Genomic DNA, 111873 nt, shown 5'->3' with positions numbered 1-111873 from the left:
GGCCAGGCGGCGAGGCTTTGCGCTGATCGGTAGGCCTCGCCCGGACGGCAACGGAGCCGGACGAACAGCGATCGGGTACGCCGCGTGGCTTCCCCATCGAGCACGCCGACGACCCGCACCGTTCCCTCGCCGAGCAATCTCGCCACGCGGCGAGAGACGGTCGCCTCCGAGCTGTAGACCACCTCGCTCACCTGCGCGTTGCTCGCACGGGGGAACGCCAGTAGCGCTCCAACGATGCGCTTATCGAGATCATCCACGGATGCACCTTTGACTCATGGATAGGGTGAGCAGGACATATATCTTGCAACGTAGTCGCAAATGTCGTCGATAGCCGTCATCCATCGCCAAGATCGGCGTAATCGTGCAGTGGCGATCTCCGCCGCTCACATCTGCTGCGGCGCCTGCGCCCGACACGAGAGTGACAGATATGACCCACACGTTCCGGCCGCGCACCGCGGCACCCCTCGCGGCCGTCGCCGCGCTTGCGCTGCTCGTCGGATGCTCCGGCGGACAGGATCAGGAACCGGCCGCCGAGCAGTCGGTCACGTTCTGGACTCCCCAGACCACGCCTGAGCGGCTCGCGGCGCAAGAGGCAGTTGCAGCCGCCTTCACGGAAGAGACCGGCATCGATGTCGATGTGGTTCCGATGGCGGGAGCTGACCAGGATCAGGCTCTGGTGACCGGCGCCGCGTCCGGGAACGTCCCCGACGTGATCCTCCACACCTCGACGCAGGCGGGCGCCTGGACGTCACAGGGCCTCCTCGATACCGGCGCGGCCTCTGCCGTCGTGGAGACGCTCGGCACAGAGACGTTCAACGAGCGCGCGATCGACGCGGTCACCCTTGAGGGCGAAATCTCCGCCGTTCCCAGCGACGGCTGGACCCACGTCATCGCCTACCGCGCCGACCTGCTCGACAGTGCCGGGGTGGAGGTCCCGACAAGCCTTTCCGAGCTGGCGGACGCCGCGACGGCGATCAAGGACAAGCTCGGCATTACGGGCCTCGCGTTCGGCACCCAGGCCGGCACCGCGTCGGCCACCGAGGGGATCCAGTCGCTGTTCCAGAGCGCCGGCTGCGAGCTGGTGGTCGACGGTGAGATCGCCATCGACTCCGCCGAGTGCACGGACGCAGCGGAAGAGTTCCTCGCCCTCCGCAACTCCTCCGTCGCCGGCGACTTCGATGTCACGAGCGCCCGCGCGACCTACATGAATGGCGACGCGGCGATGCTCCTGTTCTCGACGCACATCCTCGATGAGCTCGCAGGTCTCGACTCCGCGACGCCCGCCACCTGCCCGGAGTGCGCGGCGACCCCGACGTTCCTCGCTGACAACACCGAGTTCATCACCGTGCTCGATGAAGACCAGCCCGCGCAGTACGGCGCGATGCTCGCCTACGGCATCCCGACCGGCGCTAACGTCGAGGCAGCTCAGCGGTACATCGAGTACGTCATGAGCACCGGCTATGTCGACACGCTCGGCGTCGCCACCGAGGGCCGCATCCCGCTGCGAAACGGCACCGCCGAGGACCCGACCGCATTCGTGTCCGCATGGGGCGGCCTGGGCATCGGCCCCGGTCAGGAGATGACGTCGGTGGACCTGTACGGCGAGGACTTCACCACGGCTATCGAGCAGGGCATCAACGCGGTGTCACTGTGGGGCATGGGGACCGAGGACGCCACGCTTGCGGGCCTCGTCTCCAGTCAGGGCGTGCTCGCCGCGCAGATCGATCAGCTCTACGCGGGGACCCCCGCGGCGGACGTGACCGCCGCCATGCGCGCCGCCGTCGAAGAGGTCCAGGCCGGGCTGTGACCCAGGCCCCACCCGCAGTTCGTCCGACCCGGGGGCGGCAGCTCAGCCGCCCCCGGCGGGAGAACCGCAATGGATTGATCCTCACAGCGCCGACCCTGGTCGTCATCCTGTTCGCGTCGATCCTGCCGCTGCTGCTCGTCTTCGTCTTCGCGTTCAGCGAGATCAGACTCGTCGACATCCCCCGTCTCGGCACGCAGCCGATCGACTGGACGCTCGACAACTTCACCCGTGCTCTGCGCAATCCCTCGTTCTGGAATGCGCTGGGAACGACCTTGCTGTACGCGACCCTCACGATGGTCGGGTCGGTCACCGTGGGCCTGGTGCTCGCGCTGGCCATGCGCCGGCCGTTCCCCGGACGCGGGATCGTGCGCGCATTGCTGCTCGTCCCCTACGTTCTCCCCCTCATCGCTGCGGCAACCATCTGGCAGACCATGCTCAACCCGCAGTACGGGATCGTGAACGCCTTCGGGCGCGAGGTTCTCGGCTGGGACACCGCGATCGGATTCCTCAACACCGCGCGCTACGAGGTCTTCGGCGTCGAGCTTCCGCTGGCGCTGCTCGTCGTCGTGCTCTTTGAGATCTGGTCGTCTGCGCCGCTCGCGTTCCTCTTCATAACCGCACGTCTGCAGGGTGTCGCTCCCGGCATCGAGGAGGCCGCCGCGCTCGATGGCGCGAACGGCTTCCAGGTCATCACGCGGATCATCCTGCCCCAGCTCAAGGGCGTCATCCTGCTCCTCTGCCTGTTGCGCTTCATCTGGACATTCCAGAGCTTCAGTGAGATCTACCTGCTGACAGAGGGCGCAGGCGGCACCCAGGTCATGGCGCTGAAGGTCTACACCGAGCTCGTCACCCGCGCCGACATCGGCAGTGCCGCGGCCTATGGCCTGCTCATGTCGGTGGTCCTGGTGGCGCTCCTCGTCGTGTACGTGGCCCTATCGCGTAGGAAGGTGGACGTCGAATGAGCCGCCCCCGATCCCCGCTCGCTCCGAGTCGAGCCGCCATCACAGGGCGCTTCATCCTCATCGGGGTCGCGCTCGTGATATCGATCGGTCCCGTCGTGTACGGGTTCCTTCTTTCGCTGCGGCCGTACTCGGCCATCGTCCAGGCTCCGTTGGATCTGTTGCCGTCGTGGGACGAGCTGGATTTCAGCGCCTACTCGACGGCGATGCTCGATCAGTCGCAGGGCGGATTCGGACTCGGCCGCTTCGTGCTCAACTCGCTCGTGGTCGCCGCAGCCACGGTCGTGCTCTCGATCATCGTGTCGATCCTCGGCGCCTATGCCGCCGCGCGCCTGCGCTACCGCGGGCGCAACGTCGTCAACGCCATCATCCTGGGGATCTACCTGTTCCCCGGCATCGTGCTCTCCGTCCCCCTGTTCGTGCTGCTGGCACGGGCGGGGCTGACGGGCTCGCTCGTCGGCCTCTTCTTCGTGTACGTCGCAACGACGGTGCCGGTGTCCATCTACATGATGCGCAACTACTTCCTGGCGCTGCCGGAGAGCATCGAGGAAGCCGCCACCATCGACGGCGCCACCCTCCCCCAGATGCTGCGGAGCGTCGTGCTCCCGGTCGCCCTCCCGGGCGTCGTGGCAACGGCGATCTATGTGTTCATGATCGCGTGGAACGAGTACTTCTACGCCCTGCTCTTCCTGGTGCAGGACCGTGCACTGTGGACGGCACCACTGGGCATTTCGCAACTGGCCGACTTCAACGTGCCCGTTTCGGTGCTGCTGGCCGGATCCATAGCGGTCACGGTGCCGATCGTCATCCTCTTCTTCGTCGCGCAGCGGTACCTCGTCGACGGTCTGACCTCTGGAGCGGAGAAATGAGTCCGACCCCTCAGCGGATCGTCATCATCGGAGCGGGTGGTCGCGGTCGCGACGCATACGGCCGGTGGGTGATCGACCACCCTGAGCGCGCGCAGGTCGTCGCCGTTGCCGACACCGATGAGACGCGACGGCGCGCGCTGGCCACCGCCGCCGGCGGCGCGGTCGAGTACGGCGATTGGCGCGAGGTCATCCCCGACCTCGCTCGCCTCGAGGTGGACGGCGTAGTGATCGCCGTCCCCGACGCCATGCACGTCGATGTGGCCATCGCCGTCGCGGACGCCGACCTGCCCTTCCTCCTCGAGAAGCCGGCAGCGCCCACGCTCGTGGAGCTGGAACGCCTGGCGATCCATGCGGGCAAGGTCTCGGCTCGTCTCGCGATCGGACATGTGCTGCGCTTCACACCGTTCTGGCGCACGATCAAGCAGATCATCGATGCTGGCACACTCGGTCAGCTGATGACGATCGAGGTGAGAGAGAACATCGGCTTCTGGCACTTCGCGCATTCCTACGTGCGCGGCAACTGGCGCAACAGCGCGACGTCCAGTGCAATGGTCCTCGCCAAGACCTCGCACGACCTCGACCTCATCCGCTGGATTGCGGGTGGTCCTCCCGAAAGCGTGTACAGCATCGGAGGGCTGTCCTGGTTCCGACCCGAGAACGCGCCGAAGGGCGCCCCGGCCTTCTGTCTCGACGGATGCCCCGTGGCGGACACCTGCCCCTTCTTCGCCCCGCGCTATTACGTCGACGCTCTTGCCGGCGTTCACGGGCATCCGGTTCATCTGCTCGGGGACGACACGTCCGTGGCGGGTCGACTCAAGGCGCTGCGCACAGGCGACTACGGCCGCTGCGTCTTCCGCAGTGACAACGATGTGGCCGATCACCAGCAGACGACCATGCTCTATCCCGGCGGGCTGACAGCCACCCTGACCGCGTCGGCCTTCACCGCTGAGAACACGCGCGTGGTGGCCATCACGGGTTCAGCCGGGCAGCTCACAGGGCACATGGAGAGCGGTGAACTCGTGGTCGACTTGTTCTCACCGCGGGCGACCTTGCCGCCGGACGTCGTGTTAGCCCACCAGGAGACCACCGTGATGAAGCCGATGGGACACACGCGCCACGCATTGACCGTCGTCGTGCCGGGCGGGGACCTCGGGGATCATGCCGGGCACGCCGGGGGGGACGCGGGCTTCATGGCGGAGTTCGTCGACGCACTCGGGAACGGCACGGTCGGGGCGGGAGAACTGTCGTTCCACACCGCGATGGACAGCCACCTCATCGCCTTCGCGGCAGAGGAGTCACGGGTGAGCGGTGCACCGGTCAGTTTCGCCGCCTGGGTCGATGCGCTCGGTCTCGGCCTCACGGCTTCTTCAGCAGAGTGAGTCCTCACGCGATGACGGATGCCGGCGATCTCAGCGAGGCGCTGCGCGGCATCGTTCTGCGCATCGGCGGCGACGCCGAATGCGTACGCGTCGAGCGGGTCCCGGTGCGCCCTGGTAATGCGGCGACCGCGGAGTACGAGGCTGCCGGCGGCGTCCTGACCATCCGCGGCAGTGATGCGGTCGCGGCGGCAACCGCGCTGGCGCGGTATCTCCAGCATCACGGTCGTCGCATCACGTGGGAGTCGCCGCGCCTACAGCCGACGCTGGTCACCTGGCCAGATGCCCCTCTGATAACCCTGAGCACGCCGTTCCGGATCCGGTACCACCTCAACGTCGTCACCCACGCGTACTCGACCCCCTTCTGGCACTGGGACCGCTGGGAGCAGGAGCTCGACTGGATGGCGCTGCACGGCATCACCCACCCGTTCGTCCTCACGGCGTACGACGTCGTCCTCGAGGAGACGCTGGCTCGCTCGGGAGTGTCACGGGAGGAAGCGCGGGCGTGGGTGGGCAGCGCCGCCCACACGCCATGGATGTCGATGGGTGGAATGCATGACTTCGGCGGGCCGCTGCCCGCCGATTGGGCGCGGCGTCGGGTCGAGCTGGCCCGGCGGATCCTGACGCGGTGTCGTGAATTGGGCATGACCCCCGTGCTGCCGTTGACGGGCGGACACGTGCCGCGTTCACTTGCCGGCCCCGATGCGGACCAGATCGAGTGGCAGGGCTGGAGCACGCCGATGCTCGAGCCGTCTTCTGCGGAGTACGCCGATCTGGTCAGAACCTTCCTCGGCGTGCAGCGCGAGCTGCTCGGAGATCCGGGCGCTCAGCCCGTGATCGCCGTCGACCCATACATCGAATCACTTCCCCCGTCAGCCGAACCCGAGGCCTTGGCCGCAGCGGGCCGGGGTGTACACCGAGCAATCTCGAACGTGTACCCCGACGGGACCTGGCTGCTCCAAGGCTGGCCGTTCCACTACCACCGTGGCTTCTGGACCCCCAAACGCGTCGAAGCGTATCTCTCCGGAGTCCCGCACGATCGTCTCCTGCTGATCGATCTCTGGGGCGAGCACGCCCCCATGTGGCGAGGCGGCATGCACGGCCGGCGCTGGATCTGGACGGCGATACACAACTTTGGAGGAAGATTCGCTCTCTTCGGCGACCTCGCAGGGGTCGTTCGCGACGTGGGCGAGCTCACGCAGGAGCAGCCGGAAGGACTCGAGGGAATCGGGCTGGCGCCGGAGGCCATCGAGAACAACACCGTGTTCTACGAGCTCGTCACCGACCTCGCGTGGAACCAGGAAGGGTTCGAGCATTGGCTCGACGCATTCGCCGTGCAGCGCTATGGCCTCGACGATGCTCGGGCCAAGGAGGCATGGCGCCTTCTGTCCGAGACGCTGTATGCCCCCGGTCGGACGCGGTCGATCCCGTCACCGGTGTTCGCGCGTCCGTGGAGCGGTGGTGCTCCGTTCGCCACGCAGCGGCTGGCCGGCGAGGCACTGCCGCCGGAGCCGTCGCGCATGTCGGCCAACATCGATGCGGAGAACGACCCTGCGGTCCTCGGTGATCTGCCGCGCGTGTCTCGGGCGGCGCGGCTGCTGATCGACCTCGCCGGGGCGTCGCCGCCTTGCCCGGATGCGCTGGAACACGACCTCGTCGAGCTGGTCGGGCACGTGATCGCGCAGCGGACGCGCGTGCACATACGCGAGATCCTCGCGGCGTCCGCCCGTCATGACGCGGGCGGCATCCGCGCCCACGCCGCACGCCTGCGGAGCTCGTTGCTGGATCTGGACGCCCTGGCTGCCACCCGCGGCGAGTCGCGCGCGTCGACCTGGATCGACGCCGCGCGGTCGTGGGCGGACACCGCGGAGGAGGCAGACGTCCTGGAGCGCGACGCGCGCAGCCTGGTCTCCGTCTGGGGCCACCAGACCAGCGGGCTTCACGACTACTCCGGGCGCCACTGGTCCGGACTGATTCGCGACCTGTACCTGCCGCGGTGGGAAGCCTGGGCGCGGTGGCTTGCGGCAGCGGCTGAGAGCGGGACGGAGCCGCGCGTCGCGTCGCTGCGCGCCCAGATCGTCGACATCGAAGAGGCGTGGCGCAACGCCGTCGGCAGCGACGATGCGTCGTCAGTATCCCCTGTCGCCGTGGCGACGGCGGCGCTCGACAGGCTGGACGACTGACTCGCGTCGGAGGCCCCGCGTACGCTGGCTTTCATGTGTGGTCGCTTCGTCGTCGCCAATGTGGCATCCGAACTGGTCGGCGTCCTGCGCGTCGACGTGGAGGGCGATGTGCTGCCCCCACCGTCGTTCAACATCGCGCCCACGGCGCGGGCGGCGATCGTGCTCGACTCCGCCAAGACCGAGCCCGCCACGCGCCGACTCGAATCCGCCCGCTGGGGCCTCGTGCCCGGGTGGGCGAAGGATCCGTCGATCGGCTCCCGTGCGTTCAATGCCAGGGCAGAAGAGCTCGAAGACAAGCCGATGTTCCGGAACGCCCTCATCAAGCGCCGAGCCGTCGTGCCGGCATCCGGCTACTACGAGTGGAAGCAGGTCGACGGCGGCAAGGTGCCGCACTACATCCACCCTGCCGATGACGAGCCGATGTTCTTCGCCGGCCTCTACGAGTGGTGGAAGGACCCGGCCAAGGCGGACGATGACCCCGAGCGGTGGCTGCTGAGCTTCACGATCCTCACGCGCGACTCCATCGGGCACCTCGGTTCGATCCACGACCGCATGCCGCTGTTCATCGACGGTGACTTCGCCGACGCCTGGCTCGACACCGACACCGACGATCACAACGTCCGCGATCTGCTGGATGCCGCCATCGATGCCGCTCCCGCCCTCGCCGACACCCTGGAAGATCATCCGGTGTCCGCGGCGGTCGGCAACGTCCGGAACGACTCCCCCGCACTCATCGAACCGGTCGACTGACCCGCGGGGCGGTGGCGAGTGGGCGCGTAAGCGCCTTCTGGCGTTGCGCGTGTTCGGGCGCTCTCGGTTACGGCCGCTCTCGCGCACCCGATTGCGGCCGCTCTCGCGCCCGAGATGCGGACATCCGCCGAAACGCGGACCGAACCAGCCGCAACCGTCCGCACCCGGGCGGATCTCCGCATCCCGGAAACGGATGCCACGCCGCACGGGCGGATCTCCGCATCCCGGAAACGGATGCCACGCCGCCTGGGCGAATCACTGCATCTCGGCAACGGATGCCACGCCGAGATGCGGACATCCGCCGAAACGCGGACCGAACCACCCGCAACCGTCCGCACCCGGGCGGATCTCCGCATCGCGGCAGCGGATGCCACGCCGCCCGGGCGGATCTCCGCATCCCCGCAACGGCCCCGACCGATGCGACCCCGCGTCCGCGCGTAGGCTCGAAGGATGACCACGCTCGCCGCGCCCACCGCAACGGTGCTGCCGCGGGCGGAATGGGAGCAGCGCGAGCGCGCGCACCAGGATCGCGCCGACGCGCTCACCGCCGGCCGCCGGGCCCGCGTCGCTCGCGGCGAGACCCACCCGGTCGACGACTTCCTCTACACGTACTACGCGTACAAGCCGGCCGTGCTGCGTCGCTGGCATCCCGGAGCCGGCGTCGAACTGGCGGATGCCGCCGACACCGAGCGGGCCGGGTGGCGCTGGTACGCCCCCGGCGCCGACGCGGGGAGCCTGCGCGTGGACGCCCGGGGGTTCGAGACGGAGAAGGCGCAATTGGCGACCCTCTGCGAGCGGATGCTGCGGCTGACCGCCGCGCGCCCAGGCCAGTTCGGATGCTTCGGGCTGCACGAGTGGGCCATGGTCTACCGCGCCCCGCACCCGCGTCACGCCGTGCCGCTGCGCCTCGGCTCGTCTGGGACCGATGCCGTCGTCGAGGCGCACGAGTTGCGGTGCACCCACATCGACGCGTTCCGGTTCTTCACCGACGACGCGGTACCCCGCAACCGCTTCACACCCACGCGCGCCGACCAGCCGCAGCGCGAGCAGCCGGGGTGCCTGCACGCAGGCATGGACGTGTACAAGTGGGCGGTGAAGCTCGGCCCGCTGGTGCCCGGCGAGTTGCTGCTGGACGCCTTCACCCTGGCCCGCGAGATCCGCGAACTGGACATGGCCGCCTCACCGTACGACCTCGCCGACTGGGGTGTGATGCCCGTCGCCATCGAGACCGCCGAGGGCAAGGCCGAGTATGTCCGGCGCCAGCGCGGGTTCGCTGAGCGCGCGAATGCGCTGCGTGCGGCGATCCTCGCGGCGTGGAAGCCGGCTCAGCCGACCGCCTGACACGACGGACAGGGAAGCAGACCGCCCGGCGCGAGCTGCAGCCGCAGCAGGGTGACGCGGGTCGCTGCTTCCTCCAGCCGCTCCGCCGCGAGCGTCCCGTTGTCGACGGCGGCCGCGATGCCGTCCACGATGCGCCCGGCTGTCCCGGCATCGGAGAGCATGACGGCCATGACCATGTCGTTGCCGGCGGCAAGGGCGGCGACGGCATTGGCGACCGGGTCGGCGTACCGCGCCTCTCCGGTGTTCTGCAGCATCCCGAGGTCGTCGGTGATCGCCACCCCGTCGAAGCCGAGGTCCTCGCGGGCGATGCGGTGCCACTCGGCCGACATCGTGGCCGGTTCGGCATCCACCGCTGTGTAGATGAGGTGCCCGAACATGAGCAGCTCGGCTCCCGCATCGATGCCGGCCCGGAACGGCACGGCATCCGCCTTCTCCCAGGCGTCACGGGAGAGATCCGTCGTCGGCAGCATGTGGTGTGAGTCCCCCGGTGCCGCACCGTGTCCGGGGAAGTGCTTGAGCGTGCTCGCCGCGCTCCCTCGCTCGCCCTGAACGGCGGCTGCGACCCGCTCGGCGCTGCTCTGGGGCGTCGTGCCCAGCGCACGGCGGAAGATGAAGCTGCCGGGGTCAGCGGTGAGATCGGCGACGACGCCGAAGTTGACGGTGGCACCCGCGCGCTGCAGCAGCGCGCCTCGTGCCGTGAACGCCTCCTCCGTCACCGGCGTCGGAGCGTCCTTCAGGGTGGCGGCTCCAGGCAGGTCGTCCCACGGGAGTCGGGTGACGTCGCCGCCTTCCTCGTCGATGCCGATGAGCGGCGGCAAGGCAGGGTCGGTGACCAAGGCGTCGGTGACCGCGCGCAGCGCGACTTCGTCGGCCGGGATGTTCGCCCCCATCAGGATGAACCCGCCCAGCCCTGTCGCCGTCATGTACTCGCGCAGCGCGGCTGCATCCGTCGTGGGGATGTGTCCCATGACCACGGATGCCGCACGCTCGCGTGTCGACATCGCCGACACCAGCCGCTGCGCGTGCGCGCTGGTCGCCGCCGCGTCCGGGGGCGCGACCCTCACGCCCGCGGACGCGGGGTCGGGATCGGGGGTGGCGGCGGCAGGCGCGGCTACCACCCCGAGTACTGCGACGGCGGCGGCCGCGATCGCCAGAAGTCTCACGGCGCGCGGCATGCGGCCAGTGTACGGGTGGCCTCCGACAGCGGGCTGGGCGGCTGCTGTCAGACGGGGACGACGGGTTGGCGCAGGATCGTACGCAGCTTCGCGGGCTCGACCCTGCGGAAGTCGCTGAGGTAGATCTCGTGGTGCCTGCCCGTCATGCGCAGGCCCTCACCGGGGATGAACTCATCGTGCATCCGCGCGAGCACGTCCCCCTCGTCGTCGAACGAACCGATGTGCAGGGTCTGCACGCACCTGCCCTCCGCGATGGTCTCCCACCGGAGCCGCTCGAGAGCGGTGGGCGCAGGCGATTTGGCGGCGACCGCCGCGACGGCATCGTCGATCATCTCGCGGTCGATCCATTCGGGCACCATCATCAACGCCGTCCACCGCCACGCCGACTTGTCGCGGCGCTCGGTGAAGGCCGCCATGTCGTCCGCCCACCACTGCGCCTCGAGCGGTGGCACGACGTAGTCCCGGTCAAGCCGCCCCTTGCTCGCGAACTTCAGCTTGTAGGCCACCGGGTAAAGGGCGGCGATGGCGTCGCCGAACCCGGCGGAGGTGTTCGGATCGCCCTCCCCGTCGATGGCGAGGTAGCGCAGGGGCGGCACGTCGACGATGCGGAAGACGCCCGCCTTCGCCCGGTAGGCATCGATCGTCTTCGTGAAGTCGACTTTCATCGTGCCCTGATCCTGGCACGCGACGGCTTCGCGCGCTCCCCTGATAGCCGCAGGCAGGCGCGGCCGATCATCCCGCGCGTTCGGTCGCGCCGCTCCTGTCCTCGGGCACGGCGAGCACTCGGCCCATGGCGAGTACGGCGCCCCGTTGCAGCACGTCCAGCTGGGCGGGGTTGTAGAGCTCCGGCACAGCCTCGCCGAGCGCCTGCGCAACCACCGCTCCCCGGCGGGTGAGCCCCGCCGAAGGCAGCTCCCTCAGCCACGGATAGTCGTGGAAGTTCTGTGTGAAGACCTCCGCGTATCGTGCGACCAGGGCGTCCCGCGCCCGCTCGTCCGCGTCGGCCGGCAGCTGCTCGAGCGCTGCGCTGAGATCGTCCGGGTCGTCCTCCACCATCTTGCGCACGTCGTCCAGCGCGTCTTCGTCGAGCAGCCGTGTGTAGAGGTGCGGGACGGACCGATCCGTCTCCGAGACGCGGGATGCCACGGATTCGAACCCCGCGGGGGCGTCTGCGGGAGCCTTGTCCCGCAGAATGGCGGCGATGCTCGCGCGCGCCTGCTCGAGCCGCTCGATGCTCGCCTGCAGCTCGGCGTCGAGCTCGCGCAGCGATTCGGTGCTGGTTTCCTCGCCCGCGCTGACGGCCGGGATCTGCGAGAGCGCAAGACCCAGTGCGACGAGCCGACGAATGCGCAGGAGCCGGACCAGGTGCTGCACGTCGTACTGCTTGTAGCCGTTGTGGGTCCGCTCGGGTTGCTCGAGCAGCCCTACGCGGTGATAGTGGCGAATGGTGTTCACCGTCGTCCCGGCGATATGGCCGAGCTCACTCGTGCTCCACGGCATCCCTACTCCCCTCCTCTTCCCTCGTCGATCACGCTACTGGCCGGCCGAGGGCGGGACGCGTCCTCGAACAGCGGCAGCCCGACGTCTCCCGGCGACAGTTGCTGCGCGGCGGCCGGACCCGACGACGACCGCAGAAAGTCCCACGCCGTCGAAAACTCCCCGTTGCGGAGGGAATCGTCCGGCTCACGAGGCGACGAGGAGCTGTGAGACGCGGTCGAGCGCGCCAGGCACCAACTTGTAGTACGCCCATGTGGCTCGCTTGCTCCGCGTGAGGAACCCGGCGGTGGTGAGAATCTTCAAATGATGCGACACGGTCGGCTGACTCAGGCCGACCGGCTCGATCAGGTCGCAGACGCATGCTTCCGAGTCTTCGGACGCGGCCACGATCGACAGGAGACGCAGGCGGGCAGGGTCAGCGAGTGCCTTCATGGTTGCAGCGAGCTGCTCAGCCTCCTCGGCTGTCAGCGGCTCCCGCATCAGGGGCGTGCAGCACGCCCCGGCGGCGATGTCGGTCACGTCGAGCGTCGAGGTCATACATCGAGGATAGTCGATATTGACAGATGTCGATAGATGCTCGAAGATTCAAAATATCGAAGTTCATCGATATCTGTTGGAGGATGTTGTGACCCTGCTCGACCTGACACCCCGCGTCACTGAGGACAGTCGACTTTTCACTCTGCCCGTGGCGATCATCGGCGGTGGGCCCATCGGGCTCGCCGCCGCGGCGAACCTGGCCGAGCGCGGCATCGACTTCCTTGTCTTCGAAGCGGGTGGTGACGTGGCGGCGAGTGTCCGCTCGTGGGGACACACCCGACTCTTCTCTCCGTGGAAGCACCTGGTGGATCCCGCCTCCCGTCGGCTGCTGGAGGAGCGCGGGTGGCAGCTGCCCGACCCGGAGCGTGCACCGACCGGTGCGGAGCTGGTGGAGAAGTACGTCGTCCCGCTCGCGGCGCTGGACGAGCTCGCCTCCCGCATCCGCCTCGGGGTTGAGGTGATCGGCGTATCTCGCGAGGGGATGGACCGCACCCGCACAGCGCGCCGGGCGGCGACCCCGTTCGCCGTACGGATCAGGACCGCAGACGACGAGGTGCAGGACATCGCCGCTCGCGCGGTGATCGACGCATCGGGCACCTACCTCTCTCCCAACTCGCTGTCTTCCAATGGCCTGGAGCTACTGGGCATGGGCGACATCACCGACCGAGTCACGCCTGCTCTCCCCGACGTGCTCGGCAGGGACCGGGCCATGTTCGCGGGCCGGCGGATCACCGTCGTGGGCGCGGGGCACTCCGCCGCGAACACACTGCTCGCCCTGGTGAAGCTCGCGCGCGAGGAAGCCGGCACCACGGTGACCTGGATGATCCGCAACGCGAAGGCAGTACGCGTCTCCTCCTCGCCGGATGACCAGCTGGTCGGACGCGCGGACCTCGGAAGCCGCGTGGACCGGGCCGTCGACCGCGGTGACATCGCACTCATCGACGGATTCGAGATCATTCGCGCGCGTCGCGGCGGCGAGGCCGTCGAACTGGTCGGTCACCGCCGCGGCGAGGTCGTCACCCACGACACCGACATCGTGGTCAACGCCACCGGGTTCCGCCCGAACCTCGAGATGCTGCGCGAGATCCGCCTCGACCTCGACGAGATCGTCGAGGCGCCCAAGCGGCTCGCTCCGCTCATCGACCCGAACGTCCACTCCTGCGGAACCGTCGAACCGCACGGGTTCCGTGAGCTCACCCACCCCGAGCAGGGCTTCTTCATCGTCGGCATGAAGTCATATGGGCGCGCGCCGACCTTCCTGCTCGCCACCGGCTACGAGCAGGTTCGCTCCGTCACGGCATGGCTCGCCGGAGACACCGCCTCAGCATCCCAGGTCGACCTTGTCATTCCCGCAACGGGTGTGTGCTCGACCGACGCCGGCAACGGGGGTGGATGCTGCTCGTGATCCGGGTCCGTGAGATGACGCCCGCGGATTGGCCGGATGTCGAGCGGATCTACGCGCAGGGCATCGAGGAGGGCGAGGCGACGTTCGAAGTCGCCTCGCCCACCTGGCAGACCTTCGACGCGGGCAGACTCGCGACCATGCGGCTGGTCGCCACCGACGAAGCGGGCCGGGTGATGGGATGGGTGGCGGCATCCCCGGTCTCCGCGCGGCCCGCCTACCGCGGCGTCGTGGAGCACTCCGCGTACATCGATCTTGCATAGCACGGATCCGGGGTGGGGCGGCAACTCCTCGGCGAGTTCATCGCCGCGGCAGAGACCGCCGGAGTGTGGACCATCCAATCGAGCATCTTCCCGGAGAACGCCGGGAGCCTGCGGCTACACGAAGGGATGGGGTTTCGCGTGATCGGGCGACGCGAGCGGGTCGCCCGATCCGAGATGGGCGCCCATGCGGGGCAGTGGCGCGACACGGTCCTGGTCGAGCGGCGCAGCGCACGAAACGGCATCGGCTAGCCGATGGACGACACGCAGATCCGCAGGCACCTCACCAGTGTGCGGCGACTCATTCTCGACATCATCGCCACCGAAGGGCCGGTCGCGCCGGAACGCATCGTGACCGCCTGGGCAGCCGCGCGCTCCACCGCGAGTCCCCGGCACCGCCAGGCGCTTCCTCGCATGGCGGCCGAGACTCTGTGGCGGCTAGAGAATCTCGAATGGGTTGCGGCGGGTCCGGACGGGTACCGCCTCACGCCCCTCGGTGACCATGCACGGAGAACCGGGAACTTCGCCCGCTGACTGACGTCGTGCGCTCACCCTGCGTTCATATCAAGAGCCTTCCCTGTGATCTCGGATAGAGATTCATGTACCTGACGCACAGCCGGGTTGGAGAAGCTATGACGCCTCCAGAGCTGCAAGTTGAACATTGGGTGACCAACGCTCGGTGAGCTTGGCTGCTGATTCGAGATCCTTCAATATAGAAGCATGTCGAAACAAGAGGCGGAGCTGGTCACCATCGGGTCTGGCCCGGCAGGACACACGGCCGCGATCTACGCTGCTCGCGCGAACCTGCCGCCCGTGGCGATCGCGGGATCGGTGGCGACGGGCGGTGCCCTGGTGACGACGACCGAGGTCGAGAACATCGAAGCTGCTTACCCGACCAATGCTCAGGAGGTCTTTGCGTGACCGCTCTCACCGTCACCGACGCTACGTTCCACGACGAGGTCCTCAACTCCGATCTGCCCGTTGTGGTGGACATCTGGGCTGTCTGGTGCGGACCGTGCCGCCAGGTCGCGGCATTGCTCGACCAGCTCGCAGCCGATTTTGACGGGCGTGTGAGGATCGTCAAGGTCGACGCTGACCAGAACCCCGACACCATGATGTCCGCCGGTGTCACCTCGATCCCGACGCTCGGGTTCTATCGCAACGGGAAACGGGTCGACGTCCTCATCGGCGCGCACCCGAAGCCCGTCATCGCAGCGAAGATCGAGGAGTTGCTCGCATGACCGCCGCGCCCGTCGCCGCAGCCCGCACTGCGCCGAAGCGGCTCTCCACGCTCGACAAGTGGCTGCCGCTCTGGATCGGCCTCGCAATGGTCGGGGGGCTACTGCTCGGCCGTTTCGTCCCTGCGCTGTCGGATCTGCTCGGCCGGCTGGAGGTGGCCGGGATCTCGGTGCCGATCGGGCTCGGATTGCTGGTGATGATGTATCCGGTGCTCGCGAAGGTCCGATACGACAAGGTCGCTGCCGTCACGGGCGACAAGAAGCTGCTCGTCTCCTCTCTGATTCTGAACTGGCTCGTGGGGCCGGCGGTGATGTTCGCCCTGGCATGGATCTTCCTGGCCGATGTGCCCGAGTACCGGACGGGCCTGATCATCGTGGGTCTCGCGCGTTGCATCGCGATGGTCGTGATCTGGAACGATCTCGCCTGCGGCGACCGTGAGGCTACCGCCGTGCTCGTCGCGATCAACTCGGTCTTCCAGGTCGTGATGTTCTCCGTGCTCGGATGGTTCTACCTCACCGTCCTGCCCGGTTGGCTCGGTCTGGACGCTCAGGGGCTGGATGTGTCAGTGTGGCAGATCGCGCTCAACGTGCTGGTGTTCCTGGGCGTCCCGCTCGTCGCCGGGTTCGCGTCGCGGTGGATCGGTGAGAAGCGTCGAGGCCGCGTCTGGTACGAGGAGACTTTCCTTCCGGCGATAGGTCCGTGGGCTCTGTACGGGCTGCTGTTCACGATCGTGCTGCTCTTCGCGCTGCAGGGCGACGCAGTCCTGGCCAACCCGCTGGATGTCGCGCGGATCGCACTGCCCCTGCTGCTCTACTTCGGGTTTATGTGGTTCACCGGCTTGCTGCTCGGCAAAAGCATCGGCCTGGGGTATGCGCGCTCCACGACGCTCGCATTCACCGCCGCAGGCAACAACTTCGAGCTTGCCATCGCTGTCGCGATCGGCACCTTCGGAGCCGCCTCCGGACAAGCACTCGCCGGCGTCGTCGGACCCCTCATCGAAGTCCCCGTCCTGGTGGGCCTCGTCTACGTCTCGCTCTGGGCAGCTCGGTCCTGGTTCCACACCGACCCGTACGAAGGGAGCGCCTCATGACGGGTGTGATCGACACGGAGACGTGCTCACCGACGATCAGCCACGCCATCGGCCTGGACGCCGCAACGACCGTCGCGGGCGCCCTGAAAGCGATCGCCGACCCGCTGCGGCTGCGCATGCTCTCCGCGATCGCGACCGACCCGCGCGGTGAGGCCTGCGTGTGCGACCTCACCGAACTTGCCAACGTTTCCCAACCCACGATCTCGCACCATCTGAAGGTGCTCAAAGAGACCGGGATGCTGCTGTCCGAGCGGCGCGGCACATGGGTCTACTACCGCATCGCCCCCGCTCGCCGGGGCGCCGTCACCGCGCTGCTGGACGCGTTCGCACCGGCCGCGGCACTCGACACCGTGGAAGACGAAACCGAGCGCACCAAAACCCTGCAGACTATGGACGCGCGCGTTACACGTCTCGCCGAGGAACTCGCAGACGAGCTGCCCGACCTGAGCCGGGACCTCGTCATCGCCATCGTCCGGGAGTCCTACGCAGGCCTGGTCCGGTCGGCCAAGCTGACCCGGCACATCATCCCGCTCACCGAACGATTCGCCCGCCAGCGTCTCGCCGACCTGACCCGCGACCGAACGACCGGTCGCCCCCAGGTGCTGTTCGTGTGCGTGGCGAACGCTGGCCGCTCCCAGCTCGCCGCGGCGCTCGTGAACCGGCTCTCCGACGGCAAGGTCGTGGCACGCTCGGCAGGATCGACGCCCGCGGCGGACGTGCACCCGCACGTCCGCGCACTCCTCGCCGAGATCGAAGGAGAGCGGCCAGCCGAAGCGGCGTTCCCGAAGCCGCTCACCGACGACGCCGTCCGCGCCGCCGACGTGGTGATCACCATGGGGTGTGGCGACGTGTGCCCGATCATCCCCGGTGTCCGCTACGAGGACTGGGCCGTCGGCGACCCGGCACTGTCCTCGCCCGAAGGCGCGGCCGCCATCCGTCACGACATCGAGCGCCGCGTTCGCGCACTACTGACCACACTCACCGACTGAAAGAAACACATCGCACATGGCCGTCCACAAACCGTCCGTCCTCTTCGTCTGCGTCCACAACGCCGGCCGCTCCCAGATGGCCGCCGGCTGGCTCCGCGACCTCGCCGGGGACCGCGTCGAAGTCCGCTCCGCCGGATCCATGCCCGCCGACCGCATCAACCCGGTCGCCGTCGAGGCGATGCGAGAAGTGGGCATCGACATCACCCTCGAACAGCCCAAGATCCTCACTACCGAGGCCGTGCAGGCGTCAGATGTTGTCATCACGATGGGATGCGGTGACGCCTGCCCGTTCTTCCCGGGTAAGCGCTACGAAGACTGGAAGCTCGACGACCCGGCCGGGCAGGGTATCGATTCCGTGCGCTCGATCCGCGACGAGATTCGCGTCCGCATCGAGCAGCTGGTGTCAGAGCTGGTGTGACGGTCGCTCAGTTTTCTCTTCCCATCTGCGCTCTTCGAGGTCAGTGACCGGCGCCAAGATTCCCGGTCAATCGACCGTGAAGCGCCGCTGCGGTGTCGTTGAGGCCCTCAATAGTCACGGTCTTGCCGCGGTTCTCGTACTTGGTGACGATCGCGTCCAGTGCGGCGACGGTAGAGGCGTCCCAGACGTGCGATCGGCTCATGTCGATCACCACCGTCTCGGGGTCGTCCGCGTATTCGAACTGCGTGGTGAGGTCGTTGCTGGACGCGAAGAACAGTTCACCGTCCACGGCGTAGTGCGCTGTAGCGCCGGTGTCGTCGATGGTGCGGGTGACGGTGACGAAGTGGGCGACGCGGCGGGCGAACATGATCATCGCGGCGATGACTCCGAGAATGACCCCCACGGCCAGGTTGTGGGTCCACACGGTGGCAATGACGGTGATGAGCATGACGGCCGTCTCGCTCTTCGGCATCCGCTTGAGGGTGCTGAGACGGATGCTGTGCCAGTCGAACGTCGCGATTGACACGAGGATCATCACGGCCACGAGGGCGGCCATCGGGATGATGGCGACGACATCTCCGAGGGCGAGGATCAGCACGAGCAGGAACACGCCGGCGAGGAAGGTCGAGATGCGGGTGCGGGCACCGGAGGCTTTGACGTTGATCATCGTCTGCCCGATCATCGCGCAACCGCCCATGCCCCCGAAGGCACCGGAGAGAACGTTCGCTGCGCCCTGGCCGAGCGCTTCACGGGTCTTGCGGGAGTGAGTGTCAGTGATGTCATCGACGAGTTTCGCGGTCATCAGGGACTCGAGCAGTCCGACGACGGCCATGGCGAGGGCGTAGGGCGCGATGATCTGGAGCGTTTCGAGCGTGAGGGGCACGTTGGGGATGAACAGCTCCGGCAGGCTCTTGGGCAGTTCGCCCTGGTCGCCGACGTTCGGGACATTCCAGGCGAACACCACGACCGCGGCGGTGAGCAGAACGATCGCAACCAAAGGAGCGGGGATCACCTTCGTCAATCGCGGCATCAGGTACATGACCAGCAGCCCCACGACAACGAGCGGGTAGACGAGCCACGGGACGCCGATGAGCTGCGGGAACTGGGAGGTGAAGATAAGGATCGCGAGCGCGTTCACGAATCCGACCATCACCGAGCGGGGGATGAAGCGCATGAGCTTGGCCACGCCGAGCAGAGCGAGGATGACTTGGATGAGCCCGCCGAGAAGGACGGTGGCGATGAAGTAGTCCATGCCGTATTCGCGGGCGACAGGGGCGATGACGAGCGCGATCGCGCCGGTCGCGGCGGTGATCATCGCGGGACGGCCGCCGAGGAACGCGATTGCGACGGCCATGACGAACGAGGAGAACAGGCCGACGCGGGGGTCGACGCCGGCGATGATCGAGAATGCGATTGCTTCCGGGATCAGTGCGAGGGCGACGACAAGACCAGCGAGGACTTCGCGGGTGAGCAGGCGGGGGCTGCGCAGCGCCTGCATGACGGTGGGTTCGGTGCGATAGCGCGACGCGGCATCGCGGGTGGGGGTGACGGCAGTCATATGCCCTCCGAAGGTTGGGCTCTCTCGTGAGAGCGGGGATAACGAGTGGAGGCGCGCAACGGCACGCAGGCGTCGGTCAGTCCGACGCGGGAAGATGGGAGTTCGAGCGCGAGAGCCGCGCCGATCTCGACTCTAACGTAACGTGAGTGTTGCGAGGAATCGCCAGGAGGCTGACCTGTGACCAACGAGGAAACCATGCGGATCGGTGAGGTTACCGAGCGCACGTCTCTGTCGTTGCGCACTCTCCGGCACTGGGAGGATGCGGGACTTGTGGCGCCGTCCGCGCGCACCGAGGGCAACTTTCGGCTTTACACCGAGAAAGACGTTGAGCGGTTACTGCTCATCCGGCGGATGAAGCCACTCGGATACACCCTCGATGAGATGCGCGAGCTCCTGGACATCGTCGACGCACTCGCCATCACTCCGCACGACGCTCTACTGCGTGCCCAACTCGATGACATCCGAAAGGCTGCCGCGCTGCGACGCGAGAAGCTCACCGAGCAGCTCGCCATGGCGGACGAGTTCGTGGAGCTGCTCGACCGCCTGTGACGTGGATGAGCGGGGAAATGATGGGGTGCGAATCGAGGGTTCCCGGGGCGGAGACCTCCTAGCTGAGCCTCAATCACGAATCGGGCGCTGCCAGGGGCTCTAACCCGGCCGCGCCGGTAGGCGATGCGGGCGCAGGCCACGGCCTCGTCGGCAGGTACTGTCTTCGGGCTCGGCCCGCCACTCCTTCTGGCGCTCGATGAGATCGGCAACCTCGCGCCGCTGCCGTCTTTGCCCGTCCTGATGGCGGAAGGCGGCGGCACGGGGATCACCACGATGCGCTCGAGTCAGCGATCAACGCGCCGGGTTCCGATCATGCCGCCCGACGTCATCCGGACGCTGCCGTACGGCACCGCGCTCCTGATGCTGAGAGCCGCACCGCCGATCGTCACTCGCATGCGGGAGTGGGGCTCTCGCTAGCTATGTCACAACGGCATATGAATGCCAGCTCTTGGACGATGGCCGACGGCGACATGACGATCACCGAGATCGCCGACCTCTGCCAGATCGGCCGCTCCAGCGTCTACCGGGCATCAGAACGACACGCTGCGCGGACGGCTCGCGTGAGCGGTCCGCTCCCCTAGCTGGAGTACCTCTGGCGCCGGGGGTCGGCTCTCCATGAGCGCTTCGGTTGCATCCGCCGGTATCTTGCGTAGCAATACAGTGCACTGCTACCTTGTGCCGCATGATAGCCATCAGCGATCCGGTGCCGCAGCTTCGCCGCGGGGTCGTGGAGCCGTGCATCCTCGGCCTTCTTTCGAAGGAGCCGATGTACGGGTGGCAGCTCGCGGATCGCTTGATCACCGACGGCGGGATCATCGGCAGTATCGGGACCCTCTACCCCGTGCTCACGCGCCTGCGAGAGCGGGGCCATGTCACGACCTACGAGGTGCCTTCGGAGAACGGCCCAGCACGCCGCTACTACGAGCTGACCCCTGCCGGTGAGCAATCACTGGATCAATTCCGACAGGGCTGGGCCGCGTTCACGGCCTCAGTCGTCCGCTGTATCGAACCTGGGACGGACTCATGAACAACACCACCGTCAACGCGTACCTGCGGGAGTTGGACTCCCTCCTGGAAGACGTCGATGCTGAGACTCGCTCGAGCCTCGTCGACGGCATCCGTGAGGAGCTCGCTGGGCTCAGCCCCAGCGAAGCAGCCGATCGGATCAGGCTGATCGGCGACCCCGCCTACGTGGCGGCCAGCGCCCGGGTTTCCGAGCCTGCACGGCGGAACAGCGATCATGGCCAGGTGCCTGTCACCGAGCGCAGCTGGTACGTCGCCTTGACAGCCGTACTCATCACGATCGGGGGTTTCATCGTCCCTTGGGTCGGCTGGATCGCGGGCATCGTCATGCTGTGGATCTCGCGAGCGTGGACCACGCGGGAGAAGTGGATTGGGATGCTCGCGCTTCTCGCCACCGCAGCAGCGGTGGTCGCAACAGCGATGCCGGGCGTGGTGCCAGGGCTGGATCCGACGGGCAACGCACTCATCTGGCCGGCCATCGTGACGCTCTACGTGCTCGCGGCGCTGCTGTACTCGCTCACAGCAGCCGTGCTCATAGTGGGCCCCCTCCGGCGGCGCAGGCAGATCCGACGGTCACTGGTTTGAACCGTCGGCCACTGTGGGCAGGGCGTCATGCATGTCGCGGTCTGTCAAGCAATCATCCTTGGTAGCGACCCACAAGTCCGACTCATAGCTTCATCCTCAAGGGGCTGCCATCAGGTGCACCCATGGAGGAGGAACAATGAAGTTTCGGGACAAAATGCGCAAGGCAACCGTGGCCGGCGCTGCAGCCGCGCTCATCGTGGGGATCTGCTCGTTCGCTTCGCCAGCGTTGGCGAGCACGACCACTTCCCCGGCCGACCAGACCGCCGAGATGGAGGCGAGCATCACCACCTTCCTGACGGAGCGCGGCGTGCCCACCACCACTCAGGACGCCCTGGTCGACAAGCTGCTCAGCGGCGAGCCGCTCGACTCCATGACGGGCGCCGCGCCGGTGTCCACGAACACGACTGTCGAGTCGGGTTCGAAGTCACCGAGAACGTCTACGCCGACGGATCGGTGAGCATCAACCGCATCGAGATCGCCAAGCCGGCACCAGCACCCGGCACGATCACACCCTTCGGCGTCAGCGGGTGCAGCACCAGCAATGGCAGCGGCGTGGTCCGCAAGACGAACTGCCTCATCGACCGCTGGGACGGTATCGTCCAACAGAACTTCCGGGCGGACTTCACCTTCGTCAACAACGGCTACGACCGGATCGACTCGATCTACAGCCAGAGCTCCGTCGTCTACGGGGCGCGATCGTGGAAGCAGGAGTCCTTCTCGATCGGAAAGAGGTACGAGAACGCTTCCGGTCCTGCGCGCGCGGAGTACCGGATCAGCGCCGACACGGTCCTCGGAACGTTCAGCTACGGTCTGGGGCTGCGCGTCGGCGCCAACATCGGCGGACAGCAGTACACCTTCTAGGTCGCTGCAACACCCCGAGGGGTGCGCCCTGCGCCGATACCGGGCGGAGCGCACCCCATCTTTATTTGGGCGTTGAGCCTGGATGAGCGCGCTCTCGGAACACGAGTACCGCGAGATCCGCATCGAAGCTGCCCAACGGCTCGCCATCCTGCTTCGGCACTTCCGTCAGGCACGCGGACTGTCCCAAGAACGCGTCGCTCAGGAAGCGGGACTTGCCCTGTACACGTACAGCTGCTTGGAGCGGGCCACGACCCCATCGGGCGGGGTCGCAAACCCGACGCTCGACACCCTCATCAGGGTGTTGCACGCGCTCGAGGTGCCGGAGGTGAGACTCGACTGGGTGATCGAGCCTGCCGATGGGATCGACGCGGCATGAGCGACACAGAAGTGCTGTCGATCCCCACGCGATCGTGTCCGTAAGGGGATCCCGAGCTCGGCATCGTCGCCACCGCGATCAGCCAGCGCAAGCGGGTCTGGCTGGAGGACGACGGCCGGCTCATGACGGACGACTAGAGCCGCAGCGCTGGCAGACCGGCGCACCGCGGTCTCGCCCGACCCCCTCCGAGCGGAGCTTCAGTAGCCGTGCTCGCATGTCCGAGGGCAGGCCCGCACCGTCTCCGCCGACCATCATCAGAGGCTGCGCTTAACCCCCCTGCGCCGCCGATGGTCTTCGTCGCGTCGGGCGTCGAGGCAGTCACGGCCGCAGCGGGGTGGCGACACGCGGCCTATCTGCGGCTCGTGGTGCTCGTCCTGGACGCCATGTCTCAGACATACACGGCGATCACCAACCGGGCTATGCATGGCCTGGCCCACAAGTCTTTGTGCGTTGCGAGTGCAGACGCGATGCCTTCTGGGCCTTCGTCAGCTCCAAATCCTCTGCCACCGCGTCGGAAGCAGCAGGCCGCGGCTTCCGGGGCGGCGGGCGCGGAAGGGCGCGGCACGGGCACACCGCAGGCGGGGCGCTGCGGCCAGGAGCGCCTGGGGCCATCTTGTGGCGGGGCATCAGGCGGCGGCGGCTTCCAGCTCGAGCGTCCACGCACGCACGCGCTCCTTCGAGTAGCGCAGGTGCTTGCCCATCTTCAGCGGCGTGGGCCCGATGCCCTTCGCCTTCCACTCGTAGAGGGTGTTGACGGGAATCCGCGCCCAGATCGACAGCTCCTTGATCGTGAGGAGGTCAGGGAGTTCGTCGAGCGTCATCGAGCGCAAGAGAGTCTCGACTCGGAGAGGGACGGGGTCTGGGAGGCGTTCGTGCTCATGGGACCCACATGCACGGTATTGCGCGATCTTGGTGGTCGCATCGATTTGCCCCCCAGTCCCTCACGGTCATTACGAGGGAATAACGGGGACTTGGCATCTCATGCGGGCGCCGGAGAAACGAAAAACCCCCGGTAGACCGGGGGTTTTTGGTGGACCTGAGGGGACTCGAACCCCTGACCCCCTGCATGCCATGCAGGTGCGCTACCAGCTGCGCCACAGGCCCAGACGATGCTCGCGCTTTCGCGCGGCAACTCGTTAAGCCTACAACACGTCGGCACAGGGAACCGAATCCGCTGCGATGTCCGGGCGTGTCCGTAGAGTGACCCGCATCCGACCGGAAGAGGTGCGACATGGCAACCCTGGGCAACATCACCTTCTACGCGGACGACCCCCGCGCGCTCTCCCATTTCTGGGCGGGCGTCTTCGGCTATCCGCTGCTCGAATGGGAGGACCCGATGCGGCGGCAACTGCTCGACGCCGGGCTCACCGAAGAAGATCTTGGCACGCGCGCTCTCGCCGAAGACCCGGCCCGCGTCGGCCCCAGCTCTTCTTCCACCACGCCGATGGCCCGAAGCGGGGGCGCAACCGGATTCACCTCGATGTGCAGACGGTCGCCGAAGGGCGACCCACCCGCGCGCAGCTGGATGCGGAAAAGGATCGCCTCGTCACGCTGGGCGCCGAGGTCGTCAGACTCGTCGATCAATCGTGGGGACCGTGGCCGGAACTGTATTACCAGCTACGCGATCCCGAGGGCAACGAGTTCTGCCTGCAGTGAGCCTCAGTCGGCCGATGTCGTGGCGGGGAGCTCGACCGGGATGACCGGGCAGTCCTTCCACAGCCGCTCGAGGCCGTAGAACACGCGCTCCTCCTGGTGGAAGACGTGCGCGACGAGGTCGCCGAAGTCGAGGAGGATCCACCGAGCCTGCTCGCGCCCCTCACGACGCAGGCGCTTGTGTCCCGCTTCGAGCAGCTTCTCCTCGATGCGGTCGGCGATCGCGGCGACGTTGCGCTCGCTGTTGCCCGAGACGATGAGGAACGCGTCGACGAGAGGCAACGGCTCGGAGACGTCGAGTGCGACGATGTCCTCTCCGCCGGTGGCAACGGCGGCTTGCGCGGCGATCTGGACCATGTCGATCGACTGGGCGCTGGCGGTCATGAGAAGACTCCTGTGGTGATGGCGAAGATGAAAACGCCCACGACGGTGATCAGAAGCGCGCCCGCGGTGATGGCGAGGGCCATCATGAGACGGCCGCCCCTCTCCGGGGCAGGCGGCTGGATGATCTCTCCGGCGCTCTTGGACGTGCTGATCGCCGCGCTCGCGGCGATCGGGGTGGGTGAGGATGCCGGCGGCAGTTCCCCGTCGATGAGGACGGCATCGATGTCCTTGCCGTCGGCGACGCCCGGCGCGTGACCCCGTGATCCGAGGCCCTCGGGCAACTCGAAGGTACCCGTGATCAGCACCTCGCCGGTCGCGGTGACGGGGCCGACCAGGGGGCCGGACGTGGGCGTCTGCGAGAGGATCAGCGCATTGGATGCCGTGAGCGATCCGGCGCCGGAGCCGCGACCGAGCAGGTTGTCGAAGGATGCCGGCAGCTCAACGGCATCGGCCTGGCCCTCGAGCAGCTCGGCTCCGAGCGCGCTGTTGACGACGGGGCGCTCTTCGACCACGTCGAGGGCGGGGTCCTCGGCGGCGGGCGCTGCGGTGGCGGGCGCCTCGACAACGGGCGCTTCTTGAACAGGAACCTCGACGACAGGAGCTTCCTCGACGACAGGAGCGTCCTCGACAACGGTTGCCTCATCGACCTCCGCTTCTGATGCGGCGGTGTCGGCCGCGGCGGCCTCTTCGCTCTCTTCCGCAGCTGCCTGATCCGCCTGCACGTCGGGGGCGGCCATCAGGTCGGGAGTGATGACGGGCACCGACGCCGTGCGGATGCGCTCCTGCTGCCGCGCCTGGCGGCGGGTGAGCGGGCTGGCTGCGAGGTCGACCTCGGAATCGGGCTGGGGCGCGGGAGGAACCTCGGCGGGGGGCGCCGGCTTCGGCAGCGGAGCCGCCACGACCGCAGGCTCGACAGAGGGCTCATCGCCGGTGATGATCGGTGTCGCCGCCGTGTTGCGCAAGTCACGCAGCTGCTTGCGCGTCAGCGGCGGAGTGGGCTGCTCGGGTGTGCTCATGCCTGGCTCCGATAGAGGTGGTGCTTCGCAATGTATTGGACGACGCCGTCAGGGACCAGGTACCACACCGGGTATCCCCGATGTACGCGGTCGCGGCAGTCCGTGGACGAGATCGCCAGTGCCGGCACTTCCAGCTGGCTGACGCCCTCGGCGGGCAGGTCCTCGATGTCCAGCACGTGGCCGGGACGGGATACGGCGACGAAGTGCGCGAGACTCCACAGTTCTTCGTGGTCGCGCCACGTGAAGATCTGGGCGATCGCATCGGCGCCGGTGATGAAGAAGAACTCCGCGTCGGGGCGCTGCACTTTCAGATCCCGCAAGGTGTCCGTGGTGTACGTGGGACCCCCGCGGTCGATGTCGACGCGGCTGACGGTGAACCTCGGGTTGGATGCCGTCGCGATCACCGTCATGAGATAGCGGTGCTCCGCGGCCGACACCTGGTGCTTCTGCCAGGGCTGCCCCGTAGGCACGAAGATCACTTCGTCGAGGTCGAGCGACTGGGCGACCTCGCTGGCTGCGACGAGGTGGCCGTGATGGATCGGGTCGAACGTCCCACCCATCACACCGATGCGCGGCGCACGCGGAGAAGTCATGCACCCGGCCTAGTGGTGGCCGTGCCCCGCCTGCGTGAGTTCCTCGCGGTGCGCCCGCGCGTAGGCCTCGGCCTTCGGGGCGTGCCGGTTGGCGACGTTGCGGTACGAGAGCGTGACCAGCCCGAGCAGCAGGAAGATCGCGAGGGCCACGATGCCGTAGCCGACGTTGTCGAAAAGGCCGACGTGGTGTTCCGTCTCCGCCGCGGCGAAGGCGGTGATAGAGGCGAGGTTCATAGGGGCTCCGTTCAGGATGCTTGGGGGCGCGCGCTCTCCAGCTTATTGCGTCAGGAGCGCACCTGCCCGCCGCCACGGGCGAGCCACTTGACACTGGTCAGCTCAGGAAGGCCCATCGGGCCCCGGGCGTGCAGCTTCTGGGTCGAGATGCCGACCTCAGCGCCGAACCCGAACTCTCCGCCATCCGTGAAGCGCGTCGAGGCGTTGGCCATGACGACAGCGGCGTCCACCTCGGTGAGAAAGCGCTCGGCGCGGGCCTCATCCGCCGTGATGATCGACTCGGTGTGCTGGGTGGAGTAGCGCCGGATGTGGGCGAGGGCCTCGTCGAGGTCGGGCACGACGCGCATCGAAAGGTCGAGGCTCATGTGCTCGAGCGCGTATTCGTCCTCGGTCACGGGCACCACGTCGGGCGCCAGGCTCCGCGTCGTGTCGTCCCCGTGCACGGTGACACCCGCCTGCTGCAGCGCCGTGACGACCGGCGGGATCAGCCTCTCGGCGGCGTCGGCGAGCACCAGCACGGTCTCGACGGCGTTGCAGACGCTCGGGCGCTGCGCCTTGGCGTTGACGACGATGTCGCGGGCCCAGTCGGTCGGCGCGGTGGAATCCAGCACGATGTGCACGACCCCGGCGCCGGTCTCGATCACCGGCACCGACGACTCCGTCACGACCGTCTCGATCAACTGGGCGCTGCCGCGCGGCACGAGCACGTCGACCAGGCCGCGGGCCTGCATGAGCTCCCGCGCACCCTCTCGTCCGAAGTCGTCCAGCGTCTGCACGGCCTCGGGATCGATGCCGCGGGAGGCGAGAGCACCGCGCATCGTGCGCACGAGGGCGGCGTTGGAGTGCTCAGCAGCCGTGCCGCCGCGCAGCACCACCGCGTTGCCGGCGCGCAGCGCGAGCGCGGCGATGTCGACGGTCACATTCGGTCGCGCCTCGTAGATCGAGCCGACGACGCCAAAGGGCACCGACACCTTCTGCAGGCGCACCCCGCCGCCGATCACGCGCTCATCCAGCACACGGCCCACCGGATCAGGCAGCGCCGCCACCTGGCGCACCGCCTCGGCGAGGGCGCCGATGCGCGCGGCATCCAGCCGCAGCCGGTCCTGAAGCCCCGGCGCCATCCCCGTCGCGCGGCCGCGTTCGAGGTCTTCGGCGTTGGCTGCGACGATCTCGTCGACAGCGGCGTCGAGGGCGTCGGCGATCGCGTGCAGCGCGGCGGCCTTGTCCTCGTCGCTCAGCAGGGCGACGCTGCGCGAGGCATCCTTGGCGAGCTGCATCCGCTCGCGCGCCGTCGTCGGCACGGTGAGGGTGGTCATCGGCTCAGTTTAGTCGTGGGCGGCGGTGGTCGGGACGGCGCCGGTCCTCGGCGCGGACCCGCTCGGGTCGGGTGCGAACCAGGTGCCGATGTCTTCCCCCATAAGGGCGGCACCGACGAGGTCCGCGCTGGTGACCAGCACCCCGATCCCGGATGCCGCGGCCAGCCGGGCGGCGGAGACCTTCGTCGCCGCTCCCCCGGTTCCGACGCTGTTGACGACCACCGACCCGAACTCGAATCCGCTCAGATCGTCGTCGAAGGCGACGTGCCGGATGGGCTCCGCCCCCGGCTCCGAAGGCGGACGCGTGTAGAGGCACTCGATGTCGCTGAGCAGCACCAGCGCGTCGGCACCGACCAGACTCGCCACCAGTGCCGCCAACCGGTCGTTGTCACCGAAGCGGATCTCGTGCGTCGCCACGGTGTCGTTCTCGTTGACGATCGGGAGGATCCGGAGCCCGAGCAGGCGATCCATGGCACGGCGCGCATTCGAGCGCGGCGTGGGGTTCTCGAGATCGCCCGCGGTCAGCAGCACCTGGCCGGCGACGACGCGGAATGCCCGCAGCGCCTCCTGGTAGCGGTAGATGAGGATGTTCTGGCCCACCGCCGCTGCCGCCTGCTGCGTAGCGAGGTCGGCGGGGCGTTCGTCGAGGTCGAGGAAGGGCATGCCCGTCGCGATCGCACCGGACGACACCAGCACGACTTCCACGCCGCGCGCGTGCGCGGCCGCGAGAGCCTCGACGATCCCCTGGATCTTGCCGGCGTTGTCCCCGCTGATCGACGACGAGCCGACCTTGACCACGAGCCGGCGGGCCGTGCGGATCCCGGAGCGATCCCGCGCTGTCACCGCGAGGTCTCCTCGTTTCGCTCTGCGCGGCGCTCGGCCTCGAGGTCTGCGCGGGCCTCAGCCTTGGCATCCATGCGCTCGTGATAGCGCTCGCGACGCTGCGACGTGGTGCGGCGCGGGTTGAGGTCCAGTCGCGGATCGGTGCCTCGCGGCGCTGTCATGAGCTCCGCAGCGGAGGTCATGGCCGGATGCCAGTCGAACACGATGCCGTCGCCCTCGCCGATGACGACGGTGGATCCGGCCTGCGCGCCCGCCTTGAACAGCCCGTTCTCGACGCCCAGCTTCTCCAGGCGGTCCGCGAGGAAGCCCACGGCCTCCTCGTTCTGGAAGTCCGTCTGCTGCACCCACTTGACCGGCTTCGCGCCGAGCACCCGGTAGATGTTGCCGTACGTGCCGCCTTCGACGCGGATCTCGAACTCCTTCTCGGAGCCCTTCGGGCGGATGACGATGCGCTCCGGCGCCGGGGTCGCCGCCAGGTGCGCGCGGTGCTGCGCCACCACGTCGCCGAGCGCGAAGGTGAGCTGACGCAGACCCTCGTGGCTGACGGTGGAGATCTCGAACACGCGGTAACCGCGGGCTTCGAGGTCGGGACGCACCAGATCGGCGAGCTCCTTCGCCTCGGGCACGTCGATCTTGTTCAGCGCCACCAGCTGGGGGCGCTCGAGCAGCGGGATCTGTCCCTCGGGCACCGGGTAGGCGGCGAGCTCGGCGAGGATGACGTCGAGGTCGCTCAGCGGGTCGCGACCCGGCTCGAGCGTGGCGCAGTCCAGCACGTGCACGAGAGCCGTGCACCGTTCGACGTGCCGCAGGAACTCCAGGCCCAGGCCCCGCCCCTCGCTGGCACCCTCGACGAGACCGGGCACGTCGGCGACGGTGAACCGCACCTCGCCCGCCTGCACGACACCCAGGTTCGGGTGCAGCGTCGTGAACGGATAATCGGCGATCTTCGGTCGCGCGGCGGAGACCGCGGCGATGAGGCTGGACTTGCCGGCGGACGGGAAGCCCACCAGGGCCACGTCGGCGACCGTCTTCAGCTCGAGCTGGATGTCGCCTTCCCACCCGGGCGTGCCGAGCAGGGCGAACCCGGGGGCCTTGCGCTTGGGGTTGGCCAGCGACGCGTTGCCCAGACCACCCTGACCGCCGGGGGCGACGACCACGCGGGTGCCGGGCTCGACCATGTCGACCAGCGTGTGGCCGGCGGCGTCTTTGACCACGGTGCCCACCGGGACGGGCAGCTCGAGCGATTCCCCGTTGGCGCCCGAGCGGTGGTCGCCCATGCCGAACCCGCCGTTGCCGGCGGTGCGATGGGGCGAGTGGTGGTAGGACAGCAGCGTCGTCACCTGCGGGTCGGCGACCAGCACGATGTCGCCGCCGTTGCCGCCGTTGCCGCCGTCGGGACCGGCGAGCGGCTTGAACTTCTCCCGCTTGACCGAGACGCAGCCGTTGCCGCCCTTTCCGGCGCGCAGATGGAGCGTCACTCTATCGACGAAGGTGACCATGGACTGCTCCTCAGCTGTCGGTACAAACAGGCGAGGGGCGAGCCGTAGCCCGCCCCTCGCCGAGATTCAGTGCGATCTCGCGGTTACTCCGCGGCCGCGACGATGTTGACCACCTTGCGGCGGCCCTTCGAGCCGAACTCGACAGCGCCGGCGGCGAGGGCGAACAGGGTGTCGTCCTTGCCGCGGCCGACGTTCGCGCCCGGGTGGAAGTGGGTGCCGCGCTGGCGGACGATGATCTCGCCGGCGTTCACTTCCTGGCCTCCGAAGCGCTTGACGCCGAGGCGCTGGGCGTTGGAGTCACGACCGTTACGGGTGGAGCTTGCGCCCTTTTTGTGTGCCATCTCTGCGTCTCCCCTGGCCTTACTTGATGCCGGTGACCTTGACGCGCGTGAGGTCCTGGCGGTGCCCCTGGCGCTTCTTGTAACCGGTCTTGTTCTTGAACTTCTGGATCACGATCTTCGGACCGCGCGACTCACCGAGCACCTCAGCGGTGACGGTGACCTTCGCCAGCTTGTCGGCGTCCGTCGTGACGGCATCGCCGTCGACGAGCAGGACGGCGGGAAGCTCGAGGGACTCGCCGACCTTGGCCTTCTGACGATCCAGGACGACGATCGTGCCGACCTCGACCTTCTCCTGGCGGCCACCGGCGCGCACAACTGCGTAAACCACTTCACACCTGTTTTCGTTCGGGAGCGCGAGGCTCCGGTTGTCTTTGCGAGACTCGCTCTGTGAAAGATAAGTCTGGGTGCCGACCGACGGCTGAAAGCCGACGTCGCCATGCACGTGCTGCCCGAAGGCTGGAGACGCGCCGCACCAAAGGTCGAGTTTAGCCGATGCCGGGCAACATGCGCAAAAGGACGGGATGCGTGTCGCGGGCGAGCCGTAGCATCGACGGGTGGCGATCCTGATCGACGACCCCCGCTGGCCCGCTCATGGACGGCTGTGGGCGCATCTGGTCAGCGACAGCACGCTCGATGAACTGCACGCCTTCGCCGCGGCGAACGGCGTGCCGGCTCGCAGCTTCGATCTGGATCATTACGACGTCCCCGAATCCAGCCACGCGCGCCTCGTGGCCGCCGGTGCGCAGCACGTGGACGGCCATGAGCTGGTGCGCCGGCTGATCGCCTCCGGCCTGCGCGTGCGGGCCCGAGACCGGACCCGCACGCAGCGCTGACGGCAGCGGCGGTGTTACTCGCCGTCCTTGATGTGCGGCACGGGGGTGCCGGTGAGCGCGGCCGTCGACACGCGGCGCCGGCCTCTCCCCTGTCCCGGGGCCTTCGGCTCGGGAAGGGCCTGCAGCACGGAATCCAGCAGCAGGTCCTTCTCGGTCTTCGGCGCGGACGACTCCGACTTCTTCTTGCGGGCCTTCTTCGGGCGCTCCGCGCGGTCCGGGCGGTCGCCTCGGTCCGCGCGCGGCTCCCTCGCCTCGGTCCGGTCGGCGCGGTCGATGTCGACGGCTGCGGCCGGCTCAGCGACGGGGAGGTCCAGCGACCCGGCCATGGCCTCCTCGGGCGCGTTCTGGATGGTGGATGCCGCGATCTGCGCGAGGGCCGACTTGACGCCCTCGGTGATGACGTGGGTGCCCCCGGTGGGCGCGGGCGCAGGGGGCGCCTGGCGCGGGCGGCGCGCCGACGTGTTGCCGCCGCCGTTGCCGCGGTGCTTGACGACCGGATCGTGGTGCACGATGACACCCCGGCCGGCGCAGACGTCGCACGCCTCGCTGAAGGTCTCCAGCAGCCCGAGGCCGAGCTTCTTGCGCGTCATCTGCACGAGGCCCAGTGACGTGACCTCCGCCACCTGGTGCTTGGTGCGGTCGCGGCTGAGGCACTCCACCAGGCGGCGCAGCACCAGATCGCGGTTGGACTCGAGCACCATGTCGATGAAGTCGACGACGATGATGCCGCCGATGTCGCGCAGCCGCAGCTGGCGCACGATCTCTTCGGCCGCCTCGAGGTTGTTCTTGGTCACCGTTTCTTCGAGGTTGCCCCCGGAGCCGACGAACTTGCCGGTGTTGACGTCGATGACGGTCATCGCCTCGGTGCGGTCGATGACGAGAGAGCCGCCCGAGGGCAGCCAGACCTTGCGGTCCAGCGCCTTCTCGATCTGCTCCGTGATGCGGAACTCGTCGAACGGATCGTGGTCGCCCTCGAACCGCTGCACGCGGTCGAGCAGGTCGGGCGCAACGCCGGCGAGGTAGCTGGTGATGGTGTCGTAGGCGTCGTCACCCTGGATCAGCATCTTGGTGAAGTCCTCGTTGAAGACGTCACGCACGATCTTCACCAGCAGGTCCGGCTCGGAGTGCAGCAGCGCCGGGGCGCCCACGGTCTCGACCTGCTTGCTGATGTGCTCCCACTGGTTCGTCAGACGCTGCACGTCGCGGGTCAGCTGCTCCTCGGTGGCACCCTCGGCGGCGGTGCGCACGATCACCCCGCTGGACTCGGGCAGCACCTCCTTGAGGATGCGCTTCAGCCGGGCGCGCTCGGTGTCGGGGAGCTTGCGGGAGATGCCGTTCATGGCGCCGCCCGGGACGTACACGAGGTAGCGGCCGGGAAGGGAGATCTGGCTGGTCAGGCGGGCACCCTTGTGACCGACCGGGTCCTTCGTGACCTGCACGAGCACGCGGTCACCCGACTTGAGCGCCAACTCGATGCGGCGGGGCTGGTTGCCGGTCTCGACGGCATCCCAGTCGACCTCACCGGAGTACAGCACCGCGTTGCGGCCGCGCCCGATGTCGACGAAGGCCGCCTCCATGCTGGGCAGCACGTTCTGCACGCGGCCCAGGTAGACGTTGCCGATGAGCGAGGCGTCCTGGCTGCGGGCGACGTAGTGCTCGACCAGCACGTTGTCCTCGAGCACCGCGATCTGCACGCGGCCGTTCTTGGACCGCACGATCATCTCGCGGTCCACGGCCTCGCGCCGGGCGAGGAACTCGGCCTCGGTGACGACGGTGCGGCGCCTGCCGGCCTCGCGTCCGTCGCGACGGCGCTGCTTCTTGGCCTCGAGGCGGGTGGAGCCCTTGATGCGCTGCGGCTCGGTGATGAGCTCGACGGCACGCTGGCGCGGGGCGGGTGCCGACGCGGGAGCCGAGTCGTCGTCGTCATCGCCACCACGGCGCCGTCCGCGACGACGCGACGACGAGCGGCTGGGCTGCTCGTCCTCGTCGTCCTCCGGCCGGCGACCGGGGCGCGGGGGCAGCGGTGTGATCTCCGGGGCGTAGAAGTGCAGCTCGGTCGACACCGACGAGACGAAGTTCTCCGGCAGCAGGCCGAGGCTCACCGCCGTGATGGGGCCCTTCGGTGCAGCGGGCTCCTGCGGAGTCGTGGCTTCGGCGGGAGCGTCCGTGGCCGGCTCGGCGGCGGACTCGACCGGCGCGGCATCCGCCTCGGGGGCCATGTCCGTCTCGGATGCCTTCTCCGCCTCGGGTGCCGCGTCCGTCTCGGTCGAAGCCTCCCCCTCGGGTGCGGCGTCCGTGTCGGCGGGGCCGGAGGGCGCGGTGTCGCCGGAGGGCGGGGTCACCGTCTCTTCGGCATCGGTGGCAGGGGTCGTGGGGGTGTCATCGGTCATCACCGGCGTACTCCTTGCGGGCGACACCGCGCGTCGCCCGGCGAAATCTCGTGCGGGGCCGCTGTCGTCTCGTCTTTCACGATGCGGCTCGCGAACTCTCACTCGGTCTGCAGCCGGCTCGTTGGCGGCTGCGCTGGGCGTTCATCGCCCGAAGTCTTCGGTGATGCGGTCGCGGCGCGGCCGCGGGTGCATCACCGACCATTATCGCACTATCGGTGCATCTTGTGTTCGCGGAATGCCCGCCGGTCCCGTCGTGTCGTGAGGGGGCGCCGCGGCGATGGAATAATCCGGACATGGCAGAGACCCGATCGCAGCGCCCGTCCATCCTCGCCGTGTGGCTGATCATGGCGGGTCTGATCGGCTGGTGGGCGTCCTTCTCGCTCACCATGGAGCGGTTCGCGCTGCTGGCCGACCCCGAGGCGATCGCCTCGTGCGACTTCAGCCTGCTGGTGCAGTGCACGGCCAACCTGGAGTCCGCACAGGGCAGCGTCTTCGGCTTCCCCAACCCGATCCTGGGCCTGGCCGGGTGGGTCGCGCCGATCGTGGTGGGCTTCGCCCTGCTGGCGGGGGCGCGCTTCGCGCGGTGGTTCTGGTGGTGCTTCTGGGCGGGTATGGCGTTCGCGTTCGGGTTCGTGATCTGGCTCATCGCGCAGAGCGTATTCAGCCTCAACACGCTGTGCCCGTGGTGCATGGTGACCTGGGCGGTGACCATCCCGTCGTTCTACGCCGTGACGGTGCAGACGCTCCGGGAATCCGGCGTGCGGTGGGCGGCGAAGCTGGGCGCCTGGGTGCCGCTGATGACGATCGTGACCTATGCGGTGGTCGCTCTGATCGCCCAGCTGCGCCTGGACTGGATGGCGCAGCTCTGACGCCGCGTCGGTCTTCCCGAGGGTGACCGGGGAAGGCCGGTCGCGCGGACGAAGAACCGGCATCCGCCACGGATGACCCGGGAGCGGATGCCGGTTTCGGTACCGCGCGACGCCGGGCTCAGCGCGTGCGCTTGCCTGCCGACGTGTCGCGGGAGGTCAGAACCAGATCGCGAGTTCGCGCGCGGCGGACTCGGGGCTGTCGGAACCGTGGACGAGGTTCTGCTGCACGGCGACGCCCCAGTCGCGGCCGAAGTCGCCGCGGATGGTGCCCGGTGCGGCGGTCGTGGGGTCGGTCGTGCCCGCGAGGGAGCGGAACCCCTCGATCACGCGGTTGCCGGCCAGCCGGATCGCCACGGACGGGCCCGACATCATGAACTCCACCAGCGGCTCGTAGAACGGCTTGCCGGCGTGCTCGGCGTAGTGCGCCTCGAGGCGCTCGCGATCGGGCTCCACGAGCCGCAGGTCGACGAGGGAGTACCCCTTCGCCTCGATGCGGGCGAGGATCGTGCCGGTGAGGCCGCGGGCGACGCCGTCGGGCTTGACGAGGACGAGGGTTTCTTCGGTGGCCATGGTGTCAGTCTCCGTTTCGCTGTTCGGCTCCGCCGGCCAGGCGCGCGTTGCGCCGGTCCAGCGAGGCCCCCTTGATGGTGGCATACGCCCACATGCCGCCGAAAATGAGGGCGACCAGCAGCAGCGCGGGCACGAGGAGGGCGCCGAGCGCCACGACCACCTGCAGCACCCACCCGAAGGCGATCGCCCAGGGGTGGCGCACGAGGCCGGCCGTCACGACCATCAGCACGGCGACCACGCTGCCGGCCACCACGCCCCACCAATCCTCGATGCCGGCGGGGAGCACCTTCAGTCCGAAGATCACCAGCCCCGCGAGGAAGGCGATGACCGCCTCGAACACCAGCACGATCGACGCCAGGGACTCCTGTGCTCCGCGCGGCCGGCGCGGCCGCGGCGTGCGTGTCGCTGCGGTCATTCCTGCCACCCGCCCTTCCAGTCCTCGGCCGCCGCAAGCGCGATGGCCTCACCCGCCAGCAGCACGCTGCCGGCGATGACGACGGCGCGGCGATCGGATGCCGCTGCCCACGCCCGTGCCGCCTCGGTCGCCTCGGAAAGGTCGCCGTGCACGGTCACGGCGGTGCCCGCCTCCTCCACCAGGTCGGCCACGGTGTCGGCGTCGGCGGCACGCTCGGACAGCGGAGCGGTGGCGAACACGTGCGCCGCTGCCGGCGCGAGTTCGGCCACCACCCCGGCGACGTCCTTGTCCGCGAGCACGCCGAGCACGATCCCCCACTGGTCGAAGTCGAATGCCGACCCCAGCGCCCTGACGAGAGCTGTCGCGCCGTGCGGGTTGTGGGCACTGTCGACGAAGACCGTCGGCGAGATGCCGAGCAGCTGCAGGCGCCCCGGAGACGTCGCCTCGGCGAGGCCTTCGGTGATGACGTCGGGCGCGATCGGTCGGTCTCCTGCCCCGATGAGGGACTCGACCGCAGCGATCGCGAGCGCGGCGTTGTGCGCCTGATGCTCCCCGTACAGCGGCAGGTACAGCCCGTCGTAGGTTCCCGCCAGACCGCGCACCGAGATCTGCTGCCCACCGACGGCGAGGCGGTCATCGGTCAGCGCGAAGCGTTCGCCCTCGAAGGCGACGGAGGTGTCATGGGATGCCGCGGCGGCCCGCAGCACCCGCTCCGCGGCGGGATCCTGCCGCGCCGACACGACGGCCGAGCCGTCCTTGATGATCCCGGCCTTCACCTGGGCGATCTCCGCGATGGTGCCGCCGAGGCGGTCGGCGTGGTCCAGGGCGATGGGCGCGAAGACGGCGACGTCGGCGTCGGCGTTGTTCGTGGCATCCCACGAACCGCCCATGCCCACTTCGATCACCGCGACGTCGACGGGCGCATCGGCGAAGACCGCGAAGGCCAGCGCCGTCAGCAGCTCGAAGAAGGTCAGCGGCTCCTCGCCGGCGGCGGTGAGCTCGGCGTCGACGATCTCGACGAACGGGGTGATCTCGTCCCACGCGTCGGCGACGGCGGCATCGGTCGCCGGCTCGCCGTCGATCATCATCCGCTCGGTGAAGCGCTCCAGGTGGGGGCTCGTGAACAGCCCGGTGCGCAGCCCGTGGGCGCGCACCAGGCTCTCGACGATGCGACTGGTCGACGTCTTGCCGTTCGTGCCCGTCACGTGGACGACGCGGTAGGTGCGCTGCGGGTCGCCGAGGTAGTCCAGCAGCCGACCTGTGCGCTCCTTGCGCGGCTGCACCCAGCGCTCTCCCGCCCGCGAGAGAAGCGTCTCGTAGACGGCGTCTGCCCTGCTCCGGTCACTCATGCGCTCACCCGGCTCACTGCGACGAAGATCCCGCCCTCATTGGCGTAGGTGCCCGCCGGCACGTAGCCGACGTGGTCGGGCATGCCGCCGAAGACCTCCGCGTGCCACTGGTCGCTCTGCGTGTCCGCGGGCAGTGCGATGTCGCGTCCGGCGACGCGTGCGGCGAAGTCGACCGCGAGGGTCTCTCCCGCGACGTCGGCGGCATCCGCCCCGGTCTCCAGCGCGTCGGCGTCAGCGGTCGATTCCAGCAGCAGCTGCAGGCGGATGCGGTCGCTCACCTCGAACCCGGCCGCCTTGCGGGTGTCCTGCACGGCGCGAACGATGTCGCGGGCGAAGCCCTCGGCCTCGAGTTCCGGGGTCGTGGTGGTGTCCAGCAGCACGAAGCCCGCACCGGGAAGCAGCGCCAGCGCCTCGCCCTCGGGGCGCCCGCTGGTCTCGAGCACCAGGTCGTACTCACCCGGCTCGAGCGCGACACCGCCGGCGGTCACGACACCGTCGTGCTGCGACCAGTCGCCGTCCTTCGCCGCCCGGATGACCTGCTGCACCTGCTTGCCGAGGCGCGGCCCGGCAGCGCGGGCGTTGACCGACAGCCGGTGGGTGATGCCGTACTCCGCCGCCGTCTCGTCGCGCAGCGGCGCCAGCTTCACGGCCTTGACGTTCAGCTCGTCCCGCAGGATGTCGTCGAACTGCGCGAGTCCGTCGGCGTCGGCGGTGACGACGGTCAGCAACGGCAGCGGCAGGCGCACGCGCTTGCCCTCGCGCTTGCGCAGCGCGTTGGCGACACTGGTGACCTCGCGGACCGCGTCCATCGCGGTGCGGATGTCGGATGCCGCGGGGAACGCGTCGGCATCCGGCCAGTCCTGCAGGTGCACGCTGCGTCCGCCGGTGAGACCCTGCCAGATCTGCTCGGAGATGAGCGGGATGAGCGGCGCCGCCACTCGGGTGACGGTCTCGAGCACCGTGTAGAGCGTGTCGAAGGCCTCGCGGCTGGCCGGGTCGTCGGTGACGCCCGTCCAGAACCGGTCGCGCGAGCGGCGGATGTACCAGTTGGTCAGCGCCTCGGCGAACTCCCGCAGCTTCGTCGCAGCCGTCGTGGAGTCCAGCGCATCGAGCTCCGTGGCGACATCACGCACGAGGTCGCCCGTGAGCGCAAGGATGTAGCGGTCGAGCACGTTGGTCGAGTCGGTGCGCCACGATGCCTGGTATCCCTCACCGTCCGCCCCGCCGGCGGCGTTGGCGTAGGTGGCGAAGAAGTACCACGTGTTCCACAGCGGCAGAAGGAACTCGCGCACACCCGCGCGGATGCCCTCCTCCGTGACGATGAGGTTGCCGCCGCGCAGCACGGAGCTGGCCATCAGGAACCAGCGCATCGCGTCGGAGCCGTCACGGTCGAACACCTCGGACACATCCGGGTAGTTGCGCAGCGACTTCGACATCTTCAGCCCGTCGCTGCCGAGCACGATGCCGTGGCAGGCGACTCCGGTGAACGCGGGACGGTCGAACAGCGCGCCCGAGAGCACGTGCATGACATAGAACCAGCCGCGGGTCTGCCCGATGTACTCGACGATGAAGTCCGCCGGCGCGTGCTCGTCGAACCACTCGCGGTTCTCGAACGGGTAGTGCACCTGCGCGTACGGCATCGATCCCGAGTCGAACCACACGTCGAACACGTCCTCGATGCGCCGCATCGTGGACTGGCCGGTGGGGTCGTCGGGGTTCGGCCGCGTGAGTTCGTCGATGTACGGGCGGTGCAGGTCGACCTCGCCCTCGGCATTGCGCGGCAGGCGTCCGAAGTCGCGCTCGATCTCCTCGAGCGAGCCGTAGACGTCCACGCGCGGGTGCGCGGGGTCGTCGCTGCGCCACACCGGGATCGGCGAACCCCAATAGCGGTTGCGGCTGATCGACCAGTCGCGCGCGCCTTCGAGCCACTTGCCGAACTGGCCGTGCTTGACGTTCTCGGGCGCCCAGGTGATCTGCTCGTTCAGCTCGATGAGGCGGTCCTTGATCGCCGTGACGCGCACGAACCAGCTCGAGACGGCCTTGTAGATGAGCGGGTTGCGGCACCGCCAGCAGTGCGGGTACGAGTGCTCGTAGCTGGCCTCGCGCAGCAGTCGTCCCTCGGCCTTGAGCAGGCGGATGAGCGGGCGGTTGGCATCCATCCACAGCTCACCGGCGACGTCGGAGACCTGCGGCAGGAACCGCCCGCCGTCGTCGAGGCTCATGATCAGCGGGATGCCGGCGGCTTCGGTGATGCGCTGGTCGTCCTCACCGTAGGCCGGCGCCTGGTGCACGATGCCGGTGCCGTCGCTGGTGGTGACGTACTCGTCGACGAGGATGCGCCACGCGTTCTGCGTGCCCCAGGCCTCGGCGTCGGCGTAATAGTCGAACAGCCGGTCGTACTGCACGTCGGCGAGATCGGCGCCCCGCACGGTCTGCTGCACGGCGGCACGGGCGTCCTCGGCGCTGTCGTAGCCGAGGTCCTTCGCGTAGCCGGCCAGCAGGTCCTCGGCCAGCAGGTAGCGGTGAGACTCCCCCTCGGCACGGTCTTCGTGCACGTCGGCGGCGCCGTGGGGGCCCCCGGGGACCACGACGTAGGTGATGTCCGGCCCGACGGCGAGCGCGAGGTTGGTCGGGAGGGTCCACGGGGTGGTGGTCCAGGCGAGCGCGCGCACGGCGGTGAGTCCGAGCGTCTCGGCCTTCACGCCGACGAGCGGGAAGGTCACCGTGACCGACGGGTCCTGACGCATCTTGTAGACGTCGTCGTCCATGCGCAGCTCGTGGTTCGACAGCGGAGTCTCGTCCCGCCAGCAGTACGGCAGCACGCGGTGGCCCTCATAGGCGAGGTCCTTGTCGTAGAGGCTCTTGAAAGCCCAGAGCACCGACTCCATGAAACCGGTGTCGAGGGTCTTGTACCCGCGCTCGAAGTCGACCCAGCGGGCCTGGCGGGTGACGTAGTCCTCCCACTCGCGGGTGTAGGCGAGCACCGACGAGCGCGCCTTGTCGTTGAACGCGGCCAGACCCATCTGCTCGATCTGGCTCTTCTCGGTGATGCCGAGCTGCTTCATCGCCTCGAGCTCGGCGGGCAGTCCGTGGGTGTCCCACCCGAAGACGCGATCGACCTTCTTGCCGCGCATGGTCTGGAACCGCGGGAAGAGGTCCTTGGCGTACCCCGTCAGCAGGTGCCCGTAGTGCGGCAGGCCGTTGGCGAACGGCGGGCCGTCGTAGAACACCCACTCCGGGGCGCCCTCCCGCTGCGCGATGGAGGCGCGGAAGGTGTCGTCTTGGCGCCAGAAGTCCAGGACGTCCTTCTCGATGTCGGGGAAGCGCGGGTTGGGCACGACACCGGCGGCGGGGCCGAACGAGGCGCCGGGGGCCGACGCGGCGTCGGTCGATGCGCTCGTCGAGGGGCGAGGGTAGGTCATGTCACTCCAGCAGGTTGCGATGCGTCCTGCGAGGACGACCCGTAGGCCGCGGTACCACCCCGCGTGATCCCCGGCTGGCGCCGTGGACCCTCTCTCACTGCGGCTGTCACGGGCCTGCCCCGCTCGGTTCTACTGGCGGTTTCCCGCGTTCTTCCGAGAGCTCCCCGGTGATGGCCGGATCGATGCTGGTCGTCCGATTGTACGCGTCCGTAGGCTGGAGCGCATGCCGCCCCGCGACACCCGCCCCCGCCCGCCCCGCCAGGCGCTCCCCGATCTGCCGCCCCGGTTGACGGCCGGCACGGCGCTCGGCCGCCGCAGCGATGTGTCCCAGACGCGGTTGGAGGGTTTGACCGCAGACGTGGATGCCGCCCATGCGCGCCTCGTGGAGTGCGTCCTCGCCGCCAGCGCCGTGGGCCGCCTCGACCTCACCGGAGCGACGCTGATCGATGTGGCGATCGAAGACCTGCGGGCCACGACCGTCGCCGCCGTCAGCGGCACCTGGCGCTCGGTGGCGGTCACCGGCGGGCGCATCGGCACGCTCGATCTCTCCCGCGCGCAGGTGGATGCCGTGGAGGTGCGCGGCGCCCGCATCGACTACCTGGCGCTCGGGCAGGCGGTCGTCGCGGACGTGCTGATCGCCGACTGCGTGATCGGCTCCCTCGATCTGCCGGGCGCGTCGCTGGAACGGGTGCGGTTCGAGGACAGTCGCGCCGATGACGTCGACACCCGCGAGATGCGGGCGACGGACCTCGACCTGCGCGGGCTGCAGGCGCTGGGGTACACCGATCCGGCGGCGCTTCGCGGCGCCACGCTCTCTGCGCACCAGGCATCCGCTCTGGCGGAGTCGTTCGCCGCGGCGCTCGGCGTGCAGGTGCGCGACTGAGACCGACCGCTCACCGCCCGGTCACCGCCCGGCGGCGAGCAGCTCCCGCGTGAACGGATGCCTCGGGGCGGCGAAGACGTCGGCGACGGGCCCCTGCTCCACCACCGCGCCGTCCTGCATGACGAGCACGTCGTCGGCGACGGCGGCCACGACGTCGAGGTCGTGCGAGACGAAGACCATGGTGAGGTCGCGGTCGGCGCGCAGCCGGCGCAGCAGCGCCAGCACCCGCTCCCGCACGGTGGGATCCAGTGCCGAGACCGGCTCGTCGAGCACGAGCACGTCGGGGTCGACGGCCAGCGCCCGCGCGATCGCGGCGCGCTGACGCTGCCCGCCCGACAGCTGAGCCGGCCGTCGTCGCGCGAGGCCGGCATCCAAGCCCACCTCGGTCAGCAGCTGCGCGGCCCGGGCGGCGCGCTGTGCCCGCGGCGCTCCGCCGGCGGCGAGCGCTTCGCGCACCGACCTGCCGATGGTCCAGCGGGGGTCGAACGCACCCAGGGGGTTCTGATGCACCAGCTGCACACGGCGGCGCAGCGCCTGCTCGTCGCGCCGGGACCAGGTCGCCTCCCCGATGCGGACCGAGCCCGCGTCGGGGCTCTCGATGCCGACGATCATCCGGGCGAGCGTGGTCTTGCCCGAACCCGACTCCCCCACCACCCCCAGCGTGCGACCGCGCGCGAGATCGAAGGACACGTCACGCACCGCGGGGCGATCGAACGCCTTCGACAGCCCCCGCACGCAGACGAGCGACTCCTCATCAGCGGCGCCCGCCTGCGCGGCGGAGGGCGCGTGGTGCGTCGCAGCCACGAGTGCGCGTGTATGCGGGTGCTGGGGCGCACCGAACACCTGGGCGACGGTGCCCTGTTCCACGAAGCTGCCGGCCTGCATCACCGCGACACGATCGGCGACCCGGCGCACCGCGGCGAAGTCATGGCTGACGAAGACGACGGCCGTGCCGCGGTCGGCGATCGCGCGCAGCAGGTCGAGCACGCGGGCCTGCACGGTCGCGTCCAGCGCGGTGGTGGGTTCGTCGGCGATGAGCACGGCCGGCTCCCCCGCGAGCGCCGACGCGATCAGCGCGCGCTGCCGCAGGCCACCGGACAGCTCATGCGGGTACTGCCGCACCCGGCGCGCGGCGTCGGGCATGGCGACCTCGGTCAGGAGCGCCCTGACGCGGGCGGCGCGGGCGGCGCGTGACATTCCGGGTGCGTGGATGCGCAGCGGCTCGGCCACCTCGGCGCCGATGCGACGCAGCGGGTCGAGGGAGACCAGGGCGTCCTGCGAGACCAGGGCGATGCGCGACCCTCTCAGCCTGCGCCACCCCCGCTCGTCCAGACGCAGGGTGTCGACGCCGTCCACGGTGAGCGCGTCGGCCGTCATGCGGGCGCCGTCGGGAACGAGACCCATCAGGGAACGCGCGGTCAGCGACTTGCCGGCGCCGGACTCTCCCACGATCGCGAGGCACTCACCGGGAGCGACGGTGAAGGACACCCCGGCCACCGGAGTGGCTCGGCCGAACGAGATCCGCAGCCCCGACACCCGCAGCGCACTCATGAGAACCTCCCGTCCGCGCGGGAGCGCAGGGTGCGGCCGACGACGGTGGCGGCGATCACGGTGAGGGTGATGGCCGCACCGGGGAACACCGACACCCACCACGCCTGACCGATCACGTTGCGACCGCCCGAGAGCATCAGTCCCCATTCCGGAGTGGGTTCGGTGGGGCCGAGGCCGAGGAAGCTGAGACCCGCGGCGGCGAGGATGCTGGAGCCGATGCCGATGGTGGCGAGCACGCTCAGCGACCCGACCACGCCCGGTGCGACGTGACGGACGAACGCCCGCGGCGCCGGCACCCCGAGGATGCGGGCGGCCTCCACATGCTCCGCGGTGCGCAGGGTTCGCGTCTGCGCTCGGGCCAGGCGCACGTAGACCGGCACGGCGGCGATGGTCACCGCCAGCGCCACGTTGGTCGGCCCCGGGCCCAGCACGGCCACCACCACGAGGGCGATGAGGAACTCGGGGAAGGCCAGCAGCACGTCGGTGGCCCGCATCGCAACGGCATCCACGACCCGGGGCGCGATGCCGGAGAGCGAGCCGACCAGAAGACCGACCGTGAAGGCGAGCGCGGTGGCCAGCAGCCCGATGCCCACCGAGCGGGCCGCGCCGTGGACCACGCGGGCGTACACGTCGCGGCCGCTCTGATCGGTGCCGAACGGATGCTCCGCCGAGGGCGCGAGGAGCGCCTGCCGCACATCGGTCTGCAGCGGGTCGATCGAGGTGAACAGCTGCGGGACGAACGCGGCGGCGGCCACGACCGCCAGCACCGCGACCGCGGCGGCCAGCAGCGCACGCTGCGCGGGCCTCACGCCGGCACCCCCGTACGCGGTGCCACCGGCGACGGCCGGCGGCGCAGGCGCGGGTCGATCAGCGGATAGACGAGCTCCACGATCGTGTTGACGACGACGAACACCAGCGCACTCAGCAGGATGATCCCGGTGATCACGGGTAGATCGCGGTCGGCGATGGCGGCGAGGGTCACCCGGCCGATGCCGGGACGGGCGAAGACCGTCTCGACCAGCACAGCACCGCCCAGCAGCGAGCCGACGAGGTAGGCGGCGAGCGTGAGGGCGCCCGTGGCGCCGTGGCGCAGGGTGTGATGCAGCGTCAGCCGCGTGGGGCTCGCGCCGCGTGCGCGCACCGTCGTGGCGAACGGCTGCCGTTCGGCCGCTTCGATGCCATCGCGCAGCACCTGTCCGAGGAGCGCCGCCACCGGGAGAGCCAGCGTGACGGCGGGAAGCACGAGAGTCGCCGGGTTGCGCGACCCCGACACCGGGAACCAGCCCAGCCCGAAGGCGAAGACGCTCAGCAGCACCAGGCCGATCCAGAACACCGGCGATGACAGCACGACCAGCTCCGCGCCGGCGACCACGGTGCGCGCGACCCGGCCCCGGGCGAGCAGGGCGACGGCGAACGCGATCGCGACGGCGATGAGCAGGGCCAGGGCGGTCAGCTGCAGCGTGGCGCCGAGCTGACGCCCGATGACCTCGGCCACCGGCATCCGCAGCTGGTACGACTCCCCCAGCTCGCCCCGCAGCAACTGTCCGAGGTAGCCGACGTACTGCTCGAGCGGTGGGCGGTCGAGTCCGAGTTCGGCGCGGATGCCGTCTTTCACGGCGTCGCTCACCTGCGCCTGCGGCCCGAGCATCACGTCCACCGGGTCGCCGGGGATCACCCGGAAGGCCAGGAACGCCACGGTGGCAGCGCCCCACAGCACGATGACGACGGATGCCGCGATGCCGGCGGCGCGCAGAGCGATGCCCCGGGCGCGCTGCACCGCTGGCGTCATGGTGACCTCCGCGCCCCGAGGGCGCTCGTTCACCCGACCGTGACGTCGTAGAAGAGGGGGCGTCCGTACAGATCGTAGGACAGGCCGTCCACCCGCTCGCCCACCGCCGTGATGAAGGCAGGACTGTACAGCGGCACGATGGCGACGTGCTCGGCGTTCCACTGCTGCACCTCGCGGTACAGCACCGCACGCTCGTCGGCATCGGTCTTCGCCACGGCATCCTCGAGCAGCAGGTCCATCGCCGGATCCTTCACCTGCGAGGCGTTCTGGAAACCCTCGCTGTGCAGGTGGCTGCGCAGCAGGTCGGGGTCGACGCCCGAGAAGCCCCAGTCGGTGAGGTCGAACGTCTTCGGGCCGTACTGCTCGTTGTAGGCGCCGGGTTCGAGCACCTCGCGCACGATCTCGAAGCCGACCGCTTTCAGGTCGGACTGGATCGCGTTCGCGAGCGCCGCGCGGTCGTCGGGCACCGGGGTCCACGCGATCCAGCGGGCCGAGAGTCGGTCGCCGTCCTTGGTGCGGTAGCCCTCGGCGTCGCGCTCGGTCCAGCCGGCCTCGTCGAGCAGCGCGTTCGCCACGGCCGGGTCGAACGGCCAGGTGCCCTCGAGCGACGCGTCATACCCCGGGGTCGTCGAGCCGAGGATGCTCCACGCCCGCGGGAACTGCCCGGAGTAGATCTGCTCGACGGCGGTGTCGATGTCGATGGCGCGGCTGAGCGCCTGGCGCACGCGCTCGTCGGCGAGCACGCCGTACGCCTCATTGAGGTACAGGGAGTACGGCAGCCCCGGGTACTCCAGCGAGTCGACCGTGAGGGGATCGCCGAGATCGGCGGCCAGGTTCGGGGGCAGCTGGCTGGCGAGGTCGGCCTCGCCGCTTTCGACCACCCCGACACGGACGGCGGCCTCGGGGAGGATGCTCACCCGCAGCGTCTCGAACGACGGGGCGCCCTGCCCGTCGGGACCCCAGGCGTAGTCGTCGTTGCGGGTGTAGACGATCTCCTGGTCGGGCGTGTAGTCGGTCAGCTCGAACGGGCCGGTGCCGACGGTCACGCCCGGCCCGCCGGCCTTCAGCCGATCGGCGGACTCTTCGAGCACGGCCGGCGAGTAGAAGCCGAGGTGCGCGGTGCTCGCCGCCTGCAGGAACGGCGCGTAGGCCTGGGTGAAGTCCACGCGCACCGTGTGGTCGTCGAGCACCTCGGTTCCGGCGTAGAACTCCGCTCCCATCATGCTCGCCGCCTGCGCGGAGGCGGTCTCGGGGTCGACGATGCGGTCGAAGTTCGCCTTTACCGCGGCGGCGTCGAAGGGCTCACCATCGTGGAACATCACGTCGTCACGCAGCTCGAATGTGTAGCTGGTGCCGTCGTCGGAGATCTCCCACGATTCGGCCAGCCACGGCGAGAAGGTGCCATCGGCCTCTTGGAACACCAGCGAGTCGAGCACCGCCCGCTGCACGAGCGACGACACATCGAGCTGGCTGGTCTGCGGGTCCATGTGCCCGGCGGAGAGGTTCGCCCCCTCGATCGCCCACACGACTTCGCCCCCGTCGGCGGTGTCGTCGCCGGCCCCGGCGCAGGAGCTCAGGACGAGTGCGGCCGCCACGGCGACGGCGGATGCGGACAGGAAGCGGCGAAGCGAAGGCATGGCGAAACCTCGGGTGTCAGGGGTGAGCCGTTCCACGCTACCCCGTTTCTGGACGGGGTGGATCTATTCGGCGCGCCCCCACGGAATGAGGGAATCCTCCCCGGCGAGGGGCACATCGCGGCTTCCGCCCCTCAGTTCGCCGGATCTCCTCACTTCGGCTGTTGCTCCCTTCTCCCGATCTCATCCGACCTCGCGCCCTCGCTTCGACGGAATGAGGGGGTCCTCCCGGGTGAGGGCACATTGCCGGCATCCGCCCCTCTGTTCGCCGGATCTCCTCATCTCGGAGGCGCGGGCGACTCCGGGGGCGCGGGCGACTCCGGGGGCGCGGGGACTCACGAGGCGCGGGCGACTGAGCCGCAAGTCGGCCGCGTGCCCAGCACTGCGGCGGACTAGTGCGATCCGGCGCTGCGACCGGGTACCGCGAGGGGGCAGCTTGGTCGCGCCTCACCGGGCGCGGTGCAGCCCCTGCGCAATCGCGCGCTGGATGAGGTCCTGAACCGATGGCCAGTTATCGACGACCTGGACGTAGTCCACGCGAATGACGTGGTAGCCCCGCAGCATGAGCTCTGCGTCATGTGCGATGTCGGCTCGCCTCTGGGCGCCGACATGATGGGCGCCGTCGATCTGCAGCACCAGCCGGTCGCCGATGAGAAAGTCCACGCGGTGTCCGGCGATCCACGCCTGCGGAACGATGGGCAGCCGCAGCCACCGCAACCGTGGCGGCACGAAGCTCTCGAGTCCCGAGTCTGCGAACGGGTTCGCCGCCTCGAGCAGCCGGCGCGCCGCCCTCGTCAGCGGGAGCCGCTGCAGGGTGGCGCGCTCGACCAGACCGCGACGCAGCGCGGACTCCCACACGGCCAGCGCAGGCTCGACGGGCTGACAGGCCGCGACCATCGCGAGCACGTTCTCCAGAGGATCGACCAGGGCATCGGGATGCCGTGCGAGAACCGGCTCCGCCCAGTGCACCCGCGCCCCGGCTGCACGTATCTCCCCGGCATGCGGCCTCGCCGCCACGTGCGCCTCGGTTTCACCCAGCACCCAGAGCCCGAGCCGACGAGCCTGGGTGACGCAGGTCAGCACGACGCGGTCACGAGCGGCCGCCACGAGGTACGGGTCGGCGTCCGGCACTGCGACCCACAGCCGCTGCACCGCGACGAGATCGCCGCGCCGGACCGCCTGTGCGATGTGATGCGCGCTGAATCCCGCCGCGCGGAGGGTGGCGCGGCGCGCCACGCCACCACGGGCGATGACCGGTGCGCCGACGTCCATGGGCCCAGTGTCGCGAGGCCGGCGCACGCCCCGCGGCCTGCGACGCGGTTTCCGGGATACATCGCGTCGTCGCGAGGCTGGGGAGAAGCGGCCGCACGGGTGCGTCCCGGCGTCCCCGCTGCCCGAATGAGGGGATCCGGCCGACTGAGGAGGGCATCGCGGCATCCGCCCCTTTCTTGGTCGGATCTCCTCATTTCGGTCGCGCGGGGGTGGGAGCGGCCGACGCAGGGGGCGCGACCCACGCCGGGCGGCTCGGCCCGGACGCGAATCGCCCGCCCGCGCCGGTAAACTGTGCGGACGGTCCACACTCAGGCACGCTCACACAGTGCCGCACATATCGCTCGAGGAGTCACCCATGTCGCAGATCCCTGACAAGCCCGCACTGGAAGGCCTCGAGCAGAAGTGGGATGCCGCGTGGAGCGAGCAGGGCACCTATCTGTTCGACCGTGATGCCGCCAAGGCCAAGGGCCGTGCGGGCGTGTACTCCGTGGACACTCCCCCGCCCACGGCATCCGGAAGCCTGCACATCGGCCACGTCTTCTCGTTCACGCACACCGACGTAAAGGTGCGCTACGAGCGCATGCGCGGCAAGACGGTGTTCTACCCGATGGGCTGGGACGACAACGGCCTGCCCACCGAGCGCCGCGTGCAGAACTACTACGGCGTGCGATGCGACCCGTCGCTGCCGTACACCCCCGACTTCACTCCCCCGTTCGAAGGCGGCGACAACAAGAGCAGCAAGGCCGCCGATCAGGTGCCCATCAGCCGCCGCAACTTCATCGAGCTGTGCGAGCGGCTCACCGTCGAGGACGAGAAGCACTTCGAGGCGCTGTTCCGCCAGCTCGGCCTGAGCGTCGACTGGACCCAGACCTACCGCACCATCTCCGACGAGACGATCCGCACCAGCCAGCTGGCGTTCCTGCGCAACGTCGAGCGCGGCGAGGCCTACCAGGCGATGGCGCCCACCCTGTGGGACATCGACTTCCGCTCGGCGATCGCCCAGGCCGAGCTCGAGGACCGCGACCAGCCCGCCGCGTACCACCGGGTCGCCTTCCACCTCACCGACGGAACCGGTGACATCGAAATTGAGACCACCCGTCCCGAGCTGCTCCCCGCCTGTGTCGCCCTCGTGGCCCACCCCGACGACGAGCGGTACCAGCCGCACTTCGGCTCGACCGTGCGCACGCCTCTCTTCGACGTCGAGGTGCCCGTGCTGGCCCACCCCCTCGCGCAGAAGGACAAGGGGTCGGGCATCGCCATGATCTGCACCTTCGGCGACGTCACCGACATCATCTGGTGGCGCGAGCTGGACCTGCCCAACCGCACGATCCTCGGCAAGGACGGCCGCGTCGTGGCCGAAGCCCCCGACGTGATCGCGACCGACGCCGCGCGCACCGCCTACGCCGAACTCGCCGGCAAGACCGTCTTCAGCGCCAAGAAGCGCATCGTGGAGCTGCTGCGGGAGTCGGGCGAACTCATCGGCGACCCGAAGCCCTTCACCCACCCGGTGAAGTTCTACGAGAAGGGCGACCGGCCGCTCGAGATCGTCTCCACCCGCCAGTGGTACATCCGCAACGGCGCCCGCGACGCCAACCTGCGCGAGAAGCTCATCGCCCTGGGCGCCGGCATGGACTGGCATCCGGACTTCATGCGCGTGCGCTACGAGAACTGGACCAACGGCCTCACCGGCGACTGGCTCGTTTCGCGTCAGCGGTTCTTCGGCGTGCCGATCCCCGTCTGGTACGCCCTCGACGAAAACGGCGAGCGTGACTACAGCCGTGTGCTCACGCCCGACCTGGCGAGCCTTCCCGTCGACCCGACCGTCGACGTGCCCCCGGGCTACACCGAGGACCAGCGCGGCGTGCCCGGGGGCTTCGACGCCGAGCGCGACATCTTCGACACCTGGGCGACCTCATCGCTCACCCCGCAGCTGGCGGGCGGCTGGGAGCGCGACCCCGAACTGTGGGACCTCGTCGCCCCCTTCGACATGCGCCCGCAGGGCCAGGACATCATCCGCACCTGGCTGTTCTCGACCATGCTGCGCAGCGCCCTCGAGGACGACCGCGCGCCGTGGACGGATGCCGCGATCTCAGGCTTCATCGTGGACCCCGACCGCAAGAAGATGTCGAAGTCCAAGGGGAACGTGGTGACCCCGGCGGACATCCTCGCCCAGCACGGCACGGATGCCGTCCGCTATTGGTCCGCCTCGAGCCGCCTGGGCGCCGACGCGGCGTTCGACCCGCAGAACCCCACGCAGGTGAAGATCGGCCGGCGCCTGGCGATCAAGGTGCTCAACGCCGCCAAATTCGTGCTGTCGTTCCCGGTTCCCGAGGGCGCCGAGGTGACGCACGCCCTGGATGCCGCCATGCTCGCCACCCTCGACAACGTGGTGCGTGAGGCGACGAAGGCCTATGAGGCGTACGACCACGCGCGCGCGCTGGAAGTGACCGAGGCGTTCTTCTGGACGTTCTGCGACGACTACCTCGAGCTCGTCAAGGAGCGCGCCTACAACCAGGCCGACGTCGGCCAGCCTTCGGCGGCGCTCGCGCTGCGTCTCGCGCTGTCGACCGTGCTGCGCCTGCTGGCGCCCGTGCTGTCGTTCGCGACCGAGGAGGCATGGTCGTGGTTCGAGGAGGGTTCGGTGCACACCGCCGCGTGGCCCGAGCCTCTCGGCATCGAGGGTGACCCCGCGGTGCTCACCGCCGTCGGCGAGGCCCTCATCGGCATCCGTCGTGCGAAGACCGAGGCCAAGGCGTCGCAGAAGACCGCGGTCGAGCGCGCGACCATCGGCGCCACCCCCGCCACCGCGGCTCTGCTGCGGCTGGCCGAGGGAGATCTGAAGGCGGTCGGACGGGTGGCGGAGATCACCTACCAGGACGCCGAGTCCACTTCCGTGCTCGACATCGTGCTCGCACCGCAGGAGGCCTGACATGCAGCTCGGAACACGCTGGACCTCCGGTGACGAGCCGCCCCGCTCGGTGCCCGACAGCATCCGGGGCCAGATCCTGGCCGTAGACCGGTCCATTCCCGGCGACGAGCTGGGGCAGCCGCGGCCGCGCTGGACGCTGACCTTCCTCGAGGGGCGTCCGGTCGCGGAGCTCGAGACGGGTGTCGTGGTGTCGCTCGACGCTGACGGCAACGCGGTGGTCGGGCACGACGCCGACGACGATTTCGCCTGACGCCCGCGAGGGTCAGCGGGGCGGCATGCCCCACATGTGCATCGCGACGGCGCGCTCGCGCTGCCGGATGCCGGCGATGAGCGCGCGCTCCTGATCGAGCAGGCCGGCGATCGCGGCACGGGCGGCGAGGCGATCCGCGCGACGCTGCATACGCCGCGCCACCGCGTCCTCGGCCCGCAGCGCGAGTCGCAGCAGGGCGCGCTCGGTGGCGGTGGGCTCGATACCGGTGATGGATCGGCCGGGCGAAGCGACGTACGCACTCATGAGGGGTCTCCTTCGTCGAGGGGGAACAGGTCCGCCCGGATGGTGACGGGGCGCACATCATCGCCCTGCTGGTCGCGGTAGCGGTCGACGGTCTCGTCGATGAGGGCGCTGATGCGCTCGGACAGGTCGGCCCGGCGGTCCCGCTAGAAGCGGCGCGCCGTGATGTCCACCCGGGTGGCGGCAGCAAGCGCCTCGCGGATGTCCAGCGCCGGGGTCGGCGCGGGCGCGGCATCCGCCATCTGGTCCTCGGGCAGCGACGGGTCGCTGAAGTAGATGCGCCCGTACACCGGGGTCTCGGGCTCGGATCGCCAGCTCTCGGCGAGGGTGCCCGCGTCGACGGTGTCGAAGCCGAGCCGGCTGATGATCTCCGCCGCCTCGGCCTTCGCCTGGGCGTCGTCGCCGGCGACGGGCAGGGCCGTGCGATCGTCCGCGTCGGCCGGGCGAGCCAGGGCCGGGATGTGCGCGGCGAGGATGTTGTTGAACGCCTTCACGTAGCGGGTGGCGCCCAACTGACGCTGCACCAGTTCACCCGTCGTCACACTGTTGTCGCGCAGCTCCGCGATGCTGCCGTCGCGCGACGGGTAGTAGTTGCTCGTGTCGATGACGAGAGCCTCGGAGAGCAGCCCGGCAGGCAGGTCGGGCACGGCCTTGAGCGGGATGGACAGCACGACGGCGTCGCCGCGCTCGGCGGCCTCGGCGACCGTGCCGGCCTGGGCGCGCGGGCCGAGTTCGGCGACCAGGTCCTGCAGCGTCTCCGGTCCTCGGGAGTTCGCGATGATCACGTCCATGTCCGCAGCGACCGCCAGCCGCGCGACGGCCGATCCGATGTGTCCGCTTCCGATGATTCCCAGCGTCGTCATTCTGCTTTCCCTTCGGTCGGCTCCGGCGTGATGTCCGCCGCAGGGCCGCGGTGGCGACCCTTGCCGAGGGCGAACCGCCCGCGCCCGCTGAGCATTCCCCGCCGGCCCGTTCAGCCGATCGAGCACGTCCCGCCGATCGGACACGTCCCGCCGTCCGGCGACCGCCCGCGCCGTAGGCTGAGACGATGACCGACGAGACCAACCCCCTGCTGCAGCCGAGCCCCCTCCCCTACGGACTGCCGGACTACCCGGCGATCCGCGCCGAGCACTACCTGCCGGCGTTCGAGGCCGCTTTCGCCCAGCAGCGCGCGGAGGTCGACGCCATCACGGCGAACCCGGAGCCGGCGACATTCGACAACACGATGACCGCTCTGGAGCTGTCCGGTGACCTGCTCGGCCGCGTCGCCCGCACGTTCTACACCGTGTCCTCGGCGGATGCCACGCCCGACATCCAGGCGGTGGAAGAGGCCCTTGCCCCGCTCATGTCCGCCCACCAGGACGCGATTCAGCTCGACAGCGCCCTCTATGCGCGCGTGCGGTCGCTGTTCGCGCGCCTGGATGAGCTCGACCTGACCCCCGAGCAGCGCTATCTCGTGCAGCGCCGGCACACCCAGATGACGCACGCGGGCGCCGGACTCTCGGATGCCGAGAAGGAGCGCCTGACCGCCCTCAACCAGCGGCTCTCGGTACTGACGAACACCTTCGAGAAGAACCTCCTCGCCGACACCAACGACCTCGCGGTGGTGTTCGACGATGCGGCGGAGCTCGATGGGCTGACCGAGGGCGAGCTTTCGGCCGCAGGCCAAGCCGCCGCCGACCGCGGTCTCGATGGCTCCTACGTCGTGACGCTTCCGCTGTTCACGGGCCATCCCTACCTCTCCTCGTTGACGAATCGGGAATCGCGCCGACGCCTCATGGCTGCCTCGCGCGCACGCGGCTCCCGCGGCAACGCGTACGACAACCGCGGCGTGCTGCAGGAGATCGTGAAGCTGCGCGCGGATCGCGCCGAGCTGCTGGGCTACGCCAGCCACGCGGCGTACGTCACGTCCGATGAGACCGCCGGGTCGCCCGACGCTGTGCGCGACCTGCTGTTCCGCCTCGCCGCCCCGGCGGCCCGCAACGCCGAGCGCGAGCGAGCGGCCCTGCAGGAGATCATCGACGGGGAGGCTTCGCCGTTCCCGCTCGAAGCACACGACTGGGCGTTCTACACCGAGCGCGTCCGCGAGGCGCGGTATGCCCTCGACCGCTCCGCGCTCCGCCCCTGGTTCGAAGCCGAGCGGGTGCTGCGCGACGGTGTCTTCTTCGCCGCGACCGCGCTCTACGGCATCACCTTCACCGAGCGCGAGGATCTTCCCGCCTACCATCCCGACGTACGGGTCTTCGAGATCCACAACGCCGACGGTTCGCCGCTGGGGCTGTACGTGCTCGACCTCTACACCCGCGACACCAAGCGCGGCGGCGCGTGGATGAACTCCATCGTGCTGCAGTCGCAGCTGCGCGGCACGGATCCGGTCGTCGTGAACAACCTCAACGTCTCCCGTCCCGCTGCTGGGCAGCCGACGCTGCTCACCCTCGATGAGGTCAACACGCTCTTCCACGAGTTCGGGCACGCACTGCATGGCCTGTTCGCCACCGTCACCTACCCGAGCTTCGCGGGAACGAACGTGTACCGCGACTTCGTGGAGTTCCCCAGCCAGGTCAACGAGATGTGGATCTACTGGCCCGAGGTGCTGGCCAACTACGCCCGACACATCGAGACGGGTGAGCCCCTGCCCGACGACGTGGTCGACAAGCTGGCGGCATCCGAGACCTTCAATCAGGGCTTCGAGACCAGCGAGTACCTCGCGGCCTCGTGGATCGACCAGGCCTGGCACCGGCTGAGCGCTGCCGAGGCGGCCGAGAACATCGACGTCGCCGGGTTCGAGGCCGCCGCACTGGCCGAAATCGGACTGGACTCCCCCGCCGTACCGCCCCGGTACTCGTCGACGTACTTCGCGCACATCTTCTCCGGCGGCTACAGCGCCGGCTACTACTCCTACATCTGGAGCGAAGTGCTCGACGCCGACACCGTCGAGTGGTTCCACGAGAACGGCGGACTCACGCGCGCCAACGGCGACCGCTTCCGCCAGCGTCTGCTGGGCGTCGGCGGGTCGAAGGATCCGCTGGAGGCCTACCGCGACTTCCGGGGCCGCGATGCCGACATCGCGCCACTGCTGAAGCGCCGCGGTCTGGCGGACTGAACCTCACCGCCGTGTCGTGGGTGTCGGCACATCGCCGGCACCCACGCTGAGGCCGGCGCTACCGATCCGCGCTCGCGCGTCCGGATTCGTTCGGTCGGGTGAGCTGCGGGTGGGCGAAGACCCCGTGGCGAACGCCGTCGACGAAGGCGATCGCGTCGGCCGCGGTCTCATGCAGCGGACGCAGGGAGTCCAGGCGCAGTCGCATGTCGCTCCAGCGTTGAAGATGCTCTCGCCGAGCAAGAACGGACTCCCACGTCGGTTCAGGGAAACCGGCGATTCCTCTCCGCCGATCCTGCAGCCGCCGTCGATGCGTTGCCGGATCGCTGCAGAAGACCTCGATGAAAGCCAGCGGAGTCGAGAGGCTCGAGGCGAGCGCCTTCCATTGGCCTCGGGCTTCGTCGACGTCGTTCACCGCATCGACCAGGACATCGTTCCCCAGGAGCAACTGCTCCCGGGCGAGCTCTTCCGCGACGACGTACGCAGCGAGCCCGGTCGGCTGGGTCCTTTCCACTCCGGCGCGCCACATCGCGGCCTCGATGGGGTCCACCGAGAGAAGCGCGCAGCGAAGTCCGCTCGCGAGTTCTGCGGCGATGGTGCTCTTGCCCACCCCCGGAAGACCCGCCATCACGATCAGCATGGGGTGATTCTGGCATCACGAGCCCGGCGAGGGGCGCGGTTGCGAGAGCCTGCCTCCTCAGCACAGACCGCGTCCCGAAGAGTCCGCGGACGACTCTTGTCCGCGCTCAAGGCGTGGCTAGGCGCTCTTGCGCTTCTGGCGCAGCAGGAGGGTTGGAGGGGCTCCCTCGACGACCGCGGGCGTGATGACCACGCGCTCGACATCTGCCGTCGACGGGATGTCGAACATGATCGGCCCGAGGACGTCTTCGAGGATCGCGCGCAGACCGCGCGCGCCGGTCTTGCGCAGCACGGCCAGGTCGGCGATGGCGCGCAGCGCGTCGTTCTCGAACTCCAGCTGCACGCCGTCGAGCTCGAACATGCGCTGGTACTGCTTCACCAGCGCGTTCCGCGGCTCGGTGAGGATCTCCATGAGGGCGTCCTGGTCGAGCGGCGCGACGGATGCCACGACGGGCAGCCGGCCGATGAACTCGGGGATCAGGCCGAACTTGTGCAGGTCTTCGGGCAGCACCTCGCTGAAAAGGTTGAGGTTCTCGCCCTTGTCGTGCAGCGGGGCGCCGAAGCCGACGCCGTGCTTGCCGACGCGGGACGAGATGATCTCCTCGAGGCCGGCGAACGCGCCCGCCACGATGAACAGCACGTTGGTCGTGTCGATCTGGATGAACTCCTGGTGCGGGTGCTTGCGCCCGCCCTGCGGCGGCACCGAGGCGACGGTGCCCTCGAGGATCTTCAGCAGCGCCTGCTGCACGCCCTCGCCGGACACGTCGCGCGTGATCGAGGGGTTCTCGGCCTTGCGCGCGATCTTGTCGACCTCGTCGATGTAGATGATGCCCGTCTCGGCGCGCTTGGTGTCGAAGTCGGCCGCCTGCAGCAGCTTGAGCAGGATGTTCTCGACGTCCTCACCGACGTAGCCGGCTTCGGTGAGGGCCGTGGCATCCGCCACGGCGAAAGGCACGTTCAGCCGCTTCGCGAGCGTCTGGGCGAGGTAGGTCTTGCCGCAGCCGGTGGGGCCCAGCAGCAGGATGTTGCTCTTGGCGATGTCGATGTCGTCGACGCGCTGCTCTGCGGGCTGCAGGGTGCCGTGGGAGCGGATGCGCTTGTAGTGGTTGTAGACCGCCACGGACAGGGCGCGCTTGGCCGGCTCCTGGCCGACGACGTATTCCTCGAGGAAGGAGAAGATCTCGCGGGGCTTGGGCAGGTCGAAGTCGGCGACCTCGTCAGCGCCCGATTCGGCCATGCGCTCTTCGATGATCTCGTTGCAGAGCTCGACGCACTCGTCGCAGATGTAGACACCGGGCCCGGCGATCAGCTGCTGGACCTGCTTCTGGCTCTTGCCGCAGAAGGAGCACTTGAACAGGTCGGCGCTTTCACCGATGCGAGCCATCAGGGCGTCTCCTCACTGCTCCCGGTCAGGAACTCTTCGAGCCTAACCGCTGCGTGCGACATCGGTCGGCATTTGGCGCGCTCCATGTCGGCCGCCGATTCTGGGCTCTGCACGGGCGCCCGCGCGGCGGCCGTGCGAGCCCCCGCACCGCGCCCCGACGACGACGACGCCCCGCCCTCGACTCGCGAGGACGGGGCGCGACGGCATCCGCTCGTCAGCTGGTGATCGCCGGCTGGTGACGCTTGCGCGTGGTCAGAACCTGGTCGACCAGGCCGTACTCGAGGGCGTCGTTCGCAGACAGGATCTTGTCGCGGTCGATGTCCTTGTTGACCTGCTCCTGCGTGCGGTTGGAGTGCTTGGCCAGCGTCTCCTCCAGCCACGTGCGCATGCGCAGGATCTCGGCCGCCTGGATCTCGATATCCGACGCCTGCCCGTGACCGGCCTCGCCGACGGCGGGCTGGTGGATGAGGATGCGGGCGTTGGGCAGCGCAAGACGCTTGCCGGGGGCGCCCGCCGCCAGCAGCACGGCGGCGGCGGATGCCGCCTGGCCGAGCACCACGGTGGAGATCTCCGGCGACACGTACTGCATGGTGTCGTAGATCGCCGTCATGGCGGTGAACGAGCCACCGGGCGAGTTGATGTACATGATGATGTCGCGGTCGGGGTCCTGCGACTCGAGAACCAGCAGCTGGGCCATGACGTCGTCGGCCGACGCGTCGTCGACCTGCACGCCGAGGAAGATCACGCGGTCTTCGAACAGCTTGTTGTACGGGTCCTGGCGCTTGTAGCCGTAGGCCGTGCGCTCCTCGAACTGCGGCAGGATGTAGCGGCTGTTCGGCATCTGCAGGCCCTGAGGGGCGCCGCCGAAGGTGGGGGTGTGCATCTGTTCTGTCTCCTTCGGAGGACTCAGTTGGCGGTTTCGTCGGGGATGTCGCCGTCCGTGGCGGTTCCGCCGCCACCGGTCACGCCCGCGGCGTGCTCCCGGATGTGGTCGACGAAGCCGTACTCGAGCGCCTCAGCCGCGGTGAACCAGCGGTCGCGGTCGCCGTCGGCGTTGATCTGCTCGACGGACTTGCCCGTCTGCGCCGCGGTGATCTCGGCCAGGCGGCGCTTCATCGACAGGATCAGCTGAGCCTGCGTCTGGATGTCGCTGGCGGTGCCCCCGAAGCCACCGTGCGGCTGGTGCAGCAGCACGCGGGCGTTGGGCGTGATGTACCGCTTGCCCTTGGTGCCGCTGGTCAGCAGCAGCTGGCCCATGGATGCCGCCATGCCGATGCCGACGGTGACGATGTCGTTCGGCACGAACTGCATGGTGTCGTAGATGGCCATGCCGGCCGTGATCGAGCCGCCGGGCGAGTTGATGTAGAGGTAGATGTCCTTCTCGGAGTCCTCCGCCGCCAGCAGCAGGATCTTGGCGCAGATCTCGTTGGCGTTGTCATCACGCACCTCCGACCCCAGCCAGATGATGCGGTCCTTCAGCAGCCTGTCGAAGACGCTCGTGGCGACAAGTGGTTCGGCCATGTTCACTCCTGTTTCCGTGGTCCGTCGCCATCGAATCTACCGGCGCGTCGGTGAGGACCCGGCCGTGTTCGCCCTGGGCAGATCGTGTGTCCTCCTCCGGCACCGGTTCGGGGCGCCAATCGGCCCCCGAACCCCCGGCATCCCCGGTTCGGGGCGCGAAACGGCTCCCGAACCCCCGACCTCCCCGGTTCGGGTCGCGAAACGGCTCCCGAACCCCCGACAACCGCGGTTTGGGTCGTGAATCGGTTCCCGAACCCCCGACCACCCCGGTTTGGGGCCGCGGTTTGGGTCGTGAAACGGTCCCCGAACCCCCGGCCTCCCCGGTTTGAGTCGCGAAACGGCTCCCGAACCCCCGGCTTCCCCGGTTCGGGTCGCGAAACGGCTCCCGAACCCCCGGCCTCCCTGGTTCGGGGCGCGAAACGGCTCCCGGACCCCGACCACCCCGATTCGAGGCGCGAAACGGTTCCCGAACCCGGCCTCCCCGGTTTGGGTCGCGAAACGGTTCCCGAACCCCCGGCCTCCCCGGTTCGGGGCGCGAAACGGTTCCCGAACCCGGAACACCCCGGGCACACAGAAGGGGTGGATGCCGCGGCATCCACCCCTGCTGTTCGGACTAGCCGACCTCGGTCACTCCGAGTCGGCGGCCTTCTTCGTGGTCTTCTTGGCCGCGGGCTTCTTCGCCGCGGGCTTCGCCTCGTCGGCGGCCTCCGCGTCGGCCTTCTTGGCCGGAGCCTTCTTGGCGGCGGGCTTCTTCGCGGAAGCCTTCTTGGCCGGCTTCTCGGCCTCCTCGGCAGCGATGATCTCGTCGGCCTCGGCAGCCGCGTCGGCGATCTCCTCAGCCTCCTCGACGACCTCCTCCTCGGCGGCCGGCTCGTCCTCGAGGGCGATGAAGCCCGAAAGGTCGACGGGCTTGCCGTTGGTGTCGACGACGGTGACCTTGGCCAGAGCCAGCGCGAGCGCCTTGTTGCGGGCGACCTCGCCGATCATCGCGGGCAGCTGGTTGCCCTGCTGCAGCGCGTTGACGAACTCCTGGGGAGCCATGCCGTACTGCGCGGCCGACTGGATGAGGTACTGGGTCAGCTCGTCCTGCGAGACCTGGACCTTGAACTCCTCGGCGATCTTGTCCAGCACCATCTGGGTGCGGAACTGCTTCTCGCTGGCCTCGGTCACCTCGGCGCGGTGCGCGTCGTCCTCCAGACGGCCCTCGCCTTCGAGGTGCGCGTGCACCTCGTCCTCGACGAGCTTGGCGGGGACGGGGATGTCGGCCAGCTCGATGAGCTTCTCGACGAGCTTGTCGCGGGCGGCCGTCGCCTGGGCGAAGCCGGCCTGCTCGTTCGCCCGCTCGGCGAGGCTGTCGCGCAGCTCGGCGATCGTGTCGAACTCGCTGGCCATCTGCGCGAAGTCGTCATCGGCCTCGGGGAGCTCGCGCTCCTTCACGGCGACGACAGTCACGGCCACCTCGGCCTCGGAGCCGGCGTGGTCGCCGCCGACGAGCTTGGAGCGGAACGTGGTCTCCTCGCCGGCGGTGAGGGACTCGATCGCCTCGTCGGTGCCCTCGAGCAGCTCGCCCGATCCCACTTCGTAGGAGACGCCCTCGGCACGGTCGATCTCGTTGCCGTCGATGGTCGCGACGAGGTTCAGCTCGACGAAGTCGCCCTTGGTGGCCGGACGGTCCACGGTGACGAGCGTGCCGAAGCGGCCGCGCAGGCGGTCGAGCTCGGCGTCGACGGCGGCCTCGTCGGTCTCGACCGCGTCGACCTCGATGGTGACGTCGTCATAGGCGGGGAGGTCGAACTCGGGACGCACGTCGACCTCGACGTCGACGACCAGGTCGCCGGAGAAGTCCTTCTCGTTCGGCCACTCGACGACCTCGGCCGACGGACGGCCGACGACGCGAACCTCGCTCTGGGCGACGGCGTCGCGGTAGAACCCGTCCAGCCCCTCGCTGACGGCGTGCTCGATGACGGCGCCGCGACCGACACGCTGGTCGATGATGGGCGCGGGCACCTTGCCCTTGCGGAAGCCGGGGATCTGGATGTCCTGGGCGATGTGCTCGTACGCGTGCGCGATGGCGGGCTTGAGCTCATCCGGGGTGACCGTGATGTGCAGCTTGACCCGAGTCGGGTTGAGCTTCTCGACGGTGGCGTTGACCATGCCTGTTGCTTCTCCTTGGGTGATCCGCGCAGACGCGCGGAGGCGGAAAGTCTGGATGTCTGGGAGGTCGTGACGTCGGGGCGACAGGATTTGAACCTGCGGCCTCCCGCTCCCAAAGCGGGCGCTCTACCAAGCTGAGCTACGCCCCGGGCTGTGCGCACGCACGCGTGCGCCGAAACGACCCCGGGAAGTCTAGCCGACCGGGCCGTGTCCGCGCTGTGCCGACGGTTCGACTACACTGACTGAGGCCGCGGAGCATTCCGCCGCGGGGATGTAGCTCAATGGTAGAGCCTCAGTCTTCCAAACTGATGGTGCGGGTTCGATTCCCGTCATCCCCTCCACCTCCTGATTCTTGTTCGCCGCTGTCGCGCGGACGGCGATCGTGCCGTGGCATCCGCCCGTGCGCGGCCGCGTCCGTTCACCCGGATGCGGAGATCTGCGCGGGCAAGGATCGGATGCCGCTCACACCGCCGCATCCGGGCAGATGTCCGCATCTCGGCGAAGCCCGACTCACCAACGAAGACCCGGTCGGGAATCGTTCGGTCCGGTCTTCCCGATTTCTTTCCGCGACGGCTGCCGATTCGCGTGCAGACCCGCGCCACCGCGCACGCATTCCGATTGCATCGCGACAATTCCATTCCCGACTGCGGCTTGTCTCCATTCCCGACTGCGGCTTGTCGCCCTCTGCAAGGGCGAATGGATGCTGTTCACGGCGCGCGCCGGAATGCGGCATACACGGAAAACGGACGCTCCGACGGATATCACCGCAGAGAAAGCACGACGGCCCTCCCGAGGCGGATGCCGCCAGGAGGGCCCGTCGTCACGGGGTGCCGCTATTCGCAGCCGACTCCGTCGCCATCGCGATCGAGCTTCCTCGAATACCCCGGGTCACCGGAGTGGATCGGCGCCGCCCCCGCCTCACGGACTGCCGCGCAGTTCTGGTAGAAGACGTCGGGCGCGGGTGCAGGCGCCGGAGCGGGAGCAGGAGCAGGAGCAGGAGCAGGAGCAGGAGCAGGAGCAGGAGCAGGAGCAGGAGCAGGAGCAGGAGCAGGAGCAGGAGCAGGAGCAGGAGCCGGTGCAGGAGCAGGTGCAGGTGCCGGAGCGGGTGCGGGCGCCGGAGCCGCTGCCGGCGGCACGGCCGCGAACGCGGACGTGAGAGCGGGCTGGTCGGGGCACTCCGCCAGGACGCGGGAGATCGCGTCACGCTCCGCCTGCGTCACCCACAGGCCGTACGTGGCCTTGACCGACACCTGACGCGCCACGTAGTCACAGCGGAACGCCTTGTTCTTCGGCAGCCAGGTGGCGGCGTCGCCGTCGCCCTTCTGGGCGTTCGCCCCACCGTCGACCGCCAGCAGGTTGAGCGGGTCGTTGGCGAACGAGGCGCGCTGGTCCGCCGTGAGCTGCTGCGCCCCCTTCTGCCACGCGTCGGACAGCGCGACGACATGATCGATCTGCACCCGCGCGGAGGTGTCCTGGCCACGGACGAACTCGATGGTCTGCCCGGTGAACGGGTCGGCGAGAAGACCACCCATGACCTTGCAGGGTCCCGAGAGCACGATGTCGGTGAGGTCGCGGGCGAGGACGTCGTTGCGCGTGTCGCAGCCGTTGCGGTCGACATCCAGCCACCGCTGGCCGAACTGATCGCGGTCGTACCCCGTCTTGGGCGCACGACCCTTCACTTCGAGAGTGGCGAGCACCGTCAGCGCCGTCCGGTCCGCCGTGGCTGCACTGTCGGCCGTGGTCGAGACCTCACCCGCGAATGCCATGTCTGTGACGTCGTCGTCGACCGGCTCGAGATCCGCCGTCGGCTCGGGGCTCGGGGTCGCCGTCGCCGTCGCGGTCGGTGCGGCTGAGGGCGTCGCAACCTCCGCGGCGACCGGTTCGATGCCGCCCGGGAAGATTGTGGACGTGATGCTCCCCGTGACCAGGAACATCACGGCGGCGGCCGCGGTGACCGCCCACGCGGCGTTGCGTGAGGGCAGCCGCAACCAGGTCGGCGAGTTCTTGACCAGCGCCACGATGCCCGTGATGAGGACCGCCAGCGAGACCAGCGCGAAGAGCGGCGAGAGCAGGATGCCGATCAGCACCCCCACCAGCCCGATCGCCACCCAGAGCCACACCGGCAGGCGCCGGGCGGCCTTCACCGGCTGCGGGGCCGGCGGCGGCGTGATCGCGGGTTCGCCCTGCTCCGCGCGCGCCGGAATTGCGGACTTTTCGCCCCAGATGCCCATGAATTCCCTTTTGTTCGATTAACGCCTTCAAGCCTAGGGAGGCCGAAAACCGCGCATGACCACGGGCGTAACGAATCCATCTCATTCGCTTTCATTGCGAAGAGGCCGATTCACCACAATGGGAAGACCGCTGAACACCCGGGAAACCCGGTCGACACACATGAGCCGGCCGACGCGACGGAGCAATTCGAGCAAAGCCGCCGGACAGCTCGCGGACTCAACGCGTGATCAGTTCCCCGATCGCGCGCTCGCGTGCGCCGCCGAGTGCCCCAGATACACGGCGGCATTGCGCAGCAGCTTCGCCCGCTCCTCCTCGGTGAGTTCCCGGCGCACCTTCGCCGGCACACCGGCCACGAGCGACCCCGGCGGCACGATGGTGCCCTCCAGCACCACCGATCCGGCGGCCACGAGGGAACCCGCGCCGATCACCGCGCCGGACAGCACCACGCTGCCCATCCCGATGAGCGCGCCGTCCTGGACCGTGCAGCCGTGCACCACCGCGTTGTGGCCGATGGAGACGTTCTCGCCGATGACGGCGGGCGAACCGGCATCCACATGCACCGAGACGTTGTCCTGCACATTGCTCCCGGCGCCGACGGTGATCTGCCCGCTGTCGGCGCGCAGCACCGCGTTGTACCAGACGCTCGCCCCCTCCCCCAGGGTCACCGCGCCGATCAGCCGCGCTCCCGCGGCGACGAACGCGGATTCCGGCACCTGGGGCGCGAGGTCGGAGACGGACAGGACGGAGGCATCGTCGGCGATGGTCATGGCACGACTCTAGGGGCGCCGCCTGCCGTGATAAGCCCAGGCTCAGCTTGCTTGCGGAGCAGGCCTGCCTGAGTACCGTGGGAGAAGGTGGGGCGACTCCCCGCCGAGAGGAGACGACCGCATGACGAAGCACCAGACCATCCCCGCGACCGCCGCAGACCCCACCGTCGCCGCCGGAACCGCACAGTTCCTCACGCCCGTCGTCGTCGGCCTGCAGGCCCTCGTGGTCAACGGCAAGCAGGCGCACTGGAACGTGCGCGGAGCGAACTTCCAGTCCATCCACGAGCTGCTCGACACCGTCGTCGAACACGCGCAGGCCTGGTCCGACGAGGCCGCCGAGCGCATCGTCGCGCTCGGCCTGCCGATCGACGCACGGCTGACCACCGTCGCAGAGAAGGCCAAGCCCACCGCCGTGCCCGCCGGTTTCGCGCAGTGGGATGCGGTGGTTCGCAACGTGCTCACCGACATCGACGCCGTGCTCGTCGACCTGCAGTCCGCGATCGACGGACTCGACGAGGTCGACCTCACGAGCCAGGACGTCGCGATCGGCATCAAGGCCGGGCTCGAGAAGGACCGCTGGTTCCTCTTCGCCCACCTCGCCGAATAACCACACGCACGATGCCCCGGTCCATTCCGACCGGGGCATCGTCATGTCCGGCGGCGGCCGGTGCGGGCTATCCGATGTGGGTCAGGCGGCCGGCGATGAGCGTCGCCGCCACGCGGGTGCCGCGCATCGTCGCCTCGTCGGCGGTGAGGGGGTCGTGCGAAGCCACAGCCAAGTCGGCGACTCCCCCGATGCGCAGCGACGACCCGCCGGCGGTGCCGTCGGCGGTGGATGCCGCGAGAGCGGTGGCGGCATCCACGGCCTGTCCCGGCTGCCACGGTGCACGCCCGTCACGGGTGCGGTGCACGGCGGCCGCCATCGCCGCCCACGGATCGAGCGGCGACACGGGCGCATCCGAGCCGAACAGCAGGGTCGCCCCGGCATCGGCGAGGGCACGCAGCGGATACGGCTGGGCGGTCTGATTCGCCCACACACTGTCGGTGAGGTCGCGATCGTCCATGGCGTGCTCGGGCTGCACGCTGGCGCCCACACCGAGAGCGGCGAAGCGCGGCACGTCGGCATGAGCGACCAGCTGGGCGTGCTCGATCGTGCCCGTCGCCCCCGAGAGGGCGAACGCATCGAGGGCGTGCGTGTTGGCGACATCGCCGATGGCGTGGATGGCGCACGACAGCCCGGCCCCGGTCGCCCGGGTCATCAGGGAGAGCAGTTCGTCCGGTGGCACGGTGAGCATGCCGTGGTTGTACGGATCGCCGGGATAGGCGTGTGAGCAGGCGGCCGTGCGGGTGCCCAGGGATCCGTCACTGATGACCTTCAGCGACCCGACGCGGAACATGCCCCCGGGGTCGACCGCGTCACCGGTCTCGAGCCCGAGGTCGATCGCGCGCTGCAGGTCGGCGGGATAGACGCCGAAGCGCACCCGCAGCAGATCGAACCCGCCCGCGGCGCGTCGCGCCCACGCCTCGGCGTTCCAGGCCATGTCGAAGTCGACGATGCCGACGACGCCCCGGGAGGCTGCATCCGCGGCCATACGCGCGATGGCGCGGTCGACCACGTCGGCGGGCACGAGGTTGAGCCGCCGGGAGATCTCGAATGCGGGCTCCTCGCGCAGGAGACCGGACCCCGACACGGGGTGACCTTCCCGGCGCAGCGCGGCGCTGTTGAGCCACACGCTGTGCACGTCGGCGTTGATGAGGTAGGTGGGGGCGTCACCGGTCGCCGCGTCCAGCACCTCGAGCGAGGGGGCGTCGGGCCAGAGCAGGTGACGGAAGCCGGTGCCGATGCGCCGGCCGTCGTCGAGCACGGGCGCATCGCCCATCACCCGGGCGGCGTGCGCCGCGCTCTCGGCATGCCCGAGCGGCACCCGCTGCGCCGCCAGCGCCCACTGCACGGCGTGCACGTGATGGTCCCAGAGGCCCGGCACCAGCACCCCGCCCTCGGCGTCGAGCACGGCACCGGTGCGCGGCAGGGCGCCCGCGGGGGCGATGTCGGCGATCGCACCGGCGCGCAGGTGCACGTCGACGAGTTCGTCTCCGAACGGGTCGGTGCGCTGGGCTCCGCTCAGGCGGGCGTTGGCGATGACGGCGACGTGGTCGCCGACGGCGTGGGTCACGGCTGATCCCTTCGGGCGGGGCGGGCACGGCGCATCTCGTCGGCCAGGCGGGGGTCCGCGTACGGCGACGAACCGGCATCCAGTTCGGCGATGATCGTCTCCACCACATCGTCGGGGCGGTTCTGGCTGAGCTTGCGCTTCGCGACCACTTTCGCAGGGGTGAGCCGGAAGCCCACGGTCCCCTTCTCCAGCCGCTCGATGAATCCCGCGTCGTTGGGACGCTCCCACATCCGTCGGGGGTGCGGCATGCCGCTCTCGAATCGGGCGACGAGGCGGTCGAGCACCGCGAGGTTCTCCTCGGTGGTGAGCAGCTCGGGCACGCCGCTGAGGTGGGCGGAGACGAAGTTCCAGGTCGGCACGGCGGGGCCGTCACCGTACCAACCGGGCGAGATGTAGCCGTGCGGACCCTGAACGACCATGAGCAGCTCGCGGGAGCCCAGCCCGTGGATCAGGTCGTCCGGCTTGCCGACGTGGCCCACGACCGTGAGATCGTCGCGGGTGTCATCCAGCAGCACCGCGTAGTGCGAGGCGACCAGTCCGTCCGGCGTGTCGCTGACGAGCGTGACCCACGGGTTCTCCTCGATCAGGCGGCGCAGCTCGGCGGTGTCGCCGAGCACGAAGCTGGGGTTCTGGCGCATGCTCAACCTCTCCTGCGGGCGTCGCCGGGCGGGCCTGGCCGGCACACCGCGTCGACGACGGTCATGCCTGGCAGCGCGGGCACCAGTACAGCTTCCGTGCGGCCATCTCCTCGAGCACGATGGCGGTGCCGCACACGCGACAGGGCAGCCCCGCGCGGTGGTACACCCAGTGCCGGTCGTCGCGACTGGCCATGGCGCGCCGGTAATCATCGGGAGCCAGGTCGTCCATCGTCATCATCTGACCGGTCTCGACACCGATCGTCAGCAGCCGCACCCAGTCGCGCCAGAGAGCACGTACCGTCTCCTCCGGCACCTGCCGGCCCGGGGTGTGCGGGTTCAGCCGCGCCCGGAAGAGCATCTCGGCGCGGTAGACGTTGCCGATGCCGCTGACGACGTTCTGATCCATCAGCAGCAGGCCGATGGCGGTGGGCTTGCGCCGCACGACCGCCGTGAAGCGCTCCTCGCCCTCTGCCGGGTCGCCGACGAGCGGATCGGGGCCGAGCTTGGCGACGGTGGCGAGCATCTCGTCCGGTGTCTGCAGTTCGCAGGCCGTCGGACCCCGCAGGTCGGCGCAGGTGAGCTCGGTGAGCAGCCGCAGGCGCACCTGCCCCACCACCGGCGGCGGCCACTCGAGGTCGCCGGCGAGACCCGTGGTCTGCTCCGACATGCGCACGTGCACGCGGGTGCGACGGGGCGCGCCGATCGAGGACAGCGAGTTCTCCCCCGCGCCATCGAGGATGGGGTCCAGGTCCGTGCCGCGCTGGTTGGTCTGACCCATGCGCCCGTTGGCCGACGCGATGGTCGGGTCGACGAGGATCTCCCCGGCGAAGTCCCACGCGCCGTAGAGCCCCAGGTGCACCCGCAGCCACAGATCCCCTTCGAACGCGAGGAACATCTGCTTTCCGACAGCCTGCGCCTCGGTCACGACGCGGCCCTCGAGCACGGCCGCGCCCTCGGCGAACCGGCCCTGCGGGCTGGATGCCGACACCGCCCGCCCGACGAAGTTGCGGTCGAACTGGCGCGCGATGCGATGGACGGAGTGGCCCTCGGGCATCAGCCCGCTTCCGGGTCGAAGCTGCTGTCGGCGGCGGCCAGCACGTCGGGCTGCAGCCCCGGCGCGCGGGGGTCGGGCTCGAGCGTGCCGTCGGTCTCGTACGCCGCGATCTGCGCGATGCGCCGTACGTGACGCTCGTCGCCGGAGAACGGCGTCTGGATGAACCGGTCGATGAACGCGGCGGCCTCTTCGAACGTGTGCTGGCGTGCCCCGACGGCGATGACGTTGGCGTCGTTGTGCTCGCGGGCGAGTTCCGCGGTCGCGATGCTCCACACCAGAGCCGCGCGCACGCCGCGCACCTTGTTCGCAGCGATCTGCTCGCCGTTGCCCGAGCCACCGAAGACGACACCCATCGCCTCGATGCCCGCCTCCTGGTCTCGCACGACAGCCTGCGCGGCGCGCACGCAGAAGGCGGGGTAATCGTCCTGCGCGTCGTACTCCAGCGGCCCGTGGTCGACGAGGTCGTGGCCCTCGCCGGCGAGGTGATGCTGCAGCTGGGTGGAGAACTCGAGGCCTGCGTGGTCGGTCGCGATGTGGATGCGCATGGTTGAGATCCTAGGGTCGTCGCACTGCGGGGACGGGGACGGTCAGGGGGCGATGCCGGCGGCGGCGGGCTTGAACCCGGCGCGCACGTTCTCGCAGCAGGCCGGCCGGCAGACGTCGAACCAGGGGCCGAGCGCGGTGCGGTGCGGACGGTCCGCCGCCGGGGTGCCCTCCAGCCGCTCCACGATGAGGTCGACCAGTCCCGACACGTAGGCCGGGTCGACGCCGGGGGTGGGCGTCCGCACGGCGCGCAGGCCCGCTTCCCCGGCGGCTTCCATCGCCTCGGTGTCGAGGTCCCAGAGCACCTCCATGTGGTCGCTGACGAACCCGAGCGGCACGATCGCCACGGCCGTCACCCCGGCATCCGGGAGCGTCTCGATCACGTCGCAGATGTCGGGCTCGAGCCAGGGCTGCGACGGGGGTCCCGACCGCGACTGGTACACGAGGTCCCACACCACGTCGGCCGCCTCGGGGCGCTCGGCGGCGATGTCGGCCATGATGACCTCCGCGACGGCCCGATGCTGTGCGGCATACGCCCCGCCCTCGCCCCAGTCGACGTCGCGGGGGCCCGACCGCTTCGCGTCGTCCATCGGCACGCTGTGCGTCGAGAACAGCACCCGGATCTGCGACGGCGCGACGCCGTCGTCGAGAAAGCCGGTGATCGCGTCGCGGACGCCGGCGCTGAAGGGCGCCACGAACCCCGGGTGGTCGAAGAACTGGCGCACCTTGTCGATGGTGACGGTGTCGCCCAGCCCGGTCTCGGTCAGCACGCGGGCGAAGTCCTCGCGGTACTGCCGGCAGCTGGAGAAGGAGCTGTAGGCACTGGTGGCCACCGCGATCAGCCGGGTGTCGCCGGCGTCCGCGGCATCCTGCACGGCCTGCTCGAGGTAGGGCGCCCAGTTGCGGTTGCCCCAGTAGACCGGCAGGTCGATGCCGCGGCGGGCGAGCTCGTCCTCGAGCGCCGACTTCAGCGCGCGGTTCTGGTCGTTGATGGGGCTGACGCCGCCGAAGTGACGGTAGTGGTGGGCGACCTCTTCGAGGCGCTCGTCGGGGATGCCGCGCCCCCGCGTGACGTTGCGCAGGAACGGGATCACGTCGTCCTGACCCTCCGGCCCGCCGAAGCCCGCGAGGAGGATGCCGTCGTACGCGACGGGCACCTCCACGTGCGGTGCGCCGCTGGCGGCGGCCGGGGAGGCGAAGGGGACGCGGGTGTCGTCGCGCTCGGTGACCGGGGCGATGTCGTCAGTAGCACTCACCGCTCCATCTTCCCATCGGAGCGAAGCAGGTCGGGTCGGCGGCGGGACCCCATCGTGGGCACCTCGGGCCCCACCGCGTAGGCTGGGCGATGCTCGGTGACACCGGGCAAGCCACACACCCGAAGACCTTGGGAGAACAGCCGTGCCCGGAGAGAACCTCACCCGCAGCGAAGCTCAGGAGCGCCGCGCCGTCATCGACGCCGCCGCCGGGATCAGCTACGACGTCGTCCTGGACCTCACCCGCGGGGCCGAGGTGTTCGGCTCGCGCACCACGCTGCGCTTCGCCGCCACGCCCGGCGCCAACACCTTCATCGACCTCATCGCGCGCGACGTGCGCGAGATCACCCTGAACGGCCGCAGCATCGACCCGGCGACGGCGTTCGCCGATTCGCGGATCGCCTTGACGGGTCTGGATGCCGACAACGAGCTCATCGTCGATGCCGACTGCCTCTACACCAACACCGGCGAGGGCCTGCACCGCTTCGTCGACCCCGTCGACGGCGAGGTCTACCTGTACTCGCAGTTCGAGGTGCCCGACTCCCGCCGCGTGTTCGCGGTGTTCGAGCAGCCCGACCTGAAGGCGCGCTTCACCTTCACCGTGACGGCCCCCGAGCCGTGGAAGGTCGTCTCCAACTCCCCCACGCCCGAGCCGAAGCGCCACGGCGACGGCACGGCCACCTGGTCGTTCGAGCCGACCCCGCCGATCTCGTCGTACATCACCGCGCTCATCGCCGGTCCGTACGAGGCGACCTTCTCCGAGCTCACCAGCTCGTCGGGCCGGGTCGTGCCGCTGGGCGTGTACGCCCGCAAGAGCCTCTGGCAGTTCCTCGACGCCGACTACGTGTTCGACAAGACCCGCGAGGGGTTCGCGTACTTCGAGGAGAAGTTCGACTACCCGTACCCGTTCGCCAAGTACGACCAGCTGTTCGTCCCGGAGTTCAACGCGGGCGCCATGGAGAACGCCGGTGCGGTCACTTTCACCGAGACCTACGTCTTCCGCAGCAAGGTCACCGACGCCGTCAAGGAGCGTCGCGTCGTGACGATCCTGCACGAGCTGGCCCACATGTGGTTCGGCGACCTGGTGACGATGCGCTGGTGGAACGACCTGTGGCTGAACGAGTCGTTCGCCGAATGGGCGTCGACGATCGCCACCGCCGAGGCCACCGAGTGGACCGAGGCGTGGACGACCTTCAACGCGATGGAGAAGACCTGGGCCTACCGTCAGGACCAGCTCCCCTCGACCCATCCCGTCGTGGCTCAGATCAATGACCTGGAGGACGTGCAGGTCAACTTCGACGGCATCACCTACGCCAAGGGCGGGTCGGTGCTGAAGCAGCTGGCCGCCTGGGTCGGCATCGAGCAGTTCTTCGCGGGTGTCGCCGCGTACTTCAAGAAGAACGAATGGTCCAACACCGAGCTGTCCGACCTGCTGGTCGAGCTCGAGCGCACCAGTGGACGTGAGCTGTCGAGCTGGTCGAAGAAGTGGCTCGAGACCGCCGGCGTCAACACGCTCTCGCCGGAGATCGCCACCGCCGACGACGGCACGATCACCCGCTTCGCCATCGTGCAGACCGCTCCGGCGGACTACCCCACGATCCGCCCGCACCGTCTGGGCGTCGGCTTCTACGAGCTGCAGGGCGATGCCCTCGTCCGCGTGCACCACGAGGAGCTCGACGTCGACGGCGACCTCACCGAGGTGCCGCAGCTCAAGGGCCGTCGTCGCCCCGACCTGGTGCTGCTCAACGACGCCGACCTCGCCTACGCGAAGATCCGGCTCGACGAGCAGTCGCTGCGCACTGCGATCGCCCACCTCAAGGACATCAGCGACCCGCTGGCCCGCTCCCTGGTGTGGGGCGCCGCCTGGGACCAGACGCGCGATGGTGAGACCGCCGCGAGCGACTACGTCGACCTGGTGCTGCGCAACATCGGCAGCGAGACCGAGTCGACCACGCTGCGCACCACGCTCTCGCAGCTTCTCCTGACGGCCAACAGCTACGTCGTGCCCTCCACGCGCGAGGCCACCCGCGCCCGGGTCGCCGACGCGCTGTGGACGCTCGCGCAGCAGGCGGAGCCGGGCAGCGACAGCCAGCTGCAGTTCGTCACCGCCTTCGCCGGCGCCGCCAGCACCCCCGCCCACGCGGATGCCGTGCAGGCACTGCGCAGCGGCGAGACGGTGCTGGAGGGTCTCGCCGTCGACACCGACCTGTCGTGGCAGCTGCTCGTCTCGCTGGCGGCCGCCGGCCGGGTGACCGCAGCGGAGATCGATGCGGCGCTGGCCGCCGACAACACCGCCAAGGGCGGCGAGTTCGCCGCACAGGCGCGGGCCGCCCTGCCGACGGCGGATGCCAAGCGCGCCGCGTGGGCCTCGCTGGTCGACACCGCCGACGCCCCCAACACGATCGTCCGGGCTGCCGCGGCCGGCTTCGTGCACCCGGCCGGGCGCGACCTGCTGGCGGACTTCGTGCCGGCGTACTTCGACATGCTGCTGCCGATCTGGGAGTCGCGGACCTACCAGATCGCGCAGTACCTGATCGTGGGGCTGTACCCGGCGCCGCTGGCCGATGTCGCGCTGCGCGATGCGACGCGCGCGTGGCTCGCCGAGCACCAGGACGCCCCGCCGGCGCTGCGGCGCCTTGTGGCCGAGAACCTCGCGGGCGTCGAGCGCGCCCTCGTCGTGCAGGAGCGCGACGCGGAGTAGGTCACTCTCGACTCCTCCCGATGCCCCGGTGCCCACGGCGCCGGGGCATCGTCGTTCCCACCGGCATCCAGGCCCCGCAGAGGCGCCCTCACTAGGATCGATCCGATGGACGACCCGACCTCCCCCACCTTCTGGGAAAAAGTGCTCAAGTTCCTCATCGAGGCGGGCTGGAACGCGCTCGCCGTGGTCGCGATCATCGCCGCCGCGGTGCTGACGACGTGGGTGCTGCGGCTCGTCATCCGACGCACGGTCAACCGCATCGTGTCCGGCGCGAAGTCGAAGGCGCGCGTGGATGACACGCAGGCGCTGGAGAGGTCACCGCTGGCGCAGGTGCGACTGGTGCAGCGCACGCGCACCCTCGGGACCATCCTCCAGAACATCGTCAACGTCGCGGTCGTCATCATCACCGTGCTGCTCATCGTGCAGGTCCTCGCGCCCAACGCGCTCGGCTCCTTCGCATTGCTGTCGGCCGCCATCGGCGCGGGACTCGGTTTCGGTGCCCAGAACATCGTCAAGGACGTGCTCAACGGGATCTTCATCGTGGCGGAGGACCAGATCGGCATCGGCGATGTGGTCGATCTCGGACTGGCGACCGGCGTGGTCGAGTACGTCTCGGTGCGCGTGACGCACGTGCGCGACGTGAACGGCACCCTCTGGTACGTGCGCAACGGCGAGATCCTGCGCATCGGCAACATGTCGATGGGGTGGGCCCGCGTGATCATCGATATGGCCGTGCCGGCCGACGCCGACGTCCCCGCGGTCGAGAAGCGCATGCTCGAAGCGGCCCAGAGCCTGCAGACCGACCCGAAGTGGCGCACCCGCGTGCTGGAGAACCCGGAGGTCTGGGGCCTGGAGTCCGTCAGCGGCGACGCGCTCGTGATCCGCCTCGTGATGAAGACGCGGGCCAATGCCAAGGACGACGTCGCGCGCGAGCTGCGCATGCGGCTGAAGGAGACCGTCGACGACATGGGCCTGGCCCTCCCCCACCTCAACTCGATCACCCTCACCGGGCTCGAAGGCGCGCAGCGCGTGCGCGGGGCGAACCCGCCCGTCACCCGACCCACGCAGGTGGCCACCGAAGCGCGCCCGGTGTGGAAGCCCAAGCGCACCCCGAAGTCGACACCGGCGGATGCTGCTCCCCCCGCATCCGATGATCAGGAGAAGAACACATGACCGACCCCGCGCCCCGTGCGTTCTACGACGAGGTCGGCGGTCACGACACCTTCGTGCGCCTCGCCGCCGCCTTCTACCGCGGCGTCGCCGACGACGAGGTGCTGCGGCCCATGTACCCCGAGCAGGACCTCGAGCCGGCCGCGCGACGCCTGGAGATGTTCCTCGCGCAGTACTGGGGCGGCCCGACCACCTACAGCCAGGAGCGCGGCCACCCGCGCCTGCGGATGCGCCACGCCTCTTTCCACGTCAACCCCGATGCGCGCGATCGTTGGCTCGCGCACATGCGCGTCGCCGTGGACGAACTGGGCCTGTCGCCGCTTCACGAGGCCACGCTGTGGGATTATCTCGAGAGGGCGGCACACGCGATGGTGAACACGTTCGAGCCGACCGGCATCGGCCCCGCACCTGCCGGCCGCGATCGCAGCGGACTGTCCATCGTCGCCCGGCCGCCCCAGGCGGACCCGCCCGCCTGACCTCACCCCCGGCCACGACGAAGGAGTCGCGATGCCCCCCACTTCTCTGACCACGGATGTGCTCGTCATCGGCTGGGGGCTGTCGGGCCTCGTCGCCGCGACAGAGGCGCTCGCCGCAGGGCGTCGGGTCGTGATCGTCGACCAGGAGCCGCGCGTCGACCTGGGCGGCCAGGCGTGGTGGTCCTTCGGCGGCCTGTTCTTCGTCGACTCCCCCGAGCAGCGCCGTCTCGGCATCCGCGATTCGCCTGACCTCGCGCGGCAGGACTGGTTCGGCACCGCCGGTTTCGATCGGGAGGAGGACCTCTGGCCGCGACGCTGGGCCGAGGCGTACCTGGACTTCGCCCATCACGAGAAGCGCGCCTGGCTGCGCGAGAAGGGCCTGTCGTTCTTCCCCATCGTGGGCTGGGCGGAGCGCGGCGGCTACAGCGCCACCGGGCCGGGCAACTCGGTGCCGCGGTTCCACATCACCTGGGGCACCGGCCCCGGCGTGGTGGCGCCCTTCCAGACCGCCCTGGAGCAGGCCGAGCTCCAGGGACGGGCCACGATCCTCCCCCGCCACCGCGTCACGGACCTCACCGTCGCCGACGGGGCGGTCACCGGTGCGCGCGGGGACGTGCTGGCGCCCTCAGGGTCGGCGCGCGGCACCGTCAGCTCGCGCGAGGCGGTGGGCACGTTCGAGATCACTGCGGGCGCCACGATCGTCGCGTCCGGCGGCATCGGCGGCAACCACGAGATGGTGCGGCGGCGGTGGCCCGAGCGCCTCGGCACGCCGCCGGCATCGATGGTGGCCGGGGTGCCGGCCTACGTCGACGGGAGCATGCTCGCGGTCGCAGAGGCGGCCGGGGCACGCGAGATCAACGGCGACCGCATGTGGCACTACGTCGAAGGCATCCGCAATCACGACCCGGTGTGGCCGCAGCACGGCATCCGCATCCTGCCGGGGCCGTCATCGGTCTGGCTGGATGCCACCGGGGCGCGACTGCCGGTTCCGCTGTTCCCTGGCTTCGACACGCTCGGCACCCTCGCGCACCTGCGGCGGACCGGCCACGACCATTCCTGGTTCGTGCTGTCGCACAAGATCGTCGAGAAGGAGTTCACCCTTTCGGGCAGCGAGCAGAACCCCGACCTCACCGGCAAGGACGTGCGCCTGCTGCTGTCGTCGCGCCTCGCGAAGGGGGCATCCGGCCCCGTGCAGGCCTTCCTCGATCGCGGGGAGGACTTCGTCGTGCGCGACACGCTCGACGAGCTGATCACCGGCATGCAGGAGCTGCCCGGCGGCGATGCGCTCGATGCCGCGCGCGTGCGCTCCGAGCTGATCGCCCGCGACCGGGAGATCGCCAACGACTTCACCAAGGACGCCCAGATCGCGATGCTGCGCTCGGCGCGTGCCTTCCGCGGGGATCGCCTGGTGCGCACGGCCGCCCCGCACCGGATCCTCGATCCCGCGGCGGGGCCGCTGATCGCCGTGAAGCTGCATGTGCTCACCCGCAAGTCGCTGGGCGGCTTGCAGACCGATCTGGATTCACGGGCGCTCGGCGCCGACGGCACGCCGGTGCCGGGGCTCTACGCGGTGGGCGAGGCGGCCGGGTTCGGCGGCGGGGGCCTGCACGGCTACCGGGCATTGGAGGGGACGTTCCTCGGCGGCTGCCTGTTCTCGGGCCGTGCCGCCGGAAGGGCGGCGGCCGCCGCCGTGTGACGGCGTCCGCGTCAGCCGGCGCCCGTGGTGCGCACCGCTGTCAGACCGGTCTTCACCGGCCCTCTGACGAGCACGTGGCCACGGCGGAACGTCAGTCGGGTCCAGGGCCCTGCGACGCGCACCGCCACGGGCTCCGCACCGCCGATGAACCCGAGCCCGAAGGCGGCGAACGCCGCACCCAGCGGGAGGCCGGCCAGTGCGTCGTCGGGGGCGCCCCACACCGCGGCCCGCACGGTGCGCACGACGTCCTCGCCGGCGTCCCGCGGAACCGTCTCCGCGACCGCCGCGATACCCCACTGGGCGCGCGCAGCGACCGTCGCGGCATCCAGATCGGCGGCGGGGGACCAGCCCTCCCTCGGCGGCGCGATGCCCGCCCACGGCGCCGAGACCGCCACGTCGGGCAGGGTGAGGGCGGCCGGGTCATCGGAGGGTGCCACCGCCGCAGCGTCGACGACGACATCCGTGACCAGTTCGGCATCCACCGCCGAGGCGCGGATTCCCAGCACCGTGGGCGTGGCGTCGAGCAGGCCGCGGGGCGAAAGAGGGGCGCACGACATCAGCAGGGTGCCGGATGCCGCTTGCAGCCGCAGCGCGCCGTCGCCGAGACGCGCCGCGCGAGAGGCGAAGGTGGCGGCGTCGGCGGCCGCTCGGGCATCGGGGAATCGGAGCAGGTGCGGCATCCGCTTTAAACTACCAAGCGGCGCTGACCGCGCCGTGTGGACAGGAGACCCGTGACCGATCCGACCCCCGATCCCGTGGCGATGATGCTCTCGGTCCTCGACCTCGCCGAATCCGGTGCGCGCACCACCGAGGACATCTTCACCGGCGTCTCGCACCCGATGCCCAGCGGCCGCGTCTTCGGCGGCCAGGTGCTGGCTCAGGCGATCTCCGCCGCGGCGCGCACCCTGCCCCCCGAGCGGGTGCCGCACTCGATGCACGGCTACTTCCTTCGCCCGGGCGACGCCACCAAGGGCATCACGTTCTCGGTCGACCGCATCCACGACGGCCGCTCGTTCTCCACCCGGCGCACCCAGGCCTACCAGGAAGGCGTGCCCATCTTCTCGATGATCGCGTCGTTCGAGAACGAGGACCCCGGCATCGAGCACCAGGCACCCATGCCCGAGGGCGTGCCCGACCCCGACGACCTGCAGGGACCCGACGCCCTCGCCGCGCACGTCCACCCGCTGTCGCGGCGCGCTCTGACCGACGGACCGATCGAGCTGCGCTACGTGGCCTCGCCCATCTACGACGTGGTGGAGGGCGAGCGGACCCCTCGGCAGGCGGTGTGGATGCGCAGCCGCTCCCCGCTGCCGGACGACCCCGCCGTGCACCGTGCGGTGCTGGCCTACCTCAGCGACCTCACGATTCAGGAGTCCGTGCTGCGCGCCCACGGCGTGCCGTGGGCGACGCCGGGGCTGAAGGTCGCCAGCCTCGACCACGCGATGTGGTGGCATCGTTTCGGTCGCGTGGACGAGTGGGTGCTGTACACGCAGGAGTCTCCGAGCGCCCGGGCGGGGCGTGGCCTGGCGACCGGCCGCATCCACAGCCGCGATGGGCGCTTGCTGGCCACCGTCGCGCAGGAGATCATGATCCGCGTGCCCGGGCACCGCTGAGCCACGCGGACGCCGGGGCGCCCCGGCTCGGATGCGGAGGGGAAGCTCTCAGCGCCGGTGCGCGTAGACGATGGGCTCGTCGAGGTACGGCTCCCATGCCGCCCGCATCTCGCGCGACAGGCGGGCCGGCCGGCCGGTGGCCGTGTCGACCAGCACGATGACGGCGGTCGAGCGGGCGTAGTGCACGCGCGGGGTCTCGCCGAGCGGGCTGTACACGTCGTAGCAGACGTCGATGCTCGATCCGCCGAGGCGGCCGATCCACAGCTGCACGTCGAGCGGACGCTGCTGATACGGCACCGGGGCGAGGTACTCGATCTCCTGGCGGGCGATGAGGGTCACCGACTCGGCCGCCGTGCTCAGCCCTGACTCCAGCACCGCGGTGGGCGGCCCCTCCATGCCGGCGTCGGGGCGCCAGAAGGCGCGCAGGCGCGCCTCTTCCAGCAGCTTGAGCATGGAGGTGTTGTTGACGTGGTTCAGCGCGTCGAGGTCGCCCCAGCGCAGGTGGATCGGCACATGGATGCGCCGCCCGCCGGGCTCAGTCACGCGTGAGCTTGCGGTACGTGGACCGGTGCGGGTTGGCCGCGTCGGGTCCGAGCCGCTCGATCTTGTTCGACTCGTAGGCCTCGAAGTTGCCCTCGAACCAGTGCCACCGGTCGGGGTGCTCCGCGGTCCCCTCGTACGCGAGGATGTGCGTCGCGATGCGATCGAGGAACCACCGGTCGTGCGTGATGACGACGGCGCAGCCGGGGAACTCCAGCAGGGCGTTCTCGAGCGACTGCAGCGTCTCGACGTCCAGGTCGTTGGTCGGCTCGTCGAGCAGCAGCAGGTTGCCGCCCTCCTTGAGGGTGAGGGCGAGGTTCAGACGGTTGCGCTCACCACCGGAGAGCACGCCGGCCTTCTTCTGCTGGTCGGGTCCCTTGAAACCGAACTTGGAGACGTACGCGCGCGACGGGATCTCGACCTTGCCGACCGTGATGTAATCGAGGCCATCCGAGACGACCTCCCACAGCGTCTTGTTGGGGTCGATGTTGGAGCGCGTCTGGTCGACGTAGCTGATCTTGACGGTCTCACCGATCTTCAGCTGGCCGCCATCGAGGGGCTCGAGCCCGACGATCGTCTTGAACAGCGTGGTCTTGCCGACGCCGTTGGGGCCGATGACGCCGACGATGCCGTTCGGCGGCAGGCTGAAGCTCAGTCCGTCGATGAGCGGGCGGCCGTCGAAGCCCTTCTTCAGGTTCTTCGCCTCGATCACGATGCTGCCCAGGCGCGGCCCCGGCGGGATCTGGATCTCCTCGAAGTCGAGCTTGCGGGTGCGGTCCGCCTCGGCGGCCATCTCCTCGTAGCGTGCGAGGCGAGCCTTCGACTTCGCCTGGCGCCCCTTCTGGTTGGAGCGCACCCAGTCGAGCTCTTCCGCGAGGCGCTTGGCGAGCTTGGCGTCCTTCTTGCCCTGGACGGCCAGGCGCTCCGCCTTCTTCTCCAGGTAGGTGGAGTAGTTGCCCTCATACGGGATGAGGCGGCCGCGGTCGACTTCGGCGATCCACTCGGCGACGTTGTCGAGGAAGTACCGGTCGTGGGTGATGGCGATGACGGCGCCGGTGTACTTCTGCAGGTGCTGCTCGAGCCAAAGCACGCTTTCGGCGTCGAGGTGGTTCGTCGGCTCATCCAGCAGCAGCAGGTCGGGCTTCTGCAGGAGGAGCTTGGCGAGCGCGACGCGGCGACGCTCACCACCGGAGAGGTTGGACACGGCGGCGTCGGCGGGCGGGGTGCGCAGCGCATCCATCGCCTGCTCGAGCTGCGAGTCGAGGTCCCATGCGTCGGCGGCGTCGATCTCCTCCTGGAGCACGCCCATCTCGGCGAGGAGAGCGTCGAAGTCGGCGTCGGGGTCGGCCATGAGCGCCGAGATCTCGTTGAACCGGTCGAGCTTGGCCTTGATGGCGACGCCGTCCTGGATGTTCTCCAGCACCGTCTTGGAGTCGTCGAGCTCCGGCTCCTGCATCAGGATGCCGACGCTGAAGCCCGGGGAGAGCTTCGCTTCGCCGTTGGACGGGGTGTCGAGCCCGGCCATGATCTTGATGATGGTCGACTTGCCCGCGCCGTTGGGACCGACCATGCCGATCTTCGCGCCGGGGAGGAACGACATCGTGACGTCGTCGAGGATCAGCTTGTCACCCACAGCCTTGCGGGCGCGGACCATCTGGTAGATGTATTCAGCCAAGCGGATTACCACCTTTGGAGTAGAGATGAGGGCCGCGCAGGGCCAGCCATGTGCCGATTCGTGCCGAGGGCTGGTCGGGCGGAAGTCGGTCCAAGCCTACCAACCGAAGGGCCGCGCATCCGGCGACCGCCGAACGGCATGCCTACCGCATGTCCCTCAACATCGTCCCCCGGCTCGCATCCCACGGCCGGCCGCGTGTCCGCCGGCGGTCACCAGTCGATCGGTCGCGTCTCCCCCAGCAGGCAGCCTCCGCTGGCCAGCGCCGGCCCGACCGTCGTGACGACCCTCCCGGTCACGGGCCCCGCCTGACCCAGCAGGCACTCGTCGCCGAACTGCACGGAGAACTGCAGCGCTTCCGCGGCGTTGCCGATGGTCGACAGATCCTCACTCACCTGCATGTCGGACTTGTCGAACCCCGCAGCCGCGAGGGCGTCGACGTAGGCGCGACCCTCTCCGCTCTGTGGCGAACCCCACACCTGCTCGGCCACCTGGGTGAACAACGGCAGGTTGTCCGCCGCCGTGCCCTGCGGGTCGTACTTGGGGGGCCCCGGCGGCGTACTGGCGGCAGGAGTGGGCGCCGCTTCACTCACCGAGGGCGCGGGAGACGGTCCGCCGTCACCGCTGCACGCCGCCAGAAGCAGGATGGTGAGGGTCACTCCCCCGACCGCCGCCACGGCGCGAGCCGGCGGAGACGTGCGCGCGAGAGGGAAGGGACGGACCACGCGGAAAGTCTAGACGGGCGATCCGCGCATGCTCAGAACGGTGTGGGCTCCCCCTCGGCCGCGCCGCCCGCTGCGGCGAGCGCAGGCTCGCGGCCGGCCTCCCGTTCGGTTCGCTCCCTGGCGGGCGCGACCTCGGCACCGCCCGACCCGGAGGCCTGGTCTCCTTCGCCGCCCGGCACCGCCCACCCGTCGGCATCCACCGCCGCACGCGAGGACTCGCCACCGGCCGCGGCGTCGTCCGCCTCTCGCGACCGCGCACTGCGCGTGAACACCGTCGTGCCCCACCGCAGATCCGGCCCGACGGCGTGGGCGTCGATGTCCGCGGTCATGCCGCTGCGTGTGTCGTTCTCCCACGAGCGCAGCCGCAGCGTGCCCGTGACGATCACCCGGTCGCCTCGGCGCAGCGACCGCAGGCAGTGCTCCGCGAGCGCCCGGAACGCCGAGACGTGGAACCAGTTCGTGTAGGCGTCCACCCAGGTGCCGGAGTCCTTGTCGAAGCGCCGCTGCGTGCTGCCGACGCGGAACGACACGACGGTGTCGCCGCCGCCGGTGGTGCGGCGTTCGGGGTCCGCGGCGAGGTTGCCGGTGACGGTGATGATTTCGCTCATGATGGATGTCCTCTCCTGTGGCGCGGGCACCGTGCCCGCCGCTCCGGCACCCGCGTGCCCGTCGAGTGCCGGAGCACCTCCACCCTCACGAATCCACCGGCGGCGCGTGTCGGGATGACGGCGTTCAGTGGATGGATCCCGCGTACTCGTCCCTGTGGAGACGGCGCACACCTCCCGGAGGCTCGATGTCGGCGGTCGAAGCTATGTTCGACCGCGAGGAGGCATCATGATCGCGACGGACCACCCCGCGCTGCATCGACAGCGCCGCACGATGCGCCTGGTCGGCGCCGGCCCGCACCTGTGGCGGGTGACCGACGAGGCCGGCCGCATCATCGGCCACCTGCAGCGCATCGGCGGCGACGCCGAGCTCCGCTACCGCGCGCTGCGCTATCACCGCGCACAGGCACGGCTTCTGCCTGTCGGCGACTTCTGGACCCCCGACGATGCCGTGGCCTGCCTGGTGAACTCGGCCTGAACCGCGGGGGCCGGTCGCCTCGTCTGTGTCCTTGCGCGGCAGGCGATCCCCACCCAGATCCCCGAACCCGTCGTCATGCGGTTGACTGAGCCGGTGACGAGACGCGTGATCCAACTGCTGGTCGGCCTGGTGATCTTCGGGGCCGGCTGCGCGCTGATGGTGCAGGCGCATGTCGGCCTGGACCCGTGGACCGTCTTCGCCCAGGGCATCGCCTTGCAGACCGGCATCGGCATCGGCTGGGTCACGATCATCATCGGTGCCGTGGTGCTGCTGCTGTGGATCCCCCTTCGTCAGCGCCCCGGCATCGGCACGCTGGCGAACATCGTGCTGGTGGGAACGAGCATGCAGCTCACCCTCGAGGTGCTGCCCGATGTCGAGGGTTGGCTAGCCCAGGCCGGAATGTTCATCGCAGGGCTCCTGTGCGTGGCGGTCGCCTCGGGGCTCTACATCGGCGCGCGCTTCGGACCCGGGCCGCGAGACGGGCTGATGACCGGGCTGCATGAGAAGTGGGGCTGGCCCATCTGGGTGAGCCGTTTCGGCGTGGAAGCCTCGGTGCTCGTGGCGGGGTGGCTGCTGGGCGGCACCGTGGGAGTGGGCACCGTGCTGTTCGCCGTGTCGATCGGGCCGCTGGTGCAGCTGGCGCTGCGCGTCTTCGACACCCGACCCCGACTCGCGACTGCCCCCGAGGCCGGCTCGCCCCGCCTGGTCTGACGGGCGAACCGTCGGAGTCCGATCCGGCATTGCGGTGTCGCCGATCCGTCGCGGCGCGTCCCGCGTCAGTGCTCCCGGAACTCCGGCCACTCGGCGCCGGGGGCCATGTGAGCGTGCAGGGCGCCCTTGGCCGCCTCCATCGACGGGTAGGCGCCGAGCTCTTCATCCGCCCCCGCCATCGTGACCACGTATGCGCCGTCGCGCTTGCGGATCGTGCCGGCTACTCCCCCGGCCCCGTAGGCGACCCACAGCGCCGAGTGATTCTCGGTCGTGCTCATCCCGAACTCCTTCCGACACCTGCACGGTACGCCCCGCGGCACGGCTTGGCCACCGTGGGGACGCGCCGAACGGGGGCAGTAGCCTGGAGAGGACCCCCCGTAGCTCAGTGGATAGAGCAGGAGCCTTCTAATCTCTTGGTCGGGCGTTCGAATCGCCCCGGGGGGACAGAGCTCGCATGTCCGAGCCCGTCGTTAGGATGGAGTCATGGTGGGGGCTTCTGAGAACGACCGGCTCGTCTGGATCGACTGCGAGATGACGGGTCTCGACCTCGCCGTCGATGAACTGGTCGAGATCGCGATCGTCATCACCGACTTCGAGTTGCGTGCTGTCGATCCGGGCTTCCAGATCGTCATCAAGCCCGACGCATCCGCGCTGGCGAACATGAACGACTTCGTCACGAAGATGCACGAGTCGTCGGGTCTGCTCGCGGAGCTGCCCTCCGGCGTGAGCCTGGCGCAGGCGGAGCACGAGGCACTGGAGTACATCCAGCGATTCGTCCCGGTCCAGGGCAAGGCGCCGCTGGCCGGCAACACGATCGGCACCGATCGCATGTTCCTGGCCAAATACATGCCGCAGGTCGACCGGTGGCTGCACTACCGCAACGTCGACGTCTCCAGCATCAAGGAGCTGTCCCGTCGCTGGTATCCGCGTGCCTACTTCCAGGCTCCCGCGAAGGAGGGGGGCCATCGGGCGCTCGCCGACATTCGCGAATCCATCCGCGAGTTGGCGTACTACCGTGACGCGGTCTTCGTGCCCGAGCCGGGACCGACGAGCGATGAGGCACGCGCCGCCGCGGAGTCGGCCGTGTCGTCATTCGCCTCGGAGATGTGAGAGAATCGAGAGGTTGCCCGCTGAGGCGGGAGACATGGTGGGTATAGCTCAGTTGGTAGAGCACCTGGTTGTGGTCCAGGGGGCCGCGGGTTCAAGTCCCGTTACTCACCCCAAGACGTGCCGGAAGGCACCGTGATCGAGATGGATGCCGCGGAATTCGAGCGGCTGGTCGTCGATGAACTCGATCTGCTGCCCGATGACATGGTGGCCGGGTTGGACAACGTCGTGTTCGTCGTCGAGGACCGTCCGGAGGACGGCAGCCTCGACCTGTTCGGGCTGTACGACGGCCTCGCCCTCACCGAGCGCGACCGGTACGGCATGGGAGAGCTGCCTGACCGCATCATCGTGTACCGGGAGCCGCACCTGAACGCCTGCGAGACGCTCGACGCGCTGCACGACGAGGTGCACACGACGCTCGTCCACGAGATCGCCCACTTCTACGGGATCGACGACGATCGCCTGCACGAGCTGGGGTGGGGCTGATGAGCATCGCCCTCCCCGACATCGACGAAGCCACCCGCCGCGAACAGCGGCCGGCGGCTGACCGCCCCTGGCAGACGGTGGTGTGGAACGACCCCGTCAACCTCATGAGCTACGTGGTGCACGTCTTCCGGGAGTACTTCGGACACTCCCCCGACGTCGCGACTCGGCTCATGCTCGCTGTGCATCACGAGGGTAAGGCCGTCGTGGCCGAGGGCGCACGGGAGCAGATGGAGCTGCACACGCAGGCCATGCACGACTACGGTCTGTGGGCGACCGTGCAGCAGGCGCCCGCATGACCGGCGCACCGCGCGTGACGCTCGAGCTCACGATGATCGAAGGCGCCCACCTGGCCGACCTCGTCTCCCAGCTGCTCGAGCTGCTCGACGATGGGTTCGCCCGCTCCGGCGGCCTCGACGACCCGGCGCTGGCGCGGCTCGTGCCCGATGCGTACCGAGACGATCCGGATGCCGCGCGCGAGTTCCGCGAGCTGACGGCATCCGATCTGCTCGGCCGCCGACGAGACGACGCCCGGGCGGTCCTGCAGCACCTCTCCTCCGCCGGGGTGCCTCTCGACACCGACGGAGTCTCCCCCGGAGCCCTGACCGACACGGTCGGGCTGCCGCTGTCGGCGGACGGCGTGCGCGCATGGCTGCGCATCCTGAACGCGCTGCGTCTCGTGCTGGCATCCCGCCTGGGCATCGACGTCGTGGACGACCACGATGCCGACGACCCGCGCTACGCGATCTACGACTGGCTCGGGTACCGCCTCGACGTTCTCGTCACCTCGCTCGCCGACTGACGCGACACATCCCCACGGCTGTCGCCGGTCACGGGATGTCGAACACCAGCGACGCCCGCGCCTGCGGGTCGTGCCGGGCGATGTGCCGCTCCTCCTGCTCCGCCCAGCGCACCCAGTGCGGCCGGTAGGTATCACCGTCGCGGGCCAGCGCCCGGGCTTGCCGTGACGCCGTGGGCGACGTCATCCACACGCGCACATCCGCGAGCCGTGCCGTCTCCGGGGTGAGAGCGCCCGAGCCTTCGACGATCAGCGGAAGTGACGGATCGACGGCGTGCGCCTCCGCGCGTTCGTCCGTCTCCCAATCCCAGCGCTGCCAGACGCCGACCAGGCCGCGGGCGTGCGGCCGGAGAATCTGGTCGCGCGCATACTGCGCTCCTTCCAGCAGTCCATCCCACCCGGGGTAGAGGGAGTCCAGTGCGACCAACTGCACCCTGCCGCGCAGCGGCCACCGCGCGACCAGCTCACGGGCCAGCGTCGACTTGCCCGCCCCGCTGCGGCCGTCGATGAGCACGACCGGATTGGGAGCGCCGACGGCGCGAACCGCGGCGACCAGGCGCGTCGCCGCCGCCTCCAGCGCAGGGGAAAGCGGAACCCGACTACTTCTTGAGCGCGCGGATGACACGGCTGAGGGCGCGCCCGGCGACCCACACGAACGGGATCGCGACCGCGAGGAAGGACACCACGTTCGGTTCGAATCGCAGGTCGTCACCCTTGCGCACGTAGGCACCCAGCGGCACCGCGTAGCCACCGCCGCCGCCACCGCCGTTGCCGTCGACATCCGCCCCGCCGCCGAACCCGCTCCACGCGAGCGCGACGGGGACGAGCGTGATGCCGTCGAGTTCCTGCTTCTCGCCGTAGGCGCTGGAGACGCCGAACGATGCGGACTGCTTGCCGAGGTCCAGTGCGATGTTGGCCATGTCCCCACCGTAGCGTCACGGACTCGTTCGGCCCAGAGGTTGTGGCCAGGTCAGTGATCGTGCGATCGCGGAGGCCGGGGATTGGTCGGGAGGGCGCCGACGTCTCGCGTGCCACCCAGCAGCGTCGCCCGCGTGACAGCGGCGCGACCGAACCGCTCGCGCGCACCGTCCAGCGCCTCCTCGACGCGGCGCCAGTCCTCATCGTCGTCCCACAGCGCGGGCGGCCCTCCGCCGGCCGGACGCAGGTTCTCGGCGCGCACGCCGATGAGCCGAACCGGCATGCGCAAGTCGATCTGCGCGAACAGATCCCACGCGGCGTCTCCGATGCGCTGGCTCACCGCGGTCGGCTCGGGAAGCGTCTGCGAACGGGAGAGCGTCGTGAAGTCCGCGAACCGCAGCTTCAGCGCGATCGTGTGCGCCTCCCAGCCGTTCGCCCGCAGGCGCGCTCCCACGCGGTCGGCCAGGCGTCGCAGTTCGGTGCGGAGCACCGCGGGATCGGCGATGTCATCGTGGAACGTCTCCTCGTGACCGACGCTCTTCTCGATCCGCTCGGTCTGCACCTCCCGAGCGTCGATGCCGCGCGCCAGATGCCACACCCGCTCGCCCATCGCCTTGCCCAGCGCGCGATCGAGCACGCCGGGCGGGGTGGCGAGGATATCGGCGACGGTGTGGATGCCACGACCCTCCAGCGCAGCCGCCGCCTTCGGGCCCACGCCCCAGAGCGCGCCCACGGGGCGCGCAGCGAGGAACGCCTGGGTCTGGTCGGCCCGAACGATGAGCAGACCGTCGGGCTTCGAGATCGTCGACGCCATCTTCGCGACGTGCTTCGTCGCGGCGACTCCGACGCTGCAGGTGAGGCCGGTCTCGGCCAGCACGCGGGAGCGCAGCATGCGGGCGATCTCGGCCGGGCTCCCCCAGAGCCGGCGGGCGCCGTGGACGTCGAGGAACGCCTCGTCGATCGACAGCGGCTCCACCAGCGGCGTGACGGAATGGAAGATGCCCATCACCTGGCGCGACAGCGCGAGGTAGCGGTCGAAGTGCGGCGGCATGACGATCGCCTGCGGGCACAGGCGCAGCGCCTGACCGACGGGCATGGCGCTGCGCACCCCGAAACGGCGCGCCTCGTAGGACGCGCTGGAGACGACCCCCCGGCCCTCGGCGCCGCCGATGATGATCGGCCGCCCCTTCAGCGCCGGGTTGTCGAGCACCTCGACGGCGGCGTAGAAGGCATCCATGTCGACGTGGAGGATGCGCGTGCCGGTGTCGTCGGCGTCGTCGGGTGAGACGATGCGTCCCGTCCCGTCTCCACGTCCCATTCCTCTATTGTCCCTGCATCCGCCGACACACCGCCGAGTGGGCGCCCGTCACCGGGATGCCCACTCGGTGGCGCGCAGGCTCACTCCGCAGCGCGGGCGAGGATGAGTTCGCGCACGCGTGCGGCGTCGGCCTGGCCCTTCATCGCCTTCATGACCGCGCCGATCACGGCGCCGGCCGCCTGCACCTTGCCGTCGCGGATCTTCGCCAGCACGTCCGGCTGGGATGCCAGGGCCTCATCGATCGCAGCGATCAGCGCCCCGTCGTCCGAGACGACGGCGAGCCCACGGGCATCGACGACCTCCTGCGGCGTGCCTTCGCCGGCGATGACGCCCTCGAGCACCTGGCGCGCGAGCTTGTCCGTGAGCGTGCCGGCATCCACGAGCGCCTGCACAGCGGCCACGTGCGCGGGCGACACCAGCTCGCTGGGCTCCCGGCCCGCGGCGTTGGCGATGCGGGTGATCTCACCCGTCCACCACTTGCGGGCCGCCGCCGGCGACGCGCCCGCGGCGACGGTCGCCTCGACCTCGGCGAGCAGACCGCCGTTGGCGACGTCCTGGAACTCCAGGTCGGTGAAGCCCCAGTCGGCCTTCAGCCGGCGTCGACGGGCGGCCGGAGGCTCCGGCAGCGCCGCGCGCAGCTCTTCGATCAGCTCGGCGGACGGCACGACGGGAAGCAGGTCGGGTTCCGGGAAGTACCGGTAGTCGTCGGCGTCGGACTTGGGGCGCCCGGGCGACGTCGTGCCGGTGTCCTCGTGCCAGTGACGCGTCTCCTGGATGATCGTGCCGCCGCCGGCGAGGATCGCCGCCTGCCGCTGGATCTCGTACCGCACGGCACGCTCGACCGAGCGCATCGAGTTGACGTTCTTCGTCTCGGTGCGCGTGCCCAGGGGCGGCGTCGGCTCGCCGGGCGCGACGCGCGGCCGCAGCGACACATTCGCGTCGCAGCGGAGGTTGCCGCGCTCCATCTTCGCCTCGGAGATCCCGAGACCCCGCACGATGTCGCGGATCGTCGCGATGTAGGCCTTCGCGATCTCGGGCGCACGGTGGCCGGCGCCGATGATCGGCTTGGTGACGATCTCCACGAGCGGCACGCCGGCGCGGTTGTAGTCCACCAGCGAGTACTCCGCGCCCTGGATGCGGCCGGTCGAGCCACCCATGTGGGTGAGCTTTCCGGCATCCTCCTCCATGTGCGCGCGCTCGATCGGGACGGTGACGATCTCGCCGTCGGAGAGCTCGATCTCGACCTCGCCCTCGAACGCGATCGGCTCGTCGTACTGCGAGATCTGGTAGTTCTTGCCGAGGTCGGGGTAGAAGTAGTTCTTGCGGGCGAACCGGCTGGACGGCGCGATCGAGCAGCCGAGCGCCAGGCCCAGGCTGATCGACGACCGCACGGCCTGCGCGTTGACGACCGGCATCGACCCGGGAAGACCCATGTCGACGGGGGCCACCAGGGTGTTCGGGCCGGCGGCGTGGTTCTTCTCGTTGGCGGGGTTGGCCGCCGAGGAGAACATCTTCGTCTCGGTGTTGAGCTCGACGTGCACCTCGAAGCCGAGCACGGGCTCGAACAGTTCGAGGGCCTTGTCGAAGTCCATGAGCTTTGCCTTGGCCATCAGCGGTTCCCTCCCAGGATCGGTGCCCGGTCCAGCAGCGGGCCGCCCCAGCGGTCGACGAGCACGGCCTCGACCGCGGCGCCGACCCGGTAAAGGCGGGCATCCTCGCGGACAGGGGCCAGGAACTGGATGCCGACAGGCAGTCCGTCCTCGGCGGCGAGCCCGGACGGTACCGAGATGCCGGGGACGCCGGCGAGGTTGGCGGGGATCGTGGTGACGTCGTTGAGATACATCTGCAGCGGGTCGTCGATCTTCTCCCCGAGGCGGAACGCGGTCGTCGGCGCGGAGGGCGTGGCGATGACGTCGACCTGGGCGAAGGCCTGGTCGAAGTCCTGCTGGATGAGGGTGCGCACCTTCTGCGCCGAGCCGTAGTAGGCGTCGTAGTACCCGGCCGACAGCGCGTAGGTGCCGAGGATCACACGTCGCTTGACCTCGGGGCCGAAGCCGGCGTCACGCGTGGCGGCCATGACGTCTTCGACGGTGCCGCCGGGGACGTCCACCCGCATCCCGAAGCGCACGGAGTCGAACTTCGCCAGGTTGCTGGATGCCTCGGCCGGAAGGATCAGGTAGTAGGCCGCAACCCCGTACTCGAAGTGGGGTGCGCTGATCTCGACGATCTCGGCGCCCTGCGCCTCCATCGCCGCGAGTGCCTCACGGAACGACGCCGAGACCCCGGCCTGGAAGCCGCTGTCCGGGAGTTCGGTGATGACGCCGACGCGCAGCCCCTTGAGCACATCGCCGCGGGCGCCCTCTCTGGCAGCCTCGGCGAACGAGGGCCAGCGGTCGGTGAGCGAGGTCGCGTCGTGCGGGTCGTGCCCGCCGATGACGTCGTGCAGCAGCGCCGAGTCGAGCACGGTGCGGGATACGGGACCGACCTGATCGAGGCTGGATGCCAGGGCGATCGCGCCGTACCGGCTCACCCCGCCGTACGTGGGCTTCATGCCCACCGTGCCGGTGACGTGCGCGGGCTGGCGGATGGATCCGCCGGTGTCCGAGCCGAGCGCGATCGGCGCCTCGAACGCGGCGACCGCCGCGGCCGAGCCGCCACCGGAGCCGCCGGGGATGCGGTCGAGGTCCCACGGGTTGTGGGTTGCGCCGTAGGCGGAGTGCTCGGTGGAGGAGCCCATCGCGAACTCGTCCATGTTGGTCTTGCCCAGCGGCACGAGGCCGGCGGCGCGCGAGCGGGCGACGACCGTGGCGTCGTAGGGCGACATGAAGCCCTCGAGGATCTTCGACCCGCTGGTGGAGGGCATGTCGGTGGTGACGAGCACGTCCTTGATCGCCAGCGGCACGCCGGCGAGCGCGCCGAGCTGCTCGCCCGCGGCACGGCGGCGGTCGATGTCGGCGGCGACGTCGAGCGCGTGGTCGCTGACGTGGAGGAACGCGTGCACATCCCCGTCGACGGCGGCGATGCGGTCGAGGTGGGCCTGCGTCGCTTCGACGCTGGAGACCTCTCCGGCACCCAGCGCAGAGGCGAGGTCGGCGGCGGTCAGGCGGGTGAGATCGGTCACTGCTCTTCTCCCAGGATCGCGGTCACGCGGAAGCGCCCGTCGGCGGCGTCGGGTGCGTTCTGCAGCACCTGGTCGACGGTGAGCATGTCGCCCGGGACGTCGGGGCGGAACACGTTCTGCAGCGGAACGGGGTGACTCGTCGCGGGGACATCGGCGGTGGCGACCTGCGACACCTTCGCGATGTTGTCGACGATCACGTCGAGCTGGCCGGTGAGCTGCTCGACCTCCTCGTCGCTGAGCTGGATCCGGGCGAGCACACCGAGGTGGCGGACGAGATCGGGGGTGATTTCTGACACCCCGCAAGTCTAGTTGCGCCGTCCGGGTGAACCGTGCGGGTGACGGGAGCACACCCGGCTGCGCCGTAGGCTGAGCGGGTGATCGATGTCGACCCGCCCCGCCCCTGGATTCGCAGCTACGCCGAGGGCGTGACCGCTGAACTGCCACCGCTCACGGGTTCTCTCGTGGATCTGGTGGCCGCCTCCGCGCGCGACTTCCCCGATGCCCCGGCGCTGGAGTTCTTCGGCCGGGAGACGACGTACCGCGCCCTGCAGGACCAGATCGATCGGGCCGCCGCAGCGCTGCACGCGCGAGGCGTGCGCGCCGGCGACCCCGTCGCCATCGTGCTGCCGAACTGCCCTCAGCACATCGTCGCGTTCTACGCCGTGCTCCGCCTCGGCGCGGTCGTCGTGGAGCACAACCCGCTCTACACCGCGCGTGAGCTGCGCAAGCAGTTCGAAGATCACGGGGCCCGCCACGCAATCGCGTGGAGCAAGGTCGTCGCGACACTGCAGGACTTCCCCGACGACCTCCCCGTTCCCGACATCATCTCGGTGGACATCACCACCGCCCTGCCGGCCACCAAGCAGATCGCGCTGCGTCTGCCGGTGGCGAAGGCCCGCAACTCGCGCCGCGCCCTCACCGAGCCTGTCGTCGACGCCACCCCGTGGCAGCAGATCGTCGCGCACGAGCCGCTCCCGGCATCCCACCCCGGCCCCGGCACCGACGACCTGGCGATCATCCAGTACACCAGCGGCACGACGGGCAGCCCGAAGGGCGCTGCGCTCACGCACCGCAACCTGCTCGCCAACGCCGTGCAGGCGCGCTCATGGGTGCCCCACCTCGAGCGCGGCAAGGGCTGCGTCTTCTACGCGGTGCTGCCGATGTTCCACGCCTACGGACTGACGCTGTGCGTCACCTTCGCGATGTCGATGGGCGCCCGGCTGGTGCTCTTCCCGAAGTTCGACCCCGACCTCGTGCTGGCGGTGGTCAAGAAGCGCCCTGCCACCGTCTTCCCGCTGGTGCCGCCCATCGCCGACCGCCTGCTGGCGGCTGCGCGCGAGCGCGGTGTCTCGCTCCAGGGCATCCAGATCGCCATCTCCGGCGCGATGGCGCTGCCCCACGAACTGGTGGTGCCCTTCGAGGAGGCCACCGGCGGCTATCTCGTGGAGGGCTACGGGCTGTCCGAGTGCTCTCCCGTGCTGATGGTGAACCCCATCGCCGCGAACCGCGAGCCGGGTACCGTGGGGCTCCCCCTCCCCGGCACGGAATGCCGCGTCGTCGATCCCGACGAGCCGACCGTCGATGTCGCCCCGGGCGAACGTGGCGAACTGGTCGTGCGCGGCCCCCAGGTGTTCAGCGGCTACTACGGGCACCCGGAGGAGACCGAGCGCGCGTTCGCGGACGGCTGGTTCCGCACCGGTGACATCGTGACCATCGACGAGGGCGGCTTCGTGCGCATCGTCGACCGCATCAAGGAGCTGATCATCACGGGCGGCTTCAACGTGGCGCCCACCGAGGTCGAGATCGCCCTGCGCCAGCACCCGCAGGTGCTGGATGCCGCTGTCGTCGGCCTTCACAGCCCCCACTCCGGCGAGGAGGTCGCGGCCGCGATCGTGGTCGACGGCGCCACGGACGTCGACGTCGACGCGGTGCGCGAGTTCGTGCGTGGCATTCTCACGCCGTACAAGGTGCCCCGGCGCATCTTCGTCGTGGACGAACTGCCGCGCTCGATGCTCGGCAAGGTGCTGCGACGTCAGGTGCGCGAATCGTTGGAGAAGCTCATCGCGCACGAGTGAGCGCAGCCGCCGTGCGGCGAAGCCCGGGTCAGGCGTTCCGCGTCGGCGGCACCCTCATTCCGCGGCGGGCGGCGGCCCCAGCGCGTCCGGTCCCTGCTCGACGAGGATCTTGAACTGCGCCGCATCGATGATGCGCACGCCGAGCTGCTCGGCCTTGGCGAGCTTCGACCCCGCCCCGGGTCCCGCAGCGACGAAGTCGGTCTTCTTCGACACACTGGATGCCGCCTTGCCGCCGGCGGCCATGATCGCCTCCTGCGCCCCCTCGCGGGAGTAGCCCTCGAGCGATCCGGTGGCCACGACCGTGACGCCCTCGAGCACCCCGCCGGAGGATGCCGCGGCACCGGGGCCCGGGTGACCGGGCGTGGCCAGCTGGGCACCGGCCGCTTCCCAGCGCTCGACGATCTCGCGATGCCAGTCGACGGCGAACCAGTCGACGAGAGAGTCGGCGATGATGCCGCCCACCCCGTCGACGGCGGCGAGCTCGTCGCGGGAGGCCGCGCGGATCGCGGCGATCGAACCGAACCACTGGGCCAGGGCGCGGGCTGCGACCGGGCCGACGTGGCGGATGTTCAGGGCCACGAGGAACCGCCACAGCTCCTTGGTCTTGGCCTTCTCGAGCTCGTCGAGCAGGGTCAGCGCCTGCGCGGACGGCTGCGGGCCGGTGAGGCCCTGCTTCTTCTCGGCCGCGCTGGGGTTGCGCCGGAAGGGGGCGCGCCGCACCGGCTCGCCCGTGGTGTCGTCGACACGCGGCTCGCCGGTCTCGGCATCGCGCACCATCACCTCGATGGGCACGAGCTGCTCCAGGGTGAGGTCGAACAGTCCCGCCTCGGTCTGCAGCGGGGGCATCTCGGGCACACTGGGTTGGGTCAAGGCGGCAGCGGTCACCTCGCCCAGCGCCTCGATGTCGAGGGCGCCACGCGAGCCGATGTGCTCCACGCGCCCGCGCACCTGCGCCGGGCACGCGCGGGTGTTCGGGCAGCGCAGGTCGATGTCGCCCTCCTTCGCGGGCGCCAGCGGCGTACCGCACTCGGGACAGTCCGCAGGCATGACGAACGCGCGCTCCGAGCCGTCACGCAGCTCCACGACCGGGCCCAGCACCTCGGGGATGACGTCGCCCGCCTTGCGCAGCACCACCGTGTCGCCGATGAGCACGCCCTTCGCCTTGACGACATCCTGATTGTGCAGCGTCGCCTGGCGCACGACGCTCCCCGCCACCTGCGCCGGCGCCATGACCGCGAACGGGGTGGCCCGACCGGTGCGACCCACCGACACCACGATGTCCAGCAGCTTCGTGTTCACCTGCTCCGGCGGGTACTTGTAGGCGATCGCCCAGCGCGGCGCCCGGCTGGTGGCGCCGAGTTCGCCGTGCAGGTCGAGCTCGTCGACCTTCACCACCACGCCGTCGATCTCGTGCTCGACCGCGTGCCGGTGTTCGCCGTACTGCTCGACGAACGAGGTCACCCCAACGACGTCGTCGTACGTGCGGAAGTACGGGCTCGTCGGCAGCCCCCAGTCGGCGAGCAGTGCGTAGACCTCGCTCTGCGTGCTCACCGGCGGGTTCTCCCATGCCCCGATGCCGTGCACGAACAAGCGCAGCGACTGCAGGCGTGCCTGACCCGCCTCGAGCTCCAACCCGCTCTTCTTCTCCAGCTGCTGACGCAGGCCACCGCTGGCGGCGTTACGGGGATTGGCGAAGGCCGGGAACCGGCGCGCGGCGCTGCGCGCGGCCTTCTCCTCGTCGACGCCGCGGGCCAGCGCCTCGGCGAGCACACGGTCGCGCAGGCGCGCCTGCAGGGCATTGAGCTCGTCGAACGCGGCGACCGGGATGAACACCTCGCCGCGCACCTCCACCAGCGACGGATGCCCGCTCCCCGACAGCTGCGAGGGGATGCCGGTCACGCGCAGCGCGTTGACGGTGACGTCCTCGCCCACCCGCCCGTCGCCGCGTGTGGCGGCAGAGGTGAGCACCCCGTGCTCGTAGCGCAGGCTGATCGCGAGGCCGTCGATCTTCAGCTCCGTCAGCCACTGCACGCGGCGGCCGGCCGAGGCCTGCGTCTTCATGCACCAGTCGCGCAGCTCCTCGACGCTGAAGACGTTGTCGAGGCTGAGCATGCGCTCGGCGTGCTCGACCGGCGCGAACATCGACGACTGGGCGGCGCCGACGGTCTGCGTCGGCGAATCCTGACCCTGCAGCTCGGGGTGCTCGCGCTCGAGCTGCTCGAGGCGCCGCATCCATCCGTCGTACGTCGCGTCGTCGACGATCTCGGCGTTCTCGCCGTAGTACGCGTCGCGCGCGTTCAGGATGCGCTCGGTGAGATCACCCGCCTCGGCTCGGGCTTCGTCGAGGGGCGCGGGCGTGAAGTCAGCGGCATCCGTCACCCCGCAAGTGTAGGACGAGCCGTCGACGTCACGCCGGGACGGGAGCCGCCGACACCGTCCGATCGATGGTGAACTGCCCGAGCACGCGCGTGCCGACGTACAGCACCGCGGTCTGCCCCGGAGCCACCCCGTCGAACGGGGTCTGCGGGGTCACCGTCAGCAGCCCCCCGGCGATCTCCGCGCGCGCCGGCACCGGGTCGGCGTGCGCGCGGATCTGCACGTCGCAGTCGAACGCGTGCTCGGCGGGCGGGCGGCCCGCCCAGGTGAAGCGCTCCCCCGCGATCTGCGCGGTGGCGAGAGCCTCTTTGGGACCCACGACGACGGTGTTGGTGACCGGACGCACCTCGAGGACGAATCGCGGTTTGCCGTCCGGCGCCGGCACGCCCAGCTGCAGGCCGCGCCGCTGCCCCACGGTGAACGCGTGCGCGCCGTCGTGGGTGCCGACGACGGCGCCGCTGCGGTCGAGGATCTCGCCCTTCTCGGCGCCGACGCGCTCGGCCAGCCACCCGCGGGTGTCGCCGTCGGGGATGAAGCAGATGTCGTGGCTGTCGGGCTTCTGCGCGACGGTCAGTCCGCGCGCTTCCGCCTCCGCGCGCACGATCGCCTTGGAGGGGGTGGTGCCCAGCGGGAAGTAGGTGTGCGCCAGCTGCTCCGCGGTGAGCACGCCCAGGACGTACGACTGGTCCTTGGCCGCGTCCGAGGCACGGTGCAGCTCCAGGCCGTCCTCGCCCTCGACGAGGGTGGCGTAGTGGCCCGTGCAGACGGCGTCGAAGCCGAGCTCCAGCGCGCGCTCGAGCAGCGCGGCGAACTTGATCTTCTCGTTGCAGCGCATGCAGGGGTTCGGGGTGCGACCGGCCTGGTACTCGGCGATGAAGTCGGCCACCACGTCGTCGCGGAAGCGCTCCGAGAAGTCCCAGACGTAGAACGGGATGCCGAGGCGATCGGCCGCGCGCCGGGCGTCGAGGGCGTCCTCCACGGTGCAGCAGCCGCGGCTGCCCGCCCGCAGCGTGCCTCCGGCCCTGGAGAGCGCCAGATGCACGCCGACCACGTCGTGTCCCGCCTCGACCGCGCGTGCCGCGGCCACGGCGGAATCGACGCCGCCACTCATCGCCGCAAGAATCCGCATCCTTCCAGTCTACGAGCGCGCCCGCGCCCTGGCATCGGCCGCGGCGGCCCGGGCATGCGCCTCGGGCAGCGCCGCCAGCAGCGCGCCGACATCGGCGGCGGTGCTCGTGCGTCCCAGGGTGATGCGCAGCACGCTGCGCGCCTCGGCCTCGGTGCGCCCGAGCGCCAGCACGACGTGGGAGGGTTCGGGCACCCCCGCCTGGCAGGCCGACCCGGTCGACACGGCGATGCCCTGCTGATCGAGCAGGAACAGCAGGGTCTCCCCCGCGACCCCGGGGAAGAGCATGTGGGCGTTGCCGGGAAGCCGCCGCTGCGGGTCGCCGAGCAGCTCGGCGTCGGGCACGACGGAGCGGATGCCGGCGACGAGCCGGTCGCGCAGGGCCGCGAGCCGCGCCGCCTCGGCCTCCCGCTCGGCCAGCGCGCTCTCGGCGGCCACGGCGAACGCGGCGGCACCCGCGGCATCCTGCGTGCCGGAACGCAGCCCGCGCTGCTGCCCGCCGCCGTGCAGCAGCGCAGCCGGCGCGGCGTGCCGGGACACCACGAGCGCCCCCACCCCGACGGGGCCGCCGAGCTTGTGGGCCGAGACACTGAGGGCGCAGAGCCCGGCCGCCGCCGGGGCATCCCCGCGCCAGCGCGCGAAGTCCACCGGGAGGTGACCGAATGCGCCCACCGCGTCGAGATGCAGCGGCACGCCTGCGGCGGCCGTGGCTGCGGCGAGCGCTGCGACGTCGTTGACGGTGCCGATCTCGTTGTTGGCCACCAGCGCCGTGGCCACCGCGGCGTCCTCCAGCGCGGCGGCGAAGGCGACGACGTCGATGGCACCGTCCGGCCGCAGCGGCACAGACCGCACCGGCGCGCCCTCGTGCGCGTGCAGCCAGCCGACGGTGTCGAGGGTGGCGTGGTGCTCTCCGTCCGGCAGGACGATCGCGTCGACGCCCGATGTCCGCGCCCACCACAATCCCTTCAGCGCCAGGTTCACCGACTCGGTGCCCCCCGAGGTGAAAACGATCTCGATGGGGTCCGCGTTCAGGGCTGCCGCGAGGCGCTCACGGGCATCCTCGAGCACCCGGCGCGCGGCCTGCCCGCCACCGTGGATCGACGACGGATTGCCGAGCGTCTCGGTCGCCTGCAGCCACGCCTCGCGGGCCTCGGGGCGCAGCGGAGTGGTGGCCGCATGATCGAGGTAGACGCTCACCCCTCCACTCTCGCCCAGGCGCGCACGCCGCGCCAGTCGGCGGCAGTTAGTGTGGTCGCCATGGACAGCCCGGGTCCGACACGCTTCCCCGCCTCCGCCGAGGGCCTCCTCCGCACAGACCTCGACGGCCTGGGCGTGACGCTGCACGCTGACGGCGGCACGCTGCGGGTGTGGTCCTCGCGCGCCACATCGATGGACCTGGTCGTGTTCGACGACGACGACCTCGACTGGGCGATCGACGTCGTCCCCCTCACCCGTGGGCCGGGGGACGTGTGGGAGGCGACCTCGGCCGCACTGCGCCCCGGTACCCGCTACGCCGTGCAGGCGGACGGACCGCGCGGGGCAGGCGACATGTTCAACGCCGCCACCCTGCTGCTGGACCCCTACGCGCGCGGCCTCGTCGAGGGCGGCATCGACGATTGGCGCGCCGTCGCGGTCGACGGCTCCTTCGACTGGCAGGGCGTCGCCAAGCCCGCCGTGCCGCTGGATCGCACCGTCCTGTACGAGGCGCACCTGAAGGGACTCACGAAGCGGCATCCCGACCTGCCCGGGGCGCTGCGCGGCACCTACGCGGGGCTGGCCCACCCCGCCATGATCGACCATTTCCACAGCCTGGGTGTGACGAGCATCGAACTGCTCCCCATCCACGCGTTCACGACCGAACCGCACCTGCGTCGCCTCGGCCTGCCGAACTACTGGGGCTACAACACGCTGGGCTTCTTCGCCCCGCATGCGCCCTACGCCACGGAAGCGGCCCGGCATGCCGGCCCCGAGGCGGTGCTGCGCGAGGTGAAGACGATGGTCAGAACCCTGCACGAGGCAGGGCTGGAGGTGATCCTCGACGTCGTGTACAACCACACCTCCGAAGGTGAGATCGGCGGCCCCCGCACGAGCCTGCGCGGACTGGACAACCGCGCCTACTACCGCCAGCGCGACGACGGGCAATACCTCGACGTGACGGGCTGCGGCAACGCCGTGGACACCGCGACGGATGCCGCAGCACGCCTGGTGCTGGACTCGCTGCGGTACTGGGCGGATGAGGTGCAGATCGACGGGTTCCGCTTCGACCTCGCCGTGACCCTCGGCCGCGATGCGCGGAACGAGTTCACCGCCGACCACCCGCTGCTGCGGGCCATCGTCGCCGATCCGGTGCTCGCCGGCGTCAAGCGCATCGCGGAGCCCTGGGACATCGGCATGGGCGGATGGCAGACCGGCAACTTCGGCGAGGGCTGGCACGAGTGGAACGACCGCTACCGCGACCGGGTGCGCAACTTCTGGCTCAGCGACATCGACTACGGCCGCCGTGCCTCGGCGCCGCCGGTCGGGATCGGCGGCTTCGCCACGCGGCTGGCCGGATCCTCCAACACCTTCAGCCGCGAGCGGGGGCCGATCGCGAGCATCAACTTCGTCACCGCACACGACGGGTTCACCCTGCGCGACCTGGTGTCGTACGACGTCAAGCACAATTACGGCAACGGCGAACAGAACCGCGACGGTGCCGACACGAACCGCTCCTTCAACCACGGCGCCGAGGGCCGCACCGATGACCCGGGCATCCTCGCCACGCGCCGCAAGGCGATGCGCAACCTGCTGGGGACACTGCTGCTGTCGGCGGGCGTGCCGATGCTCACCGCCGGCGATGAGTACGCGCGCACGCAGCGCGGCAACAACAACGCCTACTGCCACGACTCGGCCCTCACCTGGGTGTCGTGGCAGCACGAGAACTGGCAGCGCGACCTCTTCGCCCACGCTCAGCGGCTGATCCGGCTGAGGCAGGACAACCCCGCACTGCGGCCCACGCGGTTCGCGCAGGAGGATCGCACCGTCCCCGGCGCCTCGCAGATGGAGTGGTACGACGAGCGCGGCCACACCATGTCCGGCGAGCGGTGGACCGACCCCCGCCACCGCACCCTGCAATACGTCGCCTCCTCGACCCCTGAGTTCGAGGAGCCCAACCGCATCCTGCTGATCGTGCACGGCATCGAAGTCCCCGTCGAGGTGACCCTGCCGAGGATCGCCGGGGTGAGCCGGTACGTCTCGGTGTGGTCCAGCGCCGACGAGCATCCCGTCGACGACGAGGCCGTCTTCGCGCCGGGCGATGTCGTGGACGTTCCCGGCACGTCGATGAGACTGTTCCGCGTCGAGTGAGGCGCAAGTGTGGGTGCGCGTCGACCGATGCGCAAGTGCTGCGTGCCGGTTCGTGCCGAGCGGTAGGTTCGAGACGTGGCCACCCCGAAAAAGACCGCCCCGCCGCGCCCCTGGCGGAGCACCGCAGACCTGCCCGTCCGTCCTGCCGCCGCGTGGCAGCCCGATCCCGACACGGCGGCGGGGCGCATCCCGCTCGCGCTGCCACGGCCGAGCACGCCGGACCCGGGCTTCAGACCCACGGCCTTCTCGGGCGAGGCGGTGCCCTTCCAGGTGACGGCGTTCCGCGAAGGTCACGACCTCATCGGCGTGCACCTGCGTCTGTTCTCCCCCTCAGGGGATGAGTCGCTGCACCGCCTGACCCCGCGCAACGACGGGTTCGACCGGTGGAGCGTGCTCGTCTCTCCGCTGGAGCAGGGCACCTGGCGCTTCCGTTTCGAGGCGTTCGGCGATGAGGTGGCGACGTGGGCGCACGCCGCGGACGTGAAGATCGCCGCCGGCGTCGACACCGCTCTGATGCGCGAGTCGGGCGCTCTGCTGTTCCAGCGCGCCGCCGCAGAGAAGTCCCGCCCCGCCGCCGAGCGCCGGCGGCTGGAAGCGGCCGCGAGCCGCCTGCGCAGCCCGGACGTCGCCGATGCCGACGCACTCGACATCGTGCGCGACGGGGAGATCGCCGCAGGGTTCGCCGCGCGTCCGCTGCAGTCGCTCATGACCGTGGGCCCCACCTACGAACTGCTCGTCGAGCGCGAGCGGGCCGGGGTGGGCGCCTGGTACGAGTTCTTCCCCCGCTCCGAGGGCGCCCGTCGCCAGGCCGACGGCACCATCGCGAGCGGCACCTTCCGCAGCGCCGCCGAGCGCCTGCCCGCCGTCGCGGCGATGGGCTTCGACGTGCTCTACCTGCCGCCCATCCACCCGATCGGCGAGATCAACCGCAAGGGCCGCAACAACACCCTCGATCCGCAGCCAGGGGACCCCGGCTCACCCTGGGCGATCGGCTCCGCGGCCGGTGGCCACGACACCGTCCACCCCGACCTCGGCACGATGGACGATTTCCGCGCGTTCGTCGCGGAAGCCGGCCGCCACGGTCTGGAGGTGGCGCTGGACCTCGCCTTGCAGGCCGCCCCCGATCACCCGTGGGTCACCGAACACCCGGAGTGGTTCACCACGCTGCCGGACGGCTCGATCGCGTACGCCGAGAACCCGCCGAAGAAGTATCAGGACATCTACCCCGTCAACTTCGACAACGACCCCGAAGGCATCCGGACCGAGGTGCTGCGCGTCGTCCGGCACTGGATCGCCCAGGGCGTGAAGATCTTCCGCGTCGACAACCCGCACACCAAGCCGCTGCAGTTCTGGGAGTGGCTCATCGCCACCGTCAACGACGAAGACCCCGACGTGGTGTTCCTCGCAGAGGCTTTCACCCGCCCGGCGCCCATGCAGCGACTGGCGATGGCGGGCTTCCAGCAGAGCTACTCGTACTTCACCTGGCGCAACACCAAGGCCGAGCTCGAGGAGTTCCTGACCTCGATCAGCGAGGAAACGGCCGATTTCATGCGCCCGAACCTCTTCGTCAACACCCCCGACATCCTCACCGAGTACCTGCAGTACGGTGGCCGCCCCGCCTACCGCGTGCGCGCCGCGATCGCCGCGACCGCGGGCGCCTCATACGGGGTCTACGCCGGCTTCGAGCTGTACGAGAACGTCGCGCGGCCGGGGTCCGAGGAGAACATCGACAACGAGAAGTACGAGTACAAGCTGCGCGATTGGGCCGACGCCGAGCGCCGCGGGGACTCGCTGGCGCCGTTCCTCACCCGCCTCAACGAGATCCGGCGCGCGCACCCGGCGCTGCGGCAGCTGCGCGACCTGCGCGTGCACTGGAGCGACGACGACGCCGTCCTCGTGTACGCCAAGCATCTGCCGGCCGCGCTGACGCCCACCGGCGAGTCCGACACCGTGATCGTGGTCGCCAACGTCGATCCGCACTCCGCCCGCCAGACCATGGTGCACCTCGACACCACCCAGTGGGGAGTCCGACCCGGTGACCCGTTCGAGGTGGTCGACCTCATCACGGGCGCCGAGTGGACATGGACCGACCACAACTTCGTGCGGCTGGACGCCTTCCAGGAGCCGGCACACATTCTGCATGTGAAGGAGAAGCGATGACCGCGCCCGATGACCGCGTGATCGACACGATCGCCACCGGGTCGTACCACGCCCCCCACGACGTGCTCGGCCTGCACGCCGACGCAGCAGGCTCCTGGGTGGTGCGCGCGCGCCGCCCCCTGGCGGCGACCGTGTCGGCCGACCTCGACGACGGTCGCTCCGTACCCATGCGGCACCTGCGCTCGGGCATCTGGGAGGGCTCTTTCGAGGCCCCGAAGGCCCCCGCGTACCTGATCAGCGCCACCTACGACGACGGCTCGGGCTACGCGGCCGAGGACCCCTACCGGTTCCTCCCCACGATCGGCGAACTCGACCTGCACCTCATCCGGGAGGGACGCCACGAGCAGCTCTGGCATGTGCTGGGCGCCCACGTGCGACGCCTCGGCGACGTCGAGGGCGTCGCCTTCACCGTGTGGGCACCGCACGCCCAGGCCGTGCGCGTCGTGGGCGACTTCAACGGCTGGGACGGTCAGGGCCACGCGATGCGGTCGCTGGGATCCAGCGGCGTGTGGGAGCTGTTCGTCCCCGACGCGGGGGTGGGCAGCGTCTACAAATTCGAGATCCTCACCCGTGCCGGCGACTGGATCCTCAAGGCAGACCCGATGGCGCGTCTGGCAGAGATCCCGCCCGCCACGGGCTCGGTCGTCACCGCGTCCGAGTACACCTGGGGCGACGGGGACTGGGTCGCGGCCCGCGCCGCCGGTGCACCGTACGCCGCGCCGATGTCCGTCTACGAGGTGCACCTCGGCTCCTGGCGCCAGGGCCTGTCGTACCGCGACGCGGCGGATGAGCTCATCGCCTACGTCACCGACCAGGGGTTCACGCACGTCGAGTTCATGCCGCTGGCCGAGCACCCCTTCGGCGGCTCGTGGGGCTATCAGGTCAGCGGCTACTACGCCCCGACCAGCCGGTTCGGCCGCCCCGACGACCTGCGCTACCTGATCGACCGCCTGCACGGCGCCGGCATCGGCGTGATCATGGACTGGGTGCCCGGCCACTTCCCCAAGGACGCCTTCGCGCTGGCCCGCTTCGACGGCGAGCCGCTGTACGAGCACGCCGACCCGCGGCGCGGCGAGCACCGCGACTGGGGCACCTACATCTTCGACTATGGCCGCAGCGAGGTGCGCAACTTCCTCGTCGCCAACGCCCTGTACTGGTTCGAGGAGTTCCACGTCGACGGCCTGCGGGTGGATGCCGTGGCATCCATGCTCTACCTCGACTACTCGCGCGAGCCGGGCGAATGGGAGCCGAACATCCACGGCGGGCGCGAGAACCTCGAGGCCATCGGCTTCCTCCAGGAGGTCAACGCCACCGCGTACAAGCGCTTCCCCGGCATCGCGATGATCGCGGAGGAATCCACGAGCTTCCCGGGCGTGACGGCCCCCACCAGCCAGGGCGGGCTCGGCTTCGGGTTCAAGTGGAACATGGGCTGGATGAACGACTCCCTCCAGTACATCAAGCGCGACCCGATGTACCGGGCGCACCACGAGGGCGAGCTGACCTTCTCGTTCGTCTACGCGTTCAGCGAGAACTACGTGCTCCCCATCAGTCACGACGAGGTCGTCCACGGCAAGGGCAGCCTCATCGCCCGCATGCCCGGCGACCACTGGCAGAAGCTCGCCAACATGCGCGCGTACCTGTCGTACATGTGGGGTCACCCCGGCAAGCAGCTGCTGTTCATGGGCCAGGAATTCGGCCAGATGTCCGAATGGTCCGAAAGCCGCAGTCTCGACTGGTGGATGCTGGATCAGCCGCCGCACCAGCAGCTGCACGCGTTCGTGGCGGCCCTGAACCGCGTGTACCGCGAGCAGCCGGCACTCTGGCAGCGCGACTCCGACGCGGGCGCGTTCGCGCGACTGGGGGCGCCGCGCTGGGACCCCAACGTCGTCGCCTTCGCCCGTCACAGCTACGAGGGCGAGACGGTGGCCGTGATCTGCAACTTCTCCGGCGTGCCGATCCACGGCTTCGAACTGGACCTGCCTTCCGCGGGAACCTGGCGCGAAATCCTCAACTCCGACGCGCAGGAGTACGGCGGATCGGGCGTCGGCAACCTCGGAGCGGTGCACGCCGCTGACGGTGGGCGCGCCACGATGGCGCTGCCGCCGCTGGGCGTGCTGTGGCTGCGCCACGAGGGCAGTTAGCCCCGGCCGCTCCCGGCCGGCGCGACGGATGTCGCGTCCGGCCGGGGGCGGATCAGAACATCAGGCTCGCCAGCGAGCGGCGCGCCTGCAGCACGCGGGGGTCGGCGTCGCCGACCAGGCCGAACAGCTCCAGCAGACGCTCACGCACGGGTGCCCTCTCGTCGGTGGGGAGCGCCTGGAACAGCTCCAGCAGACGCAGGAACGCGTCTTCCACATGGCCGCCGGCCAGGTCGAGGTCGGCCACCGCGAACTGGGCGGCGACGTCGCGCGGGGCGGCAGCGGCAGCGGCGCGGGCGGCCTGCAGGTCCAGCCCCTGCACGCGGGCGAGCAGACGCACCTGGCCGAGGCCCGCGCGGGCGTCTTCGTCGTGGGGGTCCTCCGCGAGTGCCCGCTCATAGGCGCTGACGGCGCGGGCATAGTCCCCCGCCTCGATCGCGTCGAAGGCTTCCGCGTGAAGCGGCGGGATCTGCGGCTCCTCCTCCTCGGCGGCCGGCGCGCCGGCATCGACCGTGCCGGTCACGCCGTTCTGCGCCGCCAGCTGCAGCAGCTGGGCGAACACCTCGCGCACCTGCGCCTCGGGCACGGCGCCCGTGAACAGCGGCACCGGCTGGCCGGCGACGAGGGCGACGACCATCGGGATGGACTGGGCGCGGAAGCCTTGCGCCAGCTGCGGGTTCGCGTCGACGTCCACCTTGGCCAGCACCAGCCGGCCGCCGAGCTCGGTCACGACCTTCTCGAGCACGGGGCTGAGCTGCTTGCAGGGCCCGCACCACTCCGCCCAGAGATCCACCACGACCGGCACGGTGCGGGAGAGCTCCAGAACGGCGCCGAAGGTGGCATCCGTGACATCCATGACCAGCGACGGCACCGTCGGGGCGTCCGAAGCGGCCGCACCCGAGGCTGCGGCACCGCCGGCGGGAGGCTGCGGGCGGTTGCGCAGCGAGGACAGATCGACGGCGCCGCGCAGCACCGCGCTTGTGGTCGGGTCGGTCACGGGATCACCTTCGCGTCGAGGATGTGGGAGGAGTACCCGAGCAGCTGGATGCGCTCGGAGGAGGACTTCGCAGGAACGTAGAAGAACAGCTGGTCACCGAATGTCGTGGTGAACCCGGTGGCCGACTGGGTCGCGCCGGTCAGGGTGGCGACGGTGGGGTTCGGGGAGTCGGCGTCGAGCTTGATGACGGCCTCTTCGGTGGTGGGCCTGACCGTCTCGTTCTCGTTGACCGTCACCGCCACGATCGCGCCGTTCTCCAGCGTCGCCAGCGACACGGGCGCCTGCGAGCCGGGCACCGACTCGAAGGTCAGGCTGCCCGTCTCGGCACCGGTCTGGTTGAACGCGTCCAGGCGCGCGGCGCGGTCGTTGGCGACGCCGCTGCGGAACTGGTCCGCGGCCTCGTCGAACAGGCCGGCGTATTCGCTGGAGTCGCCCTTGTTGAGAACGTCGGCGTACGCTGCGGCGAGCTTCTCCGGTGCGATGGCCAGGAACGCGTTGTCCGGGGACACCTGTGCTGCACCGACGTAGGCCGGGGCGAGCGGCAGCTCGGTGGTGGCATCCAGCCCACCGACATAGGACAGCTTGTAGCCGCTCCAGGGGTCGTCCTGCGTGACGAACATGATGGTGTTGCCGGCCTCCTCGTCGCCGACGACCGCCATGAAGGTGCGCGGCCAGCCGTCGTAGGCCTGCGGCAGGAGGATCGACACCGGCCCGGAGGGGATCGCCGGAAGCGGCTTCTGCTCCGCGATCGCCGCGCGGAGGGTGTAGTTGGTGCGTCGCTCCGCCAGGGCGGGTCCGGTCAGCCGCTTCGCCGCGGCATTCGCGTCGAGGGCTTCATCCGCCGCCGCGACCTGCTCGGAGATGCGGGCGAGGATCTGCGCCGCCTGCGCTTCGGTCACGGCGGGGGCCTGCTGGCTCTCGGGCGCGATCACCGTGGCGGTGGGAGTCGGAGTGGGCGACGAACTGAACTGTGGCCAGGCGTCGGACGTGCAGCCTGCCAGCAGCACGCTCAGGCCGATGGCGGGCACGACGGCGAAGCGGCGGCGGCGCGTGCCGAGCGAGCGACGCGAGGGGCTTGCGGCGATCACGCCCTTCTCCTCCTCCGCGGTCGCCAGGTCGATGGGCTCGGTGACCGGCATCGGCAGGCCCTTCCGGCGCGGCCCGCGAGAGCGGCGGACGTGACGGATGCCGAGGATGTACAGCACGATGCCCACAGCGAGCAGCACGGCACCGCCGACGACGAGCGGGCCCGCCCAGGGGGTCGCGTTCACGACGGGCCAGGTCATCGTCAGCTTCGCGGGTGCGGGCGTGGCGCCGTCGGCGGCGACGAGCACGCTCATGTCCTCGGGCAGCTGAAGGGTCTCGATGAGCAGGTCCTCGTCGGCGAACTCATCGAGCCAGAGGTCGGACCCGGCGGGGTTCAGCGGTGTGGGCGACGCGGCATCCTCGCCGGCTGCGTCCTCGGCCGCCGCGTCGTCTCCGGCGGGTTCCTCGGTCGCTGCCTCGGGCTCCACGATCGTCGTCGTGATCGCGCCTTCATCGTCCACCTCGACGTGGGCGTACTGCCACGGACTCAGCCAGGCGGCGAGATCGTCGGTGCGGCCGTAGGCGGCGAAGATGGGGCCATCGCCCTGGGCGCGCAGCGTCTGCGCGCCGGGGTGGCTCGCCAGCGCGGCACCGTCCACCAGCACGTAGGGCACATCCTGGGTGACCTCGATCGACTCGCTGTACGAGGTCGGGCCCTGGAAGACCGTCCGCTGGGCAACGCCGGCGCCGATCATGAGGGCGGCCAGCACGAAGGCTGCCACGGCCCATACGAATCGCACGAAGAACACCTCTCTGCACCCGAACTCGGGACGGCCGGGCGCACCATCGACATTTCAGCCTAGCGACATCGACCTGAATATGCGTTGGGAGGGCGCGTCCGCACGCGGCAGACCCGCGCGTGCGTATCCTGACGGAACCGATATCCACAGGAGGCGCACGTGAAGATCCAGCACCCTTTCCGCACGGCGCTGATCGCGACGCTGGGTGTGGGCGTGGGGCTCCTGATCATCTCCAGCGTCTCGACGCTGCAGACGATCCTGCTCTACGTCGGAACGGCGCTGTTCCTGTCGCTGGGCTTGGAGCCGGTGATCTCCTGGCTCGTCCGGCGCGGCTTCCGTCGCTGGGTCGCCGTGCTGACGACGATCATCGCCGTGCTGGCGGCGTTCGCGGGCATCGTCCTGATGGTGGTGCCGATCATCGTGGGGCAGGTCTCCCAGCTGGTGAAGCAGATCCAGCGGCTGATCGACCGGGGCGACCTCGACGACCCGGTGACGACCGTCAAGGACTGGATGCACGAGGTGTTCCCTCTGCTGAACGTCGACGAGGTGTTCGGGTATGTGCAGGACTGGTACGACACCCTCGACCTGGGCACGATCGGCACGACCGTCGGCGAGAGCCTCATCGCCATCGGCGGCGCGCTCATCGCCGGGTTCACCGGAGCGTTCATCGTGCTGATCCTCACGATCTACTTCACCGCCTCCACCCCGTCGCTCAAAGCGGCCGTGTACCAGCTCGTTCCGGCATCCAAGCGGGAGCGCTTCATCGACCTCTCCGAGCAGATCACCGATTCGGTGGGCTTCTACGTGATCGGGCAGGCCAGCCTCGGCGTCATCAACGGCGTGCTCAGCGCGATCTTCCTCTCGATCATCGGTGCGCCGTTCCCGGCCGTCCTGGCGGTCGTCGCCTTCTTCTTCTCGCTGATCCCCCTGGTGGGAACCCTGACCGGTTCCACGATCATCGTGCTGGTGTGCCTGATCCCCGGCCTCGGGTCCCCCGGCACCGCGCTGACGGCACTGATCTACTACGCCATCTACATGCAGCTGGAGGCGTACCTGCTCTCGCCGCGCATCATGAACCGGGCCGTGTCGATCCCCGGCGCCGTCGTGGTGATCGCCGCCCTGGCCGGCGGCTCGCTGCTGGGCCTGCTGGGCGCGCTCATCGCGATCCCGGTCGCCGCCAGCATCCTGATCATCTACCGGCAGGTCGTCATCCCACGTCAGAACGAGCGGTGACGGATGCCCCTCAGGCCGCCGGCCCGTCCCACACCGTGGGGAGAGGCAGTGCGTCGGGATTGACCGCCGCGACGATCTCGGTCAGCACCCGGCGGGTCTGGTTCTCCCCCACCCACAGGTGGCGTCCCCCGGTCACCGGGATCATGACGGCCTGCGGGATCGACGCGAAGCGCTCCGCCGCCTCGGCGGGGCGCAGGTAGTCGTCGAGCTCGGGCACGACGATCACGACGCGGCGTCCGTCACCCGCCCAGGCGGCGACCTCGTCTGCGGTCGCGCGGTGCAGGGGCGGCGAGAGCAGGATCACACCCTCGATGTCGTGATCGCGACCGTACTTCAGCGCCAGCTCGGTGCCGAACGACCACCCCAGCAACCAGGGCCGGGGCAGGCCCCGCTCATGCACGAACGCCATCGCCGCGGCCACGTCGAACTCTTCGGCCTGTCCGCCGTCGAAGGTGCCTTCGCTGGTGCCGCGCGGCGACGTGGTGCCGCGCGTGTTGAAGCGCAGCACGGCCAGGTCTGCCAGCGCCGGCAGCCGCCCGGCGGCCTTGCGCAGGATGTGCGAGTCCATGAACCCGCCGGCGGTGGGCAGCGGGTGCAGGGTGACGAGCGTCGCCACCGGGTCGTGCTCGAGCGGCGTTGCCAGCTCGCCGACCAGCGTCAGCCCGTCGAGGGTGTGCAACTCGATCTCTTCGCGATGCGCGGGAAGCTGCACCGGTCCACGGATCTCCACGTCAGCCGATCCTCCAGCAGGCGTTGTGCCAATGACGGCGGTCGGCCAGCGCCGCCGCCTCGCCCAGGATGCCGTCCGCGCGCCAGACCACGACGTGCGCCACGCCTGGATCGACCGTGCGCCCGCACCCGGGGCAGATGTACGTCTTCTGGGCCTGCGAGGCGGCCACGGGCTGCACCGTCCACTCCGCGCCGCGACGCACCTCCGTGCGCTTCCAGCCGGCGATGAGACGGTCCAGCGAATCGTCGCGTGGCCGTTCGGGTCGACGGCGTCGGGAACGGGGCATGACGGCGGAGGTCACCACCAGTGGTTGCTGAGCCAGAAGTCGTAGGCCGCCGCCCAGCTTCCGTAGCGACCGGTGGCGTAGCCGTTGCCCCAGCGGAGGTTGTCCACGGGGTCGTAGCCGTTTCCGGGCACCTTGCTGCACGGGTACGCCTGCACGAGGCCGCACGCACCCGAGGAGCGGTTGGTGGCGTTGGGGTTCCAGCCACTCTCACGGCCCACGATGTAGTCGACGTAGCCCCAGTCGCCCTCAGCGATGCCGGCAGCGGACATCCACTCGGCGGCGCTGCCACCGCCGGTGTAGAAGACGGGGCCGGCAGCAGCCGCGGACGAGCCCGTGGACTCGGCGGCAGCGGGCTCCGGCTCCGGCGTCGGGGTCGGCTTGGGCGTGACGTACACGCTGTAGCCGCTGCGCTCGAAGGTGACGGGCTCGGGCGTGGCCTGCGCGGCGTCTCCGGCGAGGGCCTGGGCGTCGCTCAGCGAATCGGCGTACAGCGACACGGGCGCCTTGTCCTCGGCCACGGCCTGCGAGAGCGACCCGCCGAGCGGGCCGATGTAGGCGCCGGCGAACCCGGCGACGGCGAGGGTGGCGAAGACCGACAGCACCCCGCGGCGACGCGACCAGCGCGGCTGCTGGGCCTCGCGCATCGAACGGCGGGTCGGTGCCGCGCCGCGCAGTGCGGGCGGCCGAGTGGCCGGGGCGGAGATCTCGTTGCCGGAAGTCACAGTGTGCGAGAGTCTACCGGCTCGGCCGACCGACGGCATACGCGGCTGGTCGGTGCCGCTCAGCCGATCGCGAGCATGACTTCGACGACGGCGTCGAGCACCGCGTCGACCTGCGCTTCACGGTAGCCGCCACGCTGCATGCGGAAGGCGACGGTGCGCACCTGATCGGTCGTCAAGGGAGCGCCGTCGGCGAGGTAGGCCGCGAGCCGGTCGGCGACGATGTCGACCTCGTCGACCCGGTAGCCGTAGCGGAGCGCGGAGACGCGATCGAACCGGCGGCCGCGCGGTCGGGCCAGACGGTCGAGCACCTCCTGTGCGAGCTCACGCGAACGGCCGACCCAGGCCCGCGCGCCGGCCCGCGACAGCGCGTACTCCCGCTCGCGAGCGGCGAAGGCGTCCTCGATGCGGCCGAGGGCGGCGTCCACGGCGGCGATGACGTACCCGTGGCGCACGAGCGGGAACCCGGCGCGGCGCACCTCGGTGCTGCCGAGCGTGGCTTCGGCGGGGTCGGATTCGAACGCCGCCCGCGCCTGCTCGAGGAACGCGTCGACCGCCTGAACGTCATAGCCCTTCTCACGCCCCCGGGTGAGGGGGAAGGGCGCCGCGGGCGCCGTCTTCTCGGTGGCGTCGTCGCCGGCGGCATCCGCGTCGATGTCGGCGCCCAGAGGCTCCGCCGACGGCGCGTCGGTCTCGTGCGCGTGAGAGAGGGTCATGCCGCCACCAGGGGGAAGAAGACGAAGTACAGAGCCAGGGCCGGCACCGTGGAGGGCAGGATGGAGTCCAGTCGATCGAGCACCCCACCGTGTCCCGGCAGCCATGAGCTCATGTCCTTGATGCCGAGGTCCCGCTTGATCATCGACTCGCCGAGGTCACCGAGGGTCGCCGTGGCCAGCACCGCGAGACCGATGACGACGCCGGCCCACCAGGGCACCTGCAGCAGGAAGATGCCGAACAGCACGCCGGCGGCCACCGCGGCCAGCACGGCACCGCCGAAGCCCTCCCACGTCTTCTTCGGGCTGATGCGCGGGGCCATGGGATGCTTGCCGAGCATGAGCCCGAATGCGTAGGCGCCGGTGTCGGCGGCCACCGCGGTGCCGATCATCGCCAGCACCCACCACTCCCCCTGGTCCTGCCGCAGGAGGATGAGCAGCAGGCTGCCGAGGAACGCGACGTACAGCTGCACGAATCCCGAGATGAGGGTGTCCGAGAGCACATCGCCGTACGTCCGGCCGTCGTTCGCCGCCATCTGCGCGACCAGGCGCCAGACGATCACGAAGGCCACCGCCGCGAAGGCGACGGCCCAGTGCGTGAAGTAGTCCAGGAAGTAGCCCGACAGCACGAGCGCGAGCGCGGCGATGAGCTGCGGCACCACGTCGACGCGTCGTCCGGCGCTCTGCAGGGCGCGGGAGAACTCGAACACACCCAGCAGCGCGACAGGGATGGCGAACACCAGGAACAGCTGCTTGAAGAACATCAGCGAGCCGATGACCACGACGCCGAGCGCCAGTCCGATCAGGGTCGCGACGATCAGGTCACGTCCGGTGCGCTGCTTGATCTTCTCGTTGGCCAGGTCGAAGTCCGCGCGGGCGCGTTCCACCTGATGCTCGAACTCGGAGCGGGCGGCCCGCAGATGGGTGCTGAACTCGACCCCGGGGTCGCCGGGGGTACGCCGACCGTCCGAGCGCCGAACGGGGGGATCGAGCGGGCGCTCCGCGTCGTCGGAGGGGTCGGTCATCGCCTGTCAGACCTCGAGCAGCTCGGTCTCTTTGCGCTTGAGGGCCTCGTCGATGGCGTCGACGTGCGACCGGGTCAGCGCGTCAAGGTCCTTCTCGGCGCGGACGAGCTCGTCCTCGCCGACATCGCTCTTGAGGGCGTCCAGGTCGTCCTTGGCCTTGCGGCGGATGCCGCGGATGTGGACCTTGTGGTCCTCACCCTTGGTGCGCACGAGCTTGACGTACTCCTTGCGGCGCTCCTGGGTCAGCTCCGGCATCGTGACCCGCACGATGCTGCCGTCGTTGGACGGGTTGACGCCGAGGTTCGGGGTGTCGCGGATGGCCTGCTCGATGGCCTTCAGCGCGGACTTGTCGTACGGCGAGATGACCAGCGTGCGGGCCTCGGCGTTGTTCAGCGAGGCCAGCTGCGCGAGCGGGGTCGGCGTGCCGTAGTAGTCCACCAGGATCTTCTGGAACAGCTGAGGGTTGGCGCGTCCGGTGCGGACGGTGGCGAAGTCATCCTTCGCGGCCTCCACAGCGCGGTCCATGCGTGCTCCGGCATCGGCCAGCACATCGGCGATCACGGTCACTCCATTCGTCGGGGCAGGTCGTTCAAGTCTAGTTGAGGGTGGTCCTCACCCAGGGGCGCTACGCCGCGTGGGCGTCAGGCGGTCACGAGGGTGCCGATGGGCTCGCCCAGCAGCGCCCGCGTCACATTCCCCGCCGGCTCCATGCCGAACACCCGCATGTCCATGCGGTTGTCCATGCAGAGGCTGAACGCGGTCGAGTCGACGACCTTCAGCCCGCGCTGCAGCGCGTCGGCGTAGGTCAGGCGGTCCAGGCGCGTCGCGGACGCGTCCAGACGCGGGTCGGCGGTGTAGACGCCGTCGACGCCGTTCTTGGCGACGAGCACCTCGCTCGCGCCGATCTCGAGCGCACGCTGGGCAGCGACGGTGTCGGTGGAGAAGTACGGCAGCCCCGCGCCGGCGCCGAAGATGACGACCCGGCCCTTCTCCATGTGGCGCTCGGCGCGGCGCGGGATGTAGGGCTCGGCGACCTGCGTCATCGAGATGGCCGACTGCACGCGGGTGGCGGCGCCCGCCTGCTCGAGGAAGTCCTGCAGCGCCAGGGCGTTCATCACCGTGCCGAGCATCCCCATGTAGTCCGCTCGCCCGCGGTCCATGCCGCGCTGGCTCAGCTCCGCGCCCCGGAAGAAGTTGCCCCCTCCGACGACGATGGAGATCTCCACGCGGTCCACAGCGGCGGCGATCTCGCGCGCCATCTGGCTGACGACGTCGGGGTTGACCCCCAGCTGGCCTGCTCCGAATGCTTCTCCGGACAGTTTCAGCAGAACGCGGCGGCGTCCCGTGGCCTCATCGATCACGTGTGGTCCTCTCGTCTTCTACAACCTAGCGTCGGGCATGGGAAAGGCCCGCACCGAAGCGATGCGGGCCTTTCTCGCGACTTACGCGCCGACCTTGAAGCGGGCGAAGTCGGTGATCATGATGCCGGCGTCCTTGGCGACCTGGGCGACGGACATCTTGTTGTCCTTCGCGTAGTCCTGGTCGAGCAGGGCGACCTGCTTGAAGAACGCGTTCACGCGTCCCTCGACGATCTTCGGAAGTGCTGCCTCGGGCTTGCCCTCGTTGCGGGAGATCTCCGTGACGATCTCGCGCTCCTTGTCCACGTCGGCCGCGGGGACGTCCTCGCGGGAGAGGTAGGTGGGGTTGGCGAACGAGATGTGCTGCGCGATGCTGCGAGCGGTCTCGGCGTCGTCACCGGAGTAGGCGACGACCACGCCGATCTGCGGGGGCAGGTCCTTGCTGGTCTTGTGCAGGTAGACCTCGAAGTTGTCGCCGGTCAGCGTGCGCACGCGGCGCAGTTCGACCTTCTCGCCGATGATGGCGGCCTCGTCGTCGATGAGCTGCGCGACGGTCTGACCGCCGGCGTCGGCGGCGAGGGCGGCCTCGACGGAGTCGGCGTCGACGGCGGCGGCCGCGTCGGCCACCTTGTCGGCCAGCGCGATGAAGCGGTCGTTCTTGGCGACGAAGTCGGTCTCGGTGTTCAGCTCGAGCAGCGTGACCTTGCCGTCACGCTCACGGGCGACGACGAGGCCTTCGCTGGTGGAGCGGTCGGCACGCTTCGCGTTGCCCTTCGCGCCCTTGAGTCGCAGGATCTCGACGGCCTTCTCGAGGTTGCCGTCGGCCTCCTCGAGCGCCTTCTTGGTGTCGACCATGCCCGTGCCGAGCTGGTCGCGCAGCGCCTTGATGTCGGCGATGGTGAAGTTTGCCATGGGTGGTGGCTCCTAGGTTCGGTGGCTTTGTCGGTGGTGCCGCGGGGGGGGGGCCCCGCCCCCCCCCCCCCCCCCCCGCGGGGGGTATACGGGGGCCGCTGGGGGGCGGGGGCGCAGGCGCC

At 69.9% G+C, this 111873-nt stretch carries 108 protein-coding genes, 5 tRNA genes and 3 pseudogenes (1 of these 116 only partly in view); 49 read left to right on the top strand and 67 right to left on the bottom strand.

What is annotated here, in order from left to right:
• Positions 1-257 carry the 5' end (the start) of an Lrp/AsnC family transcriptional regulator gene (locus NQ165_RS14630; protein WP_257530726.1) on the bottom strand. It extends 742 nt beyond the left edge of the window, so only the first 257 of its 999 coding nucleotides appear in the window; the start codon lies at positions 255-257; its stop codon lies beyond the left edge, outside the window.
• Positions 258-427: 170 nt separating this feature from the next.
• Between NQ165_RS14630 and NQ165_RS01810 the strand changes: the two genes are divergently transcribed.
• The 7 genes from NQ165_RS01810 (at position 428) to NQ165_RS01780 (ending at position 9285) form a co-directional block, all read left to right on the top strand.
• The gene (locus NQ165_RS01810; RefSeq protein WP_257530725.1) at positions 428-1807 is read left to right on the top strand and encodes an ABC transporter substrate-binding protein; all 1380 of its coding nucleotides are present in this window, start codon (positions 428-430) and stop codon (positions 1805-1807) included.
• A gap of 74 nt (positions 1808-1881) precedes the next feature.
• Complete coding sequence (locus tag NQ165_RS01805) at positions 1882-2769, top strand: carbohydrate ABC transporter permease (protein WP_257530724.1); 888 nt, start codon at positions 1882-1884, stop codon at positions 2767-2769.
• Positions 2766-3635: a carbohydrate ABC transporter permease gene (locus tag NQ165_RS01800; protein ID WP_257530722.1), complete on the top strand. Its 870-nt coding sequence runs from the start codon at positions 2766-2768 to the stop codon at positions 3633-3635. Before NQ165_RS01805 ends, NQ165_RS01800 begins: the two co-directional genes overlap by 4 nt.
• A complete protein-coding gene (locus tag NQ165_RS01795) occupies positions 3632-5014 on the top strand; it encodes a Gfo/Idh/MocA family protein (RefSeq protein WP_257530720.1) in 1383 nt (460 codons plus the stop codon). Before NQ165_RS01800 ends, NQ165_RS01795 begins: the two co-directional genes overlap by 4 nt.
• Positions 5015-5025: 11 nt before the next feature.
• A complete protein-coding gene (locus tag NQ165_RS01790; protein ID WP_257530718.1) occupies positions 5026-7194 on the top strand; it encodes an alpha-N-acetylglucosaminidase in 2169 nt (722 codons plus the stop codon).
• 33 nt (positions 7195-7227) lie between these two features.
• Positions 7228-7944 carry an SOS response-associated peptidase gene (locus tag NQ165_RS01785; protein WP_257530716.1) on the top strand — a complete coding sequence of 239 codons (717 nt, stop codon included), beginning with the start codon at positions 7228-7230 and terminating at the stop codon, positions 7942-7944.
• A gap of 450 nt (positions 7945-8394) precedes the next feature.
• Entirely contained in the window at positions 8395-9285 is an 891-nt protein-coding gene (locus NQ165_RS01780; RefSeq protein ID WP_257530714.1) for a 3-methyladenine DNA glycosylase, read from the top strand.
• Here the strand turns inward: NQ165_RS01780 and NQ165_RS01775 are convergent.
• From NQ165_RS01775 to NQ165_RS01760, 4 genes are all read right to left on the bottom strand, one after another.
• Positions 9270-10460: a glycoside hydrolase family 3 N-terminal domain-containing protein gene (locus NQ165_RS01775; protein WP_257530712.1), complete on the bottom strand. Its 1191-nt coding sequence runs from the start codon at positions 10458-10460 to the stop codon at positions 9270-9272. The genes NQ165_RS01780 and NQ165_RS01775 overlap by 16 nt on opposite strands.
• Positions 10461-10507: 47 nt before the next feature.
• Positions 10508-11125 carry a GyrI-like domain-containing protein gene (locus tag NQ165_RS01770; RefSeq protein ID WP_257530710.1) on the bottom strand — a complete coding sequence of 206 codons (618 nt, stop codon included), beginning with the start codon at positions 11123-11125 and terminating at the stop codon, positions 10508-10510.
• Positions 11126-11192: 67 nt separating this feature from the next.
• Complete coding sequence (locus NQ165_RS01765) at positions 11193-11960, bottom strand: MerR family transcriptional regulator (protein ID WP_257530708.1); 768 nt, start codon at positions 11958-11960, stop codon at positions 11193-11195.
• Between the two features lie 183 nt (positions 11961-12143).
• Positions 12144-12494, bottom strand: coding sequence for a metalloregulator ArsR/SmtB family transcription factor (locus NQ165_RS01760; protein ID WP_257530706.1), 351 nt, complete (start codon positions 12492-12494; stop codon positions 12144-12146).
• 88 nt (positions 12495-12582) lie between these two features.
• Between NQ165_RS01760 and NQ165_RS01755 the strand changes: the two genes are divergently transcribed.
• The 8 genes and pseudogenes from NQ165_RS01755 to NQ165_RS01720 all read left to right on the top strand — a co-directional run bounded on the left by NQ165_RS01755 (position 12583) and on the right by NQ165_RS01720 (position 17892).
• Positions 12583-13899, top strand: a complete 1317-nt coding sequence (locus NQ165_RS01755) for an NAD(P)-binding domain-containing protein (RefSeq protein WP_257530704.1) — start codon at positions 12583-12585, stop codon at positions 13897-13899.
• A 14-nt stretch (positions 13900-13913) separates the two neighbouring features.
• Positions 13914-14408 (top strand): annotated as a pseudogene (locus tag NQ165_RS01750) (GNAT family N-acetyltransferase).
• 3 nt (positions 14409-14411) lie between these two features.
• A complete protein-coding gene (locus NQ165_RS01745; protein ID WP_257530702.1) occupies positions 14412-14690 on the top strand; it encodes a hypothetical protein in 279 nt (92 codons plus the stop codon).
• Between the two features lie 186 nt (positions 14691-14876).
• Positions 14877-15032, top strand: a pseudogene (locus NQ165_RS01740) (thioredoxin-disulfide reductase); the annotation flags it as partial.
• Positions 15033-15073: 41 nt separating this feature from the next.
• Positions 15074-15397, top strand: coding sequence for a thioredoxin (gene trxA, locus NQ165_RS01735; protein ID WP_257530700.1), 324 nt, complete (start codon positions 15074-15076; stop codon positions 15395-15397).
• Positions 15394-16485, top strand: a complete 1092-nt coding sequence (gene arsB / locus NQ165_RS01730; protein WP_257530698.1) for an ACR3 family arsenite efflux transporter — start codon at positions 15394-15396, stop codon at positions 16483-16485. Before trxA ends, arsB begins: the two co-directional genes overlap by 4 nt.
• Positions 16482-17474, top strand: coding sequence for a metalloregulator ArsR/SmtB family transcription factor (locus NQ165_RS01725; RefSeq protein WP_257530696.1), 993 nt, complete (start codon positions 16482-16484; stop codon positions 17472-17474). Before arsB ends, NQ165_RS01725 begins: the two co-directional genes overlap by 4 nt.
• A 16-nt stretch (positions 17475-17490) precedes the next feature.
• Entirely contained in the window at positions 17491-17892 is a 402-nt protein-coding gene (locus tag NQ165_RS01720; RefSeq protein ID WP_257530694.1) for an arsenate reductase ArsC, read from the top strand.
• 40 nt (positions 17893-17932) lie between these two features.
• Here the strand turns inward: NQ165_RS01720 and NQ165_RS01715 are convergent, their stop codons facing one another.
• Entirely contained in the window at positions 17933-19450 is a 1518-nt protein-coding gene (locus NQ165_RS01715) for a SulP family inorganic anion transporter (RefSeq protein ID WP_257530692.1), read from the bottom strand.
• A 195-nt stretch (positions 19451-19645) separates the two neighbouring features.
• On the opposite strand from NQ165_RS01715, the gene NQ165_RS01710 reads away from it, so the two are divergent.
• The 7 genes and pseudogenes from NQ165_RS01710 (at position 19646) to NQ165_RS01680 (ending at position 22844) form a co-directional block, all read left to right on the top strand.
• Entirely contained in the window at positions 19646-19999 is a 354-nt protein-coding gene (locus NQ165_RS01710; protein ID WP_257531708.1) for a MerR family transcriptional regulator, read from the top strand.
• 168 nt (positions 20000-20167) lie between these two features.
• Positions 20168-20413: pseudogene (locus NQ165_RS01705) on the top strand (TraM recognition domain-containing protein); the annotation flags it as partial.
• A 268-nt stretch (positions 20414-20681) separates the two neighbouring features.
• The gene (locus tag NQ165_RS01700; protein ID WP_257530690.1) at positions 20682-21026 is read left to right on the top strand and encodes a PadR family transcriptional regulator; all 345 of its coding nucleotides are present in this window, start codon (positions 20682-20684) and stop codon (positions 21024-21026) included.
• The gene (locus tag NQ165_RS01695; protein ID WP_257530688.1) at positions 21023-21607 is read left to right on the top strand and encodes a hypothetical protein; all 585 of its coding nucleotides are present in this window, start codon (positions 21023-21025) and stop codon (positions 21605-21607) included. Before NQ165_RS01700 ends, NQ165_RS01695 begins: the two co-directional genes overlap by 4 nt.
• Positions 21608-21743: 136 nt before the next feature.
• Positions 21744-22064 carry a hypothetical protein gene (locus tag NQ165_RS01690; RefSeq protein WP_257530686.1) on the top strand — a complete coding sequence of 107 codons (321 nt, stop codon included), beginning with the start codon at positions 21744-21746 and terminating at the stop codon, positions 22062-22064.
• The gene (locus NQ165_RS01685; protein WP_257530684.1) at positions 22061-22468 is read left to right on the top strand and encodes a hypothetical protein; all 408 of its coding nucleotides are present in this window, start codon (positions 22061-22063) and stop codon (positions 22466-22468) included. Before NQ165_RS01690 ends, NQ165_RS01685 begins: the two co-directional genes overlap by 4 nt.
• Positions 22469-22550: 82 nt before the next feature.
• A complete protein-coding gene (locus NQ165_RS01680) occupies positions 22551-22844 on the top strand; it encodes a helix-turn-helix domain-containing protein (protein ID WP_257530682.1) in 294 nt (97 codons plus the stop codon).
• A gap of 626 nt (positions 22845-23470) precedes the next feature.
• Here the strand turns inward: NQ165_RS01680 and NQ165_RS01675 are convergent.
• Both NQ165_RS01675 and NQ165_RS01670 read right to left on the bottom strand, forming a co-directional pair.
• Entirely contained in the window at positions 23471-23665 is a 195-nt protein-coding gene (locus tag NQ165_RS01675; RefSeq protein ID WP_257530680.1) for an AlpA family transcriptional regulator, read from the bottom strand.
• A gap of 207 nt (positions 23666-23872) precedes the next feature.
• A tRNA-Ala gene (locus tag NQ165_RS01670) sits at positions 23873-23948 on the bottom strand.
• Positions 23949-24023: 75 nt separating this feature from the next.
• Between NQ165_RS01670 and NQ165_RS01665 the strand changes: the two genes are divergently transcribed.
• A complete protein-coding gene (locus tag NQ165_RS01665; protein WP_306816359.1) occupies positions 24024-24500 on the top strand; it encodes a VOC family protein in 477 nt (158 codons plus the stop codon).
• A gap of 3 nt (positions 24501-24503) precedes the next feature.
• On the opposite strand, the gene rsfS is transcribed toward NQ165_RS01665, so the two are convergent.
• From rsfS to rplU, 9 genes are all read right to left on the bottom strand, one after another.
• Positions 24504-24881 (bottom strand): ribosome silencing factor, encoded by a 378-nt coding sequence (gene rsfS, locus NQ165_RS01660; RefSeq protein WP_257530676.1) that lies wholly within the window; start codon positions 24879-24881, stop codon positions 24504-24506.
• On the bottom strand, positions 24878-25897 hold the full coding sequence (locus NQ165_RS01655) for a hypothetical protein (RefSeq protein WP_257530674.1): 1020 nt from the start codon (positions 25895-25897) through the stop codon (positions 24878-24880). The genes rsfS and NQ165_RS01655 overlap by 4 nt, the downstream gene beginning before the upstream one ends.
• Positions 25894-26490 (bottom strand): nicotinate-nucleotide adenylyltransferase, encoded by a 597-nt coding sequence (gene nadD, locus NQ165_RS01650; RefSeq protein ID WP_257530672.1) that lies wholly within the window; start codon positions 26488-26490, stop codon positions 25894-25896. Before nadD ends, NQ165_RS01655 begins: the two co-directional genes overlap by 4 nt.
• A gap of 9 nt (positions 26491-26499) precedes the next feature.
• On the bottom strand, positions 26500-26724 hold the full coding sequence (locus tag NQ165_RS01645) for a hypothetical protein (RefSeq protein WP_257530670.1): 225 nt from the start codon (positions 26722-26724) through the stop codon (positions 26500-26502).
• A gap of 50 nt (positions 26725-26774) precedes the next feature.
• Positions 26775-28040 (bottom strand): glutamate-5-semialdehyde dehydrogenase, encoded by a 1266-nt coding sequence (locus NQ165_RS01640; protein WP_257530668.1) that lies wholly within the window; start codon positions 28038-28040, stop codon positions 26775-26777.
• A gap of 9 nt (positions 28041-28049) precedes the next feature.
• Positions 28050-28883, bottom strand: coding sequence for a glutamate 5-kinase (gene proB, locus NQ165_RS01635; protein WP_257530666.1), 834 nt, complete (start codon positions 28881-28883; stop codon positions 28050-28052).
• Complete coding sequence (gene obgE, locus NQ165_RS01630; RefSeq protein WP_257530664.1) at positions 28880-30382, bottom strand: GTPase ObgE; 1503 nt, start codon at positions 30380-30382, stop codon at positions 28880-28882. The genes proB and obgE overlap by 4 nt, the downstream gene beginning before the upstream one ends.
• An 83-nt stretch (positions 30383-30465) precedes the next feature.
• On the bottom strand, positions 30466-30723 hold the full coding sequence (gene rpmA, locus NQ165_RS01625) for a 50S ribosomal protein L27 (protein ID WP_191717567.1): 258 nt from the start codon (positions 30721-30723) through the stop codon (positions 30466-30468).
• A 19-nt stretch (positions 30724-30742) separates the two neighbouring features.
• Positions 30743-31051 carry a 50S ribosomal protein L21 gene (rplU, locus tag NQ165_RS01620; protein WP_257530660.1) on the bottom strand — a complete coding sequence of 103 codons (309 nt, stop codon included), beginning with the start codon at positions 31049-31051 and terminating at the stop codon, positions 30743-30745.
• A 226-nt stretch (positions 31052-31277) separates the two neighbouring features.
• On the opposite strand from rplU, the gene NQ165_RS01615 reads away from it, so the two are divergent.
• Positions 31278-31556: a DUF4031 domain-containing protein gene (locus tag NQ165_RS01615; RefSeq protein ID WP_257530658.1), complete on the top strand. Its 279-nt coding sequence runs from the start codon at positions 31278-31280 to the stop codon at positions 31554-31556.
• Positions 31557-31570: 14 nt separating this feature from the next.
• On the opposite strand, the gene NQ165_RS01610 is transcribed toward NQ165_RS01615, so the two are convergent.
• On the bottom strand, positions 31571-33946 hold the full coding sequence (locus NQ165_RS01610; protein ID WP_257530656.1) for an Rne/Rng family ribonuclease: 2376 nt from the start codon (positions 33944-33946) through the stop codon (positions 31571-31573).
• A 293-nt stretch (positions 33947-34239) separates the two neighbouring features.
• Between NQ165_RS01610 and NQ165_RS01605 the strand changes: the two genes are divergently transcribed.
• Positions 34240-34815, top strand: a complete 576-nt coding sequence (locus tag NQ165_RS01605; protein ID WP_257530654.1) for a vitamin K epoxide reductase family protein — start codon at positions 34240-34242, stop codon at positions 34813-34815.
• Between the two features lie 156 nt (positions 34816-34971).
• Here the strand turns inward: NQ165_RS01605 and ndk are convergent, their stop codons facing one another.
• Genes ndk through ileS form a run of 4 tightly spaced genes read right to left on the bottom strand, consistent with a single transcriptional unit; the run spans position 34972 to position 40571 of the window.
• Positions 34972-35385, bottom strand: coding sequence for a nucleoside-diphosphate kinase (gene ndk / locus NQ165_RS01600; RefSeq protein WP_257530652.1), 414 nt, complete (start codon positions 35383-35385; stop codon positions 34972-34974).
• A gap of 4 nt (positions 35386-35389) precedes the next feature.
• Positions 35390-35800 (bottom strand): DUF4233 domain-containing protein, encoded by a 411-nt coding sequence (locus tag NQ165_RS01595; RefSeq protein ID WP_257530650.1) that lies wholly within the window; start codon positions 35798-35800, stop codon positions 35390-35392.
• Positions 35797-37149: a folylpolyglutamate synthase/dihydrofolate synthase family protein gene (locus NQ165_RS01590; protein ID WP_257530648.1), complete on the bottom strand. Its 1353-nt coding sequence runs from the start codon at positions 37147-37149 to the stop codon at positions 35797-35799. Before NQ165_RS01590 ends, NQ165_RS01595 begins: the two co-directional genes overlap by 4 nt.
• A complete protein-coding gene (ileS, locus tag NQ165_RS01585) occupies positions 37146-40571 on the bottom strand; it encodes an isoleucine--tRNA ligase (protein ID WP_257530646.1) in 3426 nt (1141 codons plus the stop codon). Before ileS ends, NQ165_RS01590 begins: the two co-directional genes overlap by 4 nt.
• Positions 40572-40794: 223 nt before the next feature.
• Between ileS and NQ165_RS01580 the strand changes: the two genes are divergently transcribed.
• A complete protein-coding gene (locus NQ165_RS01580; protein WP_257530644.1) occupies positions 40795-41454 on the top strand; it encodes a hypothetical protein in 660 nt (219 codons plus the stop codon).
• Positions 41455-41475: 21 nt separating this feature from the next.
• Here NQ165_RS01580 and NQ165_RS01575 read toward each other — a convergent pair whose 3' ends face one another.
• From NQ165_RS01575 to NQ165_RS01555, 5 genes are all read right to left on the bottom strand, one after another.
• Positions 41476-43005: an ABC transporter ATP-binding protein gene (locus tag NQ165_RS01575; protein ID WP_257530642.1), complete on the bottom strand. Its 1530-nt coding sequence runs from the start codon at positions 43003-43005 to the stop codon at positions 41476-41478.
• On the bottom strand, positions 43002-43814 hold the full coding sequence (locus NQ165_RS01570; RefSeq protein WP_257530640.1) for an ABC transporter permease: 813 nt from the start codon (positions 43812-43814) through the stop codon (positions 43002-43004). The genes NQ165_RS01575 and NQ165_RS01570 overlap by 4 nt, the downstream gene beginning before the upstream one ends.
• Positions 43811-44794, bottom strand: coding sequence for an ABC transporter permease (locus NQ165_RS01565; protein WP_257530638.1), 984 nt, complete (start codon positions 44792-44794; stop codon positions 43811-43813). The genes NQ165_RS01570 and NQ165_RS01565 overlap by 4 nt, the downstream gene beginning before the upstream one ends.
• Before the next feature lie 29 nt (positions 44795-44823).
• Positions 44824-46431 (bottom strand): ABC transporter substrate-binding protein, encoded by a 1608-nt coding sequence (locus NQ165_RS01560; protein ID WP_257530636.1) that lies wholly within the window; start codon positions 46429-46431, stop codon positions 44824-44826.
• 444 nt (positions 46432-46875) lie between these two features.
• Positions 46876-47700, bottom strand: a complete 825-nt coding sequence (locus NQ165_RS01555) for an endonuclease domain-containing protein (RefSeq protein ID WP_257530634.1) — start codon at positions 47698-47700, stop codon at positions 46876-46878.
• 355 nt (positions 47701-48055) lie between these two features.
• Between NQ165_RS01555 and valS the strand changes: the two genes are divergently transcribed.
• Together valS and NQ165_RS01545 are read left to right on the top strand one after the other, a co-directional pair.
• The gene (gene valS / locus NQ165_RS01550; protein ID WP_257530632.1) at positions 48056-50629 is read left to right on the top strand and encodes a valine--tRNA ligase; all 2574 of its coding nucleotides are present in this window, start codon (positions 48056-48058) and stop codon (positions 50627-50629) included.
• Between the two features lies 1 nt (position 50630).
• Positions 50631-50879 carry a hypothetical protein gene (locus NQ165_RS01545; protein WP_257530631.1) on the top strand — a complete coding sequence of 83 codons (249 nt, stop codon included), beginning with the start codon at positions 50631-50633 and terminating at the stop codon, positions 50877-50879.
• A 12-nt stretch (positions 50880-50891) separates the two neighbouring features.
• On the opposite strand, the gene NQ165_RS01540 is transcribed toward NQ165_RS01545, so the two are convergent.
• Positions 50892-51143: a hypothetical protein gene (locus NQ165_RS01540; RefSeq protein ID WP_257530629.1), complete on the bottom strand. Its 252-nt coding sequence runs from the start codon at positions 51141-51143 to the stop codon at positions 50892-50894.
• Positions 51144-51286: 143 nt separating this feature from the next.
• Positions 51287-52003 (bottom strand): NADPH-dependent F420 reductase, encoded by a 717-nt coding sequence (locus NQ165_RS01535; protein WP_257530627.1) that lies wholly within the window; start codon positions 52001-52003, stop codon positions 51287-51289.
• Positions 52004-52188: 185 nt separating this feature from the next.
• On the opposite strand from NQ165_RS01535, the gene NQ165_RS01530 reads away from it, so the two are divergent.
• The gene (locus tag NQ165_RS01530; protein WP_257530625.1) at positions 52189-54243 is read left to right on the top strand and encodes a M3 family metallopeptidase; all 2055 of its coding nucleotides are present in this window, start codon (positions 52189-52191) and stop codon (positions 54241-54243) included.
• A gap of 58 nt (positions 54244-54301) precedes the next feature.
• Here NQ165_RS01530 and NQ165_RS01525 read toward each other — a convergent pair whose 3' ends face one another.
• From NQ165_RS01525 to NQ165_RS01500, 6 genes are all read right to left on the bottom strand, one after another.
• Entirely contained in the window at positions 54302-54880 is a 579-nt protein-coding gene (locus NQ165_RS01525; protein ID WP_257530623.1) for an AAA family ATPase, read from the bottom strand.
• Between the two features lie 117 nt (positions 54881-54997).
• Positions 54998-56263 carry an ATP-dependent Clp protease ATP-binding subunit ClpX gene (gene clpX / locus NQ165_RS01520; RefSeq protein ID WP_257530621.1) on the bottom strand — a complete coding sequence of 422 codons (1266 nt, stop codon included), beginning with the start codon at positions 56261-56263 and terminating at the stop codon, positions 54998-55000.
• Positions 56264-56477: 214 nt separating this feature from the next.
• Complete coding sequence (locus tag NQ165_RS01515; RefSeq protein WP_257530619.1) at positions 56478-57146, bottom strand: ATP-dependent Clp protease proteolytic subunit; 669 nt, start codon at positions 57144-57146, stop codon at positions 56478-56480.
• 23 nt (positions 57147-57169) lie between these two features.
• Positions 57170-57784, bottom strand: a complete 615-nt coding sequence (locus NQ165_RS01510) for an ATP-dependent Clp protease proteolytic subunit (RefSeq protein WP_257530617.1) — start codon at positions 57782-57784, stop codon at positions 57170-57172.
• Positions 57785-58411: 627 nt separating this feature from the next.
• A complete protein-coding gene (gene tig, locus NQ165_RS01505; protein WP_257530615.1) occupies positions 58412-59938 on the bottom strand; it encodes a trigger factor in 1527 nt (508 codons plus the stop codon).
• A 75-nt stretch (positions 59939-60013) separates the two neighbouring features.
• A tRNA-Pro gene (locus NQ165_RS01500) sits at positions 60014-60087 on the bottom strand.
• A gap of 118 nt (positions 60088-60205) precedes the next feature.
• Here NQ165_RS01500 and NQ165_RS01495 point away from each other — a divergent pair.
• Positions 60206-60279: transfer RNA gene (locus tag NQ165_RS01495), tRNA-Gly, on the top strand.
• 492 nt (positions 60280-60771) lie between these two features.
• On the opposite strand, the gene NQ165_RS01490 is transcribed toward NQ165_RS01495, so the two are convergent.
• Positions 60772-62169, bottom strand: coding sequence for a DUF1524 domain-containing protein (locus tag NQ165_RS01490; RefSeq protein ID WP_257530613.1), 1398 nt, complete (start codon positions 62167-62169; stop codon positions 60772-60774).
• A gap of 228 nt (positions 62170-62397) precedes the next feature.
• On the bottom strand, positions 62398-62937 hold the full coding sequence (locus tag NQ165_RS01485) for a gamma carbonic anhydrase family protein (RefSeq protein WP_257530611.1): 540 nt from the start codon (positions 62935-62937) through the stop codon (positions 62398-62400).
• Positions 62938-63058: 121 nt separating this feature from the next.
• On the opposite strand from NQ165_RS01485, the gene NQ165_RS01480 reads away from it, so the two are divergent.
• Positions 63059-63544: a Dps family protein gene (locus NQ165_RS01480; RefSeq protein ID WP_257530609.1), complete on the top strand. Its 486-nt coding sequence runs from the start codon at positions 63059-63061 to the stop codon at positions 63542-63544.
• Between the two features lie 67 nt (positions 63545-63611).
• Here NQ165_RS01480 and NQ165_RS01475 read toward each other — a convergent pair whose 3' ends face one another.
• The 5 genes from NQ165_RS01475 to NQ165_RS01455 all read right to left on the bottom strand — a co-directional run bounded on the left by NQ165_RS01475 (position 63612) and on the right by NQ165_RS01455 (position 68602).
• On the bottom strand, positions 63612-65111 hold the full coding sequence (locus NQ165_RS01475; RefSeq protein ID WP_257530607.1) for an amidohydrolase family protein: 1500 nt from the start codon (positions 65109-65111) through the stop codon (positions 63612-63614).
• Complete coding sequence (locus NQ165_RS01470; protein WP_257530605.1) at positions 65108-65749, bottom strand: FMN-binding negative transcriptional regulator; 642 nt, start codon at positions 65747-65749, stop codon at positions 65108-65110. Before NQ165_RS01470 ends, NQ165_RS01475 begins: the two co-directional genes overlap by 4 nt.
• A 61-nt stretch (positions 65750-65810) precedes the next feature.
• Positions 65811-66803: an Fpg/Nei family DNA glycosylase gene (locus NQ165_RS01465; protein WP_257530603.1), complete on the bottom strand. Its 993-nt coding sequence runs from the start codon at positions 66801-66803 to the stop codon at positions 65811-65813.
• Positions 66803-67348, bottom strand: coding sequence for a ribose-5-phosphate isomerase (locus tag NQ165_RS01460; RefSeq protein WP_257530601.1), 546 nt, complete (start codon positions 67346-67348; stop codon positions 66803-66805). The genes NQ165_RS01465 and NQ165_RS01460 overlap by 1 nt, the downstream gene beginning before the upstream one ends.
• A 42-nt stretch (positions 67349-67390) precedes the next feature.
• Entirely contained in the window at positions 67391-68602 is a 1212-nt protein-coding gene (locus NQ165_RS01455) for a ferrochelatase (RefSeq protein ID WP_257530599.1), read from the bottom strand.
• A gap of 142 nt (positions 68603-68744) precedes the next feature.
• On the opposite strand from NQ165_RS01455, the gene pepN reads away from it, so the two are divergent.
• The 4 genes from pepN to NQ165_RS01435 all read left to right on the top strand — a co-directional run bounded on the left by pepN (position 68745) and on the right by NQ165_RS01435 (position 74642).
• Positions 68745-71300 carry an aminopeptidase N gene (gene pepN / locus NQ165_RS01450; protein WP_257530596.1) on the top strand — a complete coding sequence of 852 codons (2556 nt, stop codon included), beginning with the start codon at positions 68745-68747 and terminating at the stop codon, positions 71298-71300.
• A gap of 105 nt (positions 71301-71405) precedes the next feature.
• Positions 71406-72473: a mechanosensitive ion channel family protein gene (locus tag NQ165_RS01445; protein ID WP_257530594.1), complete on the top strand. Its 1068-nt coding sequence runs from the start codon at positions 71406-71408 to the stop codon at positions 72471-72473.
• Positions 72470-72946 carry a globin gene (locus NQ165_RS01440; RefSeq protein WP_257530591.1) on the top strand — a complete coding sequence of 159 codons (477 nt, stop codon included), beginning with the start codon at positions 72470-72472 and terminating at the stop codon, positions 72944-72946. Before NQ165_RS01445 ends, NQ165_RS01440 begins: the two co-directional genes overlap by 4 nt.
• A 31-nt stretch (positions 72947-72977) precedes the next feature.
• Positions 72978-74642 carry an FAD-binding dehydrogenase gene (locus NQ165_RS01435; protein WP_257530589.1) on the top strand — a complete coding sequence of 555 codons (1665 nt, stop codon included), beginning with the start codon at positions 72978-72980 and terminating at the stop codon, positions 74640-74642.
• Between the two features lie 11 nt (positions 74643-74653).
• Here the strand turns inward: NQ165_RS01435 and NQ165_RS01430 are convergent, their stop codons facing one another.
• Positions 74654-75322, bottom strand: a complete 669-nt coding sequence (locus tag NQ165_RS01430) for a hypothetical protein (protein WP_257530587.1) — start codon at positions 75320-75322, stop codon at positions 74654-74656.
• Positions 75323-75403: 81 nt separating this feature from the next.
• Between NQ165_RS01430 and NQ165_RS01425 the strand changes: the two genes are divergently transcribed.
• Positions 75404-76255 carry an acyl-CoA thioesterase II gene (locus NQ165_RS01425; RefSeq protein WP_257531706.1) on the top strand — a complete coding sequence of 284 codons (852 nt, stop codon included), beginning with the start codon at positions 75404-75406 and terminating at the stop codon, positions 76253-76255.
• Between the two features lie 48 nt (positions 76256-76303).
• Here NQ165_RS01425 and NQ165_RS01420 read toward each other — a convergent pair whose 3' ends face one another.
• The 4 genes from NQ165_RS01420 to ssb all read right to left on the bottom strand — a co-directional run bounded on the left by NQ165_RS01420 (position 76304) and on the right by ssb (position 79800).
• On the bottom strand, positions 76304-76798 hold the full coding sequence (locus NQ165_RS01420) for a thioesterase family protein (RefSeq protein ID WP_257530585.1): 495 nt from the start codon (positions 76796-76798) through the stop codon (positions 76304-76306).
• A complete protein-coding gene (gene ettA, locus NQ165_RS01415) occupies positions 76791-78470 on the bottom strand; it encodes an energy-dependent translational throttle protein EttA (RefSeq protein ID WP_257530583.1) in 1680 nt (559 codons plus the stop codon). The genes NQ165_RS01420 and ettA overlap by 8 nt, the downstream gene beginning before the upstream one ends.
• Positions 78471-78679: 209 nt before the next feature.
• The gene (locus NQ165_RS01410; protein ID WP_257530580.1) at positions 78680-79192 is read right to left on the bottom strand and encodes a DUF6993 domain-containing protein; all 513 of its coding nucleotides are present in this window, start codon (positions 79190-79192) and stop codon (positions 78680-78682) included.
• Between the two features lie 32 nt (positions 79193-79224).
• Positions 79225-79800, bottom strand: a complete 576-nt coding sequence (gene ssb, locus NQ165_RS01405; RefSeq protein ID WP_257530578.1) for a single-stranded DNA-binding protein — start codon at positions 79798-79800, stop codon at positions 79225-79227.
• A 226-nt stretch (positions 79801-80026) separates the two neighbouring features.
• Between ssb and NQ165_RS01400 the strand changes: the two genes are divergently transcribed.
• Both NQ165_RS01400 and NQ165_RS01395 read left to right on the top strand, forming a co-directional pair.
• Complete coding sequence (locus NQ165_RS01400; protein ID WP_257530576.1) at positions 80027-80275, top strand: hypothetical protein; 249 nt, start codon at positions 80027-80029, stop codon at positions 80273-80275.
• Positions 80276-80368: 93 nt separating this feature from the next.
• Complete coding sequence (locus NQ165_RS01395) at positions 80369-80986, top strand: hypothetical protein (protein ID WP_257530574.1); 618 nt, start codon at positions 80369-80371, stop codon at positions 80984-80986.
• A gap of 65 nt (positions 80987-81051) precedes the next feature.
• Here NQ165_RS01395 and NQ165_RS01390 read toward each other — a convergent pair whose 3' ends face one another.
• The gene (locus tag NQ165_RS01390) at positions 81052-81264 is read right to left on the bottom strand and encodes a methyltransferase (RefSeq protein WP_257530572.1); all 213 of its coding nucleotides are present in this window, start codon (positions 81262-81264) and stop codon (positions 81052-81054) included.
• 93 nt (positions 81265-81357) lie between these two features.
• On the opposite strand from NQ165_RS01390, the gene NQ165_RS01385 reads away from it, so the two are divergent.
• From NQ165_RS01385 to NQ165_RS01360, 6 genes are all read left to right on the top strand, one after another.
• A tRNA-Arg gene (locus tag NQ165_RS01385) sits at positions 81358-81430 on the top strand.
• Between the two features lie 39 nt (positions 81431-81469).
• A complete protein-coding gene (orn, locus tag NQ165_RS01380) occupies positions 81470-82096 on the top strand; it encodes an oligoribonuclease (protein ID WP_257530570.1) in 627 nt (208 codons plus the stop codon).
• A 37-nt stretch (positions 82097-82133) separates the two neighbouring features.
• Positions 82134-82209: transfer RNA gene (locus tag NQ165_RS01375), tRNA-His, on the top strand.
• Between the two features lie 4 nt (positions 82210-82213).
• Complete coding sequence (locus NQ165_RS01370) at positions 82214-82579, top strand: metallopeptidase family protein (RefSeq protein ID WP_257530568.1); 366 nt, start codon at positions 82214-82216, stop codon at positions 82577-82579.
• Complete coding sequence (gene clpS, locus NQ165_RS01365; protein WP_257530566.1) at positions 82579-82875, top strand: ATP-dependent Clp protease adapter ClpS; 297 nt, start codon at positions 82579-82581, stop codon at positions 82873-82875. The genes NQ165_RS01370 and clpS overlap by 1 nt, the downstream gene beginning before the upstream one ends.
• Entirely contained in the window at positions 82872-83378 is a 507-nt protein-coding gene (locus tag NQ165_RS01360) for a DUF2017 domain-containing protein (RefSeq protein WP_257530564.1), read from the top strand. The genes clpS and NQ165_RS01360 overlap by 4 nt, the downstream gene beginning before the upstream one ends.
• 28 nt (positions 83379-83406) lie before the next feature.
• Here NQ165_RS01360 and NQ165_RS01355 read toward each other — a convergent pair whose 3' ends face one another.
• From NQ165_RS01355 to gatC, 6 genes are all read right to left on the bottom strand, one after another.
• Complete coding sequence (locus NQ165_RS01355; protein WP_257531704.1) at positions 83407-83931, bottom strand: hypothetical protein; 525 nt, start codon at positions 83929-83931, stop codon at positions 83407-83409.
• A 43-nt stretch (positions 83932-83974) separates the two neighbouring features.
• Positions 83975-84295: a hypothetical protein gene (locus NQ165_RS01350; RefSeq protein WP_257530562.1), complete on the bottom strand. Its 321-nt coding sequence runs from the start codon at positions 84293-84295 to the stop codon at positions 83975-83977.
• 50 nt (positions 84296-84345) lie between these two features.
• On the bottom strand, positions 84346-85611 hold the full coding sequence (locus NQ165_RS01345) for a DNA polymerase IV (RefSeq protein ID WP_257530560.1): 1266 nt from the start codon (positions 85609-85611) through the stop codon (positions 84346-84348).
• Between the two features lie 80 nt (positions 85612-85691).
• Positions 85692-87221, bottom strand: coding sequence for an Asp-tRNA(Asn)/Glu-tRNA(Gln) amidotransferase subunit GatB (gene gatB / locus NQ165_RS01340; RefSeq protein WP_257530558.1), 1530 nt, complete (start codon positions 87219-87221; stop codon positions 85692-85694).
• Positions 87221-88732 (bottom strand): Asp-tRNA(Asn)/Glu-tRNA(Gln) amidotransferase subunit GatA, encoded by a 1512-nt coding sequence (gene gatA, locus NQ165_RS01335; protein ID WP_257530556.1) that lies wholly within the window; start codon positions 88730-88732, stop codon positions 87221-87223. The genes gatB and gatA overlap by 1 nt, the downstream gene beginning before the upstream one ends.
• Positions 88729-89028 carry an Asp-tRNA(Asn)/Glu-tRNA(Gln) amidotransferase subunit GatC gene (gatC, locus tag NQ165_RS01330; protein WP_257493326.1) on the bottom strand — a complete coding sequence of 100 codons (300 nt, stop codon included), beginning with the start codon at positions 89026-89028 and terminating at the stop codon, positions 88729-88731. Before gatC ends, gatA begins: the two co-directional genes overlap by 4 nt.
• Positions 89029-89106: 78 nt before the next feature.
• Here gatC and NQ165_RS01325 point away from each other — a divergent pair, with 78 nt between their 5' ends.
• Positions 89107-90807 carry a long-chain-fatty-acid--CoA ligase gene (locus NQ165_RS01325; protein WP_257530554.1) on the top strand — a complete coding sequence of 567 codons (1701 nt, stop codon included), beginning with the start codon at positions 89107-89109 and terminating at the stop codon, positions 90805-90807.
• 54 nt (positions 90808-90861) lie between these two features.
• Here NQ165_RS01325 and ligA read toward each other — a convergent pair whose 3' ends face one another.
• The 3 genes from ligA to NQ165_RS01310 are packed head-to-tail and all read right to left on the bottom strand — an operon-like array spanning position 90862 to position 95506.
• Positions 90862-93186: an NAD-dependent DNA ligase LigA gene (ligA, locus tag NQ165_RS01320; RefSeq protein WP_257530552.1), complete on the bottom strand. Its 2325-nt coding sequence runs from the start codon at positions 93184-93186 to the stop codon at positions 90862-90864.
• Between the two features lie 28 nt (positions 93187-93214).
• Entirely contained in the window at positions 93215-94312 is a 1098-nt protein-coding gene (gene mnmA / locus NQ165_RS01315; RefSeq protein WP_257530550.1) for a tRNA 2-thiouridine(34) synthase MnmA, read from the bottom strand.
• A 9-nt stretch (positions 94313-94321) separates the two neighbouring features.
• On the bottom strand, positions 94322-95506 hold the full coding sequence (locus NQ165_RS01310) for a cysteine desulfurase family protein (RefSeq protein ID WP_257530548.1): 1185 nt from the start codon (positions 95504-95506) through the stop codon (positions 94322-94324).
• Positions 95507-95566: 60 nt separating this feature from the next.
• Here NQ165_RS01310 and glgX point away from each other — a divergent pair, with 60 nt between their 5' ends.
• The 3 genes from glgX to glgB all read left to right on the top strand — a co-directional run bounded on the left by glgX (position 95567) and on the right by glgB (position 101955).
• Positions 95567-97654 (top strand): glycogen debranching protein GlgX, encoded by a 2088-nt coding sequence (gene glgX / locus NQ165_RS01305; protein WP_257531701.1) that lies wholly within the window; start codon positions 95567-95569, stop codon positions 97652-97654.
• Positions 97655-97729: 75 nt separating this feature from the next.
• Entirely contained in the window at positions 97730-99814 is a 2085-nt protein-coding gene (locus tag NQ165_RS01300; RefSeq protein WP_257530546.1) for an alpha-1,4-glucan--maltose-1-phosphate maltosyltransferase, read from the top strand.
• Positions 99811-101955, top strand: coding sequence for a 1,4-alpha-glucan branching protein GlgB (glgB, locus tag NQ165_RS01295; RefSeq protein WP_257530544.1), 2145 nt, complete (start codon positions 99811-99813; stop codon positions 101953-101955). Before NQ165_RS01300 ends, glgB begins: the two co-directional genes overlap by 4 nt.
• 52 nt (positions 101956-102007) lie before the next feature.
• On the opposite strand, the gene NQ165_RS01290 is transcribed toward glgB, so the two are convergent.
• A complete protein-coding gene (locus NQ165_RS01290) occupies positions 102008-102949 on the bottom strand; it encodes a tetratricopeptide repeat protein (RefSeq protein WP_257530542.1) in 942 nt (313 codons plus the stop codon).
• On the bottom strand, positions 102946-104775 hold the full coding sequence (locus tag NQ165_RS01285; RefSeq protein WP_257530540.1) for a glycosyl transferase: 1830 nt from the start codon (positions 104773-104775) through the stop codon (positions 102946-102948). Before NQ165_RS01285 ends, NQ165_RS01290 begins: the two co-directional genes overlap by 4 nt.
• A gap of 159 nt (positions 104776-104934) precedes the next feature.
• On the opposite strand from NQ165_RS01285, the gene NQ165_RS01280 reads away from it, so the two are divergent.
• Positions 104935-106008 carry an AI-2E family transporter gene (locus NQ165_RS01280; protein ID WP_257530538.1) on the top strand — a complete coding sequence of 358 codons (1074 nt, stop codon included), beginning with the start codon at positions 104935-104937 and terminating at the stop codon, positions 106006-106008.
• 10 nt (positions 106009-106018) lie between these two features.
• Here NQ165_RS01280 and NQ165_RS01275 read toward each other — a convergent pair whose 3' ends face one another.
• From NQ165_RS01275 to tsf, 8 genes are all read right to left on the bottom strand, one after another.
• Positions 106019-106738: an alpha/beta hydrolase gene (locus NQ165_RS01275; RefSeq protein WP_257530537.1), complete on the bottom strand. Its 720-nt coding sequence runs from the start codon at positions 106736-106738 to the stop codon at positions 106019-106021.
• Between the two features lies 1 nt (position 106739).
• Positions 106740-107024 (bottom strand): hypothetical protein, encoded by a 285-nt coding sequence (locus NQ165_RS01270; protein WP_257531699.1) that lies wholly within the window; start codon positions 107022-107024, stop codon positions 106740-106742.
• Positions 107025-107035: 11 nt separating this feature from the next.
• Positions 107036-107746: a lytic transglycosylase domain-containing protein gene (locus NQ165_RS01265; RefSeq protein WP_257530535.1), complete on the bottom strand. Its 711-nt coding sequence runs from the start codon at positions 107744-107746 to the stop codon at positions 107036-107038.
• A 59-nt stretch (positions 107747-107805) separates the two neighbouring features.
• On the bottom strand, positions 107806-108459 hold the full coding sequence (locus NQ165_RS01260) for a DivIVA domain-containing protein (protein ID WP_257530533.1): 654 nt from the start codon (positions 108457-108459) through the stop codon (positions 107806-107808).
• Entirely contained in the window at positions 108456-109481 is a 1026-nt protein-coding gene (locus NQ165_RS01255) for a phosphatidate cytidylyltransferase (protein ID WP_257530531.1), read from the bottom strand. The genes NQ165_RS01260 and NQ165_RS01255 overlap by 4 nt, the downstream gene beginning before the upstream one ends.
• Before the next feature lie 6 nt (positions 109482-109487).
• Complete coding sequence (gene frr, locus NQ165_RS01250; protein ID WP_257531697.1) at positions 109488-110042, bottom strand: ribosome recycling factor; 555 nt, start codon at positions 110040-110042, stop codon at positions 109488-109490.
• Positions 110043-110122: 80 nt separating this feature from the next.
• A complete protein-coding gene (gene pyrH, locus NQ165_RS01245; protein WP_257530529.1) occupies positions 110123-110842 on the bottom strand; it encodes a UMP kinase in 720 nt (239 codons plus the stop codon).
• 81 nt (positions 110843-110923) lie between these two features.
• The gene (gene tsf, locus NQ165_RS01240) at positions 110924-111751 is read right to left on the bottom strand and encodes a translation elongation factor Ts (protein ID WP_257530527.1); all 828 of its coding nucleotides are present in this window, start codon (positions 111749-111751) and stop codon (positions 110924-110926) included.
• Positions 111752-111873: the final 122 nt, after the last annotated feature.

The organism is Microbacterium sp. zg.Y1084 (assembly GCF_024623595.1).
In the GTDB taxonomy this organism is placed as follows: Bacteria; Actinomycetota; Actinomycetes; order Actinomycetales; family Microbacteriaceae; genus Microbacterium; species Microbacterium wangruii.
The sequence above is the reverse complement of the archived record's forward strand: the minus strand, read 5'-3'. Positions and strand labels throughout refer to the sequence as shown.

What these genes read in the sequence shown, in the direction of transcription:
- NQ165_RS01810 (WP_257530725.1), top strand. Translation starts at nt 428, where the DNA reads ATGACCCACACGTTCCGGCCGCGCACCGCGGCACCCCTCGCGGCCGTC.
- NQ165_RS01800 (WP_257530722.1), top strand. Translation starts at nt 2,766, where the DNA reads ATGAGCCGCCCCCGATCCCCGCTCGCTCCGAGTCGAGCCGCCATCACA.
- NQ165_RS01795 (WP_257530720.1), top strand. Translation starts at nt 3,632, where the DNA reads ATGAGTCCGACCCCTCAGCGGATCGTCATCATCGGAGCGGGTGGTCGC.
- NQ165_RS01790 (WP_257530718.1), top strand. Translation starts at nt 5,026, where the DNA reads ATGACGGATGCCGGCGATCTCAGCGAGGCGCTGCGCGGCATCGTTCTG.
- NQ165_RS01785 (WP_257530716.1), top strand. Translation starts at nt 7,228, where the DNA reads ATGTGTGGTCGCTTCGTCGTCGCCAATGTGGCATCCGAACTGGTCGGC.
- NQ165_RS01780 (WP_257530714.1), top strand. Translation starts at nt 8,395, where the DNA reads ATGACCACGCTCGCCGCGCCCACCGCAACGGTGCTGCCGCGGGCGGAA.
- NQ165_RS01775 (WP_257530712.1), bottom strand. Translation starts at nt 10,460, where the DNA reads ATGCCGCGCGCCGTGAGACTTCTGGCGATCGCGGCCGCCGCCGTCGCA.
- NQ165_RS01770 (WP_257530710.1), bottom strand. Translation starts at nt 11,125, where the DNA reads ATGAAAGTCGACTTCACGAAGACGATCGATGCCTACCGGGCGAAGGCG.
- NQ165_RS01765 (WP_257530708.1), bottom strand. Translation starts at nt 11,960, where the DNA reads ATGCCGTGGAGCACGAGTGAGCTCGGCCATATCGCCGGGACGACGGTG.
- NQ165_RS01760 (WP_257530706.1), bottom strand. Translation starts at nt 12,494, where the DNA reads ATGACCTCGACGCTCGACGTGACCGACATCGCCGCCGGGGCGTGCTGC.
- NQ165_RS01745 (WP_257530702.1), top strand. Translation starts at nt 14,412, where the DNA reads ATGGACGACACGCAGATCCGCAGGCACCTCACCAGTGTGCGGCGACTC.
- arsB (WP_257530698.1), top strand. Translation starts at nt 15,394, where the DNA reads ATGACCGCCGCGCCCGTCGCCGCAGCCCGCACTGCGCCGAAGCGGCTC.
- NQ165_RS01725 (WP_257530696.1), top strand. Translation starts at nt 16,482, where the DNA reads ATGACGGGTGTGATCGACACGGAGACGTGCTCACCGACGATCAGCCAC.
- NQ165_RS01720 (WP_257530694.1), top strand. Translation starts at nt 17,491, where the DNA reads ATGGCCGTCCACAAACCGTCCGTCCTCTTCGTCTGCGTCCACAACGCC.
- NQ165_RS01715 (WP_257530692.1), bottom strand. Translation starts at nt 19,450, where the DNA reads ATGACTGCCGTCACCCCCACCCGCGATGCCGCGTCGCGCTATCGCACC.
- NQ165_RS01710 (WP_257531708.1), top strand. Translation starts at nt 19,646, where the DNA reads ATGCGGATCGGTGAGGTTACCGAGCGCACGTCTCTGTCGTTGCGCACT.
- NQ165_RS01700 (WP_257530690.1), top strand. Translation starts at nt 20,682, where the DNA reads ATGATAGCCATCAGCGATCCGGTGCCGCAGCTTCGCCGCGGGGTCGTG.
- NQ165_RS01695 (WP_257530688.1), top strand. Translation starts at nt 21,023, where the DNA reads ATGAACAACACCACCGTCAACGCGTACCTGCGGGAGTTGGACTCCCTC.
- NQ165_RS01690 (WP_257530686.1), top strand. Translation starts at nt 21,744, where the DNA reads ATGAAGTTTCGGGACAAAATGCGCAAGGCAACCGTGGCCGGCGCTGCA.
- NQ165_RS01680 (WP_257530682.1), top strand. Translation starts at nt 22,551, where the DNA reads ATGAGCGCGCTCTCGGAACACGAGTACCGCGAGATCCGCATCGAAGCT.
- NQ165_RS01675 (WP_257530680.1), bottom strand. Translation starts at nt 23,665, where the DNA reads ATGACGCTCGACGAACTCCCTGACCTCCTCACGATCAAGGAGCTGTCG.
- NQ165_RS01665 (WP_306816359.1), top strand. Translation starts at nt 24,024, where the DNA reads ATGTCCGGGCGTGTCCGTAGAGTGACCCGCATCCGACCGGAAGAGGTG.
- rsfS (WP_257530676.1), bottom strand. Translation starts at nt 24,881, where the DNA reads ATGACCGCCAGCGCCCAGTCGATCGACATGGTCCAGATCGCCGCGCAA.
- NQ165_RS01655 (WP_257530674.1), bottom strand. Translation starts at nt 25,897, where the DNA reads ATGAGCACACCCGAGCAGCCCACTCCGCCGCTGACGCGCAAGCAGCTG.
- nadD (WP_257530672.1), bottom strand. Translation starts at nt 26,490, where the DNA reads ATGACTTCTCCGCGTGCGCCGCGCATCGGTGTGATGGGTGGGACGTTC.
- NQ165_RS01645 (WP_257530670.1), bottom strand. Translation starts at nt 26,724, where the DNA reads ATGAACCTCGCCTCTATCACCGCCTTCGCCGCGGCGGAGACGGAACAC.
- NQ165_RS01640 (WP_257530668.1), bottom strand. Translation starts at nt 28,040, where the DNA reads ATGACCACCCTCACCGTGCCGACGACGGCGCGCGAGCGGATGCAGCTC.
- obgE (WP_257530664.1), bottom strand. Translation starts at nt 30,382, where the DNA reads ATGGTCACCTTCGTCGATAGAGTGACGCTCCATCTGCGCGCCGGAAAG.
- rpmA (WP_191717567.1), bottom strand. Translation starts at nt 30,723, where the DNA reads ATGGCACACAAAAAGGGCGCAAGCTCCACCCGTAACGGTCGTGACTCC.
- NQ165_RS01610 (WP_257530656.1), bottom strand. Translation starts at nt 33,946, where the DNA reads ATGACCGATGACACCCCCACGACCCCTGCCACCGATGCCGAAGAGACG.
- NQ165_RS01605 (WP_257530654.1), top strand. Translation starts at nt 34,240, where the DNA reads ATGGCAGAGACCCGATCGCAGCGCCCGTCCATCCTCGCCGTGTGGCTG.
- ndk (WP_257530652.1), bottom strand. Translation starts at nt 35,385, where the DNA reads ATGGCCACCGAAGAAACCCTCGTCCTCGTCAAGCCCGACGGCGTCGCC.
- NQ165_RS01595 (WP_257530650.1), bottom strand. Translation starts at nt 35,800, where the DNA reads ATGACCGCAGCGACACGCACGCCGCGGCCGCGCCGGCCGCGCGGAGCA.
- NQ165_RS01590 (WP_257530648.1), bottom strand. Translation starts at nt 37,149, where the DNA reads ATGAGTGACCGGAGCAGGGCAGACGCCGTCTACGAGACGCTTCTCTCG.
- ileS (WP_257530646.1), bottom strand. Translation starts at nt 40,571, where the DNA reads ATGACCTACCCTCGCCCCTCGACGAGCGCATCGACCGACGCCGCGTCG.
- NQ165_RS01580 (WP_257530644.1), top strand. Translation starts at nt 40,795, where the DNA reads ATGCCGCCCCGCGACACCCGCCCCCGCCCGCCCCGCCAGGCGCTCCCC.
- NQ165_RS01575 (WP_257530642.1), bottom strand. Translation starts at nt 43,005, where the DNA reads ATGAGTGCGCTGCGGGTGTCGGGGCTGCGGATCTCGTTCGGCCGAGCC.
- NQ165_RS01565 (WP_257530638.1), bottom strand. Translation starts at nt 44,794, where the DNA reads ATGACGCCAGCGGTGCAGCGCGCCCGGGGCATCGCTCTGCGCGCCGCC.
- NQ165_RS01560 (WP_257530636.1), bottom strand. Translation starts at nt 46,431, where the DNA reads ATGCCTTCGCTTCGCCGCTTCCTGTCCGCATCCGCCGTCGCCGTGGCG.
- NQ165_RS01555 (WP_257530634.1), bottom strand. Translation starts at nt 47,700, where the DNA reads ATGGACGTCGGCGCACCGGTCATCGCCCGTGGTGGCGTGGCGCGCCGC.
- valS (WP_257530632.1), top strand. Translation starts at nt 48,056, where the DNA reads ATGTCGCAGATCCCTGACAAGCCCGCACTGGAAGGCCTCGAGCAGAAG.
- NQ165_RS01545 (WP_257530631.1), top strand. Translation starts at nt 50,631, where the DNA reads ATGCAGCTCGGAACACGCTGGACCTCCGGTGACGAGCCGCCCCGCTCG.
- NQ165_RS01540 (WP_257530629.1), bottom strand. Translation starts at nt 51,143, where the DNA reads ATGAGTGCGTACGTCGCTTCGCCCGGCCGATCCATCACCGGTATCGAG.
- NQ165_RS01535 (WP_257530627.1), bottom strand. Translation starts at nt 52,003, where the DNA reads ATGACGACGCTGGGAATCATCGGAAGCGGACACATCGGATCGGCCGTC.
- NQ165_RS01530 (WP_257530625.1), top strand. Translation starts at nt 52,189, where the DNA reads ATGACCGACGAGACCAACCCCCTGCTGCAGCCGAGCCCCCTCCCCTAC.
- NQ165_RS01525 (WP_257530623.1), bottom strand. Translation starts at nt 54,880, where the DNA reads ATGCTGATCGTGATGGCGGGTCTTCCGGGGGTGGGCAAGAGCACCATC.
- clpX (WP_257530621.1), bottom strand. Translation starts at nt 56,263, where the DNA reads ATGGCTCGCATCGGTGAAAGCGCCGACCTGTTCAAGTGCTCCTTCTGC.
- NQ165_RS01515 (WP_257530619.1), bottom strand. Translation starts at nt 57,146, where the DNA reads ATGCACACCCCCACCTTCGGCGGCGCCCCTCAGGGCCTGCAGATGCCG.
- NQ165_RS01510 (WP_257530617.1), bottom strand. Translation starts at nt 57,784, where the DNA reads ATGGCCGAACCACTTGTCGCCACGAGCGTCTTCGACAGGCTGCTGAAG.
- tig (WP_257530615.1), bottom strand. Translation starts at nt 59,938, where the DNA reads ATGGTCAACGCCACCGTCGAGAAGCTCAACCCGACTCGGGTCAAGCTG.
- NQ165_RS01490 (WP_257530613.1), bottom strand. Translation starts at nt 62,169, where the DNA reads ATGGGCATCTGGGGCGAAAAGTCCGCAATTCCGGCGCGCGCGGAGCAG.
- NQ165_RS01485 (WP_257530611.1), bottom strand. Translation starts at nt 62,937, where the DNA reads ATGACCATCGCCGACGATGCCTCCGTCCTGTCCGTCTCCGACCTCGCG.
- NQ165_RS01480 (WP_257530609.1), top strand. Translation starts at nt 63,059, where the DNA reads ATGACGAAGCACCAGACCATCCCCGCGACCGCCGCAGACCCCACCGTC.
- NQ165_RS01470 (WP_257530605.1), bottom strand. Translation starts at nt 65,749, where the DNA reads ATGCGCCAGAACCCCAGCTTCGTGCTCGGCGACACCGCCGAGCTGCGC.
- NQ165_RS01465 (WP_257530603.1), bottom strand. Translation starts at nt 66,803, where the DNA reads ATGCCCGAGGGCCACTCCGTCCATCGCATCGCGCGCCAGTTCGACCGC.
- NQ165_RS01460 (WP_257530601.1), bottom strand. Translation starts at nt 67,348, where the DNA reads ATGCGCATCCACATCGCGACCGACCACGCAGGCCTCGAGTTCTCCACC.
- NQ165_RS01445 (WP_257530594.1), top strand. Translation starts at nt 71,406, where the DNA reads ATGGACGACCCGACCTCCCCCACCTTCTGGGAAAAAGTGCTCAAGTTC.
- NQ165_RS01440 (WP_257530591.1), top strand. Translation starts at nt 72,470, where the DNA reads ATGACCGACCCCGCGCCCCGTGCGTTCTACGACGAGGTCGGCGGTCAC.
- NQ165_RS01435 (WP_257530589.1), top strand. Translation starts at nt 72,978, where the DNA reads ATGCCCCCCACTTCTCTGACCACGGATGTGCTCGTCATCGGCTGGGGG.
- NQ165_RS01430 (WP_257530587.1), bottom strand. Translation starts at nt 75,322, where the DNA reads ATGCCGCACCTGCTCCGATTCCCCGATGCCCGAGCGGCCGCCGACGCC.
- NQ165_RS01425 (WP_257531706.1), top strand. Translation starts at nt 75,404, where the DNA reads ATGATGCTCTCGGTCCTCGACCTCGCCGAATCCGGTGCGCGCACCACC.
- ssb (WP_257530578.1), bottom strand. Translation starts at nt 79,800, where the DNA reads ATGAGCGAAATCATCACCGTCACCGGCAACCTCGCCGCGGACCCCGAA.
- NQ165_RS01400 (WP_257530576.1), top strand. Translation starts at nt 80,027, where the DNA reads ATGATCGCGACGGACCACCCCGCGCTGCATCGACAGCGCCGCACGATG.
- NQ165_RS01390 (WP_257530572.1), bottom strand. Translation starts at nt 81,264, where the DNA reads ATGAGCACGACCGAGAATCACTCGGCGCTGTGGGTCGCCTACGGGGCC.
- orn (WP_257530570.1), top strand. Translation starts at nt 81,470, where the DNA reads ATGGTGGGGGCTTCTGAGAACGACCGGCTCGTCTGGATCGACTGCGAG.
- clpS (WP_257530566.1), top strand. Translation starts at nt 82,579, where the DNA reads ATGAGCATCGCCCTCCCCGACATCGACGAAGCCACCCGCCGCGAACAG.
- NQ165_RS01360 (WP_257530564.1), top strand. Translation starts at nt 82,872, where the DNA reads ATGACCGGCGCACCGCGCGTGACGCTCGAGCTCACGATGATCGAAGGC.
- NQ165_RS01350 (WP_257530562.1), bottom strand. Translation starts at nt 84,295, where the DNA reads ATGGCCAACATCGCACTGGACCTCGGCAAGCAGTCCGCATCGTTCGGC.
- NQ165_RS01345 (WP_257530560.1), bottom strand. Translation starts at nt 85,611, where the DNA reads ATGGGACGTGGAGACGGGACGGGACGCATCGTCTCACCCGACGACGCC.
- gatB (WP_257530558.1), bottom strand. Translation starts at nt 87,221, where the DNA reads ATGGCCAAGGCAAAGCTCATGGACTTCGACAAGGCCCTCGAACTGTTC.
- mnmA (WP_257530550.1), bottom strand. Translation starts at nt 94,312, where the DNA reads ATGCGGATTCTTGCGGCGATGAGTGGCGGCGTCGATTCCGCCGTGGCC.
- glgX (WP_257531701.1), top strand. Translation starts at nt 95,567, where the DNA reads ATGGACAGCCCGGGTCCGACACGCTTCCCCGCCTCCGCCGAGGGCCTC.
- glgB (WP_257530544.1), top strand. Translation starts at nt 99,811, where the DNA reads ATGACCGCGCCCGATGACCGCGTGATCGACACGATCGCCACCGGGTCG.
- NQ165_RS01270 (WP_257531699.1), bottom strand. Translation starts at nt 107,024, where the DNA reads ATGCCCCGTTCCCGACGCCGTCGACCCGAACGGCCACGCGACGATTCG.
- NQ165_RS01260 (WP_257530533.1), bottom strand. Translation starts at nt 108,459, where the DNA reads ATGACCCTCTCTCACGCGCACGAGACCGACGCGCCGTCGGCGGAGCCT.
- NQ165_RS01255 (WP_257530531.1), bottom strand. Translation starts at nt 109,481, where the DNA reads ATGACCGACCCCTCCGACGACGCGGAGCGCCCGCTCGATCCCCCCGTT.
- tsf (WP_257530527.1), bottom strand. Translation starts at nt 111,751, where the DNA reads ATGGCAAACTTCACCATCGCCGACATCAAGGCGCTGCGCGACCAGCTC.